This is a genomic window from Streptomyces sp. NBC_00258, assembly GCF_036182465.1.
Taxonomy (GTDB): domain Bacteria; phylum Actinomycetota; class Actinomycetes; order Streptomycetales; family Streptomycetaceae; genus Streptomyces.
The window spans coordinates 9,355,603-9,470,945 of sequence record NZ_CP108081.1 but is presented as its reverse complement, the minus strand read 5'-3'; the positions used below and the strand labels follow the sequence as shown (position 1 = coordinate 9,470,945).

General features: G+C 71.0%; 90 protein-coding genes and 1 tRNA gene (1 of these 91 running past the window's edge). 38 read left to right on the top strand and 53 right to left on the bottom strand.

Annotated features, from left to right (window positions below; all coding sequences use genetic code 11):
* On the top strand, positions 1–1,275 hold the 3' portion of the coding sequence (locus OG718_RS42135; RefSeq protein ID WP_143635598.1) for an amino acid permease. 264 nt of this gene lie to the left of the window's left edge; only the last 1,275 of its 1,539 coding nucleotides appear in the window; the start codon falls outside the window, past its left edge; the stop codon is at positions 1,273–1,275.
* A 52-nt stretch (positions 1,276–1,327) separates the two neighbouring features.
* Positions 1,328–2,284 (top strand): RluA family pseudouridine synthase, encoded by a 957-nt coding sequence (locus OG718_RS42130; protein WP_306940915.1) that lies wholly within the window; start codon positions 1,328–1,330, stop codon positions 2,282–2,284.
* On the opposite strand, the gene OG718_RS42125 is transcribed toward OG718_RS42130, so the two are convergent.
* The 6 genes from OG718_RS42125 to OG718_RS42100 all read right to left on the bottom strand — a co-directional run bounded on the left by OG718_RS42125 (position 2,278) and on the right by OG718_RS42100 (position 7,903).
* On the bottom strand, positions 2,278–3,747 hold the full coding sequence (locus OG718_RS42125) for a cytochrome P450 (RefSeq protein WP_328846655.1): 1,470 nt from the start codon (positions 3,745–3,747) through the stop codon (positions 2,278–2,280). The two genes, OG718_RS42130 and OG718_RS42125, sit on opposite strands and share 7 nt — an antisense overlap.
* 182 nt (positions 3,748–3,929) lie before the next feature.
* On the bottom strand, positions 3,930–4,544 hold the full coding sequence (locus tag OG718_RS42120) for a GTP-binding protein (protein ID WP_143635604.1): 615 nt from the start codon (positions 4,542–4,544) through the stop codon (positions 3,930–3,932).
* Positions 4,525–4,974: a DUF742 domain-containing protein gene (locus OG718_RS42115; RefSeq protein ID WP_143635605.1), complete on the bottom strand. Its 450-nt coding sequence runs from the start codon at positions 4,972–4,974 to the stop codon at positions 4,525–4,527. The genes OG718_RS42120 and OG718_RS42115 overlap by 20 nt, the downstream gene beginning before the upstream one ends.
* Positions 4,971–5,378 carry a roadblock/LC7 domain-containing protein gene (locus tag OG718_RS42110; protein ID WP_143635607.1) on the bottom strand — a complete coding sequence of 136 codons (408 nt, stop codon included), beginning with the start codon at positions 5,376–5,378 and terminating at the stop codon, positions 4,971–4,973. Before OG718_RS42110 ends, OG718_RS42115 begins: the two co-directional genes overlap by 4 nt.
* Entirely contained in the window at positions 5,375–6,985 is a 1,611-nt protein-coding gene (locus OG718_RS42105) for a sensor histidine kinase (RefSeq protein WP_143635608.1), read from the bottom strand. Before OG718_RS42105 ends, OG718_RS42110 begins: the two co-directional genes overlap by 4 nt.
* 294 nt (positions 6,986–7,279) lie before the next feature.
* Entirely contained in the window at positions 7,280–7,903 is a 624-nt protein-coding gene (locus OG718_RS42100) for a TetR/AcrR family transcriptional regulator (protein WP_143635610.1), read from the bottom strand.
* Positions 7,904–8,082: 179 nt separating this feature from the next.
* Between OG718_RS42100 and OG718_RS42095 the strand changes: the two genes are divergently transcribed.
* The 4 genes from OG718_RS42095 (at position 8,083) to atzF (ending at position 14,929) form a co-directional block, all read left to right on the top strand.
* Positions 8,083–8,907, top strand: a complete 825-nt coding sequence (locus tag OG718_RS42095; RefSeq protein WP_328846654.1) for an urea amidolyase associated protein UAAP1 — start codon at positions 8,083–8,085, stop codon at positions 8,905–8,907.
* Positions 8,904–9,518, top strand: coding sequence for an urea amidolyase associated protein UAAP2 (locus OG718_RS42090; RefSeq protein WP_143635614.1), 615 nt, complete (start codon positions 8,904–8,906; stop codon positions 9,516–9,518). The genes OG718_RS42095 and OG718_RS42090 overlap by 4 nt, the downstream gene beginning before the upstream one ends.
* Complete coding sequence (gene uca / locus OG718_RS42085; RefSeq protein WP_328846653.1) at positions 9,515–13,093, top strand: urea carboxylase; 3,579 nt, start codon at positions 9,515–9,517, stop codon at positions 13,091–13,093. Before OG718_RS42090 ends, uca begins: the two co-directional genes overlap by 4 nt.
* A gap of 156 nt (positions 13,094–13,249) precedes the next feature.
* Positions 13,250–14,929: an allophanate hydrolase gene (gene atzF / locus OG718_RS42080; protein WP_328846652.1), complete on the top strand. Its 1,680-nt coding sequence runs from the start codon at positions 13,250–13,252 to the stop codon at positions 14,927–14,929.
* Positions 14,930–15,007: 78 nt separating this feature from the next.
* Here atzF and OG718_RS42075 read toward each other — a convergent pair whose 3' ends face one another.
* The 12 genes from OG718_RS42075 to OG718_RS42020 form a co-directional block, all read right to left on the bottom strand.
* The gene (locus tag OG718_RS42075) at positions 15,008–17,869 is read right to left on the bottom strand and encodes a DEAD/DEAH box helicase (protein WP_328846651.1); all 2,862 of its coding nucleotides are present in this window, start codon (positions 17,867–17,869) and stop codon (positions 15,008–15,010) included.
* Between the two features lie 73 nt (positions 17,870–17,942).
* Entirely contained in the window at positions 17,943–18,833 is an 891-nt protein-coding gene (locus OG718_RS42070; RefSeq protein ID WP_328846650.1) for a diacylglycerol kinase, read from the bottom strand.
* Positions 18,834–18,878: 45 nt separating this feature from the next.
* Positions 18,879–19,835 (bottom strand): twin-arginine translocase subunit TatC, encoded by a 957-nt coding sequence (tatC, locus tag OG718_RS42065; RefSeq protein WP_143635622.1) that lies wholly within the window; start codon positions 19,833–19,835, stop codon positions 18,879–18,881.
* A 47-nt stretch (positions 19,836–19,882) separates the two neighbouring features.
* Positions 19,883–20,170, bottom strand: a complete 288-nt coding sequence (tatA, locus tag OG718_RS42060) for a Sec-independent protein translocase subunit TatA (protein ID WP_143635623.1) — start codon at positions 20,168–20,170, stop codon at positions 19,883–19,885.
* A gap of 237 nt (positions 20,171–20,407) precedes the next feature.
* Positions 20,408–20,602: a hypothetical protein gene (locus tag OG718_RS42055; RefSeq protein ID WP_055615502.1), complete on the bottom strand. Its 195-nt coding sequence runs from the start codon at positions 20,600–20,602 to the stop codon at positions 20,408–20,410.
* A 9-nt stretch (positions 20,603–20,611) separates the two neighbouring features.
* Positions 20,612–20,899 carry a hypothetical protein gene (locus OG718_RS42050; RefSeq protein WP_143635627.1) on the bottom strand — a complete coding sequence of 96 codons (288 nt, stop codon included), beginning with the start codon at positions 20,897–20,899 and terminating at the stop codon, positions 20,612–20,614.
* Positions 20,900–20,910: 11 nt separating this feature from the next.
* Positions 20,911–22,044 carry a helix-turn-helix transcriptional regulator gene (locus OG718_RS42045; RefSeq protein ID WP_306940907.1) on the bottom strand — a complete coding sequence of 378 codons (1,134 nt, stop codon included), beginning with the start codon at positions 22,042–22,044 and terminating at the stop codon, positions 20,911–20,913.
* Between the two features lie 16 nt (positions 22,045–22,060).
* A complete protein-coding gene (locus tag OG718_RS42040; RefSeq protein WP_143635631.1) occupies positions 22,061–23,014 on the bottom strand; it encodes a helix-turn-helix transcriptional regulator in 954 nt (317 codons plus the stop codon).
* Positions 23,015–23,278: 264 nt separating this feature from the next.
* Entirely contained in the window at positions 23,279–23,653 is a 375-nt protein-coding gene (locus tag OG718_RS42035) for an FKBP-type peptidyl-prolyl cis-trans isomerase (RefSeq protein WP_143635633.1), read from the bottom strand.
* 52 nt (positions 23,654–23,705) lie between these two features.
* A complete protein-coding gene (locus OG718_RS42030; RefSeq protein WP_143635634.1) occupies positions 23,706–24,719 on the bottom strand; it encodes an FKBP-type peptidyl-prolyl cis-trans isomerase in 1,014 nt (337 codons plus the stop codon).
* 165 nt (positions 24,720–24,884) lie between these two features.
* A complete protein-coding gene (gene pafA / locus OG718_RS42025; RefSeq protein WP_143635636.1) occupies positions 24,885–26,246 on the bottom strand; it encodes a Pup--protein ligase in 1,362 nt (453 codons plus the stop codon).
* A 9-nt stretch (positions 26,247–26,255) separates the two neighbouring features.
* Positions 26,256–27,515, bottom strand: a complete 1,260-nt coding sequence (locus OG718_RS42020) for an MFS transporter (protein ID WP_306940906.1) — start codon at positions 27,513–27,515, stop codon at positions 26,256–26,258.
* A 138-nt stretch (positions 27,516–27,653) separates the two neighbouring features.
* Between OG718_RS42020 and OG718_RS42015 the strand changes: the two genes are divergently transcribed.
* Positions 27,654–28,670, top strand: a complete 1,017-nt coding sequence (locus OG718_RS42015; RefSeq protein WP_306940905.1) for a LacI family DNA-binding transcriptional regulator — start codon at positions 27,654–27,656, stop codon at positions 28,668–28,670.
* Between the two features lie 198 nt (positions 28,671–28,868).
* On the opposite strand, the gene prcA is transcribed toward OG718_RS42015, so the two are convergent.
* The 5 genes from prcA to arc all read right to left on the bottom strand — a co-directional run bounded on the left by prcA (position 28,869) and on the right by arc (position 34,560).
* The gene (gene prcA / locus OG718_RS42010) at positions 28,869–29,615 is read right to left on the bottom strand and encodes a proteasome subunit alpha (protein ID WP_143635642.1); all 747 of its coding nucleotides are present in this window, start codon (positions 29,613–29,615) and stop codon (positions 28,869–28,871) included.
* Positions 29,616–29,672: 57 nt separating this feature from the next.
* Positions 29,673–30,518 carry a proteasome subunit beta gene (gene prcB / locus OG718_RS42005; RefSeq protein WP_055618379.1) on the bottom strand — a complete coding sequence of 282 codons (846 nt, stop codon included), beginning with the start codon at positions 30,516–30,518 and terminating at the stop codon, positions 29,673–29,675.
* A gap of 148 nt (positions 30,519–30,666) precedes the next feature.
* The gene (locus OG718_RS42000; protein ID WP_030932625.1) at positions 30,667–30,882 is read right to left on the bottom strand and encodes a ubiquitin-like protein Pup; all 216 of its coding nucleotides are present in this window, start codon (positions 30,880–30,882) and stop codon (positions 30,667–30,669) included.
* Positions 30,883–31,047: 165 nt separating this feature from the next.
* On the bottom strand, positions 31,048–32,559 hold the full coding sequence (gene dop / locus OG718_RS41995) for a depupylase/deamidase Dop (protein ID WP_361892120.1): 1,512 nt from the start codon (positions 32,557–32,559) through the stop codon (positions 31,048–31,050).
* A gap of 234 nt (positions 32,560–32,793) precedes the next feature.
* Complete coding sequence (arc, locus tag OG718_RS41990; protein ID WP_143635644.1) at positions 32,794–34,560, bottom strand: proteasome ATPase; 1,767 nt, start codon at positions 34,558–34,560, stop codon at positions 32,794–32,796.
* A 259-nt stretch (positions 34,561–34,819) separates the two neighbouring features.
* Here arc and OG718_RS41985 point away from each other — a divergent pair, with 259 nt between their 5' ends.
* On the top strand, positions 34,820–35,119 hold the full coding sequence (locus OG718_RS41985; protein ID WP_055618382.1) for a ferredoxin: 300 nt from the start codon (positions 34,820–34,822) through the stop codon (positions 35,117–35,119).
* Positions 35,120–35,173: 54 nt separating this feature from the next.
* Here OG718_RS41985 and OG718_RS41980 read toward each other — a convergent pair whose 3' ends face one another.
* From OG718_RS41980 to OG718_RS41970, 3 genes are all read right to left on the bottom strand, one after another.
* Entirely contained in the window at positions 35,174–35,749 is a 576-nt protein-coding gene (locus OG718_RS41980; RefSeq protein WP_328846649.1) for a hypothetical protein, read from the bottom strand.
* Between the two features lie 214 nt (positions 35,750–35,963).
* Positions 35,964–36,866 (bottom strand): tRNA (adenine-N1)-methyltransferase, encoded by a 903-nt coding sequence (locus OG718_RS41975; protein ID WP_143635648.1) that lies wholly within the window; start codon positions 36,864–36,866, stop codon positions 35,964–35,966.
* A 133-nt stretch (positions 36,867–36,999) separates the two neighbouring features.
* Positions 37,000–38,700: a site-2 protease family protein gene (locus OG718_RS41970; RefSeq protein ID WP_443055244.1), complete on the bottom strand. Its 1,701-nt coding sequence runs from the start codon at positions 38,698–38,700 to the stop codon at positions 37,000–37,002.
* A 145-nt stretch (positions 38,701–38,845) separates the two neighbouring features.
* On the opposite strand from OG718_RS41970, the gene OG718_RS41965 reads away from it, so the two are divergent.
* Complete coding sequence (locus tag OG718_RS41965; protein WP_328846648.1) at positions 38,846–39,865, top strand: RecB family exonuclease; 1,020 nt, start codon at positions 38,846–38,848, stop codon at positions 39,863–39,865.
* 74 nt (positions 39,866–39,939) lie between these two features.
* On the top strand, positions 39,940–40,611 hold the full coding sequence (locus OG718_RS41960) for a response regulator (protein ID WP_055613352.1): 672 nt from the start codon (positions 39,940–39,942) through the stop codon (positions 40,609–40,611).
* An 84-nt stretch (positions 40,612–40,695) separates the two neighbouring features.
* Here OG718_RS41960 and OG718_RS41955 read toward each other — a convergent pair whose 3' ends face one another.
* From OG718_RS41955 to metH, 4 genes are all read right to left on the bottom strand, one after another.
* Positions 40,696–42,279 (bottom strand): ABC transporter substrate-binding protein, encoded by a 1,584-nt coding sequence (locus tag OG718_RS41955; RefSeq protein WP_328846647.1) that lies wholly within the window; start codon positions 42,277–42,279, stop codon positions 40,696–40,698.
* 96 nt (positions 42,280–42,375) lie between these two features.
* Positions 42,376–43,980, bottom strand: a complete 1,605-nt coding sequence (locus OG718_RS41950) for an ABC transporter substrate-binding protein (RefSeq protein ID WP_143635654.1) — start codon at positions 43,978–43,980, stop codon at positions 42,376–42,378.
* 430 nt (positions 43,981–44,410) lie between these two features.
* Entirely contained in the window at positions 44,411–45,112 is a 702-nt protein-coding gene (locus OG718_RS41945; RefSeq protein WP_306940901.1) for an HAD family hydrolase, read from the bottom strand.
* Between the two features lie 273 nt (positions 45,113–45,385).
* On the bottom strand, positions 45,386–48,913 hold the full coding sequence (gene metH / locus OG718_RS41940; RefSeq protein WP_143635660.1) for a methionine synthase: 3,528 nt from the start codon (positions 48,911–48,913) through the stop codon (positions 45,386–45,388).
* Between the two features lie 329 nt (positions 48,914–49,242).
* Here metH and OG718_RS41935 point away from each other — a divergent pair, with 329 nt between their 5' ends.
* From OG718_RS41935 to OG718_RS41920, 4 genes are all read left to right on the top strand, one after another.
* Positions 49,243–50,007 (top strand): IclR family transcriptional regulator, encoded by a 765-nt coding sequence (locus tag OG718_RS41935; protein WP_055613347.1) that lies wholly within the window; start codon positions 49,243–49,245, stop codon positions 50,005–50,007.
* 350 nt (positions 50,008–50,357) lie between these two features.
* On the top strand, positions 50,358–51,146 hold the full coding sequence (locus tag OG718_RS41930) for an MIP/aquaporin family protein (RefSeq protein ID WP_143635662.1): 789 nt from the start codon (positions 50,358–50,360) through the stop codon (positions 51,144–51,146).
* 115 nt (positions 51,147–51,261) lie between these two features.
* Positions 51,262–52,830 (top strand): glycerol kinase GlpK, encoded by a 1,569-nt coding sequence (glpK, locus tag OG718_RS41925; RefSeq protein WP_143635664.1) that lies wholly within the window; start codon positions 51,262–51,264, stop codon positions 52,828–52,830.
* Between the two features lie 6 nt (positions 52,831–52,836).
* Positions 52,837–54,462 (top strand): glycerol-3-phosphate dehydrogenase/oxidase, encoded by a 1,626-nt coding sequence (locus tag OG718_RS41920; RefSeq protein ID WP_143635666.1) that lies wholly within the window; start codon positions 52,837–52,839, stop codon positions 54,460–54,462.
* A gap of 79 nt (positions 54,463–54,541) precedes the next feature.
* Here OG718_RS41920 and mtnK read toward each other — a convergent pair whose 3' ends face one another.
* Genes mtnK through OG718_RS41900 form a run of 4 tightly spaced genes read right to left on the bottom strand, consistent with a single transcriptional unit; the run spans position 54,542 to position 59,444 of the window.
* Positions 54,542–55,705, bottom strand: coding sequence for an S-methyl-5-thioribose kinase (mtnK, locus tag OG718_RS41915; RefSeq protein WP_143635668.1), 1,164 nt, complete (start codon positions 55,703–55,705; stop codon positions 54,542–54,544).
* Positions 55,706–55,716: 11 nt separating this feature from the next.
* Positions 55,717–56,763, bottom strand: coding sequence for an ABC transporter permease (locus OG718_RS41910; protein ID WP_143635669.1), 1,047 nt, complete (start codon positions 56,761–56,763; stop codon positions 55,717–55,719).
* Positions 56,764–56,800: 37 nt separating this feature from the next.
* The gene (locus OG718_RS41905) at positions 56,801–58,360 is read right to left on the bottom strand and encodes a sugar ABC transporter ATP-binding protein (protein ID WP_306940896.1); all 1,560 of its coding nucleotides are present in this window, start codon (positions 58,358–58,360) and stop codon (positions 56,801–56,803) included.
* Positions 58,347–59,444, bottom strand: coding sequence for a substrate-binding domain-containing protein (locus OG718_RS41900; RefSeq protein ID WP_328846646.1), 1,098 nt, complete (start codon positions 59,442–59,444; stop codon positions 58,347–58,349). Before OG718_RS41900 ends, OG718_RS41905 begins: the two co-directional genes overlap by 14 nt.
* 562 nt (positions 59,445–60,006) lie before the next feature.
* On the opposite strand from OG718_RS41900, the gene OG718_RS41895 reads away from it, so the two are divergent.
* The 3 genes from OG718_RS41895 to mtnB are packed head-to-tail and all read left to right on the top strand — an operon-like array spanning position 60,007 to position 61,933.
* Positions 60,007–60,606 carry a 1,2-dihydroxy-3-keto-5-methylthiopentene dioxygenase gene (locus tag OG718_RS41895; RefSeq protein ID WP_306940894.1) on the top strand — a complete coding sequence of 200 codons (600 nt, stop codon included), beginning with the start codon at positions 60,007–60,009 and terminating at the stop codon, positions 60,604–60,606.
* Positions 60,603–61,328, top strand: coding sequence for an acireductone synthase (gene mtnC, locus OG718_RS41890; protein ID WP_328846645.1), 726 nt, complete (start codon positions 60,603–60,605; stop codon positions 61,326–61,328). The genes OG718_RS41895 and mtnC overlap by 4 nt, the downstream gene beginning before the upstream one ends.
* On the top strand, positions 61,325–61,933 hold the full coding sequence (gene mtnB, locus OG718_RS41885) for a methylthioribulose 1-phosphate dehydratase (protein ID WP_143635676.1): 609 nt from the start codon (positions 61,325–61,327) through the stop codon (positions 61,931–61,933). The genes mtnC and mtnB overlap by 4 nt, the downstream gene beginning before the upstream one ends.
* Before the next feature lie 135 nt (positions 61,934–62,068).
* On the opposite strand, the gene mtnA is transcribed toward mtnB, so the two are convergent.
* Complete coding sequence (gene mtnA / locus OG718_RS41880) at positions 62,069–63,100, bottom strand: S-methyl-5-thioribose-1-phosphate isomerase (RefSeq protein WP_143635678.1); 1,032 nt, start codon at positions 63,098–63,100, stop codon at positions 62,069–62,071.
* 346 nt (positions 63,101–63,446) lie between these two features.
* Here mtnA and OG718_RS41875 point away from each other — a divergent pair, with 346 nt between their 5' ends.
* The 9 genes from OG718_RS41875 (at position 63,447) to OG718_RS41835 (ending at position 73,000) form a co-directional block, all read left to right on the top strand.
* Positions 63,447–64,502, top strand: coding sequence for a BMP family ABC transporter substrate-binding protein (locus OG718_RS41875; protein ID WP_328846644.1), 1,056 nt, complete (start codon positions 63,447–63,449; stop codon positions 64,500–64,502).
* Entirely contained in the window at positions 64,483–66,138 is a 1,656-nt protein-coding gene (locus tag OG718_RS41870) for an ABC transporter ATP-binding protein (RefSeq protein WP_328846643.1), read from the top strand. Before OG718_RS41875 ends, OG718_RS41870 begins: the two co-directional genes overlap by 20 nt.
* Before the next feature lies 1 nt (position 66,139).
* On the top strand, positions 66,140–67,210 hold the full coding sequence (locus OG718_RS41865; protein WP_143635684.1) for an ABC transporter permease: 1,071 nt from the start codon (positions 66,140–66,142) through the stop codon (positions 67,208–67,210).
* Positions 67,210–68,079: an ABC transporter permease gene (locus OG718_RS41860; protein WP_328846642.1), complete on the top strand. Its 870-nt coding sequence runs from the start codon at positions 67,210–67,212 to the stop codon at positions 68,077–68,079. The genes OG718_RS41865 and OG718_RS41860 overlap by 1 nt, the downstream gene beginning before the upstream one ends.
* The gene (locus OG718_RS41855; RefSeq protein WP_143635687.1) at positions 68,076–68,828 is read left to right on the top strand and encodes a nucleoside phosphorylase; all 753 of its coding nucleotides are present in this window, start codon (positions 68,076–68,078) and stop codon (positions 68,826–68,828) included. The genes OG718_RS41860 and OG718_RS41855 overlap by 4 nt, the downstream gene beginning before the upstream one ends.
* Complete coding sequence (locus OG718_RS41850) at positions 68,825–70,159, top strand: amidohydrolase (protein ID WP_328846641.1); 1,335 nt, start codon at positions 68,825–68,827, stop codon at positions 70,157–70,159. The genes OG718_RS41855 and OG718_RS41850 overlap by 4 nt, the downstream gene beginning before the upstream one ends.
* 97 nt (positions 70,160–70,256) lie before the next feature.
* A complete protein-coding gene (locus OG718_RS41845; protein WP_143635689.1) occupies positions 70,257–70,928 on the top strand; it encodes a FadR/GntR family transcriptional regulator in 672 nt (223 codons plus the stop codon).
* A gap of 76 nt (positions 70,929–71,004) precedes the next feature.
* Complete coding sequence (locus OG718_RS41840) at positions 71,005–71,217, top strand: hypothetical protein (protein ID WP_328846640.1); 213 nt, start codon at positions 71,005–71,007, stop codon at positions 71,215–71,217.
* Positions 71,218–71,797: 580 nt separating this feature from the next.
* Positions 71,798–73,000, top strand: coding sequence for a PAC2 family protein (locus tag OG718_RS41835; RefSeq protein ID WP_328846639.1), 1,203 nt, complete (start codon positions 71,798–71,800; stop codon positions 72,998–73,000).
* An 87-nt stretch (positions 73,001–73,087) separates the two neighbouring features.
* Here the strand turns inward: OG718_RS41835 and OG718_RS41830 are convergent, their stop codons facing one another.
* Positions 73,088–74,077, bottom strand: coding sequence for an SMP-30/gluconolactonase/LRE family protein (locus OG718_RS41830; protein WP_143635693.1), 990 nt, complete (start codon positions 74,075–74,077; stop codon positions 73,088–73,090).
* 329 nt (positions 74,078–74,406) lie between these two features.
* Here OG718_RS41830 and OG718_RS41825 point away from each other — a divergent pair, with 329 nt between their 5' ends.
* Both OG718_RS41825 and OG718_RS41820 read left to right on the top strand, forming a co-directional pair.
* Positions 74,407–76,155, top strand: a complete 1,749-nt coding sequence (locus OG718_RS41825) for a S8 family peptidase (protein ID WP_143635695.1) — start codon at positions 74,407–74,409, stop codon at positions 76,153–76,155.
* A 96-nt stretch (positions 76,156–76,251) separates the two neighbouring features.
* Entirely contained in the window at positions 76,252–76,908 is a 657-nt protein-coding gene (locus tag OG718_RS41820) for a hypothetical protein (RefSeq protein WP_328846638.1), read from the top strand.
* Between the two features lie 84 nt (positions 76,909–76,992).
* Here OG718_RS41820 and mshC read toward each other — a convergent pair whose 3' ends face one another.
* From mshC to OG718_RS41800, 4 genes are all read right to left on the bottom strand, one after another.
* Complete coding sequence (gene mshC, locus OG718_RS41815; protein ID WP_143635698.1) at positions 76,993–78,222, bottom strand: cysteine--1-D-myo-inosityl 2-amino-2-deoxy-alpha-D-glucopyranoside ligase; 1,230 nt, start codon at positions 78,220–78,222, stop codon at positions 76,993–76,995.
* Between the two features lie 100 nt (positions 78,223–78,322).
* Positions 78,323–79,138, bottom strand: coding sequence for an SCO1664 family protein (locus OG718_RS41810; RefSeq protein ID WP_186001112.1), 816 nt, complete (start codon positions 79,136–79,138; stop codon positions 78,323–78,325).
* Complete coding sequence (locus OG718_RS41805) at positions 79,102–79,692, bottom strand: DUF3090 domain-containing protein (protein ID WP_055613325.1); 591 nt, start codon at positions 79,690–79,692, stop codon at positions 79,102–79,104. Before OG718_RS41805 ends, OG718_RS41810 begins: the two co-directional genes overlap by 37 nt.
* 103 nt (positions 79,693–79,795) lie before the next feature.
* Positions 79,796–80,482 carry a histidine phosphatase family protein gene (locus OG718_RS41800; protein WP_328846637.1) on the bottom strand — a complete coding sequence of 229 codons (687 nt, stop codon included), beginning with the start codon at positions 80,480–80,482 and terminating at the stop codon, positions 79,796–79,798.
* A 62-nt stretch (positions 80,483–80,544) separates the two neighbouring features.
* Between OG718_RS41800 and corA the strand changes: the two genes are divergently transcribed.
* On the top strand, positions 80,545–81,543 hold the full coding sequence (gene corA / locus OG718_RS41795; protein ID WP_186001113.1) for a magnesium/cobalt transporter CorA: 999 nt from the start codon (positions 80,545–80,547) through the stop codon (positions 81,541–81,543).
* A gap of 64 nt (positions 81,544–81,607) precedes the next feature.
* On the opposite strand, the gene OG718_RS41790 is transcribed toward corA, so the two are convergent.
* On the bottom strand, positions 81,608–82,396 hold the full coding sequence (locus OG718_RS41790; RefSeq protein WP_143635704.1) for a ferritin-like domain-containing protein: 789 nt from the start codon (positions 82,394–82,396) through the stop codon (positions 81,608–81,610).
* Positions 82,397–82,641: 245 nt separating this feature from the next.
* A complete protein-coding gene (locus tag OG718_RS41785) occupies positions 82,642–83,697 on the bottom strand; it encodes an LLM class F420-dependent oxidoreductase (protein WP_143635706.1) in 1,056 nt (351 codons plus the stop codon).
* Between the two features lie 150 nt (positions 83,698–83,847).
* Here OG718_RS41785 and OG718_RS41780 point away from each other — a divergent pair, with 150 nt between their 5' ends.
* Both OG718_RS41780 and OG718_RS41775 read left to right on the top strand, forming a co-directional pair.
* The gene (locus tag OG718_RS41780) at positions 83,848–84,831 is read left to right on the top strand and encodes an aldo/keto reductase (RefSeq protein WP_143635708.1); all 984 of its coding nucleotides are present in this window, start codon (positions 83,848–83,850) and stop codon (positions 84,829–84,831) included.
* A complete protein-coding gene (locus tag OG718_RS41775) occupies positions 84,828–87,197 on the top strand; it encodes a helix-hairpin-helix domain-containing protein (protein ID WP_328846636.1) in 2,370 nt (789 codons plus the stop codon). Before OG718_RS41780 ends, OG718_RS41775 begins: the two co-directional genes overlap by 4 nt.
* A 116-nt stretch (positions 87,198–87,313) precedes the next feature.
* Here the strand turns inward: OG718_RS41775 and OG718_RS41770 are convergent, their stop codons facing one another.
* Positions 87,314–88,018: a hypothetical protein gene (locus OG718_RS41770; protein ID WP_143635711.1), complete on the bottom strand. Its 705-nt coding sequence runs from the start codon at positions 88,016–88,018 to the stop codon at positions 87,314–87,316.
* Positions 88,019–88,065: 47 nt separating this feature from the next.
* Here OG718_RS41770 and OG718_RS41765 point away from each other — a divergent pair, with 47 nt between their 5' ends.
* On the top strand, positions 88,066–88,254 hold the full coding sequence (locus tag OG718_RS41765) for a DUF5703 family protein (protein WP_033323315.1): 189 nt from the start codon (positions 88,066–88,068) through the stop codon (positions 88,252–88,254).
* 159 nt (positions 88,255–88,413) lie between these two features.
* Here the strand turns inward: OG718_RS41765 and OG718_RS41760 are convergent, their stop codons facing one another.
* The 3 genes from OG718_RS41760 to OG718_RS41750 form a co-directional block, all read right to left on the bottom strand.
* Entirely contained in the window at positions 88,414–89,232 is an 819-nt protein-coding gene (locus OG718_RS41760) for a chaplin (RefSeq protein ID WP_328846635.1), read from the bottom strand.
* Positions 89,233–89,447: 215 nt separating this feature from the next.
* On the bottom strand, positions 89,448–89,681 hold the full coding sequence (gene chpH / locus OG718_RS41755) for a chaplin ChpH (protein WP_055613317.1): 234 nt from the start codon (positions 89,679–89,681) through the stop codon (positions 89,448–89,450).
* A gap of 181 nt (positions 89,682–89,862) precedes the next feature.
* Entirely contained in the window at positions 89,863–91,188 is a 1,326-nt protein-coding gene (locus OG718_RS41750; RefSeq protein ID WP_143635714.1) for a M20/M25/M40 family metallo-hydrolase, read from the bottom strand.
* A 200-nt stretch (positions 91,189–91,388) separates the two neighbouring features.
* On the opposite strand from OG718_RS41750, the gene OG718_RS41745 reads away from it, so the two are divergent.
* The 6 genes from OG718_RS41745 to OG718_RS41720 all read left to right on the top strand — a co-directional run bounded on the left by OG718_RS41745 (position 91,389) and on the right by OG718_RS41720 (position 102,748).
* Positions 91,389–91,473 (top strand) — tRNA-Leu (locus tag OG718_RS41745).
* 307 nt (positions 91,474–91,780) lie between these two features.
* A complete protein-coding gene (locus OG718_RS41740; protein WP_328846634.1) occupies positions 91,781–95,656 on the top strand; it encodes a Pls/PosA family non-ribosomal peptide synthetase in 3,876 nt (1,291 codons plus the stop codon).
* Entirely contained in the window at positions 95,644–97,107 is a 1,464-nt protein-coding gene (locus tag OG718_RS41735) for a M1 family metallopeptidase (RefSeq protein ID WP_328846633.1), read from the top strand. Before OG718_RS41740 ends, OG718_RS41735 begins: the two co-directional genes overlap by 13 nt.
* 106 nt (positions 97,108–97,213) lie before the next feature.
* The gene (locus OG718_RS41730; protein ID WP_143635719.1) at positions 97,214–97,537 is read left to right on the top strand and encodes a trypco2 family protein; all 324 of its coding nucleotides are present in this window, start codon (positions 97,214–97,216) and stop codon (positions 97,535–97,537) included.
* A 13-nt stretch (positions 97,538–97,550) separates the two neighbouring features.
* Positions 97,551–101,195, top strand: coding sequence for an NACHT domain-containing protein (locus OG718_RS41725; RefSeq protein ID WP_328846632.1), 3,645 nt, complete (start codon positions 97,551–97,553; stop codon positions 101,193–101,195).
* A gap of 146 nt (positions 101,196–101,341) precedes the next feature.
* The gene (locus tag OG718_RS41720) at positions 101,342–102,748 is read left to right on the top strand and encodes a hypothetical protein (RefSeq protein WP_328846631.1); all 1,407 of its coding nucleotides are present in this window, start codon (positions 101,342–101,344) and stop codon (positions 102,746–102,748) included.
* A 58-nt stretch (positions 102,749–102,806) separates the two neighbouring features.
* Here OG718_RS41720 and OG718_RS41715 read toward each other — a convergent pair whose 3' ends face one another.
* The 7 genes from OG718_RS41715 to OG718_RS41685 all read right to left on the bottom strand — a co-directional run bounded on the left by OG718_RS41715 (position 102,807) and on the right by OG718_RS41685 (position 115,324).
* Positions 102,807–103,703 (bottom strand): peptidoglycan-binding protein, encoded by an 897-nt coding sequence (locus OG718_RS41715; RefSeq protein ID WP_143635725.1) that lies wholly within the window; start codon positions 103,701–103,703, stop codon positions 102,807–102,809.
* Positions 103,703–105,286 carry a DUF6519 domain-containing protein gene (locus OG718_RS41710; RefSeq protein WP_328846630.1) on the bottom strand — a complete coding sequence of 528 codons (1,584 nt, stop codon included), beginning with the start codon at positions 105,284–105,286 and terminating at the stop codon, positions 103,703–103,705. Before OG718_RS41710 ends, OG718_RS41715 begins: the two co-directional genes overlap by 1 nt.
* A 71-nt stretch (positions 105,287–105,357) precedes the next feature.
* Entirely contained in the window at positions 105,358–107,499 is a 2,142-nt protein-coding gene (locus OG718_RS41705; RefSeq protein WP_328846629.1) for a hypothetical protein, read from the bottom strand.
* A 37-nt stretch (positions 107,500–107,536) separates the two neighbouring features.
* The gene (locus OG718_RS41700) at positions 107,537–111,436 is read right to left on the bottom strand and encodes a putative baseplate assembly protein (protein ID WP_328846628.1); all 3,900 of its coding nucleotides are present in this window, start codon (positions 111,434–111,436) and stop codon (positions 107,537–107,539) included.
* Positions 111,433–114,591 carry a putative baseplate assembly protein gene (locus OG718_RS41695; RefSeq protein WP_328846627.1) on the bottom strand — a complete coding sequence of 1,053 codons (3,159 nt, stop codon included), beginning with the start codon at positions 114,589–114,591 and terminating at the stop codon, positions 111,433–111,435. Before OG718_RS41695 ends, OG718_RS41700 begins: the two co-directional genes overlap by 4 nt.
* The gene (locus OG718_RS41690) at positions 114,588–114,974 is read right to left on the bottom strand and encodes a GPW/gp25 family protein (protein WP_143635734.1); all 387 of its coding nucleotides are present in this window, start codon (positions 114,972–114,974) and stop codon (positions 114,588–114,590) included. The genes OG718_RS41695 and OG718_RS41690 overlap by 4 nt, the downstream gene beginning before the upstream one ends.
* The gene (locus OG718_RS41685) at positions 114,971–115,324 is read right to left on the bottom strand and encodes a hypothetical protein (protein WP_143635736.1); all 354 of its coding nucleotides are present in this window, start codon (positions 115,322–115,324) and stop codon (positions 114,971–114,973) included. The genes OG718_RS41690 and OG718_RS41685 overlap by 4 nt, the downstream gene beginning before the upstream one ends.
* Between the last annotated feature and the right edge of the window lie 19 nt (positions 115,325–115,343).

The window sequence follows — 115,343 nt, the reverse complement described above, 5'->3', positions numbered from 1 at the left end:
GAACTGGCCGCGCGCTATCCGATCTCCGGCGCCATCTACCAGTGGTCGTCCAGGCTCTCCAGCCTCACCTTCGGCTGGTTCGCCGGCTGGATCATGGTGATCGGGCAGATCGTGGTGGTCGCGGCCGCGGCGCTCGCGCTTCAGGTGGTCATGCCCGCGATCTGGTCCGGCTTCCAGCTGATCGGCGACGACCCGGCGCCCACGTCGGCGAGCGGCGCGGCCAACGCGGCGGTACTGGGCGTGCTCCTGCTGGTCCTGACGACGTTCGTGAACGTCATCGACAACCGTGTGATGTCCCTGATCAACCGCATCGGTGTGACCGCCGAGATCATCGGCGCCGCCCTGATCATCGTGCTCCTGTTCACCCACTCCGAGCGCACCCCGGGCATCACCTTCCACACCGGCACTGCCGCCGAGTCGGGCCTGGTCGGGGCGCTGCTGGTGGGCTCGTTCACGGCGGCGTACGTGATGATCGGCTTCGACAGCGCGGGCGAGATGAGCGAGGAGACGCACCACCCCCGGCGCACCGCGCCCCGTACGATCCTCACCGCGCTCGGCGCCGCGGGCCTGCTCGGCGGCCTGATCATCCTCGGCGGTCTGCTCGCCGCGCCCAGCCTCACCGACGGCAGGCTCGGCGTCGAGGGTCTGAGTTACGTCCTCACCAGCAGCCTGGGTGACGGCGTGGGCCGGGCCCTGCTCGTGGACGTGGTCATCGCCATCGCGGTCGCGACCCTCGCGATCCAGACGTCGGCCTGCCGGATGCTGTTCTCCATGGCCCGCGACGGCCAGATGCCGTTCTCCGGGCGCCTCGCGAAGGTCAACCCGCGCACCGGTATGCCGAGCGCCCCCGCCCTGGTCGTCGGTGTCCTCGCCGCGGCCCTGCTGCTCCTCAACTTCGCCTCGCCGGAAGCCTTCCTGGCCATCGGCACCACCTGCATCGTGATGCTGTACCTCGCGTACGCGATGGTCACCGGCCCCCTGCTGTGGCGGCGCCTGCGCGGCGACTTCACGGTCGAGGGCACCGACGAGACGGGCCGCCCCCTCTTCTCCCTCGGCCGCTGGGGCGTCCCCGTCAACGCGCTCGCCCTGCTCTACGGCCTGTTCATGACGGTCAACCTGGCCTGGCCCCGGGCCGAGGTGTACGACCCGGCGGGCGGGCACTGGTACTTCCAGTGGTTCACGGTGCTGTTCCTGGGGGTCACCCTCGTCCTGGGCGGCGCGTACCGCGTCCACAAGGCCCGGTCGGCGGTGGCGGAGGCGCCCCCGCACGTCTGAGGGGAGGACCGTTCGTGCGCCCGGCCGGCGGCCGCTGCGTACGCTTGACCAGGTGAGACGAAGATCCCCGGTTCCACCCTCGCCCCTGCCGCAGCGCGACGGGGTGGATCCCGTGCGGGTGCGGCTGCCGTTCGACGGGGCCTGGAAGACCGTGCGGGAGCATCTGGTGGAGCGGCTCGCGGCGGGGGCCGGGGTGATCGACGGGATGCTCGACGCGGGGCTGATCGTCGGGGCGGACGGGCGACCGGTCGCACCCGACGCAGCGTACGTGCCGGGGATGTTCGTGTGGTTCCACCGGGAGCTGCCCGACGAGGTGCCGGTGCCGTTCCCGCTGGAGGTCGTCCACCGGGACGAGCACATCGTGGTGGCCGACAAACCGCACTTCCTCGCCACCACGCCGCGCGGCAGCCATGTCACCGAGACGGCACTCGCGCGACTGCGGCGGGAGCTGGGCATCCCGGCGCTCGGGGCCGCGCACCGGCTCGACCGGCTGACCGCCGGGCTCGTGCTGTTCACGGTGCGGCCCGAGGAACGCGGCGCCTATCAGTCGCTGTTCCGCGACCGGGTCGTACGCAAGGAGTACGAGGCGGTGGCCCCGTACCGCGAGGCGTTGGAGCTGCCGTGCACGGTCCGCAGCCGGATCGAGAAGGAGCGGGGCGTGATGGCCGCCCGGGAGGTGCCGGGCGAGCCGAACGCGGTGAGCCGCGTCGAGTTGGCCGAGCACCGGGGCCGGCTGGCGAGATACCGGCTGCTGCCCAGCACCGGGCAGACGCACCAACTGCGGGTGCACATGACCGCGTTGGGCGTGCCGATCCTCGGCGACCCGCTGTACCCGGTGGTGACCGGCCCGGTGCCGGCCGGTGACTTCCGGCGCCCGCTCCAACTGCTGGCGCGGGTGCTGGAGTTCACCGATCCGGTCACGGGGCACCGGCATGCGTACCGCAGCGGACGGACGCTCCTGGCGTGGTCCGCGTACGACGAATGGGCCGGTGACGAGCGGCCTCAGTAGCCGCGCCACCAGCGCAGGAAGCGCTGCCAGGCACTGGGCCGGCGGACCGGTTCGGGGGCCGCGGCCTCCGACTCGGGTGCCGAGGGCCGGGGTTCCAGGGTGGGCCTCGGCACCGACACGGCGTTGTCCGAGTCCGGACGCGGCCGGGTCACGGTGTTCACCCCCGGCCGCCGCATGATGTCCTGCGGCGACGCCGGGTCGAACACCACCGGGAGCTCCACCAGGTGCCGCGAGGAGATCGACGCGGTCCACTTCAACTCGTCCTCCTCGACCGCGAGTTGGACGTCCGGCAGTCGCTTGAGGAGCGCGTCGACGCCGGTGTCGGCGATGGCACGGCCGATGTCCTGGCCGGGGCACTCGTGGGGGCCGCCGCCGAAGGCGAGGTGCGAGCGGTTGCCCCGCATGTTCGCCTTCAGGTCCGGGCGGACCTGCGGGTCGATGTTGCCCGGCGCGATCCCGAGGAACAGCCCGTCGCCCTTGCGGATGCGCTGGCCGCCCAACTCCGTGTCCTGCTTGGCGAAGTAGCCGAGCACGGCACTGAACGGCGGCTCGTCCCACAGGGACTGCTCCACCGCCTGGGGCACCGTCATCTGACCGCCGTTGAGCTGGGCGCGGAAGCCCGGGTCGGTGAGGACCACCCGCAGCACGTTGGCGAGGAGGTTCGCCGTGGCCTCGTACGCGGCGAGCAGGACGAGACGCAGGTGCTGGCCGACCTCGTCGTCGGTGAGTCCGGCCGGGTGGTTGATGAGGTAGCTGGTGAAGTCCTCGGCGGGCTCGGCGCGCCGGCGGAGGGTGAGCCGCATCAGGACGCTCATGACGTACTCGTTGCTGGCGATCGCGGTCTCGGTGCCCTTGAGCAGGTCGCGGGTGGTCTGCACCAGACGGTCGTCGTACTCCTCGGGCATACCGAGGATCTCGCACAGGGCGGCCATCGGCAGATGCTCGGCGAACTCGGAGACCAGGTCGGCGGTGCCCCGCTCGCAGAACTTGTTGACCAGCTGCTCGGTCCAGTGGTTGATGTAACGGCGCAGGTCGCGGGGGTTGATGGTGGACATGGCGCCCATGACCGCCCCGCGCAGCCGCAGGTGCTCGTCCCCCTCCGCGTGGGAGCAGATGGGCTGCCACGCGATGAGCGGCATGAGCGGATGGTCGGGCCCCGCCGTGCCGTCGAGGAGGGCGGTCCAGACACGGCTGTCGCGCGTGTAGATCGCCGGGTTGCTGACCATGTGGAGGTTCTCGCCGTGCCCGAGCACCATCCAGAAGCGCACGTCGTTGTGGAGCAGCACGGGTGCGACGGCGCCGTGCTCGGCGCGCAGTTTCTCGTACAGTCCCGCCAGGTCCTGCGCCTCGGGCCCGTACAGGCGGCGCAGTCCGCCGGGGCCCGTTCCGTGGGCGGGGCAGCCCGGCGGCGGGCCGGACATGGGGTCGTCCGTGTCGGTCAGGGAGTGGGGTTCAGGCGTCACGTTGGTGGCTCCGAAGCTGAAGTCGTTCTGTTTTCTGGGGAGTTGGGACGGTGTATCGGATGGTCGGGCGATGCTTGCGCGGCTGGGAACAGGAGAGGTGCCGCGCCCCTTCAGGGGCGCGGGGAACTGCGCGACCAGCCCCCACCGACCCGCAGTCTCATCACCGCACCCCAGCGGAGCGCCTACGCCGAGGCCATGGCGATCGAGTGCAGGAAGCGCATCAGGGTCATCAGGACGTCCCGGCTGGATGCCCGGCGACGCGCGTCGCACTTCACCATGGGGATCTCCTCGGAGAGGTCGAGCGCCGCGCGCAGGTCCTCCATGGGGTAACGGGGCGCGTCCGGGAAGTCGTTGACGGCGACGACGAACGGTACGCCGCGCTCCTCCAGGCGTCCGATGACGTCGAAGCTGACCTCAAGGCGGCGGGTGTCGACGAGGACGACCGCGCCCAGGGCGCCCTCGAACAGGCCGTTCCACAGGAACCAGAAACGCTCCTGGCCGGGGGTGCCGAACAGGTACAGCACCAGTTGCTCGGTGATGCTGATACGGCCGAAGTCCATGGCCACGGTGGTGGCCGTCTTGGTCTCCGAGCCGTAGTTGTCGTCGACACCGATGCCGGCCTGCGTCATGGTCTCTTCGGTGGTCAGCGGCCTGATCTCGCTGACGGAGCCCACCATCGTCGTCTTGCCGACCCCGAAACCGCCCACGATCACGATCTTCACCGCGGCCGCGGCCGTGTGCGGGAGATGGTCCTCGGTGCGAGGTCCGGGAATGGTGTCAGAGCTTTTGAAGTCCATGCATCACCGCTTCGAGGAGGGAACGGTCGGGCAGCTCCGCGCGGACGATCGGGGCGCGCGCCTGCACGAGTTCGGCCGCCAGCAGCTCGGTCAGCAGTACGGTCACCACGCTGAACGGCAGGTTGAGATAGGCCGAGAGCTCGGCCACGGACATGGGGGCCTGGCAGAGCCGGAGCAGCGCCGACTGCTCCGGCTGGGCGGCGGGCGGGGCGTCGGCGCACGCCACGATTAAGGTCACCAGGTCGAGTTCGGCGCGGTCGCCGCCCTCGACCTGGCCGGTGACGACGTACAGCCGTTCCGGTTCGCGGGTCTCGCCCTCGCCGCCCTCTCCGCCCTGTCCACCAGGTCCTCCCGGCTCTTGGGCCGGGAGTGCGGGTTTCTCCTTCGGCGCCTCCTTGGGGAAACGCCGTCGTCGTTGCGGAGGAGTCATACGGTCTGCCCGTTCCGCCGGGGCGGACTCGTGAGGTGAGCACCGATCCGTACGACGAGGTCGCGCATGCGGGCGCTCATGAGCCCGGCGTCCACATGCGCCTCGGCCAGCACGGCGAGGTAGGCGTTGGGGCCGGCGGCCATCATGTAGAAGTAGCCGCCCTCCATCTCGATGATCACCATGCGCATCTTGCCGTCGGTGTCGGGGATCTCGGTCGCGACGGCGCCCGCGAGGCTCTGCAGTCCGGCACAGGCCGCGGCGATGCGGTCGGCGGCGTCGGGGTCGCCGCCGTACCGGGCGATGCGCAGTCCGTCGGCGGAGAGCACGACGACCTGGCGAGTGCCGTACACCCCGTCGGACAGCTCCTTGAGCATCCAGTCGAAGTTGGCTCGCAGTTGGGTCACTTGAGGTCCCCCTCGTCGTCGGCCTCGGTGGGGGCCGGACTGTTCGTCTCGCCGGGTGTCTGCTTCTGGTCGTCGTCTCCGCCCTTGAGGCCGGCCATGAAGGCCTCGACCCACAGCCCGGGTTCCTTCTCTTCCTTCTTCTTCTTGGGCGCCTGGGTGGACGAGCGGGTCCAGTCGATGACGGGACGGCCCTCCTTGCGCGCGGCCTCGGCCTCCGCCGCGGCGGCCCGGGCCTCCAGCACCCGCTGGCTGTACGGGACCTTGACGCGGCTGCGGCGCTGCGGCAGGCCGTTGGCCGTCCACTCGGTGACCTCGGGGACGTCGTCCTCCATGCCGTCCCGCTCGGGGACACGGGGTCCGGTGGTGGGCCGGCGCTTCTTGACCGAGCGCTCGGGGCCCTTCACACCGCCGAAGTCGACCTTGGGCACGGCGGCGGCGCCGATACCGTGGGCGAGGGCGTTGGCGGGCTCCTCGGTGAGCAGCTTGCGCGGCACGACGAGCACGGCGCGCACACCGCCGTACGCGGACTGCCGCAGGGAGACCTGCATCTTGTACATGTCCATGAGGCGGCCGACGACGGCGAGGCCGAGCCGGGGGTCCTCGCCCAGGTTGTTGAGGTCCGGGCCGAGTGCCGCCCGCGCGAGCATCGCCTCGGCCCGTGAGCGGGCCTCCTCGCTGAGGCTGACGCCCGCGTCCTCGATCTCGATGGCGACGCCGGTCTGCACCTCGACGGCGGTGACGTGCACCTTGGTGTGCGGCGGCGAGTAGCGGGTGGCGTTGTCGAGGAGTTCGGCGGCCGCGTGGATGACCGGCTCGACGTGGATGCCGTTGACGGCGATCTTGGCGATGGAGTGCAGCTCGATGCGCCGGTACTCCAGGATCCGGGACATGGCGCCGCGCAGCACGCTGTAGAGCGGGACGGGCTTGGGCCACTGGCGGCCCGGACGGCCGCCGCCGAGGACGGCGATCGAGTCGGCGAGGCGGCCGATCAGCGCGGTGCCGTGGTCGATGCGCAGGAGGTCGTCGAAGACCTCGGGGTTGCGCCCGTGGTCCTCCTCCATCTCGCGCAGTTCCACGTTCTGCTGGTGGACGATCGCCTGGACACGTCGGGCGATGCTGACGAAGGAGCGCTGCGCGGCCTCGCGCTGCAGTTCCTCGTGGTCGATGATCCGCAGCAGTTCGATCAGCAGCGCCCGCTGGGACTTGGGGATGTTCCGCTGGGCGGGGTCCTCGTCGACCATCACCCGGACGGTGTCCTGGGGCGACGAGCCCGAGCGCATCTGGTCCAGCGCCGCGGGCAGCAGTTCCTCGCGGAGGTGGTCGATCTCGGCGTCGTGCAGGGCGACGCGCCGTTCCATGACTTGGGTCCGGTGGGCGAGCTCGGCTCGCGCCGCGCGGACGGCACGGCCGCGGCGGACCACCTCGGCGGCTGTCGCGGTCACGAGCACCGTCGCGATGGCGCCGCACCAGCCGACGGCGGTCCGGGCAGGGCCCGCCAGCAAGGCGACGGCGGCCCCGGTCGCCGCGGCCATCGCTATGGCAGGCAGCAACAACGCGCGCGCGTAGGGAACTTCTCGGCCACCGGGAGGCGATTGAACACTCACCATGTATGCCCTCTGAGACAGGTCGACTGGAGGTCGGGGAGGTAACTGGATCTTCAGAACATTGGGGAACAAGCGCACGAATACACCTCAACTCGGTGCGCTGCGGGCGAGCTTAGTCCGACCGGATCATCGCTGTGTCATATTCAGCAAGCACCTGAAATCGCCCTCGCGACAGGAGTACGCTCTGCTTCATTTACACGCAGCGCCTCCATTCGAACACGGTCCGTGACGGCGTACGGGCATACGAAAACCCCTCATCAGAAGGGGTGAGACAGCCTCTGCGGCCCGGCTTCCGGGTCAGATTCCGGCGATGCGCAGGGCCGCGTCCGCGGTGGCTTCGGCGAAGGCCGAGACGGGCCGATCGGGATCGGAGCGGTGTACGAGGATCACCCCTTCGATGAGTCCGAAGAGCAGATCGGTCCGAAGGTCGAGCTCGTTCTTGGCGAGCGCACCGCCCGCCTCGGTCGCTGCGAGCAACTGCCGGTAGGCGTCCTTGAGTTCGGCCCGTACGGCATGGAAGCCGGCGAACCGCTCCGAGTGGACCTCGGGCAGCAGATAGAGCCCGCCGAGGTTGTGCGAGCCGCCGCAGAGCAGCTCGACGTCCGTGCGGCACAGATCCCAGAGCCGGTCCTCGGCGGCGGTGTCGTCCTCGGCGAGAAGCTGCCGGGCGAAGGTCAGCGAGGGCGTGACGGTGGACTCCAGGAGCGCGGCGAGAAGTTCCTCCTTGCCGGACACGTAGTGGTACATGGACGCCTGGCGCATGCCCGCCCGCTCGGCGACGGCCCGGGTGGTGGTGGCCGCGTACCCCCGCGTCGTGAACAGCTCCGCGGCGGCGGCGAGCAGTTCGTCGCGCGGCGAGAGGCCGCTGTCCGGCCGCTGCTCGGCCCGCGGCCTGCCCACTCGTCGTCCACTGGAACCCATGCGTTCGATCCTCGCACACCGCCCCACCAGGCGATCTCGGTGAGGGATCGGTAACGGGGCCGCAACGCGCGAGCAATGGCGGTGACCCGACCGGCTCCTAATTTCTGTCGGGCGACAGAAATACGAGCACCCGCTCGACCGCACCCATGACCGACCACTGCCGAGCCGGAGGTCCCGCGATGGCGACAGCGACCACTTACGGAGCCCGCGCGCACGCCCGCGCCCAGGAGGGCACCCGAGCCGATGCCATGCCCGTCGTCCCGGCGAGTGCCTGGCCCGCGCCGCCGTGCGAGGCGGGCCACCTCGTGTGGGCGGAGACGGTGGCGGGCGGCAACTACACGCACAAGGTGCTGGCGCGCGGCACGGAGCTGCGGCTGACCGACCTCAAGGGCGACGCCTGCGCCCATCTGCTCCTCTTCGCCGCCGACCGGCCGTGGGAGCGCCTGAACGTGGCCGACACGGTGAAGGTGCAGTGGAACGCCTACCTCGGCGAGGGCCAGTTGCTCCTCTCCGACCAGGGCCGCGTCCTCGCCTCGGTGATCGCCGACACCTCCGGGCGGCACGACGCGCTGTGCGGCACCTCCGGTCTCGTACGGAACGCGGAGCGGTACGGGGACGGGACGCCGCAGTCCGAATCGCCCGCCGGGCGTGAGCTGTTCAAGCTGGCGGCGGCCAAGAACGGGCTGGCGCCGCGCGATCTGCCGCCGTCCCTGTCCTTCTTCCAGGGCGTGGAGGTACGCGAGGACGGCTCCCTGGACTTCACCGGTTCGGCCGGTCCCGGAGCGGGCGTGACGCTGCGCACCGAGCAGGACGTCACGGTGCTGCTGGCCAATGTGCCCCACCCGGCCGACCCCCGCGAGGCCTACACGAGCACGCCGCTGGAGGTACTGGCCTGGCGTGCCGAGGCCACCCGGTCCGGCGATCCGCTGTGGGAGGCCACGCCGGAGGGCCACCGCGCCTTCCTCAACACCGCCGAGTTCCTTGCCGCGAGGGGGATCGCATGAGCGAGCAGACCGTCCAGAGGACCACCGTCGCGGCCCGGGCCGCCTGGTCGGCCGTCGTCCGCGCGGGCGCCACGCTCACCATCACCGACCTGCACGGCAACCAGGCCGTCGACTTCCTCGTGTACGACGCCGGGGACACGGCCGTGCGTTACAGCGCGCCCGACACGATCCAGGCGCAGGGGAACATCTTCCTGACCACGGGCAGTGTGCTCATGTCGAACGAACACACACCGCTGATGACGGTCGTCGCGGACGACGTCGGCCGGCACGACACGGTCGGCGGCGCCTGCTCCAAGGAGTCGAACACGCTGCGGTACGGGCACCACACCTGGTCCCAGCACGCCTGCGTGGACAACTTCCTTGCTGAGGGCGCCCGTTACGGCCTCGGCAAGCGCGACCTGGTCTCCAACATCAACTGGTACATGAACGTGCCGGTCGAGAAGGACGGCACCCTCGGCATCGTCGACGGCATCTCGGCGCCGGGTCTCTCGCTGACCCTGCGCGCCGAGCGCGACGTGCTGGTGCTGGTCTCCAACTGCCCCCAGATCAACAACCCTTGCAACGGCTTCGAGCCGACCGCGGTGGAGATGACGATCGGGGCTCCCGAATGAGCGGCGGCGGAGGGACCCACTTCGACACGCTCCTCGTCGCCAACCGGGGCGAGATCGCGGTCCGGATCATCCGCACGGCACGGGAGTTGGGCCTGCGCACGGTCGCGGTGTACTCCGACCCGGACCGCTCGGCACCCCATGTGCGGCTCGCCGACGAGGCCGTACGCCTCGGGCCCGCGCCCGCCAAGGAGTCGTATCTCGACGCGGATCTCGTCCTGCGGGCGGCGAAGGACACCGGTGCCGGGGCGATCCATCCGGGTTACGGCTTCCTGTCCGAGGACGCGGCGTTCGCGCGGCGCTGCCAGGACGCGGACATCGTGTTCGTGGGGCCCACGCCGGAGCAGCTGGAGCTGTTCGGGGCGAAGCACACGGCCCGGGCGGCGGCCGAGGCTGCCGGAGTGCCACTGGCACCGGGGACGGGCCTGCTCGCGGACGTCGAGGAGGCCCTGCGCCTGGCCGGGACCATCGGTTACCCGGTGATGCTCAAGGCGACCGGCGGCGGAGGCGGCATCGGCATGTCCGCGTGCCGCTCGGCGGAGGACCTCCGTGACGCCTGGGAGCGTGTGCAGCGCGTCGCAGCGGCCTCCTTCTCCTCGGCCGGTGTCTTCCTGGAGCGGCTCGTCGAGCACGCCCGCCATGTCGAGGTGCAGGTGTTCGGCGACGGCGAGGGCCGCGTCGTCACCTTCGGCGACCGCGACTGCTCGCTCCAGCGCCGCAACCAGAAGGTCGTGGAGGAGGCCCCGGCCCCCGGACTGCCTCCGCACGTACGAGAGCAACTCGCCACCTCCGCACGGGACTTGTGCGCGAGCGTCGGCTACCGCTCCGCCGGCACGGTCGAGTTCGTCTACGACGCGGCCCGCGAGGAGGCGTACTTCCTGGAGGTCAACACCCGGCTCCAGGTGGAACATCCGGTCACCGAGGAGATCTACGGGGTCGACCTCGTCGCGTGGATGCTGCGGCTGGCCCGCGGCGACTCCGATGTCGTACGCGATCCCGGGGCGCCGCGCGGTCACGCCGTCGAGGCGCGGGTGTACGCCGAGGACCCCTCGCGCGAACACCGGCCCAGCGCGGGCCTGTTGACGCGGGTCGAGTTTCCGCGGGGCGTCCGTGTGGACGGCTGGATCGAGACGGGCACCGAGGTCACCACGGCGTACGACCCGATGCTCGCGAAGGTCGTCGCGTACGGCTCCGACCGGGCTCACGCGCTGGAGCGGCTGGACGAGGCGCTGGCCAGGACGCGGGTGGACGGCATCGAGACGAACCTCGGCCTGGTGCGGGCAGCGCTGTCGGACCCGGCGTTCCGGGCGGCCGCGCATTCCACGGCCACCCTCGCCGCGGTGAGCGATCCGACGCCGCGGATCGAGGTCGTCTCCGGCGGGACGCTGACGACGGTCCAGGACTGGCCGGGGCGGACCGGCTACTGGCAGGTGGGCGTGCCGCCGTGCGGGCCGATGGACGACCTGTCGTTCCGGCTCGGCAACCGGGCACTCGGCAACGTCGAGGGTGCTCCCGGGCTCGAATGCACCCTCCAGGGACCGGCGTTGAGGTTCACTCATCCGACGACCGTGTGTGTCACGGGTGCTCCGGCGCCGGTGACGGTCGACGGGACGGCCGTCCCCCAGTGGGAACCGGTGACGGTGCCCGCCGACGGTGTGCTGGAGGTGGGCGCACCCTCGGAGCACGGGCTGCGGACATACATACTCCTCGCCGGTGGCGGCCTGGACGTGCCGGCCTTCCTGGGCAGCGCCTCGACGTTCACGCTGGGCCGCTTCGGCGGGCACGGCGGACGGACGCTGCGGACGGGCGATGTGCTGCACGGGGGCGCCGACGTGCGCTCGTCCGGTGAGCCGGTTCCTGGCGCCGAGCGGCCGGTGTTCGGTTCCGAGTGGCGGGTCGGCGCGCTCGAAGGGCCGCATGCCGCACCGGAGTTCTTCACCGAGGAGGACATCCGCGACTTCTACGCGGCCGAGTGGAAGGTGCACTTCAACTCGGCGCGAACGGGGGTACGACTGGTCGGGCCCAAGCCCCGCTGGGCGCGCACCGACGGCGGCGAGGCGGGTCTGCATCCCTCCAACATCCATGACACGCCCTACTCGGTCGGCGCGGTCGACTACACGGGTGACATGCCGGTGCTGCTCGGCCCCGACGGGCCCTCGCTGGGCGGATTCGTCTGCCCGGCGACCATCGCGAAGGGACAGCGGTGGAAGCTGGGGCAGCTGCGGCCCGGGGACACGGTGCGCTTCGTTCCGGTGACGGTGCCCGAGGCCGGGCGGCTGCGGCGCACCCCGGCTGCCGCGCCGGTCGCCGACCGTGCGGAGATCGCCGACGGCGGCGTACTGGCCCGGGACGCCGACGTGACGTACCGGCGCAGCGGTGACGACAACCTGCTCGTGGAATTCGGGCCCATGCAGCTCGACCTGGCGCTGAGGATGCGGGTGCACGCGCTGATGGAGGCGGTGTCGGCGGCCGGGCTGCCCGGGATCACGGACATCACGCCCGGCATCCGTTCGCTCCAGATCCAGACGGACCCGGACGAGCTCCCGCAGCCCGAACTCCTGGCCCTGGTAAGGGAGACCGTCACCTCGCTCCCGACCGCCGACCAGCTCGTCGTGCCGTCCCGCACCGTGCACCTCCCGCTCTCCTGGGACGATCCGGCGACCCGCGAGGCCATCGCCCGCTATATGGCGGGCGTGCGTGACGACGCCCCCTGGTGCCCGTGGAACATCGAGTTCATCCGCCGCGTCAACGGTCTCGACTCGGTCGAGGACGTGTACCGGACGGTCTTCGACGCCGAGTACCTGGTCCTGGGCCTCGGCGACGTCTATCTGGGGGCGCCGGTGGCGACGCCGCTCGACCCCCGGCACCGGCTCGTCACCACGAAGTACAACCCTGCGCGCACCTGGACGGCCGAGAACTCGGTGGGCATCGGCGGGGCGTACCTGTGCATCTACGGGATGGAGGGGCCCGGCGGCTACCAGTTCGTCGGCCGTACGACGCAGGTGTGGTCCGGGTGGCAGCAGCGGGGCGCGTTCGAGCCGGGCTCGCCCTGGCTGCTGCGCTTCTTCGACCGGATCAAGTGGTACCCGGTGGACGCGGACGAACTGCTGGACCTGCGCTCCGACATCACCTCGGGCCGCTTCGTCCCGAGGATCGAGGAGGGCACGTTCTCCCTCGCCTCGTACGAGGCCTTCCTCGCCGAGAACGCCGACGCGATCGAGGCGTTCCGCACCCGGCAGGGCACGGCCTTCTCCGCGGAGCGCGACGCCTGGGAGGCGGCGGGTGAGTTCACCCGTGCGGAGGCGGTGTCGGCTCCGGTGGCGGCCCCCGTACAGGTGACGGTGCCTCCGGGCGCCCGCCTGGTGGAAGCCGAATTCGCCGCCTCCGTATGGCAGCTCAACGTCAAGCCTGGCGACACGGTCGCCCAGGGCCAGCCCCTGCTGGCCCTGGAGGCCATGAAGATGGAGTCCCGAGTCCCCTCCCCCATGGACGGCGTGGTCCTGGAACTCCTCACCAAACCGGGCGCCCAGGTGGAGGCGGGCACGGCACTGGCCGTGGTGGGGCCCCCACCGTCCTGAGCCCTCGTGCCGCGCCGTGCCGTGCGCCTGCGGGCAGGCGCCCGACCCGCCCGTCTGCCTGGCCGTCCGTGGGCAGGCGTTCCGCAGGGCGGAACGGGTGGGCACAGACGACCACCGGCCCGCAGCCGACGACGAAACCCCCAGCAAGGAGCAGAGATGTCGCCCCAGACCCAACCCCACGCAGTGGCCCGCGTCCGCATGGCCTACGCCCGCATCGAGGCCACAGCCCGCCCCGAGATCTGGATCGACCTACGCCCCCAGGCAGAGGTCGAGGAGGAAGCCCGGGCCGTCGACACCCGCCTCGCCGCAGGCGAACACCTCCCCCTCGCGGGCAAGCTCTTCGCCGCGAAGGGCAACATCGACGTGGCAGGCCTCCCCACCACCGTCGGCTGCCCGGCCTACGCGTACCACCCGGAGGCGGACGCCCCGGTCGTAGCCCGCCTCCGCGCGGCAGGCGCGATCGCCCTGGGCACCACCAACCTGGACCAGTTCGCCACGGGCCTGGTCGGCACCCGCTCCCCGCACGGCCCCGTCCGTAACGCCATCGCCCCCGAGAGAATCAGCGGCGGCTCCAGCTCGGGCAGCGCGGTAGCGGTGGCCCTCGGCATCGTGGACCTGGCCCTGGGCACGGACACCGCGGGCAGTGGCCGCGTCCCCGCGGCCTTCAACGGCATCGTCGGCCTCAAGCCGACCCGAGGCCTCGTCCCCACCGACGGCGTGGTCCCGGCCTGTGCCACCCTCGACTGCGTGACGGTCTTCGCCCGCACCCTCCAGGAGGCGGAACAGGCCCTCGCCCACATGGGCTCCCCATCCGCGCGCGACCTCCCCGCACTCCCCCAGCGCGCCCCGGGCCCCTGGCGCATCGCCGTCCCACCCCGCGAGCAACTCGGCGAGCTGGACGAGGGCTGGGCGGAGGCGTACGAGGATGCCGCGGCCCGACTCGGCGCGGCGGGAGCCGAGTTGCGCACCATCGACCTCACCCCCTTCACCGAAGCCGCGGCCATGCTCTACGAGGGCGCCTTCGTGGCCGAGCGCTACACCGCGGTGGGGAGCTTTGTCGACAAGTTGCTCTCCGAGGGTGGCGCGGGCCTGGACCCGACGGTCGCCGGCATCATCACCCGCGCCCGCGACATCCCGGCGCACCAGCTCTTCGCCGACCAGGACCGTCTGGCGGCGCTGCGCACCCGCGCCCTGGCGGAACTCGGCGACGCGGACGCCCTGCTCCTCCCGACTGCTCCCGGCCACCCCACGCTCGCCGAGGTCGCCGCCGACCCGCTCGGCTCCAACGCCCGGCTCGGCCGCTTCACCAACTCCACGAACCTCTTCGACCTGGCGGCCGTGGCCGTCCCGGCGGGCGAGGTGGCGGGCCTCCCGTTCGGCGTGATGCTGATCGGCCCGGCCTTCACCGACGAACGCCTGGCCCGGATCGCCCGCACGCTGGAAGCCCCGACCGCCCGGATCGCAGTGGTCGGCGCACACCTTTCGGGCCAGCCGCTGAACAGCCAGCTCCTCTCCCTGGGCGCCCAGTTGGACCGTACGACCAGGACCGCCCCCGTCTACCGGCTGCACGCCCTGTCCACCGAACCCCCCAAGCCGGGTCTCGTGCACGTGGGCGAGGGTGGTGCCGCGATCGAGGCCGAGGTGTGGCGGCTGCCCGCAGAGGGACTCGGCCGCCTTCTCGCCGCACTCCCCCGGCCGATGGCCCTGGGCCGGGTCGAACTGGCCGACGGCGACGACGCACCCGGCTTCCTGTGCGAGCCGGGCGCCCTGGACGGCGCACGGGACATCACGGCGTACGGCGGCTGGCGCGCGTACCTGAACTCCCGCGACGAGTGAGACGCCCCTGCTGTCGGCCCAGCCGCCCCTCCAGCCCCTCGCCGGACGGTCGTCCTCGCGAGAACGACCGTCACCCGCTCACCCCACCGACGAGTACGCCACCACTCCCCGCAGCAACTGGTCAACGGCCTTGCGCGCGTTCTTCGCCACCGTCGGGCTCGCCCCGGACGAGACCGGTGCCGCCGCGGAGATCTGTCCCAGTACGTCGATGACCTGCTTGCACCAGCGGACGAAGTCACCGGCGGGCATCTCCGCCTCGCGCAGCACCTCGTCGAGGCCCTTGCCCGACGCCCATTCGTACGCGGCCCAGGCGAAGCCCAGGTCGGGCTCGCGCTGGCCGACGCCCTCGGTCTGCGTGATGCGGAAGTCCTCCTCCAGGGCGTCGAGCCGGCCCCAGATGCGGACCATCTCGCCGAGCGCGGCCTTCGCCTTGCCCGACGGCAGCTTCGGCGCCATCGCGTCGTCGCCGACCCTGGACTCGTAGACCAGCGCCGAGACGCACGCGGCCAGTTCGGCCGGTCCGAGGCCCTCCCAGACGCCTTCGCGCAGGCATTCGCTGGAGAGCAGGTCCATCTCGCCGTACAGCCGGGCGAGCCGCTTGCCGTGCTCGGTGACCTCGTCGCCGCGCAGATAGTCCAGCTCGGTCAGGAGCGCCACGATGCGGTCGAAGGTGCGGGCGATGGTGTTCGTCCGGCCCTCGATGCGGTTCTCCAGCTGGGCGGTGTCGCGCCGCAGCCGGTGGTAGCGCTCGGCCCAGCGGGCGTGGTCCTCGCGGTCGGTGCATCCATGGCAGGGATGGGCCCGGATCGCCGTGCGCAGCCGGGCGATCTCTCGGTCGTCGGCGGCCTCGGCGCGGCGCTTGCGGTGCCGCTCCGGCACGATGTGTCCGGCCTTGGTGCGCAGCGCCGAGGCGAGGTCGCGGCGCGACTGCGGCGAGCGCGCGTTGAACGACTTCGGGATGCGCATCCGCTCCAGCGCCTCGACGGGCACCGGGAAGTCGGTCGTGTTGAGCCGCTTGACCTGGCGCTCGGCGGTGAGCACGAGGGGGCGCGGCCCGTCGTGGTGCTCGAAGCCCCGGTGTCCGTTGGACCGCCCGGCGGGCAGCCCCGGGTCGAGGACGAGTGCGAGTCCCGCGAACTTGCCGGTCGGGACGTGGATGACGTCACCCGGCTTGAGCTTCTCCAGGGAGACGGCCGCCTCGGCCCGCCGCTGCGACACGCCCTGCTTGGCCAGCTCGGTCTCGCGGTCCTTGAGTTCGCGGCGCAGTCGCGCGTACTCGTCGAAGTCCCCGAGGTGGCAGGTCATGGACTCCTTGTAGCCCTCGAGGCCCTCTTCGTTGCGCTGCACCTGGCGGGAGATCCCGACGACCGACTTGTCGGCCTGGAACTGCGCGAAGGACGTCTCCAGCAGCTCGCGCGAGCGGTGCCGCCCGAACTGCTCGACGAGGTTCACCGCCATGTTGTACGACGGCTTGAAGCTGGAGCGCAGCGGGTACGTGCGCGTGCCGGCGAGTCCCGCGAGATGGTCGGGGTTGATACCGCGCTGCCACAACACGACGGCGTGGCCCTCGACATCGATGCCGCGGCGGCCGGCCCGGCCGGTGAGCTGGGTGTACTCGCCGGGGGTGATGTCGGCGTGCTGCTCGCCGTTCCACTTGACGAGCTTCTCCAACACCACCGAGCGGGCGGGCATGTTGATGCCGAGCGCGAGGGTCTCGGTGGCGAACACGGCCTTCACCAGGCCGCGTACGAAGAGTTCCTCGACGACTTCCTTGAACGTCGGCAGCATGCCCGCGTGGTGGGCCGCGATACCGCGCTCCAGGCCTTCCAGCCACTCGTAGTAGCCGAGGACGTGGAGGTCCTCGTTCGGGATGGAGGCCGTGCGCTCCTCGACGAGGGCGCGGACCTTCTCGCGGGCCTCCTCGTCGTTCAGCCGCAGCCCCGCGTACATGCACTGCTGGACGGCTGCCTCACAGGCGGCGCGGCTGAAGATGAACGTGATGGCGGGCAGCAGCCCCTCGGAGTCGAGCCGCTCGATGACCTCGGGCCGCCCCGGCGTCCACACCCGGGACCGCTGACGCCGCTCGCGCTCCCGGTCGGCGTCGCGCATGGCGCGGCCCCGCTTGCGGTCCTGGTACGACGGACGGCTGGCCTCCATGCGCGCCAGGCGCGTGAGGTCGGGGTTGACGGCCTTCTTGTGGCCCTCGCCCTCCTCGAAGAGGTCGTACATCCGGCGCCCGGCGAGCACGTGCTGGAACAGCGGCACGGGCCGGTGCTCGGAGACGATCACCTCGGTGTCGCCGCGGACGGTGTCGAGCCAGTCGCCGAACTCCTCGGCGTTCGACACGGTCGCCGACAGTGACACCAGGGTCACCGACTCGGGGAGGTGGATGATCACTTCCTCCCAGACGGCACCGCGGAAGCGGTCCGAGAGGTAGTGCACCTCGTCCATGACCACGTAACCGAGGCCGAGGAGGGTCTGCGAGCCCGCGTACAGCATGTTCCGGAGGACCTCGGTGGTCATCACGACCACCGGCGCCTCGGAGTTGACGCTGTTGTCTCCGGTGAGCAGGCCGACCTTGTCCGCGTCGTAACGACGGCTCAGGTCGGCGTACTTCTGGTTCGACAGTGCCTTGATGGGCGTGGTGTAGAAGCATTTCTTGCCCTGCTGGAGGGCGAGATGGACGGCGAACTCGCCGACGATCGTCTTGCCCGAGCCGGTGGGCGCGGCCACGAGAACACCCTTGCCCGATTCGAGGGCCTGACAGGCCTCGATCTGGAAGGGGTCGAGGCCGAAGTCGTACATCTCGCGGAAGCCCGCGAGTGCGGTGGCCTGCTCGACAGCACGCTTACGGGCTGCCGCGTACCGCTCGGCCGGTGAGAGATCCTCTGTCATCGTGCATTCGAGACTACCGGCCACCACTGACAACAGGACGATCATTATCCGATCGGAGCCTGTGGATCCGGCGTCCTACCAGCACAGGACGTCCCGCCCCGGGACCGCACACCGCTGCTCAGGGGCCCGCGACCCGCACCGCGCCCCGTATGCATTCCGCGGTCAGCGGCAGCGGCCCGAGCGGCTCCCCGTCGGCGTATCCGGTGATCCCTTCGGCAGCCAGCTCGATCTTCGCGACGCGGTGCACGGTGATCTTGGGATGGCCGAGATGCGTTCCCTTGTAGACCTGCGGAAAGACCCGGAGCAGCGATCTGCGGCTGCAGTCCCCGACCACGGTGACGTCGAAGAGCCCGTCCGTGAGATCCGCGCCCGCGCAGATCTTCATCCCGCCCCCGTACGAGGACCCGTTGCCGACGGCCACCAGCGTCGCCTCGATCTCCCGGACCTCACCGCCGTCCAGGGTGATCCGGAACGGGAAGGGCCTGAAGGAGGCGAGTTCGGCGAGCATCGCGAGGTCGTACTTGAAGCGGCCGGTGGGCCATCTCATGCGGTTGCCGCGGTCGTTGACCCGAGAGTCGAAGCCGGCGGCGAGGACGGTGCCGAACCAGGTGCCGTCGACGCGCCCCAGGTCGATGTCCCGCAGCCGCGCCCCCTTGAGCGCCTCGGCGACCACCCGTCCCGCGGCGGCGGGGTCGCGCACCGGCAGTCCGAGGGCCCGCGCGAAGTCGTTCCCGGTGCCCACGGCGACCAGGCCGAGCGGTGTACGGGTCCCGGCGACGGCCTGGAGCGCGAGGTTCGCCATGCCGTCGCCGCCGACGGCCACCAGGGCGCCCGTGCCGGCGTCGACGGCGGCACGCGCGCGTGTGAGGGCGTCCTCGGCGTTCTGCCCGAGGACCGTGCGTACGGAGAAGCCTGCCGACCGCAACGCGGAAGCGGCCGGCTGCGCCGCGCGGGCGCCCCGGCCGCGTCCCGCGGTGGGATTGACGAAGAGGGTGATCTCGCTGGTCACGGCCACGGACCCTACAACGTCGTCCGGCAGGGTCATCCGGCGACGTCAGGTCACGTCGTCGTAGCCGTTGATCCGGTCGTGCTCGGAGTCCGCCTGCGCCGGGAGCGCGCGGTTCGCCGACACGGACTCGATCTCGCCGATGTCCTCGGGCGTGAGATCGAGCTCGGAGGCCTCGTCGTCGTCCGGTCCCTCGGCCTCGCGACGGGCCCTGCGGCGGTCGTTCAGCAGCGAGAAGCCGGTGGCTGCGAAGTAGAGGATCCAGATCGGCCCGGCGAGCGCCATCATCGTCAGCGGGTCGGTGCTGGGCGTGGCGACGGCGGCGAACACGGTGATGCCCATGATCATGCCGCGCCACCAGCCGGCCATGCGCTTGCCGGAGATGATCCCGGTCATGTTGAGCATCACCAGGAGCAGCGGCAGTTCGAAGGAGAGGCCGAAGACGATCACCATGCGCGTGACGAGGTCGAGCAGGTCGTCCAGCGGCAACAGGTTGTCGACACCGAACGGCGTGAACTCGATCAGGACCTTCGCGGTGGTGGGCAGCACCTTGTACGCGAAGAACCCGCCGCCGAGGAAGAGCGGGACGCCCGTCGCGACAAACGCGTAGGCGTACTTCTTCTCGCTCTTGTGCAGGCCGGGCGCAACGAACGCCCAGAGCTGGTAGAGCCAGATCGGCGAGGCGAAGACGACGCCCGCCATCAGGGACACCTTCAACGCCAGGGTGAACGGCGTGAGCAGACCATTGATCGTGATCTGCGCGCAGGTGGTGTCCTTGGGCTCACTCGCCAACTGCTCGAACGACTTCGCACAGCCCACCGAGTCGAGGATCGGCTCGGTGAAGAAGTTGATGATGTCGTTGTAGAAGAAGGCGGCGACGACCGTGACGAGGACGATGGCCAGCATCGCCTTCGCGAGCCGGTTGCGGAGCTCACGAAGGTGCTCCGCGAGGGGCATCCGCCCCTCCGGATCCTTCTCTTCGTTCTTGCGGGCAGACTTGAGCAACCCACGTTCCCATCTCGTGCAGGGGGCCGGCGGTCACCGGCCCTGCGTCAGCGCTTGGTCGTGTCCGTCGGCTCGGTGACCGGGCGCGAGCTGGTCACGTCACCGGGTGCGGCCTGGATGGTGCGCTGGACCTGGGACTGGTCGTCCTGCGGCGGGGCTGCCGGGGTGGCGCTGTCGTCCTTGCCCTCGGTCTTCATCGCCTTGGCCTCGCTCTTGAGAATGCGGGCGGACTTGCCCAGCGAGCGGGCCATGTCCGGAAGCTTCTTCGCGCCGAACAGCAGGATGATGACGACGAGGATGAGAATGATCTCGGGAGCGCCGAGCCTTCCGAACATAAGCTTTTACCTTCTCACCGAGGCGGCGTGGTTGGGTTGCTGCCCGACCGGTCGGACGTCTGTCCGACAGTCGTGCTGGCAGCGATCGTAACGCTCAGGGGTAAACGCGGGGCAATCCCTGTGCGTACTCCCAGTTCGCGGTCCGCGCCTCGCTCTCCGGGCCGCGACCAGCAGCGTACCTGCCGATCCCGCCGACCAGACAGGTCGGAGTGACTCAAAGCGCACGGACAGGAAGGCTCAGAGGGCGTCCGCGGCGCGGGCCGCACCGGCTGAGGCGTGCTCCAGGTCCTCGGCCGCGCGGCTGATCCTGCGTGCGGACTCGGTGACCTGCCTGCCCAGACGCTCCGCCTCCAGGAAGACACGGACGGCGAGCACGCCGAGGACGGAGATTCCCAGGAAACCCACAGCGATCGCGAACATCGGCCAGAACATGGCTCGACCCTAAGCCCCCTGGACCGTCGCGTGGAGCCGCAGGGCCCGGACCCCTCCGCCGGTGAGGAGTTCGACGATGCGCTCCCCGGCCGGCTTGCGTACCGCCGCAGCGCACTCCGGGCAGGTGAAGGAGTAGAAAGTGGTCCGATGTGTGGCGCCGATGACCAGGCGCAGAGCGTTCGCGGAGAGTTCGAAGCCGGCCCTGCAGTCGGGGCACGCGGCCTTGAACACCACGGGATCCACCCTGGTCATCCCCGAGAAGGCGGACGCCACGGACATTTCACTGATACCAGACATCGCCGACCCGCTCAAAGCCCTTGCTCCTGCCTGCCGTACAGCCCGTCATGAACTCCGTGCGGCCCGTCGTCCGGGCGCTGCGCTCCCCCGCCGCCGTCGAGCGGAGCAGCCGGGCCACCCTCGCGAGGCGCACCGGGAACGCCCTGCGGCCGGTCCCCGGCGTCGTGAGCCCCCTGCGGTCCGTCGTACGCCGCGAGGGCCTCACGGGCCGCCAGCCGGGCGCTGTCCGCGACCTCCACCGGTGACACGATCCGGCCCTCCCTGCCGAGCCGCAGCGCGAGACGGCGCAGCGACGCCGGGTCGGGGGCGCGCAGGGTGATGCGCAGGCCGCCGTCGGGGAGCTCCTCGGCGCTGTCGTGCGGGTAGTACTCGGCGACCCAGCGCCCGCCGGGGCCGACCTCCACGACCACCTCGGGATCCTCGGCGGCCGGCTGCACCAGCCCCTCGGAGAGGTCCCGCAGCTCGACCTCGGGCGGCGCGGAGGCCTCGTCGAGGATCTTGATCTCGGCGACCCGGTCGAGCCGGAAGGTGCGCCGCGCCTCGGAGCGGCGGCACCACGCCTCCACGTATGTGTGCCCGACGCTGACCAGGCGGATCGGGTCGATCTCCCGCTCGGTGAGTTCGTCCCGCGAGGGCGAGTAGTAGCGGATCCACAGCCTGCGCCGCTCGGAGATCGCCCGGTCGACGTCGGCGAAGACACCGCCCTCGGACTCGAAGGTGACCGACAGCCGGGCACTGGCCCCCGCCGCCTCGCCCGAGGCGGCCTCCACCTTCGCGGTGGCCCGCAGCAGCGCCTGCCGGTCGCCCTCACGCAGTCCGGGCAGGGTCGACACGGCCCGCGCGGCCACCAGCAGCGCGGTCGCCTCGTCGGCGGCGATCCGCAGCGGCTCGGCGACATCGTCCGGGTTGTGCCACCAGATCCGGTCGCCGTCGGTGTCGATGTCGAGCAGATCGCCCCCGCGGAAGCTGGTCCCGCACAGCGGCAGCACGTCGAGGTCGGAGATCAGCTCGTCCTCGGTGATCCCGAAGGCCCGCGCGACGTCCTCGACCCGAGCGCCGGGCCGCTCCCGCAGATAGGTCACCAGGGAGAGCATCCGCCGGGTCTGGTCGAGCGCGTTCGTGGGCTTGGCCGGTTTTCCTGCCACTTTCTTACGTTCCCCCTCAGCCCTTGGCCACGGCGCGCAGCCGGTCGACGACGTCGGCCCGCAGCTCGGCGGGTTCCAGGACGACCACGTCGGGCCCGAACTCGACGAGCCAGGCATCCAGACCGTGCCCGTACGGAATCTCCAACTCGTCCCACCCGTCACCGAGTTCCCGTACCGAGGCGGCCTTGGCGCGCAGCGGGTAGCCCGAGCCCGAGCGCAGCCGGATCAGCGCGGAACGGTCGGCGATGTCCCCCGCCCAGCTCGCGACGGTCTCACGCACGGTGACGACGTCGGGTACCTGGGCCGTGTACTTTCCGCCGCGTGTACGGACCTTGCCGGTGATCCTGGACAGCCGGAAGACCCGCTCGGCGCTCCGGTCGCGGTCCCAGCCGGCCAGGTACCAGTGGCCGCGCCAGCACTCCAGGGCCCACGGCTCGACGAGGCGTGGCTCGGGCCGGGCCGCGGTGGCCTTGCGGTAGTCGAAGGCGACGGGCCGCCGGTCGCGGCAGGCGAGCATCAGGGGTTCGAAGGCGGCCTCGTGCACGGGGATGCGGGGTTCAAGGGCGCCGTGGGCCTCGTACGGATCGACGTCCTCGGGGAGGCCCGCGGCGCGGAGTTTCTGCAGGGCGCCGCTCGCCGCGCCCGCGAGGCGGGCCTGCTGCCAGACCTTGGCTGCGAGGCCGAGGGCCGCGGCCTCTTCGGCGTCGAGAGTGATGGGAGGCAGCCGGTTGCTGTCGCGGCGGGCCAGATAGCCGACTTCGCCGTCGAGGTTCTCCACCGTCTCGATGACCAGGCCGAGTTCGCGCAGATCGTCCTTGTCGCGCTCGAACATCCGGTTGAAGGAGTCGTCCGAGCTCGCTTCCAGATAGGCCTCGATGGACTCGCGGAGCTCGCGCTTGCTGAGCGGCCGCCGGGTCCCGAGCAGACACAGCGCCAGGTTCATCAGCCGCTCTGCCTTGGCAATGGCCATCGATGCCCTTCCCTATGGTGCTTCCGACCGATGACCGTACCGCCCCGGGGTGTCGCGGCAAAGCCGAGGGCCCATGCCCGGACTGGCATGGGCCCCAAGTGATCGGGTCCGGTCGGACCGTGATCACACGGCGTACGAAGATCGGACCGTCATCAGACCTTCGTGATCACCGGGCCGTGCTCCGGCCCTCGTGGTGATCGGGTCGTACTCGGCTCTCGTGGTGACCGGACCGTGGGTGTCCCCCGGCCGGCCCTCCGCGAAGGCTCAGACGCCGACCAGGTCGCAGACGAAGATCAGCGCCTCGCCGGGCGCGATACGGCCGCCACCGGCGCCACGCTCGCCGTAGGCGAGGTGCGAGGGGATGATCAGCTGACGGCGTCCGCCGACCTTCATGCCCTGTACGCCCTGGTCCCAGCCCGCGATGACCTGGCCGACGCCCAGCTGGAACTGGAGCGGCGTACCGCGGTTCCAGGACGCGTCGAACTCCTCGCCGGAGGAGAAGGCCACGCCCACGTAGTGGACGGAGACGGTGTCGCCCGCCTTGGCAACCGGGCCGTCGCCCTCCCAGATGTCCTTGATCTCGAGGTCCGCCGGGGGCTCGCCGCCCGGGAAGTCGATCTCGGGCTTCTCGATGCTCACGTTTCTGGCTCCTGCTTGTTCTCGGTGGGGCAACCCGGACAGTCTGTCACTCTCAGCTCGTGGCCAGAATGTCGACCACGAACACGAGGGTGGACTTGGCGGGCAACTCCTTGCCCTTGGCCTCGTCGCCGTACGCCTGGGCGGCCGGAATCACCAGCAGGACCCGGTCCCCGACGTGCTTGCCGACGATCCCCTTGTCCCAGCCGGGGATGACCTGGCCCTGACCGATGACGGTGCTGAAGGGCTGGCCGCTCTTCCAGGACGAGTCGAAGAGAGTGGCCTTCTCCTTGCCCTTGTTGATCTCCCAGGCGGCGCCGCTGTACTGCATGGTGACCGACTGGCCGCTCTTCACCTCGGCGCCCTTGCCCTGGATGAGGACCTGGTCGACCAGCTTGGCCGGCGGGTCGTTCTTCGGGACGGAGATCGTGGCGGGCGCCTCGTCGTCGGCCTTGATCTGCGGCAGGTCCGACGGGATGGCGGCCTGCTTGCCCTCGACCTTCTTCGGGACGACGTCGCCCACGTCGAGCGCGAAGACCAGGGTGTCGGTGCCCGAGACTCCGGCCTGTTGGTTGCCCTGGCTGCCGAAGCCGGCGGCCGGCGGAGCGACAACCAGGACGCGGCTGCCCTCCTTCTGCCCCACGAGCGCCTTGGAGAACGCCGGGATGACCGTGTCGGAACCGGCCGTGACCAACTGCGGGGCCCCGCCCTCCTGGTAGGTGGAGCCGAGGTCCTTGCCGCTCTTCCAGACCTTGCCGGTGAAGTTCATCGACACCAGATCGTCCTTCTTCACCACCGCGCCGTCGCCCTCGGAGACCGCGTGCACGACGAACTTGTCGCTCGGGTCACCCTTGGGCACCTCGATCGTCGCCTTCTTGCCGAAGGCGCCCTTGACCTCGGGCATCGGCGACGCCGAGTCCACCGGCTTCGGTGCGCCCGCGGAGGAGGCGGAGGACGACGCCGACGGGTCGGCCTTGTCCTTGTCGCCCTTGTCGTCGTCGCTTCCGCAGGCGGACGCGGTCAGCGCCAGGGCAGGCACGATCAGGAGAGCAGCAAGTCGGCGTCGCACATCGGTCCTCAGGTCGCTCGAACAGGGTCCGGCCACTCTAGGCCCTCACGGCACTGGGCCGGGGCAGGCGGAACCGACCGTGCCGGTCGAGGACATACAGCCGAGGACATGAAAGAGGTCCTGTACACCCGCGGTGTACAGGACCTCTGCCGTGCGGACGACCGCCTACATCCCGGCGATCAGCTTCTCCACCCGGTCGTCGACGGAACGGAACGGGTCCTTGCACAACACGGTGCGCTGTGCCTGGTCGTTGAGCTTCAGATGGACCCAGTCGACGGTGAAATCACGACGCTGTTCCTGAGCGCGCCGGATGAAGTCGCCGCGCAGCCGGGCCCGAGTGGTCTGCGGCGGTACGGACTTGCCCTCGAAGATCTTCAAGTCGTTGCAGATCCGGGCGGCTTGGCCCCGCTTCTCCAGCAGGTAGTAGAGACCTCGGCGACGGTGGATGTCGTGGTAGGCGAGGTCTATCTGAGCGACACGCGGGTGCGACATGGTCATGTTGTGCTTGGCGCGATACCGCTCGATGAGCTTGTACTTCATCACCCAGTCGATTTCGGTACCGATCCGGTCGAGGTCCTCGGACTCGATCGAGTCGAGTGTGCGGCCCCACAGCTCCAGAACCTGGTCGACGACGCCGGTACGGATACCGCGGCGCTCGACGAAGTCCACGGCCTTCTCGTAGTACTCGCGCTGCACCTCGAGAGCAGAGGCCTCGCGGCCGCTGGCCAGGCGCACCTTGCGGCGGCCCGTGATGTCGTGGCTGACCTCGCGGATGGCCCGGATCGGGTTCTCCAGGGTCAGGTCGCGCATCACCGTGCCCGCCTCGATCATGCGCAGCACGAGGTCGGTGGCACCGACCTTGAGGAGCATGGTCGTCTCGGACATGTTCGAGTCGCCGACGATGACGTGCAGCCGGCGGTAGCGCTCGGCGTCCGCGTGCGGTTCGTCCCGGGTGTTGATGATCGGCCGGGAGCGGGTCGTCGCCGAGGAGACGCCCTCCCAGATGTGCTCGGCGCGCTGGCTGACGCAGTACACGGCACCACGCGGGGTCTGCAGCACCTTGCCGGCACCGCAGAGGAGCTGCCTCGTGACGAGGAACGGAATGAGGATGTCCGCGAGCCGGGAGAACTCCCCGTGACGGGCCACCAGATAGTTCTCGTGGCAGCCGTAGGAGTTGCCCGCCGAGTCGGTGTTGTTCTTGAAGAGGTAGACGTCGCCCGCGATTCCTTCCTCGTGCAGGCGTCGTTCGGCGTCTACCAGGAGTCCTTCCAGAATGCGCTCGCCGGCCTTGTCGTGGGTGACCAGTTCCGTCACGTTGTCACATTCGGGTGTCGCGTATTCCGGATGTGATCCCACGTCTAGATAGAGGCGGGCGCCGTTTCGCAGAAAGACATTGCTGCTGCGGCCCCATGACACGACACGGCGGAAGAGGTACCGCGCCACCTCGTCGGGAGACAGGCGTCGCTGTCCCCTGAACGTACACGTGACGCCGTACTCGTTCTCCAGCCCGAAAATGCGGCGGTCCATGACTGAACATTACGCCTGATGGCCTGTGCTGAAACGGGGTTCGGGGGCACCGTTTCGATCATTTTCCGAACCCCCCTCGACCACCGTGCCCCCGCCCGTAGCTGCGAGGACCCGCCCCGTGGCCAGCAGAACGACCAGCGCGGCACCTCCGGCGACACCCGATACGGCGAAGCCCCGGACGGCTCCGCCCCACTCGATGACCGGTCCCGCGAGGCCCGTCCCGACGGAGGCTCCCACCGTGAACGTCGTCACGAGCCAGGAGAACGCCTCGGTGACCGTGCCCCTCGGCGCGTGCCGGTCGACGAGGATGAACGCGCAGGCGATACAGGGTGCGAGGAAGACTCCGGCAAGGGCCATCAGCGCCGTCATGGCGACCACACCCGGCATGAGCATCAGCGGCAGGTAACTGACCGCCAGAAGGGCGACCAGCACGCGCAGTCGCCGCTCCGGCGCGCCGCCCCACTGCCGTGCCCCGTAGACCGTGCCGCCGACGAGAGCACCGAGCCCGATGGCGGCCATCAGCCAGCCGTACGTCACGTCGCCGCCGTGGTCGTCCGCGTACGACACGCTCGCGACCGTGATGGAACCGAGCGCCATTCCGACAAAAAGGAACGCGCCGAGCAGGGCGATGAGTCCTCGCGAGCGCAGCGCGCCGAGCCAGTGCGCCTCGCGCGGCGCCGAACGCCACGCGCGCGAGGGCCGCGAGACGACCACGGAGAGAGCGCCCAGCACCCCGATGACGTTGAGGATGATCAGCGCGGCCTGCGCGGACCACAGGGACACGCACAGCGTCACGAGCAACGGCCCGACGGTGAACATGACTTCCTGCGCGACCGCGTCCATCGCGTACGCCGTGTGCACCTGGTCCTCCTTACGGAGGACCGAGGGCCACAGCGCCCGCAGGCCGCCCTCCAGGGGCGGCGTGAAGAGTCCGGCGACGGCGATGAGGGCGTACGCGAGCGGGAGCGTCCCGGTGCCCGTGAGGGCGAACACGGTGGTCGCGAGGGCGGAGACGAGCGCGGCGGGCAGCTGGATCCGCGGCTGCCCGTAGAGGTCCACCAGACGGCCGAGCAGCGGCTGGCCCACGGCGTTGGCCACTCCGTAGACCGCGGCGAGCGCTCCGGCGAGGCTGTAGCTGCCGCCCTCCGCGCGGATGAACAGCACGATGGCGATCGCGGAGGTCGCGTTCGGCAGCCGGCCCACCAGGGTGCCGACGAGCAGCCGCATGGCGTGTTTCGCTCGGAGGATCTCCAGATAACCGGTGGCCATGCCCCGCCCCTTTCGGCTCCAGAATGCCCGAGTTTTCCTGTCCCCGCCGTCGGAGGCCTCGGAAGTGTTACGTATAACTTCGTTCGTCATACGTACCATGTGCGCTGTCCGCGAGTCCAGCAGAAAGACAGGTCACCGGTGGCAGCAGGCAGCCCCCGCCCCACGAGCCGTGACGTCGCCCAGGCCGCGGGAGTGTCCCAGGCGGCCGTTTCGCTGGTGCTCGGCGACAAGTGGCGCGGGCGGGTCTCCGAGCGGACGGCGGAGCGCGTACGGGAGGCCGCGCGGGAGCTCGGTTACCGGCCGAACCTCGCGGCCCGCAATCTGCGTCTGGGCAGCACGCGTACGGTCCTGCTGGTGGTCCCCGCCCTGACGACCGAGTTCTTCGCCGGCGTCTACACGGGCGCGGCCCGGGTGGCGGCCGAGCACGGCTTCGGAGTGGTGCTCTACCCATCCCCCGAGGGCATCGGCCCGGCACGGGATCCCTTCGCTTCCGCACAGGCCGCCCTGGACGGCGTGATCGCCTCCTCCATGGCCGCCGACGCCCTCACGGCGATCCGCGGCGACCAGCTGCCCCTGGTGATGCTCGACAGCGATCCGGCGGGCAGCACGGGCGCGGCAACGGTCAACCTCGACATCCGCGACGGCGTACGGCAGGTCGCGGAACACCTGCTGGGCCTCGGTCACCGCCGTTTCCTGCACCTGGCGGCTGACATCCCGTCCTGGACCTTCGACGTTCGCGCCCGTGAACTCGCCGAACGCCTGGCCGCGGTCCCGGGCACGGAACTCCGCACCGCCCCCGCCCCGATCTCCATCGAGGGCGCCCTGGCGGCCGCCGAGACCGCCCTGGCCGCCCCCGGCCCCCGTCCCACCGCCGTGGTCTGCGACGACGACAAACTGGCCGCCGGCGCCTACAAGGCCGCCCGCCGCCTGGGCCTGCGCATCCCCGACGACCTCTCCGTCACCGGCCTCGACGACCTGGCCCTCGCCACGGCCCTGGACCCGGAGCTCACGACGGTCCGCCTCGACGCCGACCTCTTCGGCGAACGCGGCATGGAAACCCTCCTGGCCGTCCTGAACGCCCGCGAGCCCACCGGCGAGGACATCCCCGTACACCTGGTGATCCGAGGCTCCACAGCCCCACCAGGCGCCCCGTAAGGGGCGCGGGGAACTGCGCGACCAGCCCGGAACAACCCGCACCCTGCCCACCGGCGGACCCTCTCCAGGGGTGCGGGGAACGGCGCGACCAGCCACAACGCACCCGCACCCGACACACCGTCCCGAGCCCCCGAAACACCGTGTGCCCCCGGCCTGCGAAAGGCCGGGGGCACACAAGGTTCAATCAGGTCGAGGAGGTCACTCCTCGTCCTCCGGGTCCTCGGCCTCCGCGGCCGTGGACGCCCCACCCTCCTCCAGCAACCGACCGAGCTGCCGGCCGGTGATCCGCTTGAACTTGCGCTGCTGCGGCCGCGTACGGTCCAGCACCGCGACCTCCAGCCGCTCCGCGGGAATCTCCCGCTCAGTACCGTTCGTGTCGCGCGACAGCGCCTGAACGGCCAGCTTGAGCGCCTCGGCGAGCGACATCCCCTCCTGGTGCTGCTGGTCCAGGTAGGTGCTGATCTGCTCGGCGTTGCCGCCGACCGCGACCGAGCCATGCTCGTCCACGATCGACCCGTCGTGCGGAAGGCGGTAGATCTGGTCGCCCTCGGGGGTCTCCCCCACCTCGGCGACGACCAGCTCGACCTCGTACGGCTTCTCCGCCGCGGACGAGAAGATCGTGCCGAGCGTCTGGGCGTAGACATTGGCGAGACCACGGGCGGTCACGTCGTCACGGTCGTAGGTGTAGCCCCGGAGGTCGGCGTAACGGACGCCGCCGATCCGGAGGTTCTCGTATTCGTTGTATTTGCCTGCGGCAGCGAAACCGATCCGGTCATAGATCTCGCTGAACTTGTGCAGCGCACGGGACGGGTTCTCGCCGACGAACACGATGCCGTCGGCGAACTGCAGCACGACGAGGCTGCGGCCACGGGCGATGCCCTTGCGGGCGTATTCCGCCCGGTCGGCCATGGCCTGCTGGGGTGATACATAGAACGGCGTCGACACCGGCTATCCGTCCCTTTCTGTGGAAGTCACTCGATCACCTTGACAAGAGGTCCGCTGTCAGAGCAGCGCGGCCCGTGGGCCGTCGGGCTGCTCAAGGCGCCGCTCCAGGATCGAGCGGGCGATCTCGGAGGACTCGTCGTCGGTGAGGCGGCGGAATCCGTCTGCGGTGATCACGGTGACGATCGGGTAGATCCGGCGGGCGACATCGGGACCACCGGTCGCCGAGTCGTCGTCGGCCGCGTCGTACAGCGCCTGTACGACGAGCGTCGTGGCCTGGTCTTCGGTCAGGTCCTTGCTGTAGAGCTTCTTCATGGCGCCGCGGGCGAAGATCGAGCCGGAGCCCGTGGCCGCGAAGCCGTGTTCCTCGGAGCGGCCGCCCGTCACGTCGTACGAGAAGATGCGGCCCTTCTCGCGGTCCACGTCGTACCCCGCGAAGAGCGGGACCACGGCCAGGCCCTGCATGGCCATGCCGAGATTGGACCGGATCATCGTGGAGAGGCGGTTCGCCTTGCCCTCCAGGGAGAGCGTGGCGCCCTCCACCTTCTCGAAGTGCTCCAGCTCCAGCTGGAACAGCTTCACCATCTCCACGGCCAGACCGGCCGTACCGGCGATGCCCACCGCCGAGTACTCGTCGGCCGGGAAGACCTTCTCGATGTCGCGCTGGGCGATCATGTTGCCCATGGTGGCCCGACGGTCACCCGCGAGCACGACACCGCCGGGGAACGTGGCGGCCACGATCGTGGTCCCGTGCGGTGCTTCGATGACGCCCTTCATGGGCGGCAACTGCCGGTTGCCCGGGAGGATGGCCGGCTGGTGTTCGGACAGGAAGTCCATGAACGAGGACGAGCCGGGCGTCAGGAAGGCAGCCGGCAGACGCCCGGTGCTACGAGGGTTGGCTTCCACGCGATGTCCTTCCACGTAGGCGGCGGCCCGCCGGGGACGGCCGAGCCGATCATCAAATCTGTGCACGGACCATACCCGTACCTACGCCAGTCATCCGTCCCGGCGCCGACCCGATGGAACGGGCCGACTCCGGGGCGGACAACCGGGGTTACTCTCCGCCCTTCTGGACGAAGGAACGCACGAAGTCCTCTGCGTTCTCCTCGAGGACGTCGTCGATCTCGTCCAGTACGGAGTCGACATCGTCCGACAGCTTCTCCTGGCGCTCCTTGAGGTCTTCGGATGCCTGCGCCTCGGGCGCTTCCTCGACCTCCTCGGTGTTGCGCGTCGCCTTCTGCTGTCCGCCGCCGGTGTCCTTGGTCGCCATAACCCTCACCCCGCTCGGTTCGACGTTCTTGATCAGACCCTACAAGCAGGGTCCGACATCGGCCCCGCAGTTGCTACAACGTCCGGGGGCCACCTCGATGATTCCCGGACGCCGCCTCTTTCCACCTCGCCCCGCCGCATCGGCCCGAGGGCCGCGGCGGCCCGGTCAGCCGCCCGAAAGCACCCTGACCAGGTCTTCCGCCGTACGGCAGCGGTCGAGGAGCTCCTTGACGTGATTACGCGTTCCGCGAAGCGGCTCGAGGGTTGGGACCCGCTGGAGCGAGTCCCGGCCCGGCAGATCGAAGATCACCGAGTCCCAGGAGGCCGCCGCCACGTCGTCCGCGTACTGCTCCAGACAGCGCCCGCGGAAGTACGCGCGCGTGTCCTCCGGCGGCTTCGTCCGGGCCCGCTCCACGTCCGTCTCGTCCAGCAGGCGCTTCATCCTGCCGCGGGCCACGAGACGGTTGTAGAGGCCCTTCTCCGAGCGCACGTCGGCGTACTGGAGGTCGACCAGGTGCAGCCGCGCCGCGTCCCATTCGAGGCTGTCACGGCGCCGGTAGCCCTCCATGAGCTCCCGCTTGGCCACCCAGTCCAGCTCGCCCGCCAGACTCATGGGATCGCTCTCCAGGCGCCCCAGGACGTCCTCCCAGCGGGTGAGCACGTCCTTGGTCTGCTCGTCCGCGTCCGCGCCGAACCGCTCCTCGACGTACTTGCGCGCCAGTTCGAAGTACTCCATCTGCAGCTGGACCGCGGTGAGCGTCCGGCCGCTACGGAGCGTGATCAGGCGCTTGAGGGTCGGGTCGTGCGAGACCTGGTGCAGCGTGCGCACCGGCTGGTCCACGGCGAGGTCCACGGCGATGAAGCCGTCCTCGATCATCGACAGGACGAGGGCGGTCGTGCCGAGCTTGAGATAGGTCGAGATCTCCGAGAGGTTCGCGTCGCCGATGATCACGTGCAGGCGGCGGTACTTCTCGGCGTCCGCGTGCGGCTCGTCACGCGTGTTGATGATCGGGCGCTTGAGGGTGGTTTCGAGGCCCACCTCGACCTCGAAGTAGTCGGCACGCTGACTGAGCTGGAAGCCGTGCTCGTGCCCGTCCTGGCCGATACCGACGCGGCCCGCTCCGGTGACGACCTGGCGTGAGACAAAGAACGGCGTGAGGTGACGCACGATGTCCGAGAAGGGGGTCTCCCGCTTCATCAGGTAGTTCTCGTGCGTGCCGTACGAGGCGCCCTTGTTGTCGGTGTTGTTCTTGTAGAGGTGGATCGGCTGGGCCCCGGGCAGCTGGGCCGCGCGCTCCGCGGCCTCCGCCATGATGCGCTCGCCGGCCTTGTCCCACAGGACGGCGTCCATCGGGTTGGTCACCTCGGGAGAGCTGTACTCCGGGTGCGCGTGGTCCACGTACAGCCGTGCCCCGTTGGTGAGGATGACATTGGCGAGGCCGATGTCCTCGTCGGTGAGCTGACTGGAGTCGGCGGCCTCGCGGGCGAGGTCGAAGCCCCGCGCGTCCCGCAGCGGGTTCTCCTCCTCGAAGTCCCAGCGGGCCCGCCGGGCCCGGTGCATCGCCGCCGCGTAGGCGTTGACGATCTGGGACGAGGTGAGCATGGCATTGGCGTTGGGGTGGCCGGGGACGGAGATCCCGTACTCCGTCTCGATGCCCATTACTCGCCGTACGGTCATGCGGCCCTCCTTGCCCGGCGGCGTCCTCGGTCGGGGACGCCGCTCAAGTACCGCTGGCGCTCCGGTGCGTGTGCGGTGCCCGTCCCCGCACTGCGCGACTCGGCGGTACCGAAGAGCCTAGAGCGCCTTTGCGCTGGTGGGGAGATCATTTGCGTCATTGCTCAGCTCCAGCTGTGCCCTGGAAAACAGTCGGCTGCGGGTACCCAGTAAGGGCACCCGCAGCCACCCTGTCTTTTACAGGTACTGACCGGTGTTCGCCACCGTGTCGATGGAGCGTCCGGTGTCCGCGCCCTGCTTTCCGGTGATGAGCGTCCGGATGTAAACGATCCGTTCGCCCTTCTTTCCGGAGATACGGGCCCAGTCGTCCGGGTTCGTGGTGTTCGGCAGGTCCTCGTTCTCCTTGAACTCGTCCACGCAGGCCTGGAGCAGGTGGGAGACCCTCAGACCCTTCTGGTTGTGCTCGAGGAAGTCCTTGATCGCCATCTTCTTGGCGCGGCCGACGATGTTCTCGATCATGGCGCCGGAGTTGAAGTCCTTGAAGTACAGGACTTCCTTGTCGCCGTTGGCGTACGTGACCTCGAGGAAGCGGTTCTCCTCGGACTCGGTGTACATGTGCTCGACGGCGGTCTGGATCATGCTCTGGACCGTGGTGGTCTTGCTGCCGCCGTGCTCGCCGACGTCGTCGGAGTGCAGCGGGAGGCGCTCGGTGAGGTACTTGGCGAAGATGTCCTTGGCCGCCTCGGCGTCCGGACGCTCGATCTTGATCTTCACGTCGAGACGGCCGGGACGCAGGATCGCGGGGTCGATCATGTCCTCACGGTTCGAGGCGCCGATCACCACCACGTTCTGTAGGCCCTCCACGCCGTCGATCTCGGCGAGCAGCTGCGGGACGATGGTGTTCTCCACGTCCGAGCTGACGCCCGATCCACGGGTGCGGAAGAGGGACTCCATCTCGTCGAAGAAGACGATGACGGGGGTGCCCTCGCTGGCCTTCTCACGAGCACGCTGGAAGACGAGGCGGATCTGCCGCTCGGTCTCACCGACGTACTTGTTGAGGAGCTCGGGACCCTTGATGTTGAGGAAGAAGCTCTTGCCCGTGGCCTGCCCGGTCACCTCGGCGACCTTCTTGGCCAGCGAGTTGGCGACGGCCTTGGCGATGAGCGTCTTGCCGCATCCGGGGGGCCCGTACAGCAGTACGCCCTTGGGCGGCCGCAGTTCGTGCTCCTTGAACAGGTCGGGGTAGAGGTACGGGAGCTCGACCGCGTCGCGGATCATCTCGATCTGGCCGCCCAGACCGCCGATCTGCTCGTAGCCGATGTCCGGGACCTCTTCGAGGACGAGTTCCTCGACCTCGCTCTTGGGAACGACCTCGTAGACATAGCCGGAGCGGGGTTCGAGGAGCAGGGCGTCGCCGGGGCGGATGGTGACATCCATCAGCGGCTCGGCTAGCCGTACCACCCGTTCCTCGTCGGTGTGCCCGACCACGAGGGCGCGCTCACCGTCCTCGAGGATCTCCTTGAGGGTGACGATGTCGCCGACGCTCTCGTACTCCATGGCCTCGACCACGTTGAGAGCTTCGTTGAGCATCACTTCCTGGCCGCGCCTGAGCTCTTCGAGCTCGACGCTGGGGCTGACGTTCACCCGGAGCTTGCGGCCCCCGGTGAAGATGTCGGCCGTACCGTCCTCGTTCGCCACGAGGAAGACACCGAAGCCGGCCGGCGGCTGTGCGAGCCGGTCGACCTCCTCCTTGAGTGCCACGATCTGGTCGCGGGCCTCTCGGAGGGTGCCCGCGAGCCGCTCGTTCTGCGCGGACACGCCGGCCAGGTTTGTCTGCAGCTCGACGATCCGCTCTTCGAGAATCCTCGTGTGTCGCGGAGAGTCGGCGAGCTTGCGTCGCAGGACGGCGATCTCCTGCTCAAGGTAGGCAATCTGCCCGGACGGGTCGTCGGACCCTCGTCCCGGGCGGATGCCGCGGTTCATGTCGTCGTCGTGGGCTGCCACGGTCCTCACCTCCTCCAAGGGGAGCTGGACGCTTCCAGACCCTACCTGGGTGGGTGTCGATTGAAACCCCTAGATCACAAAGACGGTCGAGGTGTGTCCGATCTTCACCCTTGCGCTCTCCCTCACGCCAGTGGAATACCCACACAACGCGATTGGGAAGCCGACGGAGGTAGGGTCGAAGTGTTCAACACCCGCCAGAGCTGGCCCGATTCCCAAGTCTTCGGATCGCTCGGCGCAGGAAACGGCAGGAGAAACGACCGTGCAGCAGGAGGCCGGAGTCGACGGCGAGGGGCTCGAGGTCTGGATCGACCAGGACCTCTGTACCGGCGACGGAATCTGCGCCCAGTACGCCCCCGAGGTCTTCGAGCTGGACATCGACGGCCTGGCCTACGTGAAGAGTTCCCAGGACGAACTCCTGCAGGCCCCGGGCGCCACAACGCCCGTACCGCTGACGCTTCTGCGTGATGTCGCCGACTCCGCGAAGGAGTGCCCGGGCGACTGCATCCATGTACGTCGGGTTTCGGACAGGGTCGAGGTCTACGGCCCCGACGCGGAGTGACCGGAAAGCCACTCCGCGTAACGGCTTGTCTGATTTCTCACGCCCGGCCCGCTCTCACACACTGTGGGCCTCGGACGGTGTCGAGCGGGCGAACGCGCCGTTCTTCCACTGCCACTTGGCGCGCTCGGTCACGTCCGGACAGCAACTCGGTACGTCGCGCGACGAGTAGCCGAGGAGGGTCGCGGTGATCGTGGCGTCACGGACGGCGAAGTCCTTGACGCTCAGCCGGTCCTTCGGGTCGACCAGGGTGGCGACGACACGGGGCTTCGGGTCGTCCGCGGACCGCGTGACGACGTAGACACCGCTGGGCGGAGTGCCGATGCCGGCCTCGCAGCGCACCACGGCGACCGTCTCGGGGCGGCCGTCGCCGTCGAGGTCCCCGGAAGCCTGTCTCTGGACGGCGGCCTCGTTGGGGCCGCACTCGATCGGGAATTCGACGCCGGCCGGGTCGGGCGGCGCCACGGCGGCCGGGGCCGTCTTCGACTCGGGGCCGTGCTGGGCGGCGGTGGCCCGGTCGGGCTGCAGGAAGCCGGAGGCCGCGACCACTCCGGCGAGGGCGGTCGCCGTGGCCAGCCAGTGGATCGGACGGGTGTGCGTGTGTGCCAGTTCCGGAACGGCGGATTGCTGCACTAGGAAGTGTCTCCTGTGAGGGCTGTGCCGGTGGGGGTGGCCAGCATGGTGCCACACGTCACACCGTGAGGGAACGGCGGGGTCCGGGGTTACTGGCGGGGAGTCAAGGGAAAAGCGTCGTGGCCGAGTTCCCGAGGTGCTCTCGGGAACTCGGCCACGACGCTTGAGCGTTGTACGCGGCACAGGGCCGCCTCGGCGGCCGGCCCTCCGTCGGTCAGCGGCCGGCGCCTCCGTCGGCGTTCGGACCGGTGTAATCCTCGCCGTACGCGCCCTTGGAGGGACGGCGGCGGCGCATCGGCGGCTCGACGCCGTCCGCGAGGCGGCGGGCGGTGAGCAGGAAGCCGGTGTGGCCGATCATCCGGTGGTCGGGGCGGACGGCCAGGCCCTCGACGTGCCAGTTGCGGATCATCGACTCCCAGGCGCTCGGCTCGTTGAAGCAGCCGATCTCACGGATGGACTCGACGGTCCGGGCGAGCTGGGTGGTGGTCGCCACGTAGCAGCAGACGATGCCGCCGGGGACGAGCGCCTTGGAGACGGCCTCCAGGCACTCCCACGGGGCGAGCATGTCGAGGACGACGCGGTCGACCTCGGTGTCGCTGAGGTTGTCCTGGAGGTCACCGACGGTGAGCTGCCAGGCGGGGTGCGGGCCGCCGAAGTAGCGCTCCACGTTCTGCTGGGCGATCTCGGCGAAGTCCTCGCGGCGCTCGTAGGAGTGCAGCATGCCCTCGTCGCCGATGGCGCGCAGCAGGAAACTGCTGAGCGAGCCGGAGCCCACGCCCGCTTCCACGACGCGTGCGCCGGGGAAGATGTCGGCGAAGGCCAGGATCTGCCCCGCGTCCTTGGGGTAGACCACGGCGGCGCCGCGGGGCATGGACAGGACGTAGTCGGGGAGCAGGGGGCGCAGTGCCAGATAGGCGACGTTCCCCGTGGTGCGGACAACGCTGCCCTCGGGAGCGCCGATCAGCTCGTCGTGCGGGAAGGAACCCTTGTGGGTGTGGAAGTTCTTCCCCGCTTCGAGCGTGAACGTGTAGTGGCGGCCCTTGGGGTCGGTCAGCTGAACCTGGTCCCCGACCTTGAAGGGCCCGCGTCGGCGGGCGGCACCGGTCGGTTCGGACATGTGAACAGCCTACCGGTCCCTGCCGGGCGCTCTGACCGCTCGGGGTGCGTGGGGAATCTGCGGGTGCCTCGTGGCTGGGCGCGCAGTTCCCCGCGCCCCTGACGGGGCGCCGCCGTACACACGGGCGCCGTACTCAGTTCGGGCGGGCCATCGCCTTCACGAACGCCTTCTCCACGTCCGCCGCCGAGAGGACTCCGTAGATCTCGCCGGAGTCCTCCACCACCAGGTACTCGGTCGCGGGGGCCGCGCGCAGGGCGTCCAGGAGGTCCTCTCCGGCCAGTTCGGCGGAGACCCGCATGCCGTCCGTCAGGTCCTGGGCGAGGCCGCTGACGGCGACCCAGGGGCGGCGGTGTTCCGGTACGCCGACGATGGCGGCCTCGCGGACCAGGGAGAGGGGTTCGCCGTCGGGGTCGACCACCACCAGGGCTCGGGCGCCCGCGTCGTTGGCCCGGCGCAGCGCCTCGGAGAGCGGGGTGTTGGTCTCCACGGGCACCGCGCGGCGGGTGAGGGCCCGGGCCCTCAGCTCGGGCAGGTGTTCGCGCAGGCGGGCCATGCGCAGGCTGTTCCCGGCGCCGGTCCAGATGATCGCGGCCAGGATCGCGGCGAGCAGGGCGTCCATGACGGTGTCCATGCCGCCGATGTCCTCGGCGTCGGCGCCGAGCGCCCCTGACTGGGTGAGCAGGGGCAGTCCGATGAGTACGGAGATCGCGAGCGCGCGGCCGACCCAGGCGGCGGCGATCGTGCCGCTCATCGGCTTGCCGGTGATCTTCCAGACGACTGCCCTGAGCATCCGGCCGCCGTCGAGGGGCAGGCCGGGGAGCAGGTTGAAGGCGGCGACGATCAGGTTCGAGATCATCAGGCCGGCCAGCAGGACGCCCGGGACCGTGCCCGGCTCGACGGCCTGCAGGGCGAGGTAGAAGAGGCCTCCGAGGATCAGCGAGAGCAGGGGGCCGACGAAGGCGAGGACGAACTCGCGGCCGGGGGTCTCGGACTCCTTCTCGATCTCCGAGACACCGCCGAAGAACTGCAGCTGGATCCGGCGCACCGGCAGTCCGAAGCGCAGGGCGGCGACCGTGTGGGCCAGCTCGTGGACGAGTACGGAGGCGTAGAAGGCGACCGCGAAGAAGAGCGAGACGAGGTAGCGGGCCATGCCGAGTTCGGGGAGAACGCGGTCGAGCTGGCCGCCGAAGACCCAGGTGATGAGTGCGGCGACGAGGAACCAGCTGGGCGCCACGTACACGGGGACGCCGAAGGGGCGTCCCATGAGCAGGCCGCCGCCCGGTTCCTTGCCGCGCCGGGAGGACGAGCCCCGCTTCCGCCCGGACTTGGGCTTGGTGGGCGGGGTGTGTGCCTCGGTGCGGTGGACGTCGTGGGGCTGCCCGGGCGTGGGGCCGTCGGAGCGGGGGTCCGGGGCGGGCGGTGGGGTGGGCTCCTTCTTTCGCAGGTCGGCCGTCGGCGCGTCCGCCCGCGCTTCTTTCTCTGCGGCCGTTCCAGCGGCTCCAGCGGCTCCAGCGGCTCCAGCGGCTCCAGCGGCTCCAGCGGCTCCAGCGGCCTGGTCGTCCGCCGAGTCCTCCGGGGTTCCCTGGCTCTGGTCCTGGTGCCCCGCTGCCGCTGCCGTGTCCGTCTCTGCCTCGGGCTCGGGGTTCGCCGGGGCGTCGGCGTCGTGCGGTTCCTCGTCGGAGTGCGGCCGGGCCGTCGGGGTGGCCGGATCACCGGGGCGCGGCCGACCCGTACGGCGCTCGTCCGCCTCGTCCGTGCCGGATCGCGGCTGCCCGCTCCCGCCGCTCTCGTCCACGATGTCCCCTCGTTCGACGCGTCTCCCGCTCGCGATCATGCACGGCGAGAGGTCCTGTGGTCGATGGTATGCGGCCGTCGTGTCGCGTTCGGCCCCGGCACCCCCTCTGTTTCCCACGTCGTGGCGTGCGCGCGCAGGTCACCGTGTGTCGCGCTGTCAGTGGCGGGCCGTAAGGTCTGTCGTCATGGAAACCAGCACCGACGGCGTGACTCAGGCGGGCCCGCAACCCGAGCCGACGGGCACCTCGGCCGAGCCCGCGGACGTGCCGGTCCAAGCCCCGTCCGCCCCCGCGTCCGACCCGGTCGTGATCGCGGAGCCCGCTCGCGTCACCGTCGCCGTGCCGCCGGCCTCGTTGTCGCCCTCGCGGGCCGGGGACTTCATGCAGTGTCCGTTGCTGTACCGCTTCCGGGTGATCGACAAGCTGCCCGAGAAGCCGAGTGAGGCGGCCACCCGGGGCACGCTGGTGCACGCGGTGCTGGAGCGGCTCTTCGACGCGCCGGCCACCGAGCGGACCGCGCCGCGCGCGAAGTCGCTGATCCCCGGTCAGTGGGACCGGCTGCGCGAGGCGAAACCGGAGCTTGCCGAGTTGTTCGCGGACGCCGACGAGAAGGCGGCGGGCGAGCGGCTGACCCGTTGGCTGACCGAGGCTGAGCAGCTGGTGGAGCGCTGGTTCACCCTGGAGGACCCGACCCGTCTCGAACCGGCCGAGCGCGAGCTGTTCGTGGAGGCCCAGCTGGACTCGGGCCTGAAGCTGCGCGGCATCATCGACCGCGTCGACGTGGCCCCGTCCGGTGAGGTGCGGATCGTCGACTACAAGACGGGCAAGGCCCCGCGCCCGGCGTACGCGGAGGGCGCCCTGTTCCAGATGAAGTTCTACGCCCTCGTGGTCTGGCGGCTGAAGCAGGTCGTTCCGCGCCGCCTCCAGCTGGTCTATCTGGGCAGTGGTGACGTCGTGACGTACGACCCGGTCCCCGCCGACCTGGAGCGCGTCGAGCGGAAGCTGCACGCGTTGTGGGAGGCGATCCGGCTGGCCACCGAGACCGGTGACTGGCGGCCGCGCCCCACCAAGCTCTGCGGCTGGTGCGACCACCAGTCCGTGTGTCCGGAGTTCGGCGGCACTCCCCCGCCGTATCCGCTGCCGGTGCGCCGGGCGGAACCGGCCCCGGCCGAAGGCCAGGGGGACACCCCCGGGCCGACGCAGTAGCTCCCTGTGAGGGCGCCCGAGTCCGGCGGTGCCGAGCAGGGCAGAATGGGGCCGGACTAACGAAGGAGACTTACGTGGCCATCCGCGTCCTATTGGTCGACGACCAGCCGCTGCTGCGTACCGGCTTCCGGATGATCCTGGAGGCCGAGCAGGACATCGCGGTCGTCGGCGAGGCCGGTGACGGTCTCCAGGCACTGGATCAGGTACGGGCCCTGCAGCCCGATGTGGTTCTGATGGACATCCGTATGCCGCGGATGGACGGGGTCGAGGCGACCCGTCAGATCACCGGTCCCGGCCGGGACGGTCCGGCGAAGGTGCTGGTCCTGACGACCTTCGACCTCGACGAGTACGTGGTGGAGGCACTGCGCGCCGGCGCCAGCGGCTTCCTCCTGAAGGACGCCCCCGCCAACGAACTGGTGCAGGCGATCCGGGTGGTGGCCTCCGGTGAGGCCATGCTCGCGCCCAGCATCACCCGTCGGCTCCTCGACAAGTACGCGAGCCATCTGCCCTCGGGCGACGAGCCGGTGCCGGACACCCTGCACACGCTCACCGAGCGCGAGGTCGAGGTGCTGAAGCTGGTGGCCCGCGGTCTGTCGAACGCGGAGATCGCCGCCGATCTGTTCGTCAGCGAGACGACGGTCAAGACGCACGTGGGCCACGTCCTCACCAAGCTGGGGCTGCGGGACCGCGTACAGGCCGCGGTGTACGCGTACGAGAGCGGGCTGGTGCGCCCCGGCGCGCAGTGAGCGCCCCCGCCGCGCACCTCTGACACGCGAAACGGCCGCCCCCTTTTCGAAGGGGGCGGCCGTTTCGCGTGTGCGCGGACGGGCTCAGTCCTTGCTGATCTCCCAGAAGCGGAACACCGTCGAGGCATCGAGGCAGTTCTCCAGGCCGTACACGCTGTCGCGGACGACCGCGTACTGCTTGGCCTGCCAGACCGGGATGATCGGGACCTGGTCGGCGACGATGTCCTGGAGCTCGCCGTACTGCGGCTCGGTCGAGGCGCGGTCGCTCTGGGCGGCGGTCTCGGGGATGAGCCGCCCGGTGACCGTGCTGTTCGTGTAGTTGTTGCCCAGCACGTTGCCCTCGCCGAAGAACGGGGCCGTGAAGTTGTCCGGGTCCGGGTAGTCCGGCACCCAGCCCTTCACGTACACGCCGTACTTGCCCGCCTCGATGTCCTTCTCGTACTTGTCGTACGCGACGGACTTCACGGTCGCGTCGAACAGGCCGCTCGCGTTGAGCTGCTTGGCGATCGCCTTGAACTCCTGGTCGGTGGACGGCCCGTAGCGGGTCGGCGTCGACCAGAGGGTCAGCTTCACCTTGTCGGTGATGCCGTCCTCGAGCAGCGCGGACTCGGCCTTGGCGCGCGAGGGGCGGGCGCCGTAGGTGTCGAAGAAGGCCGTGTTGTGGCCCGTGATACCGGCCGGGATGATCGAGTACAGCGGGGTCGCCGTGTTCTCGTAGACCTCTTTGATGAGGGCGTCGCGGTCGAGCAGACTGGCGATGGCCTTGCGGACGCCGGCCTTGCCCGTCACCGGGTCCTTCATGTTGAAGACCAGGTGCTGCACCTCGGCGCTGGAGCCCTCGACGACGTCGATCTCCTGGCTGCCGGTGGTGTCCGCCTCGATCTCCGCGATGTCCTCGGCGGCGAGGCCTCGGTAGGCGACGTCGACCCTGCCGTCGAGGATGGCCTTCTTCAGGCCGGACTGGTCGCCGTGGAACAGCTTGAGGGTCACGCCGTTGTTCTGCGTCTCGGCGTTGCCCTTGTAGTTCTCGTTGACCGTGAAGACGGCCTCGTCCTTGCCGAACGACTCCAGCTTGTACGGGCCCGAGCCGACGGCCTTGCCGTCCTCGCGCAGCCCGTCCGCCGAGTACTCCCGGCGGTTGACGATCGAACCGGCACCGGAGGCGATCTTGCTCGGGAAGGTGGCGTCGGAGACCTTGAGCCTGAAGACGACTGTCTTGTCGTTCGGCGCCTCCACCTTGTCCAGCATGGGGAACATGATCGCGGGCCCGGCGTCGTCGTCGATCTTCATCATGCGGTCGAAGGAGAACTTGACGTCCTGCGAGGTGAGGTCGTCACCGTTGCTGAACTTCAGTCCGTCGCGCAGGGTGCACCGGTAGACCTTGGCCTGCGTGTCCGTGAACCCGCACTCTCTGGCGGCCTCCGGCTCCGGCTCGGTGCCGCCCTTGGGGAAGCTGAGCAGGGACTGGAAGACGTTGTTGAAGAGGAGCCAGGAGCCGGGGTCGTAGCCGGAGGCGGGGTCCGTGGCCAGGACGTCGTCCGTCATCCCCATGACGACGTCGGAGTCACTGCCCCCGGAGCCCCCCGACTCCGAGCCGCATCCCGTCAGCAGGCCTGCGGACAGTCCCGCCATGACGGGCAGGACCGGCCACTTGGTGCGCATGTTCACGAGCGTGTGCCTTGTCGTTGGTCTGTCTCTGGTCCGGTCGGGCGCCGTCGCTTCCGGCTCAGCCGCCCGGTCCGGTCGGGCGCCGTCGCCTCGGGCTCAGCCGCCGACTCCGCGGCCGAGCTCCCACAGCTGAAGCGTCGCGGAGGAGTTGAGCGCGTACTCGGCGCCGGTGATGTCGTCCTGCGTGGCGATGTACTGCTTGCCCTGCCACAGCGGCAGAACCGGGACGTCGTCGGCGACGATGCTCTGGATCTCCTCGATGCTCTTCGAGGCGCTGAGCCGGTCGGCCTCGCGGCGGGACTCGGGGATCAGCTTGGTGCGGATCTCCGGGTTCGCGTAGGGCGAGCCGATCGTGTTGTCCTTGTCGAGGAACGGCGCGAGGTAGTTGTCGGCGTCGGGGAAGTCCGGGAACCAGCCCATGCCGTAGACCTCGTAGTCGCCCTTCTGCTCGTTCGGGCGGAATGTCGACCAGTTCTCGCCCTTGATGCTCACCTTGAACAGGCCACTGTCGTTCAGCTGCTTCTGCAGCAGCTCGAACTCGTCCTTGGTGGCCGGTCCGTAGTGGTCGTCCGTGTAGTGCAGCGTCAGCTTCACCGGCGTGGTGATGTTCGCCGCGGCCAGCAGGTCCTTGGCCTTGGGGATGCTCGGGTCGCCGTACTTGTTGAAGAACGAGTTGGCGTGACCCGTGACGGTGGCCGGGACCATGGAGTACAGCGGGTCGGCGCCGGAGCCGTACACCTGCGAGGTGAGCTCGCCGCGGTTGATGACCTGGGCCATCGCCTGACGGACCGCCTTCGTCTTCACCGACGGGTCGTTGGTGTTGAAGCCGAGGTAGCGGATCTCCAGACCGGGCTGCTCGATCAGGTCGACGTCGGTGCCCTTGTCGTTCTGGAGCTTCTTGATCTGCGCGGGCGACATGGTGCGGGTCATCATGTCGATGTCGCCCTTGTCGAGCGCGGTGCCCATGGAGTCGGCGCTCTCGAAGGAGCGCAGCTCGACCTTGTCGTTCTTCAGCTCCGAAGTCCCCTGGTAGTTGGGGTTCTTGGTGAAGACGGCCTTGACGATCACGTCGTCCTTGACCTCGGCCTTGAGCGTGTACGCGCCGGAGCCACTGACGTCGAAGCCGTCCCGCAGCTTGTTCTTGTCGTAGTCGTCGGGGTTGACGATGCCCGCGACGGGCGTGGACAGCTTGAACGGGAAGGTGGCGTCCGCGCTGTTGAGGTGGAAGATCACCTCGCGGTCACCCTTGGTCTCGACGGTGTCGATGGTGGACAGCAGGGCGAAGACACCGCTGTCCGCCTTGATCTGCAGGGCCCGGTCGATGGAGAACTTCACGTCCTCGGCGGTGATCGGCTCGCCGTTGGAGAACTTCAGGTCCTTGCGCAGGGTGCAGGCGTACCGCTCGTTGCCCGAGTCGGTGAAGCCGCACTCCTCGGCGGCCTCCGGAGCCGGGTCGCCGCCGCCGTTGGGCATGACCATCAGTGTCTGGACGGTCTGGCGGAGGATGTTCCAGGTGCCGACGTCGTACGCGGAGGCCGGGTCGAGCGGCGCCGGGTCCTCCTTCGAGGCGGTGAACCGGTCGGTGGTGCCGACGACGATGGCGTCGCCGCTGTTGTCCCCGCTGTCGGAACCGCCGCACGCGGCGAGGACCGGGGCGAGCAGACCGATCACGGCCGGCAGCACCAAAGTCTTACGGTTCATGCTCGAAGTTCTCCAGAGCTGTCGTCCCGCTAACCCGGCAGGCCGGGGTGTGGCGGTGGGGTCACGGGGGTTACGGCGATGTCTCGATGAGATTAGTCCGCACCAGCAGGACCGTTCGCAGGTACCGGAGTTGAGCTCCCATCACGCTGCGAAACCGGGTGTGGACGCACCGAAAACCCGACAGCGGAAGGATTGGTGCAGCGTTCCATGAATCAGGACACAAGGACGCGCCGAACCGCCTCGAAAGGGCTTCCGAAACACAGCCGAGGCAGCTTGTCGACGCCCCACGGAGTGTCGAACGTCACATCGTCAACTATGTGAGGAAGCGCTCGAATTCGGCCACCCGGGACACGCGGAAGAGGATCGAATTACTCCGGTGTCATGACCACGTAGTTTTTCCGGCATTCAATCATTCACCCTGGGTGAAGGATTAGCGCTTTTCCGTCATCAGACCTCGTAGAAAAGACAGGTCAACCTGTTCGAGGGACGGAACGACAGTGCGTCGGACCGCCGGAGCGATGGGTGCCACGGACGGTACGGCGACGACGTGGCAGCCCGCCGCCTCGGCCGCGGCGACGCCTGTCGCCGTGTCCTCGATGACCGCGCATCTGGCTGGATCCGCGCCCAGGCCGGCGGCCGCCAGCAGATACGGGTCGGGGAACGGCTTGGTGCGCTCGACCTCGTCGCCCGCGATCGTCAGGGCGAAGTTCTGGGGGCCCAGCGAGGTCACGACGCGGTCGATGATGCGCCGGTGCGAGGCGGAGACCAGGGCCGTGGGGATACTGTGCGCGGCCAGCTCGGCGAGGAGCCGCGCGGCGCCCGGCATCAGCGGCAGGGCGCGGCCGATACGGTCCTCGAACCTGTCGTTCAGCAGCACGGTGAGCTCGGCGAGGGTGACGTCCGCTCCGGTGGCCTCGATGAGGAAGCCCGCGCTGCGGGTCATGGGGCCGCCGACCACCACGTGGCGCCAGGAGTCGTCGAGGGCGTGGCCGAGACGGGCGAAGACCTCGACCTCGGCGTCCCACCAGAAGCCCTCGGTGTCGACCAGGGTGCCGTCCATGTCCAGGAGTACGGCCTGGAGGGCGGAGCCCTCGGCCGTCTGGGTACCTAGTGCGGGGACCGTACTGGTCATAGGCGCACCTCCGTGTAGGGACGAGAAGGCCGGTTCCCTCCCGGGGAACCGGCCTGCGCTGGACCGACCAGTGTACGTCGCCGTCGAAGGAAGTGCCTCCTGTGACGGGTTGCAGCGGTGTCCCTGCGGGGGGCTGGAGGTGTTTGGCCGGGTGCGGGCCCGCCGTGGTTGCTCGCGCCCACGCGGCGGAGCCGCAAAATGTCACAGCCCCGCGCCCCTCAAAAGGCGCCCCCCGTTGAAGGGGCGCCCCCATTAGGCGCGGGGAACCCGCCCTCAGCGGGCGTTGAAGTACTTCGCCTCCGGGTGGTGGATCACGATCGCGTCCGTGGACTGTTCCGGGTGGAGCTGGAACTCCTCGGAGAGGTGGACGCCGATCCGCTCGGGCTCCAGGAGCTCGGCGATCTTGGCGCGGTCCTCCAGGTCCGGGCAGGCGCCGTAGCCGAGGGAGAAGCGGGCGCCGCGGTACTTGAGCGCGAACATGTCCTCGACGTCGGCCGGGTCCTCGCCCGCGAAGCCGAGTTCGGAACGCACGCGCGCGTGCCAGTACTCGGCGAGGGCCTCGGCCAACTGCACGGACAGACCGTGCAGTTCGAGGTAGTCGCGGTAGGAGTTCGCCTCGAAGAGCTTGGCCGTCTCCTCGCCGATCCGGGAGCCGACGGTGACGACCTGGAGGCCGACGACGTCCGTCTCGCCGGACTCCTCCGGGCGGAAGAAGTCGGCCAGGCACAGCCGGCGGCCACGGCGCTGGCGCGGGAAGGTGAAGCGGGTGCGCTCGTTGCCCTGCTCGTCCAGGAGGATCAGGTCGTCGTCCTTGGACACGCACGGGAAGTAGCCGTAGACGACGGCCGCCTCCAGCAGGTTCCCGGTCTGCAGCTGGTCCAGGAGCCCGCGCAGCCGCGGCCGGCCCTCGGTCTCCACCAGCTCCTCGTACGTCGGCCCGTCGCCCGTACGCGCCTGCTTGAGGCCCCACTGGCCCTTGAACAGCGCGCCCTCGTCGAGCCAGGAGGCGTACTCCTTGAGCTGGATGCCCTTGATGACGCGGGTGCCCCGGAACGGCGGCTCGGGAATGGGGTTGTCGATGGACACGTCGGAGCGGACCGAGCCCTCCTCGGGGCGCTCCTCGACGACCGTCTGGGCGGTGGCCCTGACCCGGCGCTGCTTCAGCTCGGGCAGGCTCGCGCCGGGCACGCCGCGCTTGACCGCGATCAGCGCGTCCATCAGGCGCAGGCCCTCGAACGCGTCACGGGCGTAGCGGACTTCGCCCTCGTAGATCTCGTGCAGGTCCTGCTCGACGTACGCCCGGGTGAGGGCCGCGCCGCCGAGGATCACGGGGTAGTCGGCGGCCATCTTGCGCTGGTTGAGCTCCTCCAGGTTCTCCTTCATGATCACCGTGGACTTGACCAGCAGCCCCGACATGCCGATGACGTCGGCGCGGTGCTCCTCGGCGGCCTCCAGGATCGCGGAGACGGGCTGCTTGATGCCGAGGTTGACGACGGTGTAGCCGTTGTTGGACAGGATGATGTCGACGAGGTTCTTGCCGATGTCGTGGACGTCGCCGCGGACGGTGGCCAGCACGATGGTGCCCTTGCCCTCGTCGTCGGTCTTCTCCATGTGCGGCTCCAGTTGGGCCACGGCGGTCTTCATGACTTCGGCCGACTGGAGCACGAACGGCAGCTGCATCTGGCCGGAACCGAACAGCTCACCGACGACCTTCATGCCGTCGAGGAGCGTCTCGTTGACGATGTCGAGGGCCGGGCGGGTCTGGAGCGCCTCGTCGAGGTCGGCTTCCAGCCCGTTCTTCTCGCCGTCGATGATGCGCCGCTTGAGCCGCTCGTCCAGGGGCAGCGCGGCCAGTTCCTCGGCCCGGCCGGCCTTCAGGGACTTGGTGGTGGCGCCCTCGAACAGCGCCATCAGCTTCTGCAGCGGGTCGTAGCCCTCCGCGCGCCGGTCGTAGATCAGGTCGAGGGCCGTGTTGACCTGCTCGTCGTCGAAGCGGGCGATCGGCAGGATCTTCGACGCGTGGACGATCGCGGAGTCGAGGCCCGCCTTGACGCACTCGTCGAGGAAGACCGAGTTGAGCAGGACACGCGCGGCCGGGTTGAGACCGAAGGAGATGTTCGACAGACCGAGGGTCGTCTGTACGTCCGGGTGACGCCGCTTCAGTTCGCGGATCGCCCCGATCGTGGCGATGCCGTCCTTCCGCGACTCCTCCTGGCCCGTGCAGATGGTGAAGGTCAGGGTGTCGATGAGGATGTCCGACTCGTGGATGCCCCAGTTCTCCGTCAGGTCCTCGATCAGCCGCTCGGCGATGGCGACCTTGTGCTCGACGGTGCGGGCCTGGCCCTCCTCGTCGATGGTCAGCGCGATCAGCGCCGCGCCGTGCTCCTGGGCGAGCGTGGTGACCTTCGCGAAGCGGGACTCCGGGCCGTCGCCGTCCTCGTAGTTGACGGAGTTGATGACCGCACGGCCGCCGAGCTTCTCCAGGCCGGCCCGGATGACGGGGACCTCGGTGGAGTCGAGCACGATCGGCAGGGTGGAGGCGGTGGCGAAGCGGCCGGCCAGCTCCTCCATGTCGGCGACGCCGTCGCGGCCCACGTAGTCGACGCACAGGTCGAGCATGTGCGCGCCCTCGCGGATCTGGTCGCGGGCCATCTCCACACAGTCGTCCCAGCGGCCTTCCAGCATGGCCTCGCGGAACTTCTTCGAGCCGTTGGCGTTCGTCCGCTCGCCGATCGCCATGTACGCGGTGTCCTGGCGGAACGGCACGGTCTGGTAGAGCGAGGCGGCGCCGGGCTCGGGGCGCGGGTCGCGCACGGCCGGGGTCAGGTCCCGTACCCGCTCGACGACCTGGCGCAGGTGCTCCGGGGTCGTGCCGCAGCAGCCGCCGATCAGGGAGAGGCCGTACTCGCGTACGAAGGTCTCCTGGGCGTCGGCCAGCTCGGGGGCCGTCAGCGGGTAGTGGGCGCCGTTCTTGCCGAGGACGGGGAGGCCCGCGTTCGGCATGCAGGACAGCGGGATGCGGGAGTGGCGGGCCAGATAGCGCAGGTGCTCGCTCATCTCGGCGGGCCCGGTGGCGCAGTTCAGGCCGATCATGTCGATGCCGAGCGGCTCCAGCGCGGTGAGCGCGGCGCCGATCTCCGAGCCGAGCAGCATGGTGCCGGTGGTCTCGACGGTCACCGAGACGATCAGCGGCAGGTCGACGCCGAGGGTGTCCAGGGCCTTGCGGGCGCCGATGACCGACGCCTTGGTCTGCAGCAGGTCCTGGGTGGTCTCCACGAGCAGCGCGTCGGCGCCGCCGGCGATCATGCCCTCCGCGTTCCGCTGGTAGGCGTCGCGCAGCAGGGTGTACGGGGCGTGGCCGAGGGTCGGCAGCTTGGTGCCGGGGCCCATGGAGCCGAGCACCCAGCGCTGCTGCCCGGTCGAGGCGGTGAACTCGTCGGCGACCTCGCGGGCGATGCGGGCACCCGACTCGGAGAGCTCGAAGACGCGCTCGGCGATGTCGTACTCGGCGAGGGCCGCGTGGTTGGCGCCGAAGGTGTTGGTCTCGACGCAGTCGACGCCCACGGCGAAGTATTCCTCGTGGACGGAACGGACGATGTCCGGCCGCGTGAGGTTCAGGATCTCGTTGCAGCCTTCGAGATTCTCGAAGTCCTCCATCGTCGGGTCCTGTGCCTGCAGCATCGTGCCCATCGCACCGTCGGCCACCACCACGCGGGTGGCGAGTGCCTCGCGGAGGGCGTCGGTTCGGGTCCTGCTGTAGGCGGAGGAGGACGAGAGGGACGGGTTTGGCGACGAGGCCATGGAAGATGCTCCCTGAAGTGCGACGGCTGTCGGCTTTGCGCTTCTCATGGAAGGCGCACGCCGCAAGGGTAGCCCGCGACGGGGCGCCGGGTCAGGGGAGTCCACGGGGCGGACGGGCGACACGTGCGCGAACCGCGGTGGGGATTGCGTGACCTGAGGTGGGGACGCGCCCTGCGGCACCGGGGGTGTTGCGGCCGCAACACATCACTGCAACTCATCCCGCCCACCCATTAGCGGGACGTCGACGACGACCGGTAGTGTTCGACATTGCCGAACGGTGGCAGTGAAGCGCCGACCGACGGTCCAAGGGGACGGAGGGCAGGACGGCGATGGCACGGAACATCCAGTCGCTCGAACGGGCGGCCGCGATGCTGCGGCTGCTCGCGGGCGGCGAGCGACGGCTCGGCCTGTCGGACATCGCCTCGTCGCTCGGCCTGGCCAAGGGTACGGCCCACGGCATCCTGCGCACGCTGCAGCAGGAGGGCTTCGTCGAGCAGGACGCGGCGTCCGGGCGCTACCAGCTGGGCGCCGAGCTGCTGCGCCTGGGCACCACGTATCTCGACGTGCACGAGCTGCGGGCGCGCGCCCTGGTGTGGACGGACGACCTGGCCCGGTCGAGCGGCGAGAGCGTCTATCTGGGGGTCCTGCACCAGCAGGGCGTACTGATCGTGCACCACGTGTTCCGGCCCGACGACAGCCGGCAGGTGCTGGAGGTCGGGGCCATGCAGCCGCTGCACTCCACGGCGCTGGGCAAGGTCCTGTCGGCCTACGACCCGGTGGCGCACAGCGAGGTCCTGGAGGCCGAGCGCAAGGAGTTCACGGTCCGCACGATAAGCGCGGCGGACGCGTTCGAGACCGTCCTCGACCTCACACGCGCGCGCGGGTACGCGGCCGACGTGGAGGAGACCTGGACGGGCGTGGCCTCGGTGGCCGCGCCCATTCACAACCAGCGGCGGATGCCGGTCGGCGCGGTGGGCGTCACGGGGGCGGTGGAGCGCGTCTGCAAGGACGGCGAGCTGCGCCCCGAGCTGATCGCGGCGGTCCGCGACTGCGCCCGCGCGGTGTCCCGGGATCTGGGTGCCGGGCGGTTCTGAGGTTCGCGGGCTCTTCGGACGGAAACAAGGCCGGTACGTCGACGACGTACCGGCCTTTCGACATCCCCCGCGGCCACGGAACGTGCCAGCTCGCACGCGGTGCGCGGCCGTTCCAAGATCGATGTTTCACAGCAATGAATAACGATCGCGTTTTCGACAACGGAAGCCTTGACGGGGTGGTAACGGGAGAGCGAGACTCGCGTCCATCGGTCGGCATTGTCGAACACCTACCGGCAATAAGCGTTAGAGTGTGACAACGCCAAGGGCCGCAACGACCTCACCTGAGGTCGCGAACCACCGGAGGGACCCGGGGTTCGGCTTCCCCTGGACGAAGGACAAAGGAGTCGCGGGTGTCCAGCTCCGACATCTTCATCGGCGAGACCATCGGTACCGCCATACTCATCCTGCTCGGCGGCGGTGTCTGTGCCGCCGTCACGCTGAAGGCCTCCAAGGCACGCAACGCCGGGTGGCTCGCCATCACCTTCGGGTGGGGGTTCGCGGTACTGACCGCCGTGTACACCTCGGCGCCTCTCTCCGGTGCCCATCTGAACCCGGCCGTGACCCTCGCGATCGCCATCAAGGACGACGCCTGGAGCAACGTCCTGACCTACTGGTCGGGCCAGCTCCTCGGCGCCATGATCGGCGCGGCGCTGGTGTGGGTCGCGTACTACGGGCAGTTCCACGCGCACCTCACCGACCGCGAGATCGTGGGCGGTCCCGGTGCGCAGGACACCAAGTCCGTGGAGGCCCGGGAGGCCAAGGCCGGCCCGGTGCTCGGCATCTTCTCCACCGGCCCGGAGGTCCGGGTCGCGTGGCAGAACCTCGCCACGGAGATCATCGGCACGGTCGTGCTGGTGCTCGCGATCCTCACGCAGGGGCTCAACGACAGCGGCAAGGGTCTCGGCACCCTGGGCGCGCTGATCACCGCCCTCGTGGTCGTCAGCATCGGTCTCTCCCTCGGTGGTCCGACGGGGTACGCCATCAACCCGGCCCGTGACCTCGGCCCGCGTATCGTGCACGCCCTGCTTCCCCTGCCCAACAAGGGCGGGTCCGACTGGAGCTACGCCTGGATCCCGGTCGCGGGTCCGCTGATCGGCGGAGCGATCGCCGCAGGCCTCTACAACGTCGCTTTTGCTTAGAGCCGTACGTCCGCTCGGGGTCGACGTCCGTCCGGTACGGGACGGACGTCGACCCGGAGCCGAGAGCAATACGCCGTAAGCCAGCCCCTTATCCACGGACTTTCAGGAGCACACCGTGACCGACGCGCACACCGCCGCCACGCATTCCCACGGCGCAGGGCCCTTCATCGCCGCCATCGACCAGGGCACCACCTCGTCCCGCTGCATCGTCTTCGACCGCGACGGACGCATCGTCTCCGTCGACCAGAAGGAGCACGAGCAGATCTTCCCGAAGCCGGGCTGGGTCGAGCACAACGCCACCGAGATCTGGACCAACGTCGAGGAGGTCGTCGCCTCGGCCATCGAGAAGGCCGGCATCACCCGCGACGACATCAAGGCCATCGGCATCACCAACCAGCGCGAGACGACGCTGCTGTGGGACAAGAACACCGGTGAGCCCGTCCACAACGCGCTCGTCTGGCAGGACACCCGCACCGACGCCCTCTGCAAGGAGCTCGGCCGCAACGTCGGCCAGGACCGCTTCCGCCGCGAGACGGGTCTGCCGCTCGCCTCGTACTTCGCCGGTCCGAAGGCCCGCTGGCTGCTCGACAACGTCGAGGGCCTGCGCGAGCGCGCCGAGGCCGGCGACATCCTCTTCGGCACCATGGACAGCTGGGTCATCTGGAACCTGACGGGCGGTGTGAACGGCGGCCGGCACGTCACCGACGTCACCAACGCCTCCCGCACCATGCTGATGAACCTGCACACCATGCAGTGGGACCCGAAGATCGCCGAGTCCATCGGTGTCCCGCTGGCGATGCTGCCCGAGATCCGCTCCTCCGCCGAGGTCTACGGCGAGATCACCGGCGGCAAGCTGGGCGACCTGCTCGGCGGCATCCCGGTCGCCTCGGCGCTCGGCGACCAGCAGGCGGCCCTCTTCGGCCAGACCTGTTTCGCCGAGGGCGAGGCCAAGTCCACGTACGGCACCGGAACGTTCATGCTGATGAACACCGGTGACAAGCTCATCAACTCCTACAGCGGGCTGCTGACCACCGTCGGGTACCAGATCGGCGACCAGAAGCCGGTCTACGCCCTCGAGGGTTCCATCGCCGTCACCGGCTCGCTCGTCCAGTGGATGCGCGACCAGATGGGCCTGATCAAGTCCGCCGCCGAGATCGAGACGCTCGCGCTGTCGGTCGAGGACAACGGCGGCGCGTACTTCGTGCCGGCCTTCTCCGGTCTGTTCGCCCCGTACTGGCGCCCCGACGCCCGCGGTGTGATCGCCGGTCTGACCCGGTACGTCACCAAGGCGCACATCGCGCGCGCCGTCCTGGAGGCCACGGCCTGGCAGACCCGTGAGATCAGCGACGCCATGACGAAGGACTCCGGCGTCGAGCTCACGGCCCTCAAGGTCGACGGCGGCATGACCTCCAACAACCTGCTGATGCAGACCCTGGCCGACGTCTTGGACGCCCCCGTGGTGCGCCCGATGGTCGCCGAGACCACCTGCCTCGGCGCCGCCTACGCCGCCGGTCTGGCCGTCGGCTTCTGGACCAACACCGAGGACCTGCGCGCCAACTGGCGCAGGGCCGCCGAGTGGACCCCGAACATGGCCGCGGAGACCCGCGACCGTGAGTACAAGAGCTGGCTCAAGGCCGTCGAGCGGACCATGGGCTGGCTCGAAGACGACGCTGACGAGGAGTAATTCGCAATGACCACCCTGCAGAGTGTCCCGGCTCTTGGGACGCACCCGGCCAACGGCTCCGCCGCCTACGGTTTCAAGGCAGTGAGCCGTGCCGAGACCCGGGAGCAGCTGTCCAAGGCGACATATGACCTCCTGGTGATCGGTGGCGGGATTCTGGGCATCTCCACCGCCTGGCATGCCGCACAGTCGGGCCTGCGGGTGGCCCTGGTCGACGCCGGCGACTTCGCCGGCGCGACCTCCTCCGCCTCCTCCAAGCTGCTCCACGGCGGTCTGCGCTATCTGCAGACCGGCGCGGTGAAGCTGGTGGCGGAGAACCACTTCGAGCGCCGTGCGGTCTCCCGTCAGGTGGCCCCCCACCTGGCGAATCCGCTCACGTTCTACCTCCCCGTGTACAAGGGCGGGCCGCACGGCGCGGCGAAGCTGGGCGCGGGTGTCTTCGCGTACTCGGCCCTGTCGGCCTTCGGTGACGGCGTGGGACATCTGCTCTCGCCGTCGAAGGCCGCGCAGGACGTGCCCGAGCTGCGTACGGACAACCTCAAGGCCGTGGCCGTGTACGGCGACGACCAGATGAACGACTCCCGGATGGCGCTGATGACGGTCCGCGGGGCCGTCGAGTCCGGCGCCACCGTGCTCAACCACGCAGAGGTCACGGGCCTGCGCTTCACCCGGGGCCGGGTGACCGGCGCGGAGCTCAGGGACCGGCTCTCCGGCGACGAGTTCGGCGTGTCGGCCCGCCTCGTGCTGAACGCGACCGGGCCGTGGGTCGACCACCTGCGGAAGATGGAGGACGAGAACGCGGCGCCGTCCATCCGCCTGTCGAAGGGCGCGCATCTGGTGCTCAAGCGCACCTCCCCCTGGAAGGCCGCGCTGGCCACGCCGATCGACAAGTACCGCATCACCTTCGCCCTCCCCTGGGAGGACATGCTGCTGCTCGGCACGACCGACGAGGCGTACGAGGGCGACCCGGCGGACGTCTCGGTCAACGAGAAGGACATATCCCAGATCCTCGACGAGGCCGCGTTCTCCATCCGCGACCAGCAGTTGTCCCGTGACCTGATCACGTACTCCTTCGCGGGTCTGCGGGTGCTGCCGGGCGGTCCCGGCGACACGTCGAAGGCCAAGCGGGAGACGGTCGTCACCGAGGGCCGGGGCGGCATGCTGTCCGTCGCGGGCGGCAAGTGGACGACCTTCCGGCACATAGGCCGTACGGTCATGAAGCAGCTGGAGTCGCTGCCGGGCCGTCCGCTCGGCGAGGACTTCGAGCCGATCTCCGAGCTGCCGAAGAAGCTGCCGCTGCCGGGTGTCGCCAACCCGCGTGCGGTCGCGCACCGGCTCCTGGTCGACGGTCCGGCGCCCGGCCCGCGCATGGGCGCAGACACCGCCAGGCACCTCTCCACGCACTACGGCTCGCTGGCCTTCGACATCGCGCGCCTCGCCAACGACAACCCGGAACTGGCCGAGCGTGTCCACCCGGACGCCCCCGAGATCTGGGCGCAGGTCGTGTACGCGCGTGACAACGAGTGGGCCGAGACCGCGGACGACGTACTGCGCCGCCGTACGACGCTGACGATCCGCGGCCTCGCGACGGACGAGGTACGGAGCAAGGTGCAGGGCCTGCTCGACGAGAAGTAGCCGCACGGCCACCGCACGTCCGAAGGGCGGCTCCCACGGGGGGTGCCGCCCTTCGGCATGTCCGTCTCGGCCCCGCCGGTCAGCGGGCCAGCGCCTCGATGTCCTCGGTACGGGTCAACTCGGCCCTCCGCACGATGAGTTCGCGCCCGAGCAGCAGCGCACGGCGTGAGGCCGGCACGGGGTCGGGCAGGGTCGTCAGGTCGGTGAGGTGGGCGAAACCGATGACGCGGCGGACAATCTCGGTGCCGGCGAAGCCCGCCGAGTCGCTCCGGACCCGGCCCAGGAAGCGGTCGAGGTACGCGTCGTCGAAGAAGGTGTCGACCCGGGTCGGCCAGAGGCGGCGGAACTCCGTCTCGAACCCCTCCCAGGTGAGCCGGAGTTGGGCCGCGTGGTCGGTGACCGTGCCTAGAGCCTGCGCCCGTGCCTGGGAGACGAGAACGTTCGCCCAGTACAGGCCGAGGTCGTAGCCGATCGGGCCGACGAAGGAGAACTCGGGGTCGAAGACCCGTACGACGGGGGCGTCTTCGCGTTCGCCGACCATGACGCTGCCGGTGTGCAGGTCGCCGTGGAGCAGTGCCTGGGCGGAGGTCATGAAGGTGTGCCTGAGGTCGGCGACCTCGGTGCGCAGGCGGGTGTCGGCGCGGAACTCGGCGGCCAGGTCGTCGAGTCCGGGGTGCCAGTGGTTGTGCTCGTGCTCGACGTACGGCTCGGAGAGGACGACGTCCTCGGTGATCCGGCACAGCTCTGGGCTGACGGAGGCCGCGATCAGGGCCTTGCGTTCGGCCGACGGCATGCCGAAGTCGCTGGTGGCGAAGGCGAGTTGGGCGATGAACTCACCGATGCGGCGGGAGGTGTCCGGGCCGTAGGAGCCGCCCTCGTTGAGGACCGTGCGCAGGACCTGGAGGTCGGACATGTCCTCCATGACGAGGGCGTAGTTGTCGGCGTCGTAGCCGTGGACCGCCGGGATCTTGTCCGGGGCGACCCTGGCGACCTGCTCGTAGGCGCGGGCCTCGGCGTCGGCGCGCTCCGGGCTCATCGGCCAGGAGGGGCCCGCGACCCGCACCCAGGGCAGGGCCTGCTTGACCGCGAGGCCGCGGGTGCCGGCTCCGTTCGAGGCGAGGAACACGCGGTTCATGTTGCCGTCGGAGACCTCACGGACGCTGATGTCGTCCGTGTCGTCCCAGTGGCCGCGCTCGCGCAGGTACGCGGGCACGTCCTCGGTCTCCAGAATGCGGTAGCCCATCGTGAACTCCCTTATGCGGTGCGGCGCTTGGACAGGGTGAAGCTGAAGACCAGGGCGAGGATGAGGACCGCGCCCTCGACGACGTCCTGCGTGTAGTAGGGCAGGCCCTTGATGGTCAGACCGGTGGTGATGATGCCGATCAGGACGGCGCCCAGGGCCGTTCCCCACACGTTGGGCCGGCCGCGGCCGAGGACGGAGGTGCCGACCAGGGCGACCGCCACCGCCTCGAGCAGCTGGGACGTACCGGCCGAGACGTCGCCCTGGCCGATGCGGGACGCCAGGATCAGCCCGCCGATCGACGCGAGGACGCCGGACAGGACGTACGCCAGGGCCCGGTACGCGCCGACGCGGATGCCGGCCAGCCGGGAGGCCTCGGGGTTGGCGCCGATCGCGTAGAGGACGCGGCCCCAGCGGGTGCGGGCGAGGAACACCCAGGCGACGACCGTGAGCGCGCCGAAGATCAGCACCGAGACGGGGACGCCGAGGACCGTGCCGCGGTCGATGCGCAGGAAGCCCTCGGTGAACCTGCCGGGCGCTGTGGTGCCGTCGGACTGGGTCATGCCCGGGGTGATCGACTGGCCGTCGACCAGGATGAGTTTGGTGCCCTGGATCACGAACATGGTGCCGAGCGTGGCCAGCATGTCGGGGATCTTCAGGACGACGATCAGCAGGGCGTTGAGCAGTCCGGCCAGCGCGCCCGCCGCGACGACGGCGAGGATCGCGACCACGCCGACCTGGTTGTACGTGACCATCGTCTTGGCGGCGACCGTCACGCCGAGCCCGGCCACCGCGCCGACGGACATGTCCATTCCGCCGACGGCCATGGTGAGGGTGACGCCGAGTCCGAGGATCGCGGCGACCGAGACGTACCGGAGGGTGTCGAGGAGTGTCGCCGAGTCACGGAAGGACGGCTCGCTCAGCGCGAAGTACGTGAAGAGCGTGACGGTGACGAAGATGAAACCGTACTTGATGACGGCGCTCTGGACGCGCAGGCCGGTGGAGGTCGCGGGTGGGACCGCCGCCTTGGTCGGCACCTCGGTGCTCTGGGTGGTCGTCATGGCGTGCTTCCTGGTGTGGCGTGCTGAGTGGCCGGCATCAGACGGACGCCGAGATGGACTGGATCACGCGGTCGCGCTCCGCGTCGTCGCCGTACGCGTCGAGGCGGATCTCGCCCGCGGTGAGGACGAGGACCCGGTCGGCGACCTCCAGGACCTCGTCCACGTCGGCGGACAGGACGAGGACCGCGGCTCCTTCGGCGGCCAGGGCGCGGGCGCGGCGGCCGATGTCGCGACGGGCGCCGATGTCCACGCCCCGGAACGGTTCGTCCAGGATGAGGACGCGGGGGCGTTCGGCGAGCCAGCGGCCCACGACGACCTTCTGCTGGTTGCCGCCGGACAGTTCCTCGACGGTGCTGTGCTCGTCGCGCGCGACGACGCCGAGTTGTTCGATGGTGGCGCGGCCGAGGGCGTCCTCCCTGGAGCGGTTCACCAGCCCGGCCGCGGACAAGGGGGCGAGGGACTTGAGGAACGGCAGCGAGATGTTCTGGGCCAGCGACCAGCCGGGGACGAGTGCGTCCGCGTGCCGGTCCTCGGGCACCAGGTGGACGCCGCTGCGGATGGCGTCGGCGGGGCGGCGGGGCGCGTAGGGCCTGCCGTCCAGTTCGAGGGAGCCCGCCGGGAACGGCTCGGCGCCGAAGAGGCCGCGGGCGAGTTCGGTCTTGCCCGCGCCCAACAGGCCCACGACGCCGGTTACTTCGCCCGCCCGGATGTCGAGGTCCTGCGGGGCGTGGCCGTCGAGGAGCGGCACCGCGCGCAGGGAGAGCGCGATCTCGCCCTGATCGCCTGCCCGCTCTGGCCGTGCGGTCGTCGCCTCCTGGGCCTGGGCGAGCATCGCGCGCAGGGCGCTGTCCCAGTCGAAGGGCCTGTCCTGGTCCTCGGTGAGAAGACCGTCCCGCAGGACGACCAGCCGGTCGGCGAGCGCGTCGATCTCGCCGAGCCGGTGGGACACGTACAGCACCGCGATCCCGTCGTCCCGCATACGCTCGACGAGCGCGAACAGGCGCTTGGCCTCGGCGGCGGAGAGCGCCGAGGTCGGCTCGTCGAGAACCAGCAGCCGGGGGCGGGTCGCCAGGGCGCGGGCCAGGATCAGCAACTGCCGGTCGGAGATGCCGAGTTCGGTGACATCGCGCCTGAGCACGGCGTCGCTCCAGCCGAGGTCGAGCGCCGACTGGATCTCGCGGGCCCGGGCAAGGAGGCGGCGCCCGTTCAGGAAGGGGTTGCCTCGCGCCTGGGCCAGTTCCTCGAACACGAGGTTCTCGGCGACCGTGAGTCCGGGCACGATGCCCTCGCCGATGCGCTGGTGGACCGTCTGGATGCCCAACTGGCGGGCGGCGAGGGGCGACTGGAGAGCGGCGGGCGAACCGTTCACCCGGACCTCACCGCCGTGGTCCGTGTGGACCCCGGACAGGATCTTGATCAGCGTGGACTTGCCGGCGCCGTTCGCTCCGAGCAGCGCGACCACACTGCCCGCGGCGATGTCCAGGGAGACGGAGGCGAGCACCGTCTTCCCGCCGAAGGCCATGCTGACGTCCCGCAGACCCACCGCGGGAGCCGGTTCGGGCGGACCCACCGCGGGAGCCTGCTCAGTGGGCGACATTCGGGATCCAGTCCGCGGTGCTGACCTTGGAGAGGTTCAGCGCGGGCAGGGCCTTCCGCAGCTGGTCCATGTTCTCGATGCCCTTGCTCTTCAGGAAGTCCTGGGTGATGGCGACGGCAGGGAACTCCACCGAGGACTTGTTCAGCCGGCCGGCCAGCTCCAGGGCGGTCGTACGGACGACGGCGGCACCGACCGCGGACGGATCCGTGCCCGCCGTGGCCACCCAGGGGCTGTCCTTCGCGGTCATGTTCTGGATGTCGGCGTTGGAGACGTCCGCACCGAAGACCTTCACCTTGTCCTGGAGCTTCTTGTTCTGGACGGCGAGGACGGTGCCCTTGGCGAGTTCGTCGTACGGGGCGAAGACGCCGGCCACGTCCGAGTGCTGGGTGAGCGCGGCGCTGACCAGGGGCACGTTGTCGGTGGCCGTGGAGTCGGTCACCTTGCCGACCTTGAACTCCTGCTTCCAGCCGTTGGCGTCGGCCGTCTTCTTCCAGACGCTGTCGCGCTTGTCGAGGGCGGCGTACCCGGCGACGTTGACGTAGCCGACCTTCGCGTCCTTGCCGAGTTCGTCGCCCATCACGTCGAGGACGGCCTGGGCCATGCTGGCGTCGTCCTGCTTGGTGCTGATCACCGACTTGTTCGTCGTCTCGACGTCGTAGACGACGACCTTGATGCCCTTCTTCACGGCCTTGTCGATCTCCGGCTGGATCGTGGCCGGGAAGCCGTGGTCGACGATGATCGCCTGCGCGCCGGAGTTGATGGCCGAGGAGAGGTCGGTGGCCTGCTTGGCGTTGTCCGCCTGGGCGTCGTACACGGTCAGGTCGATGCCCAGGGCCTTCGCCTGCGCCTTCGCGCCGTTGCCCCACTGCTCGAAGTAGTCGCCGGCGCCGCTCTGCCGGACCAGGGCGACCTTGACCTTGCCCTTGCTGAAGGGCGCGGGCTTCGTGCCGGTGGCCGCGGCGGCCGGGGCGGCCTTGTCGCCGGCGGTCCCGGAGGCGTCCGAGGACTGCGAGCAGCCCGCGAGGAGGAGCGCGGAGGCGGAGGCCAGCGAGAGCGCGGCCAGAGGCAGACGGGCACGGGACATGTGAGGGCTCCAGGGGAGGGACAAGAAGGAGGATGAGGAGGGGTGAGGAGGGCGTGCGGAGCCCGGAGCGCCGGGGCATGATTCAGGCCATGGCCGCGCGGGGGTACGCCTCACCGGTCCCTGTGGAACTCACGGTGGGCGGAGGCACGGTGGGCACTCCGGGTCAGGTCAGCGACAGCGGGCTGTGGTCGACCGGAGCAAGTCCACGTACAGCCGCCGTACGAGCAGCAGCGTCTTCATACGCAGATCATGGGAACGATTTCAGCCAGCCGTCAAAGCAGGTGAAGCGGTTTCTCAGGGGTTGAGACAACGACTTCGTCACACTCGGCCGATCATCGGTCTGGAGTTACCATCACCGAACGACCCGGGACAGCGAGGCTTCCGATGACGACACCATGCGCGACAGCGACACGACGCTGTACCGGCGCGGCGTGTCGCGGCTGACCACAGCTTCTTCCGCCTCCCGCGCCCCGTGGGCGCCGCCTCCCTCCTCCGGCCCGACACCCGGTCCCGATGCCCGTCTCGGTATCCGGACTCCCTTTCCCTCACTGGAGTTGCTCCCATGACCCTGCTGACGACGTGGCCGGAGTCCGGTCCCGAGACCACCGTGCGTCGTACCTCCGACCCCGCCGAGATCGCCGCCGCGCTCGCGCCGCTCGGGGTGCGCTACGAGCAGTGGCCCGTCCGCGAGGACGTCCCCGCGGATGCCGACAGCGACACCGTCTTCGCCGCGTACGGGCCGGAGATCGACCGGCTGAACGCCGAGGAGGGCTTCACCACCGTCGACGTCCTCGGGCTGCACCCGAGCGACGACCCGGAGTACCCCGTGAAGGCGAAGGCCGCGCGGGAGAAGTTCCTCCAGGAGCACACGCACGACGACGATGACGAGGTCCGGTTCTTCGTCTCGGGCTCCGGGATCTTCTATCTGCACGTGAACGGCGAGGTGCACGCCGTGTTCTGCGAGAAGGGCGACCTGCTGGGCGTGCCGCGCGGAACGACGCACTGGTTCGACATGGGGACGACACCGGCGTTCACCGCCATCCGCTTCTTCCACGAGGAGGACGGCTGGATCGGCTCCTTCACCGGTTCCACCATCGCCGGGCGCTTCCCCGACTACGACACCATCGCGGCGGGGTACGAGCAGGACCGGGCCGCGGCGTGAGCCTGCGTTTCGACGTGGACGCCGTGGTGCTCGACATCGAGGGCACCACGAGCGCCACGGGGTTCGTCGTCGACGTGCTGTACCCGTACTCGCGCTCTCGTTTCGCAACGGTGCTCTCGGAACGGAGCGCCGATCCGGACGTCGTGCGGGCGGTCTCCCAGGTACGGGAACTGCTAGGCGAGCCCGACGCCGACGCCGTACGCGTCGAGAAGGCCCTGCACGAGTGGCTCGACGAGGACGTGAAGGCCACCCCGCTGAAGACCCTTCAGGGCCTCATCTGGTCCGAGGGGTTCGCCCGCGGCGACCTGGTCTCCCACTTCTACGACGACGTGGTCCCGGTGCTGCGCCGCTGGCACGGCGACGGCGTACGGCTGTACGTGTACTCGTCCGGGTCCGTGGCCGCGCAGCGCGCGTGGTTCACGAGCAGCCCGGACGGGGACCTGCTGCCGCTCGTCTCGGGCCTGTACGACACCGAGAACGCGGGGCCCAAGCAGGAGCCGGACTCCTACCGCCGTATCGCCGGGTCGACCGGTGCGGAGGCCGGCCGTCTCCTCTTCCTCTCCGACCGGCCGGGCGAACTGGACGCGGCCCGTGCGGCCGGCTGGCACGCGGTCGGGATCCGTCGGCCCGGGGAGCCGTACTACGAGCAGGGCGTCGGCGACCACGCGCAGGCGGGGACGTTCGACGAGATCACCATCAGCACTTCCGGGAGCACCACGTGACCACCGACATCAGCACACTCGACCTGGAGGAGGCGGGGGCCGTCCTCGCCGCCGAGTCCGCCCGCTTCGCCTCCTTCGGCTGGATGCGGGGCACCTCCGGAAACCTGTCCGTGGTGGTCTCCCGCGAGCCTCTGCTGCTCGCGGTCACCGCCAGCGGACACGACAAGGGCGAACTGACGCCCTCGGATGTCGTGCTGGTCGACGGCCGGGGTGCCGCGGTGAACGGCGGCAAGCCGTCCGCCGAGGCCGAACTGCACGCGCGCGTGGCCGCGTTGACCGGCGCCGGGGCCGTGGTGCACGTCCACACGGTGGCATCCGTGGCGATGGGCCGCCGTGTGCCGGGCGGCATCCTCTTCAAGGACCTGGAGATGCTCAAGGGCATCGGGCAACCCGCCCACGACGTCGAGGTCACCCTCCCCGTCATCACCAACAGCCAGGACATGAAGGTCCTCGGCGACCGCTTGGAGGCGGCCCGCAACCCACAGATGCCCGCGGTGGTCGTGGCAGGCCACGGCCTCTACGTCTGGGGCGAGACCCCGCGCCAGGCCCGCCACCACACGGAGATCGTGGAGTGGCTCCTGGAACTGGAACTGACGGGCCACTGAGCCCGGTTGACACCAAAGCAGGAGGGTCGAGGCAGACGCCTCGACCCTCCTACTTACCTGTCCTGCAGCGCCCCTATGAGGGGCGCGGGGAACTGCGCGACCAGCCCCCACGCACCCGCAGCCAACGAACCGGCCCTACCGCAGCCGATCCCCCGGCAACTCCCCCGCGGACACCTCCAGCACCCCCCTCTCGGTCACGAGTCCCGTGACCAGCCGCCCGGGCGTGACGTCAAAAGCAGGGTTGTGCCCACGAGACCCGGCGGGAGCAGTCCGAACCCCGCCCCACTCCAACACCTCGTCCTCACCCCGCAGTTCAATGTGAATGTCAGCCCCCGTGGCCGTAGAGAGATCAACCGTCGTAGTGGGCGCAGCCACCAGGAACGGCACCCCGACGTCGGCGCACGCGAGTGCGACCCCCACGGTGCCCACCTTGTTCGCCGTGTCCCCGTTGGCGGCGATCCGATCGGCGCCGACGATCGCCACGTCCACCTCGCCCCGAAGAATCGTGCCCGCGGCAGCCCCGTCCGCCTGGACGAAGTGAGGGATCCCCTCCTGCACCAACTCCCAGGCGGTCAGCCGCGATCCCTGCAGCAGAGGCCGCGTCTCATCGGCGTACACGACCTCGAGCCGCCCCCGAGCGTGCAGTTCGCGGATGACCCCGAGAGCGGTGCCCCAACCCGCCGTGGCCAACGCCCCGGTGTTGCAGTGGGTCAGCACCCGCAGCGGCCTGTCCACGTCGACCCGCTTGAGCAGCCAGTCCGCCCCGAACTCCCCCATGGCCCGGTTGGCCGCGACATCCTCCCGCTGCACCTCCGCCGCCTCGGCGAGCACCGCGTCGAGCCCCTCGTCGAACCGCGTCAGCACCCGGTCGACGCACACCATGAGGTTCACCGCGGTGGGCCGCGCCGCACGGACCCGTGCGACGGCCGCGAGTATCTCCTCCCGCGACCACCCCTCGCGCTGCCCCTGGAGCATCGCCAGCGCAACCCCGTACGCCCCCGCGGCACCGATCGCGGGCGCCCCGCGCACCACGAGCCGCTGGATCGCGTCCACCAGGTCGTCCACATCACGGATTCGGCGGGTCTCGGTCCGGTGCGGAAGGACGGTCTGGTCGATGAGCGCGAGGCTGTTTCCGGTCCAGTCGACAGCGCGCAGTTCCTGGGGCATAGCGGGACACTCCTGATGTTCCGAAGATGCGCGACACCGTACATGACCTCGGAGAACCACAGTTCGAGACAGTCGAGCGGGTGTCCGGAAACCGGTGTTACAGTCCAGCACCCGCAGCCGGAAGGCCTACGCGAAGGAGGACGTGTGCTGCTGACGATGCGCCGCTTCCTCGACTACGGCCGGTGCGCCAGCGACTGCTGTCAGCGCTGACAGCCGCGACGCCGGACCCCCACCGGGCGTCCACCGTGTTCTCCCCCTCGCTCCACCCTCTGCTCTCAGCCTTCACCTCTCAGCGTTTCCCGCTTGAGCGCGCGCCGCCGCACGCACCTCCCGGAAGGGCAGTCCCATGCCTCGTAGACCCCGTTCGCTCCATCTCGCCGCCGTCGCGACCGGCACGGTGCTCCTCGCCACCGTGGCCACCGGCTGCAACGCCGCCGCGAAGAACGACGATTCCGCGGCCGCAAAGAGCGGCGGCAAGACCTTCACCCTGGTGACGCCGGACCCGGTCGGGCAGAACGAGTTCCTCAAGCTGGCGGTCAACGGAGTGAAGGCCGCGGCCAAGGCGCACGACGGGACGCAGAAGGTCTACCAGTCCTCCGACACCGCCTCGCAGCAGCAGAACGTGCAGGCCGCCGTCGACGCCGCACCGGACGTCATCGTGCTGGTCGGCTTCGAGTTCGCCGACGTGGTCGCGCAGCAGGCCGAGGCGCACCCCGAGCAGCAGTTCCTGGTGATCGACGCGTGCACGACGAAGACGTTCAAGAACGTCAGCTGCGCCGTCTTCCGTGAGCACGAGGGCGTCTACCTCGCGGGCGCCGAGGCCGGACTCCTCAGTGAGAGCGGCAAGGTCGGCGCGGTCGACGTCCTCGACACCCCGCAGTTCCGGCGCTACAGCGACCCGTTCGCGGCCGGTGCCAAGGAGGTCGCCGCGAAGACGACCGCGAGCACCCGGTTCGTCGGCGGCCAGTCGCCGTTCGACGACTCGGCGCGCGCCAAGGAGCAGGCGAACTCGCTGCTCGCCAAGGGGGCCGACCAGATCATGGCGGCGGCCGCGGCCGGCAACTACGGCGTCTTCGAGGCGGCCAAGGCGAAGGGCGCGTACGCGTACGGCGTGGACGTCAACCAGTGCACGGCCGCGCCCGGCACGGTCGTCGACAACGTGATCAAGAAGACGGACGTCGCCGTGCGCGACGGCGTCGAGCAGGTCCTCGCAGGCAAGGGCGGCAAGACCGTCTCGTACGGCCTCAAGGAGGGCGGCATCAGCCTGACGGGCCTGGAGGACGGCGTGGCGACCTCGAAGTGCGTGATCGCCGAGCACGAGGACGTACTGAAGAAGGTCGAGGCGCTGCGCGACCGGATCGTGTCCGGAGAGCTGACGGTCGATGACCCGGCGACCAAGTGACGGACCGGCCGCGGGCGTCGACACCTCCGGTGACGCACCCGCGGTCGACGTGCCCGCGGTCGTCGAACTGCGCGGTATCACCAAGCGCTTCCCCGGCACCCTCGCCAACGACTCTGTCGACCTGACCGTCCGGCGCGGTGAGATCCACGCCCTGATGGGCGAGAACGGCGCGGGCAAGTCCACGCTGATGTCCGTCCTGTACGGGATGGAACGGCCGGACGCGGGCTCGATACGGATCGAGGGGCGCGAGGTGTCCTTCGGGAGCCCGGGCGCCGCGATGGCCGCCGGGCTCGGCATGGTCCACCAGAGCTTCAAGCTGTTCGACTCGCTGACGGTCGCCGAGAACGTCGTCTACCGGGCCGAGCCGCGCCGCTTCGGCCTGCTGGACCGGGCGGCGGCGCGGCGCCGGGTGCGTGAACTCGCCGAGGAGCACGGCCTCGCCGTCGATCCGGACGCCCGGGTCGGCGACCTGCCTGTCGGGCTGCGGCAGCGGGTGGAGATCCTGAAGCTGCTGCACCGGGGCGCCCGTACGCTCATCCTCGACGAGCCGACGGCCGTGCTCACGCCCACCGAGGCCGACGCCCTGTTCGCGGTCCTCCGGTCGCTGACCGCGCAGGGCCGCACGGTGATCCTTGTCACGCACAAACTGCGTGAGGTGCTCGAAGGCAGCGACAACGTCACCGTCCTGCGTGACGGGCGGGTGGTCGCGCGGCTGCGCACCGCCGACACGACCGCCGCCGAGATCGCGACCGCGATGACCGGCCGCGCGGTCGACCTGGACCGGGTCCACCCGGAGGGCAGCCCCGGCGAGGTCGTGCTGGACGTCGAGGGGCTGAGCACCACGGGTGTGCGGGAGGTCCAACTGACCGTCCGTGCCGGTGAGATCGTCGGCATCGCGGGGGTCGCGGGCAACGGACAGAGCGAACTCGTCGAGGCACTCGCAGGACTGCGGCCGGTCACCGCCGGGCGGGTCGGGCTGCGGGGCGAGGACATCACGCACGCCTCGGCGACCGAGCGGCGCGCGAAGGGCCTCGCGTACGTGCCGGAGGACCGCCACGCGGTCGGCACCGCGCCCACGGCGACCGTCGCGGACAACCTCGCGATGGGCCACCACCGCACGACGCTCTCCTCACCGCGCGGACTGCTGCCGCCCTCGGCGGTACGCGCCCATGCGCGCGCCCTCGTCGAACGCTTCGGCATCAAGGCGTCCACGCCCGACGTGCCGGCCTCCGCGCTGTCCGGCGGCAACCTCCAGAAGCTTCTGATCGGCCGCGAACTCGCCCACGGGGCACCGCTGTTGCTGGTGGAACAGCCCACCCGCGGCGTGGACATCGGCGCGATCCAGGCCATCCACGACGAGCTCGTCGCCTACCGCGACGCGGGGCACGCCGTCCTCCTCGTCTCCGCCGAACTCAGCGAGATCCGCGGCCTCGCCGACCGGGTCCTGGTGATGTACGAGGGCCGGGTGACGGCTTCGTACGCCAAGTCGGACGCGGACGAGGCGACGCTCGGCCTGGCGATGGCGGGCGGCACGGCCGCGCCCACACCTGCAGCCGCAACCGCCGCAGCACCCGCCGCCGCGACACCGGACCGGACGGCCGCCGCGCTCGACACCCACGCGCCGGACGGAGACTGACATGGCCCGCCCATCGACGGACCGCATAGCGGCGGCGCTCCGCTCCCCCGTCACCTTCTCCGTGCTCGCCGGGCTCGTCATCGGCGCGCTGTTCCTGGTCGGCACGGGGGCCGATCCGTTCGCCGCGTACGGGGCAGTCGTCACCGGCTCGCTCGGGGCCGACGGGATCGGAGCCACGCTCAGTACCGGGACCAGCGTGCTGGGGATGGCTCTCGCGCTGGCGATTCCGTTGCGCGCCGGGCTCATCAACCTCGGCGGGGACGGGCAGATGGTGCTCGGCGGGATCGCGGCCGCCGTCACCGGCCTGTACTCGCCGCTGCCCGCGCCGCTCACCGTCGTGCTCGCGCTCCTCGCCGGGATCACGGCGGGGGCCGCGTACGCCGCGCTGGCCGCGCTCTGCGAGAACCGGTTCGGTGTACCGCTGCTGGTGAGCAGTCTGCTGCTCAGCTACCCGGCCACCTCGTTCGCCTCCTATCTGGTGCGCTATCCGCTCAAGGAGCCCGGATCCAGCCTGCCCCAGACAGGGCGGCTCCCGGACGGCGTGGCCCTGCCCGCCTTCGGCACGTCGACCGTGACGTTCGGCCTGGTTCTCGTCGTGCTCGCGGCGGCCGCGTACTGGTTCGCCGACCGGCGCACAGCCATCGGGTACGAGATCCGCATGACCGGTCTCAACCCCCGCTTCGCCGCGTACGCGGGTGTGGAACGCAAAGGGCTCACGCTCCGGTTGATGGCCACCTCCGGCGCGCTCGCCGGACTGGTCGGCGCGATCGGCGTACTGAGCTTCCCGTACCGCTTCCTCGACGGTTCGCTGACCGCGCCCGGCTACACCTGGACGGGTCTGACCGCGGCGCTGCTCGCGGCGGCGGCCCCGCTGGGCACGGTGCTGGCGTCGTTCTTCTTCGCCGTGCTGCAGGTCGGCGGGCTCTCCATGGAGCGCACCACGGAGGTCCCGCGCGAGCTGACACAGGTGCTGCAGGCCATCGTCATCGTGTTCCTGGCGGCGCGGCTGAGCTTCCCGCGCAGGCGACGGAAGACGGCCCAAGAGCCCATCACCCAGGGGGAGTTCGTCTGATGTTCTTCGACTCCGATCTCCTCATGTCGGCGCTGCGCGCGCTGACCCCGATCCTGTTCGCCGCGCTCGGCGGCGCCGTGTGCGAACGTGCGGGCGTCTTCAACATCGGCCTGGAAGGCATGATGCTGATGGGCTGCTTCACGGCCGTGGCCACCAGCTGGTTCACCGGCAGCCCGTGGCTCGGCGTCCTCGCGGCCGCGCTCGCCGCCGCCGCGTACTCGCTGATCCTGGCCGTGGGCACGGTCACGCTGCGCGGCGACGCGGTGGTGCTCGGCGTGGCCATGAACCTCCTCGCGGTGGGTCTGACCAGCTTCCTGCTGCGTACGATCTTCGGTGTGCAGGGCACCTTTGACGATCCGTCACTCACCGGGCTCCCGTTGGTCGGTGGCTTCTCTCCGCTCGCGTATCTGGCGTGGGCCGCGGTCGCGGTGGCCGCCCTGATGCTGTCGCGGCATGTGTGGGGGCTGCGGCTGCGCGGGGTCGGCGAGGCACCGGAGGCCGCGGCCACACTGGGGGTGAGCCCGGCCCGGTACAAGTACGCGGCCGTGCTCGTGTCCGGTGTCCTGTGCGGGCTCGCCGGGGCCCAACTTGCCCTGGGGAACGTCACGTTGTTCTCCGAGAACATGACGGCGGGCCGCGGCTGGATCGCCGTCGTCGCGGTCATGCTCGGGCGCGCCCTGCCCTTCGGTGTCCTGCTCGCCGCCCTGCTCTTCGGTGTCGCCGAGGCCGCGGGCTTCCGGCTGCAGGGCCTCGGCCTGCCCCAGCAGGCGACCGACGCCGCGCCGTACGTCGTCACGCTCGGCGCCCTCTTCCTCAGCACGGCGCAGCGCCGCCGCCGCACCGGCCGTACGACTGGAGTCGCCTCATGACGCAGGACCTGCTGCCCATCACCCGGATACCCCGCACCGGGCTGCCCCCGCATGCCGTCGTGGTCGGCGACCCGGCGCGTGCCGCGGCCGTCGCCGCGCTGCTCGACGGTGCGGAGGAGGTCTCCTACCACCGCGAATACCGTGTGTTCAGCGGGAGTTGGAAGGGGCTGCCGGTCGTCGTCGCCTCGCACGGAGTCGGCGGGCCCGGGGCGATCCTGCTCTTCCAGGAGCTGGCCGACGCGGGGGTGCGCACGATCCTGCGGTTCGGCACGGCAGGGGCGATGCGGCCCGGGATCCGTGACGGAGACCTGGTGATAGCGGAGGCGGCCGTACGCGACGACGGGGTGACCCAGCAGCTGCTGCCGCCCGAGTATCCGGCGGTGGCCGCGCCCGAGGCGGTGCTCGCGCTCCAGCGGGCGGCGCGCGAGCAGGGCGCCCCGCACCACCGGGGCTTCGTGTGGACGCGGGCCGCCTTCCAGCCGGGGCTGATCCCCTTGCCCTCGTACGACGGGGCGGGACTCGCCGCCATCGAGATGGAGCTGTCGGCACTGCTCATCACGGCCTCGCTGCGCGGGCTGACCGCGGGCGGTGTCCTCGTGATCGACGGCGCGAACGCGGACGAACTCGTCGACGAGCAGGCCACCGGCGGCTACAACCCGCACCGCGAGGTCGTCGCCGCGGGCGTCGAGCGCGGCAGTGTCGTCTCCCTCGAAGCCCTGCGCCTGCTCGCCGAAGGGGAAACGCTGTGAGCATTCCCGCCCAACGGACCGCCCCCGCCGACCTGTTGGTCCACGGCGGCGACATCCTCACCGTCGACGCGGCAGGCACCGTCGTACCCGCCGGAGCCGTGGCCGTCCGCGACGGCGAGATCCTCGCGGTCGGACCGACCGAGGAGCTGAGGGCGCGCTACAGGGCCGCCGACGACCTCGACGCGACCGGCTGTCTGGTGCTCCCCGGCCTGGTCAACGCGCACACCCACCTGGCGATGACGCTGCTGCGGGGCCGCGCCGACGACGTGACGCTGCAGGGTTTCCTGGAGCGGGTGATCCGCTGGGAGAGCGAGCTGCTGTCGGCGGAGAACGTCGCCGCGGCGGTCCGGGTCGCGATCGCCGAGAGCGTACGGGCCGGGGTGACCTCGGCACTCGACATGTACTGGTTCCACGAGGCGGCCGAGCGGGTCGCGCGCGAGGCGGGCTGGCGGCTGCACACGGGGCCGACCTTCATGGACGTACCGGTCCCGGCCGACGGCATCGCGTACGGGGACCGGCTGGAGTGGGCGCGCCGGGACCTGGCCGGCCGCGCCCGGCGCCCCGGCACGCGTCCCGTGCTCTTCGCACACTCCGCCTACACCCTGTCCCCCGCCCAGCTCACCGAAATCGCCGCGCTGGCAAGGGAGTTCGGCGCGCTGCTGCACATCCACGCGGCGGAGAACGCCGCCGAGGTCGCGACCGTCGAGGAGCGCTACGGCAGGCGCCCGGTGGAGCTGCTCGACTCGCTCGGGCTGCTCGGCCCCGATCTGCTGCTGGCCCACGCCGTGGACCTGACCGGCCCCGAGATCGCGGCGCTCGCCCGGACCGGCACCTCGGTCGCCCACTGCCCGGTGTCGAACCTCAAGCTGGGCTGCGGCATCGCCCCGGTGCCGCGGCTGCTGGACGCGGGGGTGACCGTCGGTCTCGGCACGGACGGCGCGGTCAGCTCCAACACGCTGGACGTCCTGCGGGCGCTGGGCACGGCCGCCCTGGTGCACAAGGCGGCCGGCGACCCGACCGCGGTCGGCGCCGAGCAGGCCGTGCGCATGGCCACCGTCGAGGGCGCCCGCGCGCTGGGCCTCGACGCCCACCTCGGTTCGCTGGAGGCGGGCAAGCGGGCCGACCTGATCGTCCTGGACCTGGGCGGTCCGCATCTGGCGCCCCGCCACGATCCGTGGTCGACGCTGGCGTACTCGGCGCGGGCCTCGGACGTCCGGGACACGGTCGTCGACGGGCGGATCCTGATGCGCGGCCGTACGCTCACGACGCTCGACGAGGCCGCGGCGCTTGCGGACCTGGCGGCCCTCGTGTCACCGTCCGACCTTGTGTGATCGTGATCGTCACTGACGGGCTCTCCGGGGCGACGGAAGCCGCATAATGAGACATCGGATGTCTGAGCGACATATCTGATCGACAGGGAGGCCCGCCATGGCAGTCACCGATGAGGCGATCGAGAAGATCAAGGGAATGATCGTCTCCGGCGCACTGCGCCCCGGCGACCGGCTCCCCAAGGAGAGCGAGCTCGCCGCCGATCTCGGCCTGTCCCGCAACTCCCTGCGGGAGGCGGTGCGGGCGCTGTCCCTGATCCGCATCCTGGACGTGCGGCAGGGCGACGGCACCTACGTCACGAGCCTTGACCCTCAGCTCCTCCTGGAAGCGCTGAGTTTCGTCGTGGACTTCCACCGCGACGACACGGTCCTGGAGTTCCTCGCGGTACGCCGCATCCTGGAGCCGGCCGCGACGGCGATGGCGGCGCTGCGGATCAGCGAGCAGCAACTGGACGCGCTCAGCGCCCAGTTGAACGCGCTCGGCGCCGCGCCCTCGGTGGAGGAACTCGTCGCCTGCGACCTGGAGTTCCACCGGGGCATCGTCCAGTCCTCCGGCAACTCGGTGCTCTGTTCCCTCCTCGACGGCCTGTCCGGTCCCACGACCCGCGCCCGTATCTGGCGCGGCCTGACCCAGGAGGACGCGGTCAGCCGGACCCTCCACGAGCACCGCGCGATCCTCAGCGCGCTCCGCGACCGCGACGCGGAGGCGGCCCGCTCCTGGGCGACCGTGCACATCGCGAGCGTGGAACAGTGGCTGCGCTCGACGTTGTGACCGGCGTTGTCGTCGGCGTCGGGACCGGCGTCGTGAACTCCCCTTCCGTGCCCGCCGGATGGTGCTGCAGCTCGACATGGCGGAACTGGTAGAACGCGCCGACCCGGCGCAGTGCGCCATGGTGTTCGTGCGCGTCGGCGAGAAAGCCCCGACGGGCAACGGGTACGGATCCTCCAGACGCCGCACCTGCGCCTCCGCCTCCCACTGGCGTCGTACGGCGGTGGAGAGCCGGTCGGCGAGTGCGCCCGGCTCCTCCGCTCCGGCCGCCTCGGCCCGGTCGGCCCGGTAGGTGCTCCAGGCGAGGTAGGCACCAACTCCGGTCGGCAGCAGCGCGGCGAGCACCGACGGCGGATCGTCCCGATGCGGGGCGACCGGCAGCGCTCCTGCGGCTCCGACGGCCGGCAGCGCCGGGTACACCGCTCCGGCCCGCCGGGCACGTGACCTGGGGGCGGCTCCGCTCACCCGACGAGGAGTTCCGTACGCATCACCTGCCGAAGCGTTCCGTACGAGCGTCGGGCCCGGCAGGGAATCGGCTCCCGCCCCACACGAGTGGGTGAATTCCTGGCCGGTCCCGCCGCTCCCCGCTCACGAACCGTGAGCTCGCCGGCGTCACGATGATGATCACCCGGTCCAGGACCCGTTCGGACATCGGATCTCTGGCGGTCGTCCGACGTATGGCGCCACCTCGAAACAATGTCCGGGCCCGCGGTGGAAGTTGGCCGGGGACAGCTCGGACGACTGCGGGGTGTTCGGAAGTGACGAACGGGGCAGTGATGCGGTCACTCCCCCACGCAAGGGGGCTGCGGGCGCTCCCCACGCAAGCCGTAAGGTTGGGGGGTACGCGAGGGCACGTCGGAAGGAGGCGCTGGGTGATCGAGCTCGAGGGGGTTCCCGAGCTGGTCGACCCCGTCATGGTGGCCGCGTTCGAGGGCTGGAACGACGCCGGCGACGCCGCCTCCACCGCGGTCGCGCATCTGGACAGGGAATGGAAGGGCGAGGTGTTCGCGGCGCTCGACGCCGAGGACTACTACGACTTCCAGGTGAACCGCCCGACCGTGTGGCTGGACGGCGGAGTCCGCAAGATCACCTGGCCGACGACAAGGTTGTCGGTGGTCCGGGTCGGCGGCGAGAAGCCGCGGGACCTGGTGCTGGTGAGGGGCATCGAGCCGTCCATGCGCTGGCGCTCGTTCTGCAACGAACTGCTGGGCTTCGCCCATGAGCTGGGCGTCGAGCTGGTCGTCATCCTGGGCGCCCTGCTGGGCGACACCCCGCACACCCGTCCGGTCCCGGTCAGCGGCGTCACGTCCGACCCGGACCTGGCCCGCACGATGGACCTGGAGGAGACCAAGTACGAGGGCCCCACGGGCATCGTCGGCATCCTCCAGGAGGCGTGCACCCACGCGGGCGTACCGGCGGTTTCGCTGTGGGCCGCCGTGCCGCACTACGTCTCGCAGCCGCCGAACCCGAAGGCGACGCTGGCCCTCCTCAACCGCCTTGAGGACCTCATCGACATGCGGATCCCGCTGGGCGAACTGCCCGAGGACGCGCGGGCCTGGCAGCTGGGCGTGGACCAGCTGGCCGCCGAGGACAGCGAGGTCGCGGAGTACGTGCAGTCGCTGGAGGAGGCCCGGGACACCGCCGAGCTTCCGGAGGCGTCCGGCGAGGCGATCGCCCGCGAGTTCGAGCGCTATCTGCGCAGACGGGACGGGGGCGGTCCGGCTTCGCCGCCCGGCAGCCACGCCACGGAGAGCGGCGATCCCGCCACGTACCTCAGGGACGGCCCGGGCGGCCGTGTCCGGCCGCCGAAGCCGCAGCGACCGGAAGCCACGGACGGTGCCACCGACGACGACACCGCCGAGTCCTCCGACGCCTCGGACGGCGACGCGTCGGGGGCGTCGGGCGCAACGGATTCGTCCGGTACGAGGGGGACGCCCGGCAAGACGGGGACGTCCGGCCCCTCGGAGGCTTCGGACGCTGCGGACTCCGAATCCTCGGACGCCGAATCCTCCGGATCCTCAGGCTCCGGTTCAGGATCCTCGGACTCGGGGTCCTCGGATTCCTCGGAGGACTGACCGAGCGGGACTGCCCGAGAGGAAACAACCGGGCGAGATCGACCCGGCGAGAGGGCGGCGCGCGTCCGGCGCGCCGCCCCTCGCGTGTCAGACCTGAGACACCGCCACCGCGTCGTACTCCGTGTCGGGCGTCGGCTCGACGTCGAAGCGCGCGTTCGGCAGGTAGAGACGCTCACCCCACGCCGCGGCCGTCGTCGGGATCCGGAAGCGCGGGTCGGTGATCCGGGTGATCCCCGTGCCCTTGGTGCCGGCGGAGTTCAGCCGGAACACGTCGATCGCGTTCTGCTGCTGCTGGACGACGTAGAGGGTCCGGCCGATGAGCAACAGCCCGTCGCCGTTGGGGATCCTGGCCCCGCCGAGGTCGACCGCGACGGCGGCTCCGGTGCGCCGGTCGACCCGCATCAGCGTGCCGCCGTCGGCGAAGGCGTTCACCACCAGGAGCGCGCTGCCGTCCGGTGTGCGCTCGATCCCGTTGGCGGTGAAGTCCGTGCCCTGCTGCCAGTCACCGCCGAGCGCCACGGTCCTGACGGCCCCGGGCCGCCCGTACCGGTCGAGCGCGAGCCGGTAGAGCCGGGGCGCGAAGGAGTCGGTGAACCAGGCGGCGTCCGGCGTGAGGATCACGTCGTTCACGAACGTGCCGCCGACCGCGTACGTCTTCTCGATCTTTCCCGTACGGACGTCGACGGTACGCAGATCGCCGCCGGCCCCGCCGCTGACGAACAGCCGGCCGTGCCGGTCGATCTTCAGTCCCACGCTGGGGTGTCCGGCGCCGGGGCCCTTGCTGATCACGGAGCCACGCCCCGTTGCGAGGCTCGCGCGGTAGATGTCGCCGTTGGCCAGCGACCCGAAGTACGCGAACGGGGCGGAGCCGATGGCTATGCCCTCCGGCTGGAAGCCGTTCGGCAGCGGGAACTGGACCGGCCAGTGCTTCTGAGACCCCTTCTGTGGTCCCTTCTGCGGCCCTTTCTCCGGCGTTTCGGCCGCGTGCGCCGTGCCGCCCAGGAGTGCCGCTCCTCCCAGGGCGGCGGCCGTGGTGAGGAGTCTTCGACGTGCGAAGGAACGGTCTGCGAGTGCCACTGTGCGTCCTTCCACGAGAGGGCCGACGCAGGGCCGGCCCGACGGTCAACAGACGCTGTCACCCCATCACATGACAACCGTCTCCGCTGTCTTTGGCCGGATTGTGGCGTGACATCTGTTTCAGGACGGATTGCGCACGGTACCCAATTCAACTTGTTTTCAAACGCAGTTGGCGAACTCGGGGGTGGACGAGTCGGTCCGGGAGGAGCAAGGTGTGCCCCGGAGGACATGACCCGAGGACAGGCTCGAAGAACACGAACCGAGGTCACAACGCTCGACAACTCCAGTACCTGCATTGCACCTGCACGGACCGAAGGGAGCGGCACGCGATGACCGACCAGGCACAGCCCGCGCAGGGCCCGGGAGCGTCCGGGCCAGGGCCCGACGGAGCGGGATTCACCTACCGAGAAGCCGAGCCGGAACTGATCGTCGTCGCACGGCCCGAGGCCCGGCTCCGCGCCGAGGCCGAAGGGGTCCGTTCGGCGGCCGGCTCCGACGTGTCGGCGCTGAACATGTTCCTCAGCGACGAACAGCTCGCCCTGCAACCGCTGTTCGGCAGCGAGGAACGGCTGCAGTCGGCGGTCCAGCCCCCGGCCTCGGGCGCCGAGACACTGCCCGACCTCGGGCTCTTCTACCGGGTACGCGGCGTCGAGAGCCGGGCCCAGGAGCTGCGTTCGCGGATCGCGGCACTGCCCGAGATCGCCACGGCGTATGTGAAGCCGGGTGCCGTACCGGCCTCGGTGGGGTCCGTCGGACACAGCACCGACGAGAGCCGGCGGCGCAAGGAAGGCGCCCCCGTCACACCCGACTTCACCAGCCGCCAGGGCTATCTGCGCCCCGCACCCGAGGGCGTGGACGCGTACTGGGCCTGGCAGCGGCCCGGAGGCTCCGGCCAGGGCGTCACCGTGATCGACGTGGAGGGCGCCTGGCAGCTCGGCCACGAGGACCTGGCCGCGAAACTCGCGGGAGTCGTGGTCGGCACCCCGATCCAGGACCTGGCCTGGCGCAACCACGGCACCGCCGTCATCGGTGTGATCGGCGGCGACCGCAACGAGTACGGGATCACCGGCATCGTGCCGGACACGGTGACCGCCGCCGCGTCGTTCCACGGCATCGGCTCCGCGGCCGCGATCCACGCGGCGGCCGACCGGCTCAGCGCCGGGGACATCATCCTGATCGAACTGCACCGCCCTGGAACACGGTTCGACTTCGCGGTGCGCGACGACCAGCGCGGCTACATCGCGCTGGAATGGTGGCCGGACGACTTCGCGGCCATCCGGTACGCGACCGCCAAGGGCGTCCTGGTGGTGGAGGCCGCGGGCAACGGCGGGGAGTCCCTGGACGACGCGGTGTACGAGCGCCGGCCCGACGAGTTCCCGGAGTGGTGGCGCAACCCGTTCAACCCGTCCAACCAGTCGTCCGGTGCGATCGTGGTCGGCGCGGGCGCGCCCCCGCCCGGCACCCACGGCCGCGACCACGGCCCGGACCGCTCGCGTCTGGCGTTCTCCAACTACGGGGCGCGGGTGGACGCGCAGGGCTGGGGCCGTGAGGTCACCACGACCGGCGGCTTCTGGGACAAGCCCGGCGACCTGCAGGGCGGCGCCGAGGAGATCGCCTGGTTCACCGACACGTTCTCCGGGACCTCCTCCGCCTCTCCGGTGGTGGTGGGCGCCCTGGCCGCGCTGCAGGGCATGCTCAGGGCGGTCGGCCAGGAACCGATGGACCCGGAGCGGGCGCGCAGGCTGCTGCGGGCGACGGGCTCCCCGCAGCAGGACGCGCCGGGCCGGCCCGCGTCACAGCGGATCGGCAACCGGCCCGACATCAAGGCGGCGGTCGCCCATCTGCTGCCGGAGGCGGTCGGCTCGGGCCAGGCCGAGCGGTACTGGGACGAGTTGCTGCCGTATCCCCGTGAACTCCCGCCCAGGCTCCGGCTGTTCGTGGCCGGCGGCTGGCGGAGCCTGAACAACCCGTCCGCCGAGATCCGCCAGGCGGTGCACTCCGCCTTCGCGGGCGGACGGCCCGACGTACGCGTCTGGTTCTCGGACGACGAGATCGTCGGCCTGGTCGTCACGGGCTGACGCGACCGGCCGTTCCCCGGACCGGCCGTCCCACACGGACCGACCATCGCTCAACGACCAACCATCGCTCAACAATTGAGGGAAGGTGGCACCCGCATGAGCACCACCCCGCAGATGAGCCAACAGGGACAACAGCAGGGCCAGCACCAGGGCCGGCAAGGTCAGCAGCAGGGCCCGAGCACGGCTCCCCCGCAGCAGCAGGGTTACGGCCAGCAGATGCCGTTCGGGCAGCAGCAACAGCAGCCCTTCGGACAGCAGATGCAGCAGCCGTTCGGCCCGCAGGGCATGGGCCAGCAGCAGCCCTTCGGACAACAGGGGATCGGCCAGCAGAGCATCGGTCAGCAGGGCATGGGCCAGCAGCAGATTCCCCAGCACCCGCAGCACCAGCTTCCGCAGCACCTGCAGCAGCAGCTCCAGCAGCTCGGCCAGCAGCAGCCGTTCCAGCAGCTGCTTCACCAGCTCGGCGGGCAGCAGCAGGAGCAGGGCCAGGGCCAGCCGTTGATCGTGCGCAGCGCGGTCGAGGCCGCGGCGCTGACGAGCGGTGTGGCCGAGCACTTCTGGGACGTCGTCACGCCGCTGCCGGGCCAGCCGCCGATCCTCTACCTGTACATCGACCAGGGCTGGCGTCCGCTGGTCAACCCGAACCAGGTGACCCATGACGAGGTCCAGGAGGCCTTCGCCTTCGGGCAGCAGGTCATCGGGATCTACGACTCCACGAGCAACACGCTCCAGGCCGTCATCGTGAACAAGTAGGCCGTCACGGAGAGCAAGTAGCGCGACGGACCCACCGCACAGAGGGCGCCGGACGGGCAACGACCCGTCCGGCGCCCGGCGTTGCTAGAGGGCCACGCCCAACAGGGCGTCCACGGCACGGGACACGACGCCGGGGGCGCCCTCGTCCGTGCCGCCCCGCTCGGCCTGGAGCACGGCCCAGCGGTCGACCGCCGCGAGCGCGGCCGGCGCGTTCAGGTCGTTCGCGAGGGCCTCGCGGATCTCCTCGACGAGCGCCTCGGCCGAGGGGCCGTCGGGCCGCGAAACGGCGGCCCGCCAGCGCTCGAGGCGCGCGAGGGCGTCCTGGAGCACCTGGTCGGTCCACTCCCAGTCGGCCCGGTAGTGGTGCGAGAGCAGGGCGAGCCGGATGGCCGCCGGGTCGACTCCCTCGCGCCGGAGCGTCGACACGAAGACGAGGTTCCCCTTGGACTTGGACATCTTCTCGCCGTCGAGCGCGACCATGCCGGCGTGCACGTACGCCTTGGCCATCGGGAACTCGCCGGTCAGCGCCTGCGCGTGGGAGGCGCCCATCTCGTGGTGCGGGAAGGCGAGGTCGGAACCGCCGCCCTGCACGTCGAAGCCCATGCCCAGGTGGTCGAGGGCGATCGCGACGCACTCGATGTGCCAGCCGGGCCGGCCCTGTCCGAGCGAGGCGCCGTCCCAGCTCGGCTCGCCCTCGCGGGCGGCCGTCCACAGCATCGGGTCGAGGGGGTTCTTCTTGCCCGGACGGTCCGGGTCGCCGCCGCGCTCGGCGGACAGCAGCCGCATGGCCGCCGCGTCCAGGTTGGACACCTTGCCGAAGTGCGGGTCGGACTCGACGGAGAAGTAGACGTCCCCCTCGAGTTCGTACGCCGCACCCGCGTCCCGCAGTCGCTCCACCAGCGGGACGATCCCGGGTATGGCCTCGACGGCGCCGATGTAGTGCTTCGGGGGCAGCATCCGCAGGGCGGTCATGTCCTCGCGGAAGAGGGTCGTCTCCTTCTCCGCGAGGGCGACCCAGTCGACGTTGTCCCGCGCGGCGCGCTCCAGCAGCGGATCGTCGACGTCCGTCACGTTCTGGACGTAGTGAACCTGCCGCTTGGTGTCGAGCCACACGCGCTGAACGAGGTCGAACGCGTTGTAGGTCGCCGCGTGACCCAGATGGGTCGCGTCGTACGGAGTGATGCCGCAGACGTAGATACGGGCGACGGGACCGGGGTCGAGGGCGACGAGACCGTCGGTCGCGGTGTCGTGGATCCGGAGGTCACGGCCCTTGCCGGGCAGGGCAGGGACGTCGGAAGCGGGCCAGGCATGCATGCCTTGAGCCTAACCGGACGGATGTTCCGTATACGAACCGGACCAGGCCAGATGGCCGGGAAGGCCCTCTTGCGTACGGATCCGGGGTGTGCGCCGTCCGCTAGACGGGCGGCCACGGGATCGCGGGCCACTCCCCCGAGGGTTCCGGATGCCGCCCGGACGCGAGCAGGCCGGCCACACGCACGCGCGTGGCGTCCAGTTCGGCCGCGGTGATCAGCTCCCCCAGACGCACGCCCAGCGTCCCGCCCAGGGCGTCCCTGAGCCGCTCCAGGACCTCGACCGCCTCGGGGGTGAGCTTCTCCCCGGCCCAGCCCCACAGCAGCGTCCGCAGCTTGTTCTCGGCGTTGAAGGTGACCCCGTGGTCGATCCCGAACAGCCGGCCCTCGGGTGCGGGCAGCAGATGCCCGCCCTTGCGGTCACCGTTGTTGATGACCACGTCGAGGACGGCCAGCCTGCGCAGCCGCTCGTCGTCGGCGTGCACGAGCAGCGCGGTGCGCCCCTCGCCGACCTCGGCGAACCCGACGGCCTTCCAGCCCTCGCCGGGCTCCTCGCCGTCGATCAGCGCGAGCAGCTCCGAGCCCTCGGACACCGGGTCGATCCACAGCTGGCACATGCCTTCGCCGTACGGCCCGTCGCGCAGGATCGTGGTCGGGACGAGCCCCCAGCCGGTCGCCTCGGACACCGCGTAGGCGGCGACCTCCCGCTGGGCGAGGTTCCCGTCGGGGAAGTCCCACAGCGGGCGCTCGCCGGCGACCGGCTTGTAGACGCAGGAGGCTTTCCGGCCCTCGTACGTCACGTCGCACAGCAGCACCGCGTTGGAGGCCTCACGGATGCGTCCGCGCACGGTCAGCTCACCCTCGGCGAGCAGCTCTGCCGTGCTCACGCTTCGCGGCGGTATCCGTTCTGGCGCGGACATACGTGTCCTTCCGGGTCTAGCGGGAGACTGCACAGCGGGCAGGGCGGCCGGCCGGCGTTCACGACATCGAGGGCACGCTTGGCGAAGGCACGGGCCTGGGCGCCGGTGAGGCGGACCCGCAGCATCGGCGGGCCGTTCTCCTCGTCCTGCAGGAGCCTTTCCTCTGCCTCGGCGAGGTCCTCCTCCGAATCGGCGTCCAGCTCCACGAGCGCCTGGGCCTCGACGATCATGCGCTGCTCGTCACCGTCCCAGGCCAGCGCCATGGTGCCGACCCGGAACTCCTCCTCGACGGGAGCTTCGAGCGGGGCGGTGTCGGAGACCTCCGTCGGGGCCATCGCCGGGACGGGAGCGCTGCCCCCGGTACGCCGTACGACCTCGTCGAGAAGCTCGTCCATCCGTTCGGCGAGCGCCGCGACCTGCGTCTTCTCCAGGGCCACACTGGTCACCCGGGGTCCCGAGGAGGCCTGCAGGAAGAAGGTACGGCGCCCTGGCAGCCCGACCGTGCCGGCCACGAAACGGTCCGGCGGGTCGTAGAGGAACACCTGACGGGACACGTCCTGTCTCCATTGGATCGATCGACTGCTTCTGCCGTCGACTGCGTCTGCTGCTGACAACTGCTGCGCTGCTTCGACCGCTTCACCCTACTGCGGCCGACGATCACGGTGCGCCCGCACCGCCCCCGACCGTGGCGTCACCGGCCGGGGGTTCCTCGCGCGGCGCGAGCGACGTGAAATCGCCGGTGTCGCCGAGGCGAACGAGAAATGGCCGCAGTCGTGTGTAGCGGATCGCGGTGATGGAACACGGTTCTACGGAGATCCGTTGGAAGAGGTCCAGATGAAGGCCGAGGGCGTCCGCGACAAGAGACTTGATGATGTCGCCGTGCGAGCACATGAGGTATACCGCGTCACCGCCGTGATCGCGCTCCACACGCGCGTTCCACTCCCGTACCGCCTCGGCGGTACGGGTCTGCATGGCGCGCATCGACTCGCCGCCCGGGAAGGCGGCGGCGGAGGGGTGCGTCTGCACGACCTCCATCAGCGGCTCGTCGTTCAGCTCGGCGAGCTTGCGGCCGGACCAGTCGCCGTAGTGGGCCTCCCCGATCCGGTCGTCGGAGTGGACGCGGAGTTCGGGGCGCGCGTCGAGGAGCGGCTGAATCGTTTCCTGGCAGCGTTGCAGGGGGCTGCTGACGACCTCGGCGATCGGCAGTTCCGCGAGGCGCCCGGGCAGCGCGGCGGCCTGCGCGGCCCCTCGCTCGTCGAGTGCCACGCCGGGCGTCCACCCGGCGAGCAGTCCCGCGGTGTTGGCGGTGGAACGTCCGTGCCGGACGAGGATCAAGGTGGGCATGCGGCCCAGCCTAGGCTGCTGCCCGAGTGCGCCGGGTCCCTGACGACGGGAGAATACGCTCCGTGATCGTCGACTGCGCCATCTATCGCGACGGGCACCGGACGGAGGGCCCGGAGGACCTTTCGGACGCCCTGGACGCCGCGCGTGCCTCGGGAAACGCCTTCGTGTGGATCGGGCTGTACGAGCCGACGGAGCGGGAGTTCGATCTCGTCACGGAGGAGTTCGGGCTGCATCCGCTGGCGGTGGAGGACGCCCTGAAGGCGCACCAGCGGCCCAAGCTGGAGGTCTACGACGACTCCCTGTTCGTGGTGCTCAAGCCGGTGACGTACGAGCCGGACAGCGACGCCGTCTCCTCCGGGGAGCTCATGATCTTCCTGGGCGACTCCTTCGTGGTGACCGTGCGGCACGGTGAGGGCTCGCCGCTCAAGGCCGTACGACGCCGTCTGGATCAGGACCCGGACATGATGCGCCTCGGCCCGACGGCGGTGCTCTACTCGATCGCCGACGACACCGTCGACCACTATCTGGAGGTGGCGACCGAGCTGCAGACCGACCTGGAGGAGGTCGAGGCGGAGGTGTTCTCCCCGAACGACGGCGGCTCCCGGCACACCGCGTCCCGGATCTACACCTTCAAGCGGCAGATCCTGGAGTTCCGCAGGGCCACCGGACCGCTGGCCTTGCCGCTGACCCGCCTCGCGGGCTCGGGCGTCTCCGGCCCGGGGGTGCCGTTCGTCCACGCCAAGGCGCAGCCCTTCTTCCGTGACGTCAGCGACCATCTGACCCGGGTGAACGAGTCCGTGGAGGGCCTGGACCGGCTGGTCTCGGACGTCCTGTCGGCGCATCTCGCACAGATGAGCGTCCGGCAGAACGACGACATGCGGAAGATCTCCGCATGGGCGGCCATGGCCGCGGTCCCCACGATGATCGCGGGGATCTACGGCATGAACTTCGACCACATGCCGGAGCTGCACTGGGTGTGGGCCTACCCGGCGGTGATCCTGCTGATGGCGGTGCTCGAGGTGCTCCTGTTCCGGCTCTTCAAGCGGCGCGGCTGGCTGTAGTCGCGCTCGTCGAGCTCCACGCGCGCGTGCCGCGTACGAGGCAGCACGCGCGCGTGGGCCACGCTCACGCGAACTCGGGTGCCGCCGACGCCGGGCCGCCCAGGGCGTCGCGCCGCTCCGGCACGGCCAGCGAGACCATGCGCCGCCAGCCGAAGACCCGCTCATACAGGTACATGGCGTGGATGCCCGCGGCGAGCGCCGCCGCCTTGGGCTTCGGCCAGCCGAGGATGCGCCCCATGTGGGCCATCACGGCGAGACTGACGTCCCGGTAGATGCCGATCTCGGCGAGCGCGCACTCGCGCAGGGTCCGCTGGATGGTCCGGCCGTGGCCCGCGGCCGCGAAGCGCAGCAGTTCCTCGTGGCAGTACGCGAGGTGGTTGTCCTCGTCGTTGGAGATCATCCGCACGGCCTTGCCGATCTCCGGGTGGTCGCCGAAGTCCTTGCGCAGCATGATCATCTGGTCCGCCGCGCGCTGCTCGGTGACCCTGCTGTGGGAGAGGTAGGTGACGATGTCCTGCACGGTGAGCGGCTCGTCGCGCTTGAGCTTGTCGTGGGCGAGGCCGATGCCGTTCTTCTCCAGGAGCATCGTGTAGTCGGTCTCGGGCGGGATCTCGACGGGTGTGACGCCCCGCTTCTTCATGAGCGCGTTGAAGATCCGTCCGTGCTTGTCCTCGTCGGCGCCGTGCCGGGTGATCTTGGGTGCGAGGGCGCGTTCGCTCTCCGGGACGAGGGCCGCGATCCGCGCGTTCTCCCAGCCTCCCTGGGTCTCCCCGCTGGCGGCGATGGAACAGAAGAGCCGGAACGACTCGTCGTTGTCGACGATCTCCTGGAAAAGACTCTTGGCCGAAAGCATGTGTGCCACCTCCATGCGGGCTCCCGCCTCCGTGCGGGACTCCGCAAAGAACGAGTCAAATGGGCAGCCAGGGGCGCGGCAACACCTGTGTCGGACAATTCCGCCGAACGGTGGACGCGAGGGGTATGAGAGGCGCGTAACCGAGCGGGCCGTGGCGCGTTGTTCTCCGTGACGGCCGTGGCGGGGAAGACCCCCCGAGCCCCCACCACGGCCGCAGAACCTCTCCCGTCCCGCTGTGGGCGGTGTTATGCGAGTCCGGCCCGCTCCAGGGCGTCGGTCCCGGCCCGGAGCGAGGCGATCCGGTCATCCAGCGTGAAGCCCGCTGGGGCCAGCGTGAGCGTGGTGACCCCGGCGGCCGCGTAGGCCTTCATCCGGTCCGCGATGCGGTCCACGGAGCCGAGCAGCGTGGTCTGGTCGATGAGCTGCTGCGGAATGGCGGCGGCCGCGCCCTCCTTGTCGCCGGCCAGGTACTTGTCCTGGATCTCGGCGGCCTCCTTCTCGTAGCCCATGCGCTGCGCGAGCTGGTTGTAGAAGTTCTGCTTGCGGCTGCCCATGCCGCCCACGTAGAGCGCGGTGTACGGGCGGAACATGTCGGCCAGGGCCGGTACGTCCTTGTCCTCGCCGAGTGCCAGCGGCAGCGTCGGGCAGACGTCGAAACCGTCCATGGTCAGCCCGGCCTTCTCGCGGCCCGCGCGCAGATACTTGATCGCGGTGTCCTCCAGGTGGTCGGCGGACGGGAAGATCAGCAGAGCGCCGTCGGCGATCTCGCCGGTCTGCTCCAGGTTCTTCGGGCCGATCGCGGCGATGTAGAGCGGGATGTGCTCGCGCTCCGGGTGCACGGTCAGCTTGAGCGGCTTGCCGGGGCCGCCCGGCAGCGGGAGGGTCCAGTGCGTGCCCTCGTACGACAGGCGCTCACGGGTCATGGCCTTGCGGATGATCTCGACGTACTCGCGGGTGCGGGCCAGCGGCTTGTCGAACTTGACGCCGTACCAGCCCTCGGAGACCTGCGGCCCTGAGACGCCGAGGCCCAGGCGGAAGCGGCCGCCGGAGAGCGAGTCGAGGGTGGCGGCGGTCATCGCCGTCATCGCGGGCTGGCGGGCCGGGATCTGGAAGATGGCCGAGCCGACGTCGATGCGCTCGGTCTGGGCGGCGACCCAGGTGAGCACGGTGGCCGCGTCCGATCCGTACGCCTCGGCGGCCCAGCAGACCGCGTAGCCCAGCCGGTCGGCCTCCTTGGCCACGGCGAGGTTGTCCGCGTCCATTCCGGCACCCCAGTAGCCGAGGTTGATCCCGAGCTGCATGGCCGATTCCCCTTACTGATCAGTAACGTCCCTTGTGCGGCACCCTAGCGCGCCGGTGGGCCCAGTGGCAGGGACCGGGTTCGGGATCGCGGGATCCTGGTTGTCCACAGGGCCCCACACACCGACTTCTGGCCAGTAATCTCAGCCCACATGGAGCAGAGGCATCTCGGCCGTACCGGCCTTCGCGTGTCCCGCATCGGACTCGGCACCCTCACCTGGGGCAGGGACACCGACGAGCACGACGCCGCGGACCTGTTGAAGGGGTTCTGGGAAGCGGGCGGGACCCTCGTCGACACGGCCGATGTGTACGGGGACGGGGAGGCCGAGTATCTCCTCGGGCAGCTCATGGAGGGGCTGGTGCCCCGCAGGGACCTGGTGATCTCGACGAAGGCGGGGAGCGTGCCCGATCCGGACCGGCGCTTCGACGGTTCGCGGGGGCATCTGCTGTCCGCGCTCGACGCCTCACTCGCACGGCTCGGCACGGACTACGTGGACCTGTGGCAGATCCACGCCTTCGACCCCGAGGCGCCGCTGGAGGAGACCCTGCAGGCTCTCGACATCGCTGTCAGCAGCGGCCGCGTGCGGTATGCCGGGGTCTCCAACTTCTGCGGCTGGCAGTTGGCCAAGGCGGCGACCTGGCAGCTCGCGGCGCCCGGGACACGCACGCGGCTGGCCAGTACGCAGATGGAGTACTCACTGCTGCAGCGCGGTGTCGAGCGCGAGGTGCTGCCCGCGGCGCTGGACCTGGGCATCGGTCTGCTGCCGTCCTCTCCCCTGGGCCGGGGTGTGCTGACGGGCAAGTACCGGCACGCGACGCCGACGGACTCGCGGGGCGCGTCGGAACACCTGGCGCCGTTCGTCGCGCCGTACCTGGACGACGCGGCCAGCCGCATCGTGGACGCGGTGGCGACGGCCGCGGACGGCCTCGCGGTGACCCCGCTCCAAGTGGCCCTCGCCTGGGTCCGCGACCGGCCCGGCGTGGCCGCCCCGATCATAGGCGCGCGCAACGCGCTGCAGCTCACGGCCGCGTTGTCAGTGGAGACCCTTAGTCTTCCTGACGAGATCTGCCGAGCGCTCGACGATGTGTCAGCGCCGGTGCACCACTATCCCGATCACGACTGGAGCACGCTGTGACCACGGAGCCGTCCGCCGCCGCGGAGGAAGCCGAGCCGGGGACGCCGAGCGCCGGCCCCGAGTCCGGGGGGCCCGAGGCCGGGGCTCGACCGGATGAGACCGGGAGTCGACCGGATGCCGAGGCCCACGAGGCCGCCTCACCGGACGCGGGTGAGGGCGACACGGCCGAGGGTTCCGCGGACGGAAGCGTCGCCCCCGAAGGATCCGTCCCCGAAGGAGACGCGGCCGAGCCCGGTGACAAGGCCGCGGCCGGCGACGCCGCCGCGGGTGACAGCGCGGCCCAGTTGTCCGAGGCTGAGGCCGAGTTGGCCGCGCAGCGGGAGCTGCGGGAGCGGATCGAGCGGCGCAAGGCGGAGAAGGAGGGGCCTGTCCGGGCCGGGGCGAAGCTGAGCGGCAAGGCCGCCGATCTGCTCGCCGCCGTCCGGGCGGTGGAGAGCGGGGAGAAGCCCCCGGCGAGCGTCTTCACCGAGCCGGAGCCCGCGCCGCGCAGGTCCGCGCCGGAGCCGGTGCGGCAGCCGCAGGCCATGCCCACCGCCGCGCCCGCGCCGGTGGCCTCCGAAGCCGTCGACACCGTTCGGGCCGTGCTCGTCGAGGGCGGCGCCCCGGAGGCGCTGGCGGCGCAGATCGCCACCGTCCTCGGCGAGGGCGCGGACACGCAACTTCGCGAGGACCCGTGGCAGTTGCTCCGGGTGACCGGGGTGCGGACCGAGCAGGCCGACGGGTTCGCCCGGGCGCTGCTCGGCGCGGAGTGCGGTCCTGACGACGAGCGGCGGGGCCGGGCGGTCACGGTATGGCTCCTGGAGCAGGCGGCCCTCGCCGGGCACACGGCCCTGGAGGTCCAGGCGCTCCACGCGGCGCTCGCCCAGCGCTCGGTGCCGGATCCCGATGCCGCCGTGCAGAGCGCCCTCGCCGAGGGCGACGCCCTGATCTTCCAGGACGCGCTGGACGAGCCGGGCACGCCGCCGGCCCCCGCGCCCTCCGAGGACGAGGGCGAAGAGGGCGAGGCGGAGCGCCCGGTCCGCGTCCTCATCGGTCTGGAGCGGTACGCGCTCGCCGAGGAGAGCCTCGCCGACGGTCTCGCCCGGGTGGTCAACTCACTGCCCAAGGAGGACGGTTCGGCCGCGGACTGGGAGTCGGCCGCGACCGGCTCCGCAGCCGAGCTGATCCGCGCGGTCTCGGGCCACGGACTCGTCCTGCACACCGGCGGCGAGGCGTCCCGCGCGGAACCGGCGGCCCTGACCGCGGCCGCCCGGTCCCTCGGCCTGCGGGTGTGCGCCGCCGCCCACACCCCGGACGGCCGCCGCCGTTTCGCCGCCCTGCTCGCCGCCGCGGAGGAAGCGCGAGGCGCGACCGCACCGGACCAGTCGCACGACAGCTCAGCCGGGACGCCCGGCGGTGCCGACCCGGACGAACCCGTGACCACCGTCGCCGGACTGCTCTCCGGGGCCGAGGGTCCTGGGCGGGACACGGACGGCATGCTGCGGACCGACCTCCTGATCGTGCTCGACGCACCGCAGCTCGACGTGGAGAGCGCTGCGATGCTCGCGGAGTCGCTGCCCGACGGGGCCCGGCTCGTGCTGAGCGGGGACCCCGGGGTGCTGTGGTCGGCGGGCCCCGGCCGGGTCTTCGCGGATCTGCTCGCCGCGCGCGCGTGCCCGCAGGTCGCCTCGCGGACCCCCGACCCCGGCCCCGTCGGCGAACTGGTCTCGGGCATCGGCATCGGTGAGCTGAACCAGGTGGCCGCCCCCGGCAAGGAAGTCGTGATCGTCCCGGTGCGCGACGCCGGAGAGGCGGTCCACCGGACCGTGCAGCTGATCGCGGACTCGGTGCCGCGGGCCATCGGGATCCCGGCCGAGCAGACCCAGGTGATCACCCCGGGTCACGGCGGTGCGGCGGGCACCCGCGCGCTCAACACCGCGCTGAAGGAGCGGCTCAACCCCGGCCCCGGCCGCTTCGGCGGCTTCGACCCGGGGGACCGGATCGCGTACTCCCCCGCGCCGGGCCGCACGGTCCCGGGCCATGTGGTGAAGGCCGACGCCGACGGACTGCACCTGGAGTGCGCGGGCGCCCCCGTCGTCGTACCGAAGGAGCGGGTGGAGCAGGCCGTGCGGCACGGCTGGGCGCTCACCGCGCACCAGGCGGTCGGCGCCCGCTGGCCCGCCGCGGTCGTGGTCCTGCCCGGGGACGCCGCCCAGGCGCTCACCCGGCCCTGGATCTACACCGCCTTCGGCCGTGCCGAGCAGCACCTCTCCGTGGTCCACGGGGTGGATCAGGCACTGCCGCGCGCGGTGGCCGAGGTCGCCGCGAAGCCGCGTACGACCCGGCTGCCGGCTCTGCTCAGGGCCCAGGTTCCGGCGGCCGGCTGACGGCCCGCACCGGGCTGCGGTTCCCGACCTCCGGGCCCCGGACACACCGGTGGCGGTCACCGGGCTCCCCGCCCGACGACCGCCACCGAAAGAACCGGTAAGAACCGGCGGGAGCCTCAGCGATCCGCGTCCAGCGGCTCCAGGTCCTCGTCCTCGTCGAGCTCCGGCTCGACGGCGTCCTCGATGTCGTCGTCGAGGTCGGCCCCGGTCTCCTCGTCGAAGACGGCGCTGACGTCGAAGCGGCACACCACCTGATGCGGGTCGGCGTGGTCGAACGGCGCCTCCAGCCACTCGCCCGGCTCGGCGGGCTCGTCCGCGGCGGTGACCCACAGCGTGGAGTCGCCCTCCTCCAGACCGAACTCCTTGTGCCGGGAGGCGATCTCGTCGGGCTCGAACTCGCCGAAGAGGACACCCAGGGCACCGTGCACAGTCCCGGACGCGGCGTCGAAGCCCGCGGCCGCGGCCCCGGACTCCTCCACGGCCTCCACCCGCTGCGCCTGCGCCAGCAGCCGCTGCGGCTCCACCACTGTGTAGTCCCGGCGGATCAGCACGCTCAGCGCGTTGGGCTCCTCCGGCCCGGTGTACGGCAGCGCGTCCTCGGTGCCGGGGATCTCGAAGGGAGTGACCTCGTCATAACGGTCGTAGAGGAGCTCGTCGTACTCCTCGGCGGCCGCGGCCAGCTCGTTGAACGCCTCGTAGACGGCCGGGTCGTCCTCACCCGTCCTGCGCTCGACCGCCGCCAGGTGACGGTCGAGCGCGGCCTTGACCGCCTCGGCGGCGGCGCGTACCTCGGCAGCGGTGGGCTGCGCAGCATCAGACATAGTGCAGACGCTATCCGTACACGGCCTCCACACGCACAATAGATGCGATGCCGGAATACGAATTTGTCGACGTGTACGTGCCGCGCGGGGTCTCCCGCAAGGAAACGACACGACTGCTGACGGACCATGCCGAGTACGGACACTGGGAGTTGGACCGCCTCAGCCTCCACCCGGACGGCAGCCGCAGGGTGCGGTTGCGCCGGCGGATCATCCGCCAGGTGCGTGCCACGTGGTGACGAGGGACGGCTGAAACGGAGCGGGCCCCGCACGTGCGGGGCCCGCTCCGTCGACCCGACCCCCACGGGGGCGTGTTCACCTGCCCCTGGGGGCATTTGTGGTGCCATGACACTGTTTGTCCGGTGCCGTGGCACCGTTTGCCGTGTCATGGCGTCGTTTCACGCGGAGGCTCGTGCCTTGCGGTAGAGCACGGCGCCCGTCAGCAGCGCGCCCGCGCCCACCGGCAGCGCGAGGCCGAGCGGCAGCTCACTGCCGGTCTGTGCCAGCTGCTCGGACCCCTTGGGCTGTGAGACGGCCTGCGCGCCCGGGTGGTTCGGGTTCGAGGAGCCCAGACCCTCGCCACCGGGCCGCCCCGGTCCACCGGGGCCGCCGGGCTGACCCGGGTCACCAGGGTTGCCCGGGTCCCCGGGCTGTCCCGGCTTGCCCGGCTGACCCGGCTGACCCGGGTCCCCGGGGTCACCCGGCTGACCGGGCTTGCCCGGAGGGTTGGGCTCCCCGTGCCCGGGCGGCGTCGACCCGTGCCCGCCACCGGTGTTCGAGCAGTCGTTGCCCGTGGCCGCGTTGCCGACACCGCCGACGGAGACGCTGTTGCCGCAGACGTTGACCGGCACGTCCACCGGAACCTGGACGTGGTTGCCCGAGCCCACGCCGGGCGAGTTGCTGGTGTGACCCCCGGCGTGCGATCCGCTCCCGGCGTGCGATCCTCCGCCGGAGTGGTGGTGACCGGAGCCGCCGCCCTTGTTGGCGCACTTGTTGCCCACCGCCGGGTTGAGCACCCCGACGACGTTCACGGTGTTGCCGCAGACGTTGACCGGCGCGTGCACCGGCGCCTGCACCGAGTTGCCCGAGAGCACGCCCGGGGAGTCCGAGGCGCTGCCGTGCGCCCCCGAGTCGGCCTGCGCGTAACCGCCGGTGGCGGCGAGGACGCCGGTCGCGGCCGCCACCGTCATCAGGCCTTTGCGGGTGACCTGTCGCATAGCTTTTCCCTGCCTTGTGATCCTTGTGAGCCGTGCGGCTCCAGGAACGCGCACGCGCCGGGATGCGCGGGCGCGGAATACGGAATGCTGAACGCTGAACGCGGAATGTCGGCGGCCCCGGAGCGCATGGCGTGCGCTCCGGGGCCGCGGACTCGAGACCCTCATGGGTTTTCAGGCCTTCATGGGGTGCAGGCCCTCATGAGGTGAGCACAACGTCAGACGTTGGTGCAGGTGTTGCCGAAGGCAGGGTTCAGCAGCCCGATCACGGAGACCGTGTTGCCGCAGACGTTCACCGGCACGTGGATGGGCGCCTGGATGACGTTGCCCGAGAGCACACCGGGAGAGTGCACGGCAGCACCCTGAGCACCGGAGTCGGCAGCCGCGATACCCGCACCGGCGAGAACGATGCCACCAGTGGCAGCAGCAGCGGCGACGATCTTCTTGATCATTATTCCTCCTTGTTGGCAATGCGATCCCAGCCGCGGATCGCATCACCTGTAACGAGGAGGGAGTAATAGGGCTACGAGCTTATGAGCCCATTCACTCTTCTCAGTCGACTCCGTACGCGCTGGCGATTATTGGAGTGTCGTTTCAGCGGGTTAATTCAGGACGCTTCGTGGATGCGGCGGTTCAGGACGCCTCGATGAAGCGGTCCAGGACCCGCACCCCGAACTTGAGGGCGTCGACCGGGACCCGCTCGTCGACGCCGTGGAACATCCCGGCGAAGTCCAGCTCCGGCGGCAGCTTCAGCGGGGCGAAGCCGAAGCAGCGGATACCGAGGTCGTCGAAGGACTTGGCGTCGGTGCCCGCGGAGAGCATGTACGGGACGGCCCGGGCGATCGGGTCCTCGGCGGACAGCGCGGTCTGCATGGCGTCCACGAGGGCCCCGTCGAAGGTGGTCTCCAGCGCCTTGTCGGCGTGCACGTCCTCGCGCTTCACGTTCGGGCCGAGGATCCGGTCCAGGTCGGCGAGGAACTCCTCCTCGTACCCCGGCAGATAGCGGGCGTCGACGTGCGCGGTCGCCTGGCCCGGGATCACGTTCACCTTGTAACCGGCGCCCAGCTGGGTGGGGTTGGCGGTGTTCTGGAGCGAGGCGCCGATGAGCTTGGCGATGCCGCCGAGCTTGGCGAGCGTCGCGTCCATGTTCTCCGGGTCGAGCTCGGTGCCCAGCGCGTCGCCGAGTTCGTCCAGGAAGTGCCGCAGCGTCTTGGTCACACGCACCGGGAACTTGTGCCGGCCGAGCCGTCCGACGGCCTCGGACAGTTCGGTGATCGCGTTGTCCTTGTGGATCATCGAACCGTGTCCGGCGGTGCCGTCCACGGTCAGCTTCATCCAGTGCATGCCCTTCTGGGCGGTCTCCACGAGATACAGCCGCAGCTTCTCGTTGACCGTGAAGGAGAACCCGCCTACCTCGCCGATCGCCTCGGTCACGCCCTCGAAGAGGTCCGGGTGCTTGGTGACGAGGTGCTTGGCGCCGAACTTGCCGCCCGCCTCCTCGTCCGCCAGGAAGGCCAGCACGAGGTCCCGGGGCGGCTTGCGACCGCTGCGCATCCGGTCGCGTACGACCGCGAGGGTCATCGCGTCCATGTCCTTCATGTCGACCGCGCCGCGGCCCCACACGCAGCCGTCGGCGATCTCGCCGGAGAACGGGTGGTGCGTCCAGTCCTGGGCGTTGGCCGGTACGACGTCGGTGTGGCCGTGGATGAGCAGCCCGGGCCGCGAGCGGTCCTCCCCCTCGATCCTGACCACCGTGGAGGCGCGGCCCTGGTGCGACTCGAAGATCTGCGGTTCGAGTCCCACCTCGGCGAGCTTCTCCGCGACGTACTCGGCGGCCTTGCGCTCACCCGGGCCCGAGTGGTCGCCGTAGTTGCTGGTGTCGATCTGGATCAGCTCGCGGCAGAGGTCGACGACCTCGTCCTCTCCCGTGACGTTCCTGGTCGTGTCCGGCTCACTCACGCTGCTTCCTCCCACGCTGCCTGCCGGCGGTGTTCCCGTCGGCGGTGTCTCCCATCCTCCCTCTCCGACCCTGCCCACCCCAAGGGCGGACCAGGCCCGTCACACGTCGTTCACGCCCGTCGGCCCGTGATCGGGGGCCCTTGAAAGCCTGGTAATGTTTCCTTCGTCGCCGCGAGGGAAACCCGCGCGACAAACACCTTGTCCGGGTGGCGGAATGGCAGACGCGCTAGCTTGAGGTGCTAGTGCCCTTTATCGGGCGTGGGGGTTCAAGTCCCCCCTCGGACACACGAGATGAGTGAGGGCCGCGACCGACTGGTCGCGGCCCTCACTCGTTGTCTACGCCCCCTGGCTCGACGGTGTTACGGCCATGTGTGGGGCAGATCTCGTCAGGATGACATACCCCCACGTCAGAGCGTTGGGGCAAGCGCTCTCCAACCCCTCCTGGGGCCTCCTCACATGGCTGAGCCGCAGGTCCGGGGCTAGCGTCGTACTAAAGTTACACGCTTGTTTGGAGCTGACCGGAATATCCCCAGGCGTACCTGCGGGCCCGACGGCTCCCCCGGACGTTCCGGGAACGACACGTGAGGACCCGATGGCAGCCCTCGAGCAAGGACCCGCACTCGCGCTGTTCGACGAAGAGGTGCGCGCGGAGTTCGGCGACCCGGCCCGCTTCACCGCCGCTTCCGCCGCCTCGCCCCGCACCCTCGTCGACATCCTCGACGCGTCCGTACGGGCCCACCCCGACGAGCCCGCGCTGGACGACGGTCACCGCTGCCTGAGCTACCGCGCCCTGGCCATAGAGGTCGAGGCCCTGAGGCGGCGGCTGAGCGCCGCCGGGGTGGGCCTCGGGGACCGCGTGGGTGTCCGGGTCCCGTCGGGGACCAACGAGCTGTACGTGGCGATCCTGGCGGTCCTCGCGGCGGGCGCCGCCTATGTGCCGGTGGACGCCGAGGACCCGGACGAGCGGGCCGAGCTGGTCTTCGGCGAGGCCGGGGTGCGGGCCGTCGTCGGCGCCGGGCACCGGCTGACCGTCAACGGGCGCAGCGAGGCGTCCGCCGCGCGGCCCGGTGTCGAGCACGACGCCTGGATCATCTTCACCTCCGGTTCGACCGGGAAGCCCAAGGGCGTGGCCGTCAGCCACCGCAGCGCCGCCGCCTTTGTGGACGCCGAGGCCGAGCTGTTCCTGACCGACGACCCGATCGGCCCGGGTGACAGGGTCATGGCGGGCCTCTCCGTCGCCTTCGACGCCTCCTGCGAGGAGATGTGGCTGGCCTGGCGCTACGGGGCCTGTCTGGTGCCCGTGCCGCGCTCCCAGGTGCGCAGCGGCGCCGATCTGGGGTCCTGGCTGGTCGAGCAGGAGATCACCGTCGTCTCCACCGTGCCGACGCTGGCCTCCCTGTGGGAGCCGGAGGCTCTCGACGAGGTCCGGCTGCTGATCTTCGGCGGCGAGGCCTGCCCGCCCGAGCTGGTGCAGCGCCTGGTCACCGAGGGCCGCGAGGTCTGGAACACCTACGGGCCCACCGAGGCCACCGTCGTCGCCTGCGCCTCCCTGATGACCGGCGAGGAGCCGATCCGTATCGGGCTGCCGCTGAACGGCTGGGAGCTGGCCGTCGTCGACGAGTCCGGCGAGCCGGTGCCGATGGGCGGCAGCGGTCAGCTCGTGATCGGCGGGGTGGGCCTGGCCCGCTATCTCGACCCCGAGAAGGACGCCGAGAAGTACGCCCCGCTGGAGTCGCTCGGCTGGGAGCGCGCCTACCGCAGCGGCGACCTGGTCAAGGCCGAGCCGGAGGGGCTGATCTTCCTCGGGCGGGCCGACGAGCAGATCAAGCTCGGCGGCCGTCGGATCGAGCTGGGCGAGGTGGACACCGCGCTCCAGGGACTGCCCGGTGTCGCGGGCGCCGCGGCGGCCGTACGGACCGCCCGCAGCGGCAATCAGCTGCTCGTCGGCTATGTGGTCACCCAGGACGGCTGGGACCACGCGACGGCCGTCGAGAAGCTGCGCGCCGAGCTGCCCGCCGCGCTGGTCCCGCTGCTCGCGCCGGTCGCCGACCTGCCGACCCGGACCTCGGGCAAGGTCGACCGGAACGCCCTCCCGTGGCCCCTGGAGGGCCTGGAGATCGGCGGGCCCGCCGAGCAGCTGTACGGCACCGAGGCCTGGCTCGCCGAGCAGTGGAGCGAGGTGCTCGGCATCCCCGTCGGTTCGGCGCGGGACGACTTCTTCGCGATCGGCGGCAGCAGTCTCGCCGCCGCCCAGCTCACCACCCGGCTGCGTACCCGCTACCCGAGCGCGGCCGTGGTCGACATCTACCAGCAGCCGGTGCTGCGCAAGCTGGCCCGGCATCTGGAGAAGTCCGCTCAAAGTGACGGGGCCACCCGCGAGATCGCGCCGGTGCCTCTGCGCGCCAAGGTCGTCCAACTGCTGGTGCTCGTCCCGCTGTTCACCCTGCTCGGGCTGCGCTGGACCGTGGCGCTGGCCGCGCTGGGCAACGTACTGCACTGGTTCGGTCCGTATCCGTGGGTGCCGACCGCCTCGTGGTGGGTCGTCGCGGCGGGGGCCGGACTGCTGTTCAGTCCGCCGGGGCGGCTCGCGATCGCGGCCGGTGGTGCGCGGCTGCTGCTGCGCGGTCTGAAGCCCGGGCGGTATCCGCGGGGCGGGAGCGTGCATCTGCGGCTGTGGACGGCCGAGCGGCTCGCCGAGTTCAGCGGGGCGACCTCGCTGACGGGGTCGTGGCTGGAGCGGTACGCGCGTGCGCTGGGCGCCAAGGTCGGGTCCGACGTGGATCTGCACTCGCTGCCGCCGGTGACCGGCATGCTCAAGCTCGGCCGGGGTGCCGCCGTGGAGTCCGAGGTGGACCTGTCGGGGCACTGGCTGGACGGCGACCGGCTGGAGATCGGCCCGGTCAAGGTCGGCGCGCACGCCGTGGTCGGCACCCGCAGCATCCTCTTCCCGGGCGCCCGGGTGGGCAAGCGGTCCGAGGTGGCCCCCGGTTCGGCCGTGTCCGGACACATCCCGACCAGTCAGCGGTGGGCCGGAGCTCCCGCGGCCAAGCTCGGCAAGGCCAAGCGGGACTGGCCCAAGGAGCGCCCGCAGAAGGGCACGTACTGGCGCGTGATGTACGGCGCCACCGGCTTCGCGCTCTCCGCGTTGCCACTGGTCGCGGGCCTGTCCGCGCTGCTCGTGGCGAGTGTCTTCGTCTCGCCGGACGCCGGGCTCGGCGAGGCGCTGCGGGGTGCCGCCGTCGCGCTGGTGCCGGCGACGCTGGCCTTCGGTCTCACGTACGCGCTGATTCTGCTGGTCAACGTGCGGCTGCTCAGTCTCGGGCTGCGGCCCGGTACGCATCCGACGCACAGCAGGATCGGCTGGCAGGCCTGGACGGTCACGCAGCTGATGGACCGCTCCCGCGAGACGCTGTTCCCGCTGTACGCCGGGCTGGCCACGCCGGTGTGGCTGCGGCTGCTCGGGATGCGGATCGGGCGGGGTGCCGAGGTGTCAACGGTTCTCGCGCTGCCGAGCCTGACGACGGTCGGCGAGGGCGCGTTCCTGGCCGACGACACACTGACCGCGCCGTACGAGCTCGGGGGCGGCTGGATGCGGATCGGGCGGGCGGAGATCGGGCGCCGGGCCTTCCTCGGGAACTCCGGGATGACCGCGCCGGGCCGGTCCGTGCCGGACGGCGGTCTGGTCGGTGTGCTGTCCGCGACACCGAAGAAGGCCAAGAAGGGCAGCTCCTACCTGGGGCTGCCGCCGGTCAAGCTGCCGCGCTCGACGCAGGGCGGCGACCAGAGCCGTACGTACGACCCGCCCGCGCGGCTGCTGTGGGCGCGCGGTCTTGTCGAGCTGTGCCGGATCGTGCCCGTCTTCTGCTCGGCCGCGCTGGCCGTGCTGACGGTGGCGGCGCTCAGCGCGCTCGGGGCATGGGCCTGGGCGCTCGCCGGGATCGTGCTGCTGGGCGCCGGGGCTGCCGCGGGGCTGCTTTCCGTGATCGCCAAGTGGCTGCTCGTGGGGCGGCACCGTACCGGTGAGCACCCGCTGTGGAGCGGTTTCGTGTGGCGCAACGAGCTGGCCGACACCTTCGTCGAGGTCGTCGCCGTGCCGTGGTTGGCCGGGTCGGTGCCGGGTACTCCCGTCATGAACCTGTGGCTCCGCGGCCTCGGCGCCCATATCGGCAAGGGCGTCTGGGTGGAGAGCTACTGGCTGCCCGAGACGGATCTGGTGACGCTTCAGGACGCGGCGACGGTGAACCGTGGCTGTGTGCTGCAGACCCACCTCTTCCACGACCGGATCTTGCGGACGGATACTGTGGTCCTCCGTGAGGGCGCCACCCTGGGCCCGGGCGGAATCGTTCTGCCCGGCAGCACCGTCGGGGCGCGCAGCACACTGGGACCCGCGTCCCTCGTCATGGCGGCGGAATCCGTTCCCGACGACACCCGTTGGCTGGGCAACCCGATCGAGGCATGGCGTCCCTAGGCGCGGCCCGTACGGCGCCCGGGGAGGGAACACCGGCACGCCGTACGAGCACAGCGCAGGGAGCAGACACTTCAGTGGTTCAGCAGACAGTGGGAGCGGATCCGTACTTCCCGGCGAACGGTGATCCCCGTTACCGGGTGCATCGGTACGAGCTCGCCCTGGACTACCGTCCGGGACCCAACCGGCTGTCCGGCACCGCGCGCCTGAACGCCATAGCGGGCCGGTCGCCGGTCGCCGAGTTCCAGCTGAACCTGGCCGACTTCCGGATCGGGCGGGTCAGGGTCGACGGGCGGACGACGCACTACACGCACCGCGGCGGCAGGCTGCGGATCCGCCCGCCGAAGCCGATCCGGGCCGGGGCCGCGTTCACCGTGGAGGTGCACTGGTCGGGCAACCCCAAGCCGGTCCGCAGCCCGTGGGGCGGCCTCGGCTGGGAGGAGCTGGAGGACGGGGCTCTGGTGGCCAGCCAGCCGGTGGGGGCACCGTCCTGGTACCCGTGCAACGACCGCCCGGCGGACAAGGCCTCGTACCAGATCTCGATCACCACGCCGTCGGCGTACTCGGTGGTGGCGGGCGGCCGGCTGCTGACCCGTACGACGAAGGCGTCCACGACGACGTGGGTGTACGAGCAGTCGGCGCCCACGTCCAGCTATCTGGTCGGGCTGTCCGTCGGGACGTACCAGACCGTGCTGCTCGGCGATCCGGGTCTCGGCGGTGTTCCGCAGGCCGGACACATTCCGGCACACCTGCTCACCGAGTTCTCCCGGGACTTCGCGCGGCAGCCGTCGATGATGCAGCTGTTCGAGGAGCTCTTCGGTCCGTATCCGTTCGGCGAGTACGCGGTCGTCGTCACCGAGGAGGAGCTTGACGTCCCGGTGGAGGCGCAGGGGCTCTCCCTGTTCGGCGCCAACCACGTGGACGGGGCGCGGAGTTCGGAGCGGCTGGTGGCGCACGAGCTGGCCCACCAGTGGTTCGGCAACAGTGTGAGCATCGCCGACTGGCGGCACATCTGGCTGAACGAGGGGTTCGCGAAGTACGCGGAGTGGCTGTGGTCCGAGCGGTCCGGCGGGCGCAGGGCCCAGGCGCTCGCGGGCCTCGCGCACCGCAAGCTGTCCGGGCTGCCGCAGGACCTGAGGCTGTCCGACCCGGGTCGCAAGCTGATGTTCGACGACCGGCTCTACGAGCGCGGCGGGCTGCTGCTGCACGCGGTGCGGTGTGCGCTGGGCGACGACGCGTTCTTCCGGATGCTGCGCGGGTGGGCCTCGGTGCACCGGGGTGGCACGGTCACCACGGCGGCCTTCACGACGCATGTGGCCCGGTATGCGACCGAGCCGTTGGACGACCTGTTCCGGTCGTGGCTGCATGAGACGGCCTTGCCGCCGGTGCCGTCCCCCTCGGCGGCGATTCCCGCGCGGCCGCCGTATCCGCCCTCGAACGCCGACTCCGCGTAGCGCCGGGCGGGCTCCGGCTCGCCGCCCTGGCAAGGGGCGCCGGGAGACGCGGGTGTCATCATGGACGGTGTTCACGGTGCCGCAGCGAAGTCACGGGGGTCGTGCGATGGGCAGTGAGAGCGGGGCTGTTGCCGGTGGTCTTGCCGAGACGATCGAGGCGTTGCGGGCCGAGTTGACGGCCGCGATGGCGCGTGGCAGCGGTGAACCGCTGCAGTTCGAACTCGGGCAGGTGGACGTCGAGTTGGCGCTCGCCATCACGCGCGAGGGGTCGGGCAGCGGCGGACTGAGCTTCGGAGTGGTGTCGTTCGGGGCGGCGGGAAAGGCCGCGTCGGAGACGACGCACCGGCTGTCCCTCACGCTCAACCCGGTGGCGGCGGGCAGGGAGGGTCCCGTGCGCGTGACCGCGGACGTCGACGGCGAGCCGCGCTGAGGAGGACCTGGACGTGCCGTTGACCGCTCAGCGTGTCGCGGAGGTGTTCAACCCCCGGGCCGGCGTGGTGGGTTCGGGGTGGTTCATCACGCCTCAGCTCGTGCTCACGGTGTGGCACGCGGCCGAGGGCACGACACCTGTCGACGAGGCCGCTCCCGGTGCCCCACCGCCTCGCCGCTCCCTGTCCCCGGCGGCGCTGGACGAGCTGGCCGACGGCCGCGAGCCGTGCCGGGTACGGGCGTTGGCGGACGCCTCCGCCGGGCGGCCGTTCCGGGACGCGGTGACGGTGTGGTGGCGGCCGGAGTGCGATGTGGCGCTGCTGTTGATCACCGAGGACGCCGACCGGGCGACGTCACCGGCCGGGTGGTCGACGACGTACTGGACTGATCTCGTCTCCGCCGACCCGGTCGAGGTCACCGCCGTCGGCTTCCCCGACCACGATGTGGTGGACAGGGTGCGCGAGTCCCGGCAGTTCGGCGGGGTGGTGCACCCGCTGTCGGGGGTGCGGTCCGGGCACTGGGTCATCTCGACCGGCGCGCTCGCGCGGCCGATGCCCGGCAGCGGCTGGGCGGGAATGTCGGGGGCCGCGCTGTTCGCCGGGGACCGGCTGGTGGGGCTCGTCACCGCCGACGCCGGTGGCGGTTCCGGACCCGTCGCCGAGCTGCGGGCCGTGCCCGCGCGGACGTTCGCGGACGATCCGCTGCTGGCGGAGTGGATCCGGTGGGCCGGCGGAACGGGCGCATGGGCGTACGGGCCGATCGAGCGGCCGGAGCAGGATCCGGGGCGGACCGGCTCCGGTGACGGCACGCGGCGCCAGGGCACGGACGGTCGCCGGAGCGCCTCACCGAAGCTGCCGGGCGCCAAGGGACGCTTCTGGCGCCGGGGCCACCGCCCGCTGCTGCCGCCCGAGTTGCTCGCCGCCGCTCCCGCGCCCGACGCGGTACGGGACCGTGGCGGTCTCACCTACCGGGCCGCCGAGCCCGGCGAACTCGCCCGCGTCTACACCCAGCAGCGGCTCGACACCACCGCCGACCGGGACGCCCAGGCCCCGGCCGGGCCTCTGCGGGTCACCGGGCAGCCGGTGTCCGTCGAGCGGCTCCTGGCCGATCCGACCGTCCGCCACATCGTCGTCACCGGGGAGGCGGGGGTCGGCAAGTCCAGCCTGCTGGAGTACGTGGAGGCCACGGCCTGGCGGTGGTGGCGGGGCGCGACGCGGGCGGACGGACCGGACGGGGCGCCGTTCGGGCCGCTGCTCCCGCTGCGGATCGCCGCGCGCGAGCTCGTGGGGCACGACTCGATCGCGTCGGCCGCGGGGCCGGGGGCGCGGGCACTGCTGGACGCGGGGCCGCCGGTGCCGGGCGCGCGGGTGCTGGTCATGGTGGACGCACTCGACGAGGTGACCGGGCCCGAGGACTGGCGGCAGGTCATGGAGGTCCTGCTCGCCGCGGCCCGGGAGAGCACGAGCGGGCCCGGCATGGAGCGCCGTCTGCTGCTGTCCGCGCGCAGCCTGCACGACAGCGCCTGGCGCGGCCTGGCCGGCGCCGGAGCCACGGAGTTCCGGTTGCAGCCGTTCACCGTCGAGCAGTTGCGCCGATTCGTGATGGCCCATCAGACGGGTGGCGCCGAACGGCTGTTGGACCCCGGGGTCCACGAGCGGGCCGCGGCGCGGGCGGCGGAGTTCCTGGCGTACGTACGGGGCAACGGCATGCTCGACCTGGTGCGGCTGCCCCTGCTCGCGCATCTCGCGGTCGGCCAGTACTTCGACCCGGCCGGCGAACCGCGCGTGCAGACCCGCAGGGTGGACCTGTACGCCCGCGCGGTGGCGGAGTTCCTCGGCCGCTTCCCGCAGCGGCAGAGCCCGTACGAACCCCATCTGCGGGACCGGATCGAGGAGTTGCTGGGCAGGCTGCGCGAGCGGCACGCGCGGGAGGCTCCGCGGCACGCCGCCGTCACCGTCGCGCTGCGCGGCTTCCTCGGCGACCTCGCCGACACGTATCTGCGGCACGGCACACCGATCGTCGGCGCCGCCACGGGACTGCTGGCCGATCCGGCCGAACCCGCGGACGGTGACCCGTACCGGCGTCGGGCGGTGACCGCGCTGCTCGAAGCCACCGGGGTGATCGTCGACATCCATACGGCTCATCCCCGTTTCCTGCACCGCACGTTCGCCGAGTACCTGGCCGCCGACCACCTCCGGGACCGCTACGGCACCGATCCCGCCACCTGGGGCGACGCCCTCTCCGACGCCGACACCAGGGTCGCCGCGCTGTTCGCCTTCGACCGTCATCCGCCCGACGTGCGGCGCGGGATCACGAGCGAGCTGGCCGCCGATCCCGAACGGGTCGAGCAGGCGGCGTCGCTGCTGGCGGAGGGCATGTGCGACGAGGACACCCGCGGCCGGATCCTCGAACTGCTGTGGCGCCGCACCGACGAGCAGGAGCGCGATACGGCCCCGGTCGTCCGGAACTGGCGCGGGACCCACTCCTCGCTCGCGCATCTGCCACAGCAGCAGCGCCGGCTGCACGACATGGCGACGGATCCCCGATCGGTGCCCGTGGACCGGATCAACGCGGCCGGGGCCCTGGCCGGTCACGACCCACGCGGCACGGACCTGCTGCGGACCTTCGCGCACGACGGCTCGTACCCCCTGGACCTGCGGATCGCCGCGGCGTGGTACCTGGCCCACATCGACCGGGAGGAGGGCTCGGAACTGCTCGCCCGGTTCGCGGACGACGCACCGTCCCGCCACTGCGCCGTGGCCGCCGCCCGGCTGGCCGACCACGACACCTCCGCGGGCACGTCCCGGCTGCGTGCCCTGGTCGCGGACCCGCGCTGTCCCGACGTGGCCAAGGTCGACGCGGCCATCGCGCTGTGCGCCCACGACCCTACGGCCGGGACCGACTGGCTACGGCGGTTCGCCGCCGACGGGCGGTTCTTCGCGGACAGCCGGGTGTACGCGGCCGACGCGCTCGCCTCGTCGGCCGAGGACGACGGCCGGACCCGGACCGAGGCGACGCTGCTCCTGGAGCGCATCGCCCGCGACGAACGGGTCGACGCCGGCTACCGCGTCGAGGCGGCGCACCGCCTCGCCCGCTACCGGGCCGACGCGGGCACGCTCCTCCTCCGCGACTTCGCCGAAGGCGCCCTGCACGGCCGCTACGGCTGCGACGCCGCGGTGCTTCTCGCGCAGCACGACCACGCGGAGGGGGCTCGCGCGCTGGACGCCATCGCCCGCGCCGCCGGCCAGGAACCCCGGCACCGGCTGCGCGCGGCACTTGAGCTCGCCCACTACGAACCGGCCGACGGGGAGGCCCGGTTGGCCGCGCTGGCCCGGGAGCCGGGCTGGGACGACGGCCCGCGCATCCGGGCCGCCGCGCTGCTCGCCGGACGCAACCGGGAGGCGGGGCTGCCTCTTCTGCGGTCGTACGCCGTCGAGTCGACCGGCGATGTCCGCGTGGTCGCCGCGCACGCCCTCGCGGACGTGGACCGTGAGGAGGGGCTGCGGCTGCTGCGGGAGCTGGCCGAGTCACCGGAAGCCGGCCGCTCCGTACAGGTCCGTGCGGCCAACGCCATGGGCGACTTCGACCCGCGGTTGAAGGACGCGACGCTGCGCAGGCTCGGGGTGGACATCAAGCCGGGCGGCTGGTTCTCCACCTGACAACCTGTTGGTTCTCCACCCGACAACGTGCTGGTTCTCCACGTTCCCCACGTGACAACACGCTGGCTCTCGCCGTGACACCTGCGACAAAATATGTCCGGACGGTGACCAGGGGTGGAAACTCACCAACGGGGAGGCGGCACACGGTGATTCCGCGCATCGACGGCGGTCCGGATCCGATCGGTATGGCGCGCAAGGTGGCGCGCAAGGGCGACTGGCGCACCCTGTGGTGGCTGATCCTCTCCCTGCCACTGCCCCAGGCAGTGGGCGCGGCGGCCCATCTGAAACGCCGCAAGTGGGACCCGCCGTCCGGCGCCGACGCCCGTTTGGCGGACGTGCTCACCGGGCTCCCGCCCAGGGAGGCGACCAGGCTCGGGGCGGAACTGTTCGACCGTACGACCCACAGGCTGTCCGACACGCTGGGCTTCGCCAGTCCGGTGGGCTTCTCGGTGCGTCATCCGGTCGTGGCGCTCGACCTCAGGGGCCGCGACGCGCACACCTCGCGCGTCGTCACCGTCGACCGGACGGGCGTGCGGTCGACACTGTACGAGGGGCCCGCGCAGCACTGGTCGCTGTGCGCCATCGACAGCGAAACGGTCGTGGCCCGGCGGGAGTTCGACAGCGGGGGCTACCGCGGCGACACGGAGGTCGTCGAGTACACACCCGGCCGGGAGGCCGTACTGGCCCAGGGCAGCGGCCTGTTGGACGCGGTGGTGGAGGCGACCGCGACGGGTTTCGTGATGGGCACGAAGCTGAACGGCGTCGCCTTCGCCCTCGCGGACGGCGAGCAGGAGCAGCTCAATCTGCGGGAGTTCGGCCTCCGGCGTGCCGACTTGTTCGCCGTCGACGCCACCGGCACCCGGATAGCCTTCGCGGACGACACCCGGATCCTCGTCACCGACAGCAGACTGCAGCCGATGCACGACATCGTCGTGGAGTCCCTGCGGCACGGCTCGATCAACGCGATCACCTTCACCGAGGACTCCATCGTCACGGCCGGCTACGACGGGGGCCTGTACCGCTGGCAGGTCATCGGCGGCCGTCTCCGCGGACTGCACGACGGCTGGCACTCGTCACCGCGTACGTTCTTCCGGCTCAACCCGGTGGCTCCGTGGAACCTCCTGGTGGCGGAGGGCGGCAACGTCAACTACCACTACGACCTCGCCACCCTCGAACGCTCCCCGGCCCCGCCCTTCCTGGTGCAGGCGGGGCCCGACAGCAAGGACGACGATCTGGCGCTCCCGCGCGCCGTCGGAAAGTTCGCGTCGTCGCCGTACGGACGGCTGGCGGTGTACGAGGGCATGCTCGCGCTTCCCACGAGGAACTCGTCGACGGACTTCTACTCGACGGTCGTCCAGGACCTGGAGCACCCGCTCAACCTGCTGATGAAACCGCTCTCCACCCTCACCGCCGCCGACGCCGACCGGGTCCGCCCGCACCTGGACGCGCCGTCCGGCACTCCGGACACGTACGCCCTCACCGCCACCGAGCGGTCCGTGCTGGCGGCGGCGGTCGAGGCGTGCGCGTGGGCGCCGAAGGTGACCGGCGGCTGACCTTGGCCTTCCGCCGGGTCCGCGGCTCGTTCGAGGCCCCGGCGCGGCGGGCCGCCGGTCAGTCGCGCGACCTGGGCACCTTCAGCGCGTCCCAGGTGACCTTGCCCGGGATGCCGTCCGCGTCCTTGCCCTTGAAGCCCCGTTTCTGCTGCCAGGCCGCGTAGGACTTGCGGTCGGCCTCGGTCCAGTCGGGGCTGGGGCCCTCCTCGTAGCGGCCGCAGCCCTCGGCGACCAGACGGCGGCCCATGGCCGTGATGACGGCGGACTTCTGGCCGATGTGGAAGAAGCCGCCGCCCGGGAAGGGCTCGTACGAGGGCTTGGGTGCGGGCTTCGGGTCGGGGGCGGGCTTGCCGCTGTCGCCCTTGCCGCGCAGCCGCTCGGCTATGCGCTTGCGCATACCGTCCATCGTGAAGCCGCGCGGGTCCGTCTTGCCCGGCTGCCACTCCTTGTGGCCGATGACGGAGCGCTCGGTCCAGCCGTGGGCGCGGCAGATGGCGGCGGAGACCTTCTCGATGGCCTCCTTCTGGGCCTCGGGCCAGGGGTCCTTGCCGTTGCCGAGGTTGATGCACTCGAAGCCGTAGAAGTGGCGGTTGCCGTCGGTGTCGGCCTCGTTGTCGGCCGGCAGCTTCGACTCGTTGATCACCGCGCGCAGGACGTCTCCGTCGCCGAGGCCCGCGTGGTTGGCGCGGCCGTTGCCGACCAGGTGGACCTGGCCCTTCTTGTCGATGACTCCGTGGCACAGGGGTCCGGGCAGGCCCGAGTAGCCGTCGTAGCAGATGTCGACGGAGGCGTCGGTGCCGGACGTGACGGTGTGGTGGATCATCACGCCGTTCATCGGACCCCAGGGGCCCTTCGAATTGCGGTTGTGGCGGCGCCAGTTGCGTACCTCGTGGACCGTCAGGCCCTCGGCGCGCAGGATCTCCACCAGCTTGGACGCGGTCAGGGGCTTCGCCATTACTTGTCTCCTTCCACGGCAGCCTCCGCCTCGGCGGTGGTCTGCGACCTCCCGCCGGAGGGGTCGGCCTCGGCCGCCTGTTCCTCCTGTCGCGCCCGGGTCTCCGCCGCGAGCGTCGCCTCGTCCGCCGCGGGGATGCTGCTGGCGAGCGGGCCGAAGGCGAGCCGCAGGTCCAGGGCCTCCCCCTCGCCCTTCACCAGGGCGAGCGGCGCGAAGTGGCGGGCGATACCGGCCGGGCCCCGGAGCAGCGGGCGGCGCGCCGGGTCGACCGGCCACTCGACACTGCCGGTGGCCGTACGGGCGGGGACGATCCAGTGGTCGCCGGTGCGGTACGTGCCGCCCTTGGCGAAGTAGACCTCGACGCCGTCCTCCAGGGGCAGCCACTCCCCCTCGGTGACCGGAACCGCCCCGCCCCGCAGGGTGGTTGACCGGCCCTTGCGCTTCGGGCCGTCGTGGTGGTCCCAGCGGCGCAGGAACGGGTGCAGGTGCGGCAGGCGTCCGACGCCGGGCTCCGGCTCGGCCGACAGGCGTACGCGGCGGCCGGGCAGGTCCAGTTCCTCGACCCTGAGCAGCGGGAGGGGTTCGAGGCGGGAGGCGTACGCGGTATCGGTGAACTCCACCCGGTCGCCGACGTCCAGGTCCAGCTTGTCGTCGTGGCCGAGGGACGCCAACTGGACCCAGGTTCCGTCGAGTTCGTCGACCGGGAAGACCACGGAGCCGTTCTCGCGGGACCACTTGAAGGTGGCGCCCTTCGACTCGTCCCCCTTGGCACCCTCGCCCGCCGCGCCGCCCTCGTGGACCTCCACGCGGTACAGCTGGTTCTCGGGGCCGCGGTAGCGGGAGTCCGGCTTGACCAGGCAGGGGTCCTCGTCGGCGTGGTCGGGCCGTTCGGCGCGGGCGGCGAGGCGGGCCGTGGGCGCGGCCTGCTTCTGCGCCCAGCGTGCGAAGGCGGCGCGGACGACCTCCTTGGACGGCTCGGTCTCCTCGGTCTCCAGCTCGTCGAGGGCCAGCGGCAGGACCTGCCAGACGACCTTGGCGCGGGCTGCGGTGTCCGGCATGGCCGCACCGAGCGCGACCTCTCGCAGCGTCGGGTCCTCGGCCGCGGTGACCGAGCGCTCCCACACCTGGAGGTAGACGACGAACGGGGCCTGGGCGGGCGAGGGCAGCCGGTCGCCGGGCTTCTCCGGGTCCCGGTATCCGTCGGGCTGGTCCCAGTAGGTCCAGTACACGGGCGGCCGCGCGGAGTCCTGCTCCTGCTCGTCGTCGCCCTCGTCCGGTACGGGGACGCCGGGGGCCGGGCGGTCGGCGTCGCACAGGATGCCGTCGACGTAGTAGCGGCCGCCGTGGATGTGCAGGGTGTCGATGTCGTGCCTGCCGCCGACGTACTCGATGCGGAAGCCGGCGGCGTCGCGCGGGCCGCCGTGCTGTCCGATCAGGTCGGCGGTGAGCGCGCGGGCCTGGTACAGCTGGATCGCGGTCTGTTCGTTGGCGTCGGCGTCGAGCTGGACACGGCCCTGCTGGGCGATGACCGCTGAGTAGTGCCGCTCCGGGCGGAACGTGGAGCGGGAGAGGTCTGCGTGCATGAAGGGGATCCCCCTGGTTCAGGAATTGCGTGCGGGTTCTGGGGCGCGTCGAGTGCGCGTGGGGCCGGGGGTCAGGTCACGAAGAAGATCCCCGCGTCCGTCCCCGCGGGCGTGTACTCCGCGAGCCGTGCCCGCAGGCTGTCCTCGCGCTGCGGCCGGTACAGGTCGTGGAAGGCGCCCAGTTCGGCCCCGTCCTCCGCGCCGCGCCGGAGCTCCTCGGCGCAGCGATCCGCCAACAGCCCGTACCAGGGCGTCCCGTAGCGCTGGGAGGTGAACAAGGGCCGTACGCGGGAGGCCTGTTCGGGGCCGACCAGGTCCGGCTGGCAGCGGTGGCGACGTGGCGTACGGGACCCGGTCGGCACGTACGAGAAGCGGATGCAGCCGATGCCTCGGCGGGCCACGTGGAGCCGTCCGGTGAAGACGGAGTTCTCGGCGATCCGGACCGCGTGGGTGTGGATCTCGCCGATCACGGTCGTCCGGTGCAGGTGCAGGACGGCGTGGGCGTGCCGGCAGTCGGGGGCGGAGAGTGCCTCGCGGTCGTCGGCGGTGGCGTCCAGGACGCTGTCGCGGATGTGGATGTCGAGGGGTTCCTCGGAGACCTCGTCGCCGATGACCTCGATCGTGCCGAGGATGCTGTGCTCGACCTGGAGGCACGCGGTGGTGCGTTCCAGGACGATGCTCGGCTCCTCGGGCGAGTGCGGATCGCACTCGGGCTCCAGGGACCAGCCGGGCACGAGCGTCGAATGGCGTACGACGACGGCGCCCATCGGGCCCGTGACGTTGATGCCGCGGCCCGCGACGAGCAGTCCGTCGAGGACGATCCGCGGCCGCTCGCCCGGGGCGCAGTCCGCCGACACCGCACGGATGTTGAGGGCGTCGGGGCGGTTGCTGTACCAGTCGAGCAGCCGGATCACCGGCCGGGTGCCCTCGGCCGCGCGCAGTTCGAGCCGGTCGCCCGGGTCGAGGTCGAAGTCCAGCTGCTCCTGGTAGGCGCCGCTGTGGGTGATCTCGATGATGCCCTCGGGACCGCAGCGCCCGGCCCGGCGGTCGTTCTGCCAGGCCCGGTAGGCGTCCATGATCTGCCGGTACGTCTCGCCGGGACCGACCCGGTAGAACTCGGCGTCCGGCCTGGCCTCACGGTCGCGTAGGTACTCGCCGCCGCCCGTGTCGGCGGCGAACGCGTAGTGGTGGTCGACCCAGACGCCCTTGCGGGGTGCGGTGCGGGCGCCGAAGGCTATCCGGCCCAGCTCCGGGTCGACGGCGACCTGGCCGCGCTTGGGCCGGTAGCGCCAGTCGGAGAGGTCGGCGACCACGATGTCGGAGGGCGGCACGGGCCGGTCCTCGCCGTCGCGGCGGATCACGAAGCTCTTGCCGGGGCCGTAGTAGTCGGCGAGGCGGTCGTGGAGCTGACGGCGGCGGATGAACGCCGGCACGTTGTCGATGGTCGCGATGTGGGTGGGCGACGGCTCCGGGACCGGCTTGGTGACCAGCGGGGTGTCGTTGCCGAGGATCGAGAAGGTGTAGAGGTTGCGGGCCCGGTCGATGCAGTACGCCGGTGTGGACGTCAGCGAGTACGCCTTCAGCCGCCATACGAAGAGTCCGACGCCCGCCGGGGCCCAACCCCCTTGCCGGCGACGGGAGTCGGCCCTGCGTACGTCGACCGAACGGGCCACCGCGCCGAAGGGGCCGCCCGCCAGGTCGAGCGCCGAGCTGTCCCTGAGGTCGACCGTGCGGCCGCGTGTACCGCGCTCTGCGCCACCGGTCCCGTACAGCTTCACGGGCTGCTGGTGGGAGACGTGGCGGGAGAGTTCGACGGCGCGTGCGGGCCAGTCGGCCACTCGCTCGGAGAGTTCTTCGAGGAGGTGGAGGGTGCCCTTGCGGCGGCGGTTGGCGACGGTCGCGGCGACATCGCGGCGCGGTGCGACGGCCTCGGTGAGCGCGGCCGAACTCCCGCCCCGCAGACCGGTGGTGAGGACACGCTCGTAGCCCGGCAGCGTGCGGTAGCCGACGAGGTCGCCGAGGTACGGCAGCACCCAGGGGGCCGCCGTCTCGACGAACAGGTCCTCGTAGCCCTGCTCGACTCCGTCGCGTACGAGGTCGAGTTGCTCGGCCATGACGGCGAGCAGGGCGCGCAGCGGTTCGCCCTCCTGGGCGTCGCGCAGCCGGTGCCACTGGGGCAGCAGCTCGGCGAGTCCGTCCGGTTCCCTGGACATCACACGGCCTCCGTCTCGAACTGGACGTCCGGGGACATCACTTGACCTCCGTCAGAATCAGGGTGTCCGCGGCCTTCGGCGACAGCAGTGCGAGCTGGGCCGGGCGGATGCCGCGGAAGACGTACACCGAACGGCCCTTCGCCAGGCGGCGGGTGTCGGTGATGTCGGGGTTCAGGCGCAGGAGTTCGGCGAGCGGGACGCCGTGGCGGGCGCATATCGCCGACAGGGTTTCCCCGTCCGTCGCGCGGACGATGTGGACCTTCTCGTCGTACGTGGCTCCGCGCGCCGGGACCGACGCCTTCGGCAGGCCCGGGTTCGCGAGAAGTCTGCTGAGCTCCTCCGCGGTCGCGGAGGCGGGGACGCCGGTGAAGACGTCGACGTCCACGTAGTCGACGCCGGGCACCTGGTGGGCCGTGGCCAGGATGTCGGAGAGACGAGCGGGCTGGCCCAACTCCCTTCCCTCGTAGCCGAGTCGGCGCAGCAGGGCCTGACGCAGGCGGGGTTCGACGACCTGCCAGCTGTGGTCGGGCGCCACCTTCACCTTCGCGGCGACGAGAAGCGCGACGAGTTCGCGGACGTCCACGCGGACCGGGAGGTTCGGGTCGCCGTACTCGGTGAGTGCGCCGCGCAGTGCGCGCAACAGGTCCGAGTCCTCGGCGATCGGCACGTCGTCCGTGCCCGCGACCGTCACGTGCAGCACGCGCCGCCGTCCGTCGAAGAGTTCGCGTGCGGCGGCCCGGCCGATGCCGGCCCGGGAGCGGGCGAAGTCCTCGTAGTCGGTCTCCGAGACCAGGCGGTCCAGGGCCGAGACGGCCAGCGGGACCGTGCGCCGGGTCAGTCCGGGGCCGTCGGCGTCGGCGCCGCCCGTGGCGGAGCGCGGGTTGGTGACCGCGGTGACGCCGAGGGGCCGGGTGAGGGCCTGGGTGATGCGGCCGGCCGCCACGTTGGCCGCCCGGCCCGTGCCGAAGCGGTAGCGGGCGCGGACGTTCTCGTGGCCGCTGGGCAGGCGGGCGCCGTGGACGCCGTCACCGAAGGTCACGGTGGTGCGGCCGTCGGCGGTGGTCCCGGTGATGTAGACCCGCTCGCGGGGGCCGCGCCCGGCGAGGCTGTCGACCTCGTGCCAGAGCACTCCGTCGACCCTCACCTCCAGGACGGGGGTGGCGCCGAGGGGGTTGTCGTCGGCGAGCCAGGTCAGCGGGGACTGCCAGAGCGCGAACGTCTGGTTCGTACGGTCCGAGTCGCCGCTGCCGATCGGCTCGTCCCGGCCCTCGCCGTGGGTCGCCTCGACCACGTTGCCGAGGATCCGCACGGTCTCGCGGCGGTAGCGGTACGCGAGGTCGGCGGTGAGCGTCAGCTTCGTGTGGACGTGGTCGCCCGGGAGTTGGGGATCGACCGCGGGGTCGGCGGCCGCGATGGTGACGACCTCCGTGGCCTGCACGGCTGCCACGCCGGGGATGTCGCTGCGCTCACCCGCGACGATCAGGGTGCGGCCCGGCCTCAACCCGTCGTACAGCTCGGCGAGTTCGATCTCGTTGCCGTGCACGTCCTCTCCGAGCGGCTCGTCGGCCAGACGCAGCGGTTCGCCGTCCGCGTGGACGGTCGTGTCGCGGATGTGCGAGAGAAGGACGTCGAACTCGTCCAACCACGCTTCGGCCAGGACGAGTTCGGTGCCCCGTCCGGTGATTCCGTAGTTGGTGTACGCGGCGGTGCGCTTGGCCACGACCTTCGTGGTGACGAACGCGAGCTTCTTGTCGCCCGGGACGCCTCCCTCGGCTCCCTTGCCCGGCCGCTGGATCGCGACCCAGCTGCCGACCGTGATGCCGTCGTGCACCCGGTCCAGTTGCAGGACCTGGCGGTTGGTGGGTTCCGGCTTCGAGGCGATGACCACCTCCACGTTCGGCGCGGCGCTGCCCACGGTGTACGTGAGACTCACCTCGTACTCGCCGTGCGTGAACCGCTCCGGGACGCCCGGCCGGAGGGCGACCTGCTCGGACGTGCCGTTGTGCAGGCCCACGTGGACCAGGCCGTCGTCGTCCGGGCGTGACACGAAGAGGGTGCGGTTGGGCAGGCCCTCGCGGAGGACCGCGGTGACACCTGGCTCCTGCGAGTCGGTGGGGCGTCGGTTGAGCCAGCTCAGTTCGCGGTCCTGGCCCGCGCGGGTGGACAGGTCCACCTCGCCCGCGCCGAGGCGGAAGGTGACCGGCACCGCGACCGGCAGGTTCTCCGCGCGCTGGTCGGAGCTGCTGCCCTCGACGTACTGGAACTCCGCGCGCACCGGGACCTTTCCCGCGGTGTCGAACACGACGCGCATGCTGACCAGGGCGGCGCCGGTGAGGGGCCAGTCCGCGGTGCGGATGACCCGGCCCCGGTCGTCCTGGACCGGCTTGAGCGGCGCCATGGCTCCGAAGGGGGCCGTGGTCACGCGCATCGCGAGGAGTTCCCGCAGGAGCGCCGGGGTGCCGGGGGCGGCGGCCGTGCGCCAGGCCGGGTAGAGGCCGGCCAGCCCCGGGTTCAGGGCCGAGAGCAGCCGGGCCGTGTCCGCGCCCGGGCGGCGGGGCTGTTCGGCGCCGGTGGTCGGTGCCGGGGCCTTGCCGCGGAGGGCGGGCAGGACGGAGCCGAGGGTTTGGAGGGCGGCTTCGCGGTGGCCCAGGGGGGTCGGGGCGGCGGAGGCCGTCGGCCTCGGGGCGGCCGCTGATGCCGGGCCCTGGCCGATGGCTCCCGCCGGGCCCTGGCCGCCCGAAGCCGCCGTCGAGGCCTGCTCGTCCGTCGGCGGCACCGGCTGCGAGGGCGCCAACTCCATGGCGCGCTCGGCCAGTTCGGCGAGAACGGCTTCCAGCTGTTCGAACCACGCCGCGACATCCTCGTACGGCGTCGCGAGAACCTGTGCCTCACCGAGGCGCGCCACGGGCTCGGCGAGACGGGCCGCGAGGCTCTCCGGGGTGTTGATCCCGTCGAGGTCGGCACGCAGCGGGGCGAGGACCTGGTCGTCGAAGTCCTCGATCAGGCGGCTGACCGGGCGCGGGTTGGGGACCTCCGGAGTGGGCGGTTCGTCGCCGGGGTCGCCCGGTGCCTCGGGCTCGGAGGTCCAGCGCCGTACCTCGTCGACGAGTTCCCGGAGCGTGGGAGGGGCCGACTGGGCCAGTCCGATCGCGGTGATCTCGTCGTCCCGGTCGATCCGCACCTTGGCGACGGGCAGCAACTTCGGCTCGGAGGCCGCCTGTTCGCCGAAGACGAAGAGCAACTGGTCGCCGGTCTGGAGGGAGTTGGCGGTGCCCTCGACGAAGAGCTCGGAGCGGCGCTCCAGGTCCGCCGGGGTGACGAGGGAGGGGCGGCGGCGCCGGACCTTCAGCTCGTTCCAGTCCCAGCGGGCCGTCAGGTCACGGCTCGTCTCGAAGGTCTGCGAGTCCTCGTCGGCCGACGCGGGCACGCTGTGGCTCCGCGCCCCGCGCGGGATCACCACGGGCAGGGTCTCGGCGCGCGGATCGCGTTCGAGGCTGTACGCGAGATGGGTGGAGGCGGCGACGCCGGGCCGCGGCCGGTGGCCGACCAGTCGGCCGAGCAGCGCGAGCGAGCGGTGCTCGTTGGCCGTCCGCAGATAGGCCTCGTCGGCGATCCGCTCGGAGTGGAAGGTGAGCAGGTCGCCGAGGACGGCCGTGGCGTCGAGCAGGCCGATCGCCGGGTCGTCGGGAGTGCGGACCGTGAGCCCCTTCAGGGCCGGGTACGCGGGTGAGGCGAGCCGGTCGAGCTGGGCGGCCAGGAAGGAGCCGTAGTCGCCGACGCGGTAGTCGAGGGCCGTGCGGCCTGGCGGGTTGTGGAGCGGGGCGGGGGCGAGGCGCTCGTCGTGGCCGCCGCAGTCGCACGTACCGCCGCCACCGCATGCAGCGCCGCCGGACACGCCGTCGCCGCATGCGCCGCCGCAGGTGCAGTCGTCGCTCATCGGGCACCTCCGAGGGATATCGCAAGGCGGCCGTTCTCCGGCCGGTCGGGGTCGTTGTCGCAGGTGGCGATCTCCAGCGGGCCGAGCCGCAGCACGCCGTCCTCCCTCTCTCCTCGGTCCTCGTGGAACAGCCTTCGAAGCCGCGTGACATGGACACTCTCGACACCGGGCACCGCGGCCGCGACGGCGACCAGACGGCTGAGCCGGACCGGTTCGCCGAACGTCAGCGCGTCCGGGTGGAAGAAGCCGAGCCGTCCGCCCGGGAGGCGGCCGCTGCCGAGTACGCGGTACAGCTCGGCCAGGATCTGCCCGTGCTGGTGTCCGGGCCTGGCGCACACCTTCAGCTCGATGTCGAGCGGCACGAGGCGGGCAGGGCCGACCACGAGGTCGTGGCCGATGCGCCGACAGGCCTCCAGGGCCTGGGCCACCTCGGCGAGCAACGCCTCCGAGGGGGCGCCGGTGCCGTACGGGTCGACGGCGATGTGGGCCTCCTGGACACTGCCGGTCCAGCGGATCGCGGCGGCGGCGCGCTGCACCCCGGGCAGGGAGGAGGCGAGGGCCGCGTAGTCCTCGGCGGTGACCGCGCGCAGACGGGTGCGGCGCAGGTCGAGTGGAGCCAACTGGCGCACCTGCTCGACCGGTTCGGGCTCCGTGCCGCCCACGGCGGGCAGTGGGTTGCGTACGCCGGCCACGGGCGGTTCCTCGCGGTCGCCACCGCCACTGTCATCGCACAGGACGAGGTGGTTGATGGCCTCCGCGCCGACGTTGCCGGCGGTGCCCCCGCCGAGCCGGTAGCGGAGTTCGAGGCGGGAGCCGGGGGTGGGGCGGGCGCCGTGCCGGCCGTCGCCGAAGCGCAGGGTGAGGCGTCCGTCGTCCTCCAGTTCGCCGACGAAGTGCCGGTCGCGGGGCGTGCTGTCGAGCAGGTCGCGGCGCGGCTCCCATGTCACGTCACCGCCGCCGTCGCCACTGTCGTGGAGACGTACGGCGGGCAGCGCCTGGCGCGGGTCGTGGCGGAGCGCCGCCGAGGCGGGTCCGCGCAGCACGAGCTCGTCCGGGTGCAGTCCGGCCGCGTACGCCGGTCCCCAACTGAGCGCGATCTCCCAGGCGATGTGCCCGTCGAGGACCGTGCCCGCGCGGGCCCGTGCCGTGAGCACCTCGACGCGGCGCAGCTTCGCGTCGAGCAACTGGTCGCTGCGGAAGAGGAGTTCGCGCAGGGCGCGGACCGGGTGGAGGTGGAGTTCGAGGTGCTCCAGGGTCTTCAGGCCGTAGATGACGGTGAGTTCGGCGATCTCCTGCTCGCCGAGCCCGTCGCGGTCGCGGGCACTGCGCCACAGGTCGACGAGCCGTTGCCTGACCCGCCCGGGGATGGCGGCGATCCGCTCGGCCTGGCCGAGGGCGACGGTCCGCAGGTCCGGGAAGGGCACTGCCTGTGCCACGGGCGAGCGGCCGAGGACCGGCCGGAAGCGGGGTGCGATACCGGGGTACACGGACTGGGCGAGCAGGGTCCTGAGGGCAGCGACCTGCGCGTATGCCGTACCCGGCACCACCCTTTCCTGCCGCTGCCCGGCGAGTTCCAGGCCGAGTCCGGCGCGTACGGTCGCGACCTCGCCGACGACGTCGAACAGCTCTCGGACGTCGTCCGGGGTGAGCGGGTCGCCGCAATCGGCCTTCTCCGTGAGGGAGCTGATGAGCCGGGCGGGCGCGTTGCCCTCGTCGCGGTCCCGGCAGCCGAAGTCCGGGGGATCGCAGGAGCCGACGACGGCGGGTACGGGCGGCACGGTCACCGTCTCCGGCAGGCCGTCTCCGCACCAGTTCAGGGAGCGGCCGTGGTCGACGAGGACGACGTTGCCGCGTGCGAGCGTCACGTCCTCGACGGGCTCGCAGTCGCGTCCGCCGCGCGTGGCGAGGCAGAACGGGAAGCGGAGCGCGTCCCCCGCGGACCAGGTGACCTCCAGGACCGGCTGGTCCTCGATCCGGTCGACAGCAGGGGTGACGGAGGTCAGGCGCACGACCTGCCGGTGGGCGGGATCGGCATCGCCCGGGGTGCCGGTGCGCGGGCCCTTCACCTCCTCCAGTACGAGCAAGTCGCCCGGCTTCAGATCGAGTCGGCGCTCCTCACACGTCTCGGCGTCGCGCCACTCGTCGCGCAGGGTCGCGGCGGTCGCTCCCTTCGGCAGGGAGGACACCTCGCCGCCCCAGGTCCACAGACGGATCGCGTTGTGGGCGGCCCGCAGCTCCAACGGGTCGGCGGACACGACCGGTTCGAAGACCTCCACCGAGCCGCGCTCGTCGAGTTCGGCGAGGTCCCCGTCGTCGATGACCGTGCCGGGCTCGGGACGGTCGTGCGGGTCGAGGGTGCGTACGTCGACGGAGGCGAAGCGGTACGTGCCCGGCGGCAGCGTGTGCTCGCCGGCGGTCTGCACGGTCACGTACGCACGGGAGTTGGAGCCGTCGTGCATCGCGTAGTCGATGAGCCGGACATGACGGCGTACGGAGACGCGGCGGCGCGCGGTGTCGAGGTACGCCTCCGTGGCGACCGCGTCCTGGTGGTAGCTGATCTGGTCGCCGGTGTACGCGAGCAGTTCGACGAGCGTGGTGCCCAGGTCGGCGGGGTTGCGCTCGATCCAGTCGGGGGTGGTGAGCGCGAGCCGGTCGAGGAGCAGCTTGCGGATGGTCTCGTAGTCGCGCGCGGTGTAGTCGACGACGGGCGCCTCGGGGAACTCCCGTGTCCCGTGGGGCTCTTCGGCGCAGTCGAAGGGCGTCGGGCAGTCGGGCCGGAAGGCGAAGGCCGCGCTGTGATAGCGCTGGTCGAAGCCTCGGTACGGCTCGGCCCCGGGGCGGCCGTACGGGTCGGTCTCCACCAGGGAGAGCCGGTAGCGGGAGGTGTCGCCGGCCCTGTCGAGGGTGACGTACAGCCGGTCGTCGAGTTCGGGGTCCTCCTCGCGCTCGACGCTCACGTCGACAGCCTGAATGCCGGTGATGCGGCGGCCGCCGTCGATGCGTACGTTCTCGGCGCACAGGCCGTGCGGGGCCTTGCCGAGGAAGGTGACGGTGAGCGTGAGGCCGTCGTCGCCGACCTCGACCGCGTCGACTCCGTTGAGCTGGGCGGCCCTTACCTTCGCACGCCGGGAGGTGGTGGCACTCGTGGCCGTCATGCCGCGGCCCTCCCTTCGAAGACGTCGTCGCGGCGCGTCCCGGTGGAGCGCACGGCGTACGAGAGATGCACGCGGACGACGTTGTCCTCGCTGACCACGTCGAGGTCCTCCACGTCGATGAGGTCGCCGAGCCAGCGCTGCAAGGAGGCCTGCACGGAGAGTTCGAGGGTGCTGGTGAGTTCGGGGCTGTTGGGTGCGAACACGAGGTCGAGCAGTCCGCAGCCGAAGTCGGGGCGCATCACGCGCTCGCCGGGGCTGGTGAACAGCACCTGCTCGATCAGGTCGCGGACGTGCTCGTCGTGGCGGGCGTGCGCGGTGCGACCACGGCGGTCGGCCCGGAAGGGGAACGCGATGTCGCTGCGGGGGCGGGTGCGTGGGCTCATCGGACGGCCACCTTTCGGCGCCCGGCCTGGACGACCGGCGGACCCTGCGGCACGAAGGCCGCCGTGAAGCACTCGGCCGCGGAGGTGTCGAGCAGCACGGACGCACCGTCGACCGTGACGCCGGAGCCGCCGGCCGTCCAGCGGACGGAGACGCACGGGACGGGCACTCCGTCGACGGTGTGCGGGCAGCCGGTGACGACGTACCCGTGCTCGGCCGTGGCGACGGGCATGCCGTCCATGAGCACGGCGGAGGTGGATGTGGTGGCGGTGGTGGCGCGGCCGCCGTGCGGGCAGCTGATCACGGCACCGGTGCCGAGCAGACCGCCGGATGCCCCTGTTGCGCTGGACACTTGATTCGTCCCCCGTCTT

Excerpts from the sequence above, each read along its gene's own strand:
- OG718_RS42120 (WP_143635604.1), bottom strand. The coding sequence starts at position 4,544 with ATGGACTTCAAAAGCTCTGACACCATTCCCGGACCTCGCACCGAGGAC.
- OG718_RS42115 (WP_143635605.1), bottom strand. The coding sequence starts at position 4,974 with ATGACTCCTCCGCAACGACGACGGCGTTTCCCCAAGGAGGCGCCGAAG.
- OG718_RS42105 (WP_143635608.1), bottom strand. The coding sequence starts at position 6,985 with ATGGTGAGTGTTCAATCGCCTCCCGGTGGCCGAGAAGTTCCCTACGCG.
- OG718_RS42100 (WP_143635610.1), bottom strand. The coding sequence starts at position 7,903 with ATGGGTTCCAGTGGACGACGAGTGGGCAGGCCGCGGGCCGAGCAGCGG.
- OG718_RS42095 (WP_328846654.1), top strand. The coding sequence starts at position 8,083 with ATGGCGACAGCGACCACTTACGGAGCCCGCGCGCACGCCCGCGCCCAG.
- OG718_RS42090 (WP_143635614.1), top strand. The coding sequence starts at position 8,904 with ATGAGCGAGCAGACCGTCCAGAGGACCACCGTCGCGGCCCGGGCCGCC.
- uca (WP_328846653.1), top strand. The coding sequence starts at position 9,515 with ATGAGCGGCGGCGGAGGGACCCACTTCGACACGCTCCTCGTCGCCAAC.
- atzF (WP_328846652.1), top strand. The coding sequence starts at position 13,250 with ATGTCGCCCCAGACCCAACCCCACGCAGTGGCCCGCGTCCGCATGGCC.
- OG718_RS42075 (WP_328846651.1), bottom strand. The coding sequence starts at position 17,869 with ATGATCGTCCTGTTGTCAGTGGTGGCCGGTAGTCTCGAATGCACGATG.
- tatA (WP_143635623.1), bottom strand. The coding sequence starts at position 20,170 with ATGTTCGGAAGGCTCGGCGCTCCCGAGATCATTCTCATCCTCGTCGTC.
- OG718_RS42055 (WP_055615502.1), bottom strand. The coding sequence starts at position 20,602 with ATGTTCTGGCCGATGTTCGCGATCGCTGTGGGTTTCCTGGGAATCTCC.
- OG718_RS42050 (WP_143635627.1), bottom strand. The coding sequence starts at position 20,899 with ATGTCTGGTATCAGTGAAATGTCCGTGGCGTCCGCCTTCTCGGGGATG.
- OG718_RS42040 (WP_143635631.1), bottom strand. The coding sequence starts at position 23,014 with ATGGCCATTGCCAAGGCAGAGCGGCTGATGAACCTGGCGCTGTGTCTG.
- pafA (WP_143635636.1), bottom strand. The coding sequence starts at position 26,246 with ATGGACCGCCGCATTTTCGGGCTGGAGAACGAGTACGGCGTCACGTGT.
- OG718_RS42020 (WP_306940906.1), bottom strand. The coding sequence starts at position 27,515 with ATGGCCACCGGTTATCTGGAGATCCTCCGAGCGAAACACGCCATGCGG.
- OG718_RS42000 (WP_030932625.1), bottom strand. The coding sequence starts at position 30,882 with ATGGCGACCAAGGACACCGGCGGCGGACAGCAGAAGGCGACGCGCAAC.
- dop (WP_361892120.1), bottom strand. The coding sequence starts at position 32,559 with ATGACCGTACGGCGAGTAATGGGCATCGAGACGGAGTACGGGATCTCC.
- OG718_RS41975 (WP_143635648.1), bottom strand. The coding sequence starts at position 36,866 with ATGTCCGAACCGACCGGTGCCGCCCGCCGACGCGGGCCCTTCAAGGTC.
- OG718_RS41970 (WP_443055244.1), bottom strand. The coding sequence starts at position 38,700 with ATGATCGCGAGCGGGAGACGCGTCGAACGAGGGGACATCGTGGACGAG.
- OG718_RS41965 (WP_328846648.1), top strand. The coding sequence starts at position 38,846 with ATGGAAACCAGCACCGACGGCGTGACTCAGGCGGGCCCGCAACCCGAG.
- OG718_RS41950 (WP_143635654.1), bottom strand. The coding sequence starts at position 43,980 with ATGAACCGTAAGACTTTGGTGCTGCCGGCCGTGATCGGTCTGCTCGCC.
- OG718_RS41945 (WP_306940901.1), bottom strand. The coding sequence starts at position 45,112 with ATGACCAGTACGGTCCCCGCACTAGGTACCCAGACGGCCGAGGGCTCC.
- metH (WP_143635660.1), bottom strand. The coding sequence starts at position 48,913 with ATGGCCTCGTCGCCAAACCCGTCCCTCTCGTCCTCCTCCGCCTACAGC.
- OG718_RS41935 (WP_055613347.1), top strand. The coding sequence starts at position 49,243 with ATGGCACGGAACATCCAGTCGCTCGAACGGGCGGCCGCGATGCTGCGG.
- OG718_RS41920 (WP_143635666.1), top strand. The coding sequence starts at position 52,837 with ATGACCACCCTGCAGAGTGTCCCGGCTCTTGGGACGCACCCGGCCAAC.
- mtnK (WP_143635668.1), bottom strand. The coding sequence starts at position 55,705 with ATGGGCTACCGCATTCTGGAGACCGAGGACGTGCCCGCGTACCTGCGC.
- OG718_RS41910 (WP_143635669.1), bottom strand. The coding sequence starts at position 56,763 with ATGACGACCACCCAGAGCACCGAGGTGCCGACCAAGGCGGCGGTCCCA.
- OG718_RS41905 (WP_306940896.1), bottom strand. The coding sequence starts at position 58,360 with ATGTCGCCCACTGAGCAGGCTCCCGCGGTGGGTCCGCCCGAACCGGCT.
- OG718_RS41900 (WP_328846646.1), bottom strand. The coding sequence starts at position 59,444 with ATGTCCCGTGCCCGTCTGCCTCTGGCCGCGCTCTCGCTGGCCTCCGCC.
- OG718_RS41895 (WP_306940894.1), top strand. The coding sequence starts at position 60,007 with ATGACCCTGCTGACGACGTGGCCGGAGTCCGGTCCCGAGACCACCGTG.
- mtnA (WP_143635678.1), bottom strand. The coding sequence starts at position 63,100 with ATGCCCCAGGAACTGCGCGCTGTCGACTGGACCGGAAACAGCCTCGCG.
- OG718_RS41875 (WP_328846644.1), top strand. The coding sequence starts at position 63,447 with ATGCCTCGTAGACCCCGTTCGCTCCATCTCGCCGCCGTCGCGACCGGC.
- OG718_RS41870 (WP_328846643.1), top strand. The coding sequence starts at position 64,483 with ATGACCCGGCGACCAAGTGACGGACCGGCCGCGGGCGTCGACACCTCC.
- OG718_RS41865 (WP_143635684.1), top strand. The coding sequence starts at position 66,140 with ATGGCCCGCCCATCGACGGACCGCATAGCGGCGGCGCTCCGCTCCCCC.
- OG718_RS41860 (WP_328846642.1), top strand. The coding sequence starts at position 67,210 with ATGTTCTTCGACTCCGATCTCCTCATGTCGGCGCTGCGCGCGCTGACC.
- OG718_RS41855 (WP_143635687.1), top strand. The coding sequence starts at position 68,076 with ATGACGCAGGACCTGCTGCCCATCACCCGGATACCCCGCACCGGGCTG.
- OG718_RS41845 (WP_143635689.1), top strand. The coding sequence starts at position 70,257 with ATGGCAGTCACCGATGAGGCGATCGAGAAGATCAAGGGAATGATCGTC.
- OG718_RS41840 (WP_328846640.1), top strand. The coding sequence starts at position 71,005 with ATGGCGGAACTGGTAGAACGCGCCGACCCGGCGCAGTGCGCCATGGTG.
- OG718_RS41825 (WP_143635695.1), top strand. The coding sequence starts at position 74,407 with ATGACCGACCAGGCACAGCCCGCGCAGGGCCCGGGAGCGTCCGGGCCA.
- OG718_RS41820 (WP_328846638.1), top strand. The coding sequence starts at position 76,252 with ATGAGCACCACCCCGCAGATGAGCCAACAGGGACAACAGCAGGGCCAG.
- mshC (WP_143635698.1), bottom strand. The coding sequence starts at position 78,222 with ATGCATGCCTGGCCCGCTTCCGACGTCCCTGCCCTGCCCGGCAAGGGC.
- OG718_RS41810 (WP_186001112.1), bottom strand. The coding sequence starts at position 79,138 with ATGTCCGCGCCAGAACGGATACCGCCGCGAAGCGTGAGCACGGCAGAG.
- OG718_RS41800 (WP_328846637.1), bottom strand. The coding sequence starts at position 80,482 with ATGCCCACCTTGATCCTCGTCCGGCACGGACGTTCCACCGCCAACACC.
- OG718_RS41790 (WP_143635704.1), bottom strand. The coding sequence starts at position 82,396 with ATGCTTTCGGCCAAGAGTCTTTTCCAGGAGATCGTCGACAACGACGAG.
- OG718_RS41785 (WP_143635706.1), bottom strand. The coding sequence starts at position 83,697 with ATGCAGCTCGGGATCAACCTCGGCTACTGGGGTGCCGGAATGGACGCG.
- OG718_RS41780 (WP_143635708.1), top strand. The coding sequence starts at position 83,848 with ATGGAGCAGAGGCATCTCGGCCGTACCGGCCTTCGCGTGTCCCGCATC.
- OG718_RS41770 (WP_143635711.1), bottom strand. The coding sequence starts at position 88,018 with ATGTCTGATGCTGCGCAGCCCACCGCTGCCGAGGTACGCGCCGCCGCC.
- OG718_RS41765 (WP_033323315.1), top strand. The coding sequence starts at position 88,066 with ATGCCGGAATACGAATTTGTCGACGTGTACGTGCCGCGCGGGGTCTCC.
- OG718_RS41760 (WP_328846635.1), bottom strand. The coding sequence starts at position 89,232 with ATGCGACAGGTCACCCGCAAAGGCCTGATGACGGTGGCGGCCGCGACC.
- chpH (WP_055613317.1), bottom strand. The coding sequence starts at position 89,681 with ATGATCAAGAAGATCGTCGCCGCTGCTGCTGCCACTGGTGGCATCGTT.
- OG718_RS41740 (WP_328846634.1), top strand. The coding sequence starts at position 91,781 with ATGGCAGCCCTCGAGCAAGGACCCGCACTCGCGCTGTTCGACGAAGAG.
- OG718_RS41735 (WP_328846633.1), top strand. The coding sequence starts at position 95,644 with ATGGCGTCCCTAGGCGCGGCCCGTACGGCGCCCGGGGAGGGAACACCG.
- OG718_RS41730 (WP_143635719.1), top strand. The coding sequence starts at position 97,214 with ATGGGCAGTGAGAGCGGGGCTGTTGCCGGTGGTCTTGCCGAGACGATC.
- OG718_RS41715 (WP_143635725.1), bottom strand. The coding sequence starts at position 103,703 with ATGGCGAAGCCCCTGACCGCGTCCAAGCTGGTGGAGATCCTGCGCGCC.
- OG718_RS41710 (WP_328846630.1), bottom strand. The coding sequence starts at position 105,286 with ATGCACGCAGACCTCTCCCGCTCCACGTTCCGCCCGGAGCGGCACTAC.
- OG718_RS41705 (WP_328846629.1), bottom strand. The coding sequence starts at position 107,499 with ATGTCCAGGGAACCGGACGGACTCGCCGAGCTGCTGCCCCAGTGGCAC.
- OG718_RS41700 (WP_328846628.1), bottom strand. The coding sequence starts at position 111,436 with ATGAGCGACGACTGCACCTGCGGCGGCGCATGCGGCGACGGCGTGTCC.
- OG718_RS41695 (WP_328846627.1), bottom strand. The coding sequence starts at position 114,591 with ATGACGGCCACGAGTGCCACCACCTCCCGGCGTGCGAAGGTAAGGGCC.
- OG718_RS41690 (WP_143635734.1), bottom strand. The coding sequence starts at position 114,974 with ATGAGCCCACGCACCCGCCCCCGCAGCGACATCGCGTTCCCCTTCCGG.